Consider the following 81,071-nt stretch of genomic DNA (forward strand, 5'->3'; position numbering starts at 1 on the left):
TCCGCCAAACCTGTCGGATCTGACCCACCCCACAGGACATTCATGTATAATCCGCCGCTGCGGGGGGGATAGAACGAATCTGACGAGGCGTGCCGTGCCCTCGGCATTGAGACTGATGCCTCGGACTCTGAATAAATTCGTCGGAACGAGGGCGGTGTGGTCTCCATTAATGGTAATGGATGTATGGGTGCCGCCTATAGGGGTCCATGTTTGCCCTGTATCCATGCTATACTGATACTCAAGAATGGTTTGTGGATTGATACCTGTAGGGACCTTCCAGTTGAGAGTGACGGTCGGATTTCCCTCGCGTGTGACAATAAGCGTCTTGCTTGTGATCGGGTTGTTTTCGATAAGTGGCAGTGTGCCTGCAGCGGCGGGCGGTGTCTGTGGTCCATTATTATTTGCAGGCGGTGTCTGTGGGTTAATATTTTGTGGTGTCTGTGGTGTCTGCGGCGGTGGTGTCTGCGGCGGTGGTGGCGGTGGTGGCGGCGGTGGTGGCGGTGGTGGATCTACATTGATAGTGACATCTATTGTGTCGGAACTTCTCGCTGTTGTCCCCCCGCCTTTTTCCTCGACCTTGACCTTTACACTGTAACTGTTTTTGGTCGCATAATGTAGAGCATCCTTTGTTTTCAATTGACCTGTGCTGGAAACAATACTAAATGATGTCGCATCTGTTCCTTCAAGACTATACTCCAATGTAACATTATTCTCCGTATCAGTGTCTGCATTCGCCCAATGTGTTGCAGAGATAGCGAGACCAATATTGGTGTTTATTGCTGTGCCTTCACTAACGCTGCGTGTCTCTGTGTCTGCCGAAAAGTAAAGAACATCCGTAATTACACCTGTAATATACCTGTCTATCCAGGTAGTCCCGTTGGACCCAATCCTAAATCTAATACGACAAGTATCATAATACGAATCCTCATTAACTTTTATATAAATATTATAGGTTCCATTGGTCATACCACTAACGCTATATTGACCAGTACTTGACAGGGTGTATTCACCGTTCAATGTTTCACTAAACGTGACATTAGTGGGATTAGGATTATAAAATCCAGTTGTGGGGGGACGGGTATACCCTGAAAGTGTAATCACCACTGAATTTGGAAAATTGTTACCGCGAGTGGTTGACTGCTCATTTCCTGAGGTAATAGTTACAGTCTGTGCTTCAGCTGCTTTCCCCACGAAAATAGCCAATAAGGTAGCACAAGCAAATATAAAATACAAAACTCTTGTTTTAAACATTATCTGTTCTCCTTTATTCATAACCCCAGCTGCTACCTTTATTTATAGAGTTATTTAATGCTCGTTGCGATGACAAACAAAAGCACTTTTAACTCAAAACCTTGGTCCCACACCGCAGCCCTGGGTCAATAAAGTTGAGTTCCTTGAAGTTTCTAGAGTCGATCAGGTCTGGGTAGGCGATATTACTTACGTCCGCCGCCTGTTCCTGATAATAGAAAATACATAAATATCGATTTACTCATGATTCTTTCTCCTTTCCTGCCTGACGTTGTTAGCCAAGATAACGCGCACCGAGAGAATTCCGATGCAACACAAATAGCCCGCGAGGCGCGGGTTAGATCACGCGCGTGCGGACATAAGAACAACAGACCCGCAACACCTGATGCCTCTATCTTGTGAAACAATATGCTTATTATGTGATAAGTGGGGAGGGGAATTGCTTGTAGAGAATTAAACGCAGGAGTCATCACAGGCGTAGCAACGCTGCATGCCCACTCGGGGACTTGAGTCAACCGATTGCAGACTTTATCAAGATGGAACGGAATCGCTGCGGTTCGCATGCGTGTCACCTGACGTTTACTGCTGGGACGCAGGGTTTTTTCATCACTTTCGCTTCAACACAACCGAAGTATCTATAACAAACTCGCGGGAAAAATACCGACACCTGAGATATTCGGAAACTTCATATATTCACATTTGTTAAAAAAATATAATATCATACATTTTAGTATTAGTCAAGTTAAAAATTGCGATAAAGTCAATCATTATAAGGGTTTATTCGAGTGTTGGATTCGGTCATATTTTTTGATATAAAATAACAAAATAATAATGACTTTATCTAACACTTTGCGATTGACGCGACTTTTGCAAAACTGCTCCGATACATATTTCATAGCAGATATGGAAGACTCTGGTAGGTAATGCCCGGGCAGGCACAAGACCTGAATACATGGACAGGCACAAGACCTGCCCCTACGAGGGTTTTTGAGGGATAGAAAAGAGTGGGTTTCGGGGTGGGGAAACACCGAAGCAAAAACACCCCTACGAAACTGTCGATATATTTCATAGGATTTGCCCTAAATATCGGTGATTGAAAAGTGGAAAAAAGGTTGACCACCAACGGTAAATCAGGGTATAATAGTTCCATGCGGACTGAAAAATCTTTAACGCTTCATTGGTGTCGAGTTTTCGTGATTTCCAAGAGGCATTGGAGAGGACATCAACCCGGAAACAGACGAACACATAACCCACTCCATAAACTTCCACAAGATGATAGCGGCTTCTGTTGTCTGAATCGCGGATTTTCACGGATGACACGGATGACGCGGATTTTTTAAGAGGTTTTTGGTGGGATCCGGTGCGGTTTTCTAACCGCACCAAAACCACCTTTCAATATTGATTTTTACGGAAGTAGAAATGCCCGAACCTCACCCCATTTGTTCATCCCGACGACTTGTTCTGGACGATCGTATCATTGAAGAGGTCGTTGAAGCAAAACTCACGCTTGGAGAAATCACCAAACCCTCCCAGAACCCGCTCTTTGGTGAGGACAAACCGTGGGAACCCCGTTTCGACAATGTCTATGCCAACGTTATCTATGATACGGATGATCGGCTTTACAAATGCTGGTATAATCCGTTCATTGTAGATAAGCGGGTCTGGATAAAGCGGGTAGCCAACGCGCTGTTAGTAAACCGGTCCACACGACTGGAACGGATGCCTACGTGGAATGGGAAACGAGTCAAGATTTAGCCGGTTTAAGTGGGGACGAAGTTCGGCTCAGATTTCAGTTTCACAATGCCAAGTTGTATGCCTTCCAGTTCCGGTAGGGAATGTAGATTGCCAGATTCTATTCCTGTATTTCATCTCAAATAGTCCTCTTGTTTTATGGCTTGATGTCTTGTGGTCGCGCAAACACTGATGATTAGGTTGAGAAAAATGGCGTGCTGTGATAGAATAATCCCAAACATTGCTGCTTCATATTCACTTCATAGAACGTAGAGGCATAATTGGAGTCAATACGGTTTGATGTCATTTAAATCTATCTTTATTTCGGTATTTTTGGGGACAGCTCTGATTACTGTTGTGCTAATCCTGAATGCGAGACGACCTGCAATGGAAGTAGATCAGCCAAGTGCTGATTTTGTGCGGGCGACGGGGAAATGCGCGGAGTGCCATCGCCGCGAAACGTCTGCAATTGTCCACCAATTTGAACGGAGCGAGCATGCAAAGCACGGCGTAAGTTGCTTGGATTGCCACAAAGCTGTGGAAAATCAGGAAACACAGGCACATCGGAGCTTCACTATCGCGAAGCAACTCACGGCGAAAAATTGTAGCGAGTGCCATACAACCGAGTATTCGCAGTTCCTCCGAAGCCGACACGCGGCACCGGCTTGGGCAGCGGTATTGGGTGCGAAGGATTTTACAGCGGAACAGATCGCCTTCGCTGAGAAATACCACAAAGGTGCAGTGGATCGTCCTGCGAATCCTTTAGCGATTGCAGAGGGTAAGAGTGCTATGGATGTTGGATGTTTGGGATGCCACGATATAGGTAAGCCGAATCCGGATGGTTCCATTGGGACGTGTACAGCCTGCCATGCGCGGCATTCAAGTTCGGTTGCGCTGGCGCGGGAGCCCGAAACTTGTGGGCAGTGCCACATGGGACCTGACCATTCACAGATTGAAATCTACCATGAATCCAAGCACGGCGTGCTTTACAATGCCCAAAAATCAGAAATGAATCTCAAAGCACCACCGAAAGCACTCACGACAGCAGATATGACTGTGCCTACATGTGTGACATGCCACTTGAGCGGTTTGGATGGATTAAATGTGACACACGATACAACAGAACGACTCTCGTATTGGCTATTTGCGGCGGTTTCTGAAAAGCGTCCGACTTACCAACAGGGGCAAGATGCGATGAAAGAGACGTGCTTAAAATGCCATGCGAGTTCACAGGTAGAGATTTACTATCAGGAGGCTGAAGGTGTTGTTGCTGATACCAACCGTAAAATTTCGGAAGCCGTGATGCTAATGACATCGCTACGTGAAGACGGATTGCTGACTGAAACGCCTTTTGATGAACCTATCGAATTTCTCTACTTCGATCTGTGGCACTATTACGGTCGGACAGCAAAACACGGCGCGTTCATGGGGGGTGCGGATTTTGTTCAGTGGCACGGAAATTATGAACTTTTGTTGAAGATGACGGAGTTGAAAAGAATTGCCCAAGAACTCAGAGAAAATGCTGCAAAACCATAAGGGATTGGCTGCCAGACTGCTCGACTTTTTTATTATTGCGAACCTGGCGTTTTTGGCACTTGACGTGTTTTTAGCGCACTCTGTCAACGCATTTGCACATCCCGCGGAATGGATCCCTTTCTACTTCTCGTTAGGTGCGTCCGTACTGCTCGTTCTAATACTTTTTCGGAAAAAAGGGCAGTGGAGAGAGTGGTGTCGGTTTAGCGTTGGGTGGGGTGCTGTTTGTATTGGCATCTCTGGCATGTTCTTTCATCTCGGCAGCGAATTCTTTTCTGATTTGACCCTCAAGAATCTTGTCTATACAGCACCATTTGTAGCACCGTTGGCTTTTACCGGGGTAGGGTTGCTTTTAATAATGAACGGTATGATTCGCGATACGGATTTAGAATGGGCACAATGGGTTGTGTTTATGGCGGGTTTCGGGTGGTGTGGTAATTTTATTCTCTCCGTTTTCGACCACGCGCAAAACGGGTTTTTCAATCCGTCTGAGTGGTTGCCGGTGTTTACGAGTGCTATCGCTGTCGGGTGTTTGGCAACGTTATTTTTTGTTCCTCACCAACCCACTTTTCTTAGGTTCTGTGTCATTGTTTTGGGAATCAACTTCATCGTTGGTATCGCGGGGTTCTTCTTCCATTTGGCGGTAGATCTGCAAGCCCCAGGTGTTACGCAGATAGATAAATTCCTCTATGGCGCGCCTTTGTTCGCGCCCCTTCTCTTTCCAAATCTATCGCTCCTCGCGCTCTTAGGTATCTGGAAAATTTCTACCACAAACTGAGTTCGCGGTTTAGGATGGGCGCGTTGAGATAAGGATAAACCCTGAAAAAGGAAATTTAGGGGGTTTCTTTCTGTTTTCTAAGTACTTGTCGGAGTGTTTTCAACTCCGATTTCTGGGTGACTACTGCAAGTTACAGTTCATGGACGTGCGCCCGAATCTTCTGGAATGCGTCTAAAATCAGTTGCATGTCGTCTGTATCACCTAAGAACATGGAGTGTCCGAAGCTGCAAACCTCTTCGCGGTACACCCGTTCCGCCTCTGGACAATTGAGCGTGCTGTAATCAATTGCTTGGTCTCCGAGATATTTGCGAGGTAATCCCAACTGGTCAAACAATTCCGGGTTGCCGAAGGGACCTTCGTTGTAGATAGGCTCACCGTGTGCGCCCACACCACATGAGATGCCCTCTGCGCTGAGTGCTTCCATGAACCTTCCGCGTGAAATACCCCCGAATTCCTCAGAGACGAATCGGAAATCCCAATAGTAGAAACACCAGCGTGTGACACGTTCGTCGCGTGGAATTGGGTGAAGTCCCTCTATCGCTTCCATACCTTTGGAAAGGTATGCGATATTTCGTTCACGCGTCTCTACCTGTTCTTCAAACCTTTCGAGTTGGCTTAACAGAAGCGTTGCTTGGAAGTTTGTCATCCGCATATTCAATTGCGCGAAGCTGCCTGCCTTTCCTGCGAGTTCTTCGTCATTTGTTATCACCATCCCACCTTCACCACAGGTGAGCGTTTTCCCCATCTGGAAACTGAATGCTCCGAGATGTCCGATTGAACCCATCCCTTTTCCGCGCCACTGTGAACCGTGTGCATGCGCGCAATCCTCGATCACCTTGAGATTGTGCGTTTCAGCAATCTCCATGATGGCATCCATATCTGCGGGATAGCCGCCGTTGTGTACCGGTATGATTGCCCGCGTTCGCGGTGTGATGGCTTTCTTGATCGCATCGGGCGCGATGTTATAGGTGAGTGGGTCTATGTCAACGATTACCGGCACGGCGTTGACGCAGACAGCAGATGTTCCTGTTGCTACAAATGTGAGCGCCGGAACGATGACTTCATCACCCGCGGTGACACCAGCCGCCTTTAGTGCACATTGTAACGCCACAGTGCCGTTGGCGAGTGGAATCCCGTATTTTGCGTCCTGAAACGCTGCGAATTTTTCACCGACTTCATCGACTTTCTCACGTCGGTTCCACGCGCCGCTCCGCAGGGTTTCTAAAAGTGCGTTCTCTTCGGTTTCATCAAAGATGGGCCAGTTTTTCCCTAAACTTCCTTTAACGACAGGTTCACCGCCATTGAGTGCCAACTTTGTCATGTCCGTTTCCCCCTTGTTATATGCTCCAGTATTATGGATAGTTCTGATTTTAGCAATGCGTCCTTTTTTTGTCAATTTCTTTAGCACCGTTGGGGCATAATGTTTATGGCATTTTGCTTGCAGATTTAAGCGGGATCCCTTATAGTAATCTTCAAAGACCTAAAGCACCGCGTAAATAATGAAATCAACGAATCAAACCATCACTGCAATTGAAGGCATTAAGGTAGGGCATGCTACTGACACAACTGCCCGAACAGGGTGTACTGTTGTCCTCTGCCCAGCGGGGGCAACGGCAGGCGTTGACGTGCGTGGTGCTGCACCCGGCACACGGGAAACAGAGGCACTCCGTCCAGGACGTTTAGTCCAAAAAGCACACGCCGTGCTACTGACGGGCGGAAGTGCCTTCGGCTTGGATGCTGCAGGTGGTGTTGTCCAGTATCTTGAGGAACAAAACGTTGGTTTTCCTGCAGGTCCTGTTCATGTGCCGATTGTTCCTGCGGCCGTAATTTTCGATCTGGGGATCGGGGATGCAAAGGTGCGTCCGGATCGAAAGATGGGGTATCAGGCGTGCCTGAATGCGACAGATGAACCGGTCGCAATGGGTGCCATCGGGGCAGGGACAGGTGCCACGGTTGGTAAGGCTCCGGGTGTTTCAGCTTCTCCGGGGGGTGTCGGTTCAGCGTGTGAATATCTTGATTCCGGTTTGATTGTCGCTGCTGTTGTGGTTGTGAATGCGTTGGGGAATGTTGTGCATCCAAGGACTGGTGAAATTCTCGCGGGTGGAAAGGAGAACGGTGGATTCATGGACATTACTGAACGACTTTTAGATGCCAATAATATCGTTCGTGGAACGAACACAACTATCGGTGTTGTGGCAACAAACGCTACGCTTACCTCGGCGGAAGTGAACCGGGTCGCGGAGATGGCGCACGACGGGATGGCACGCGCGATTCGTCCGTCACATACGATGTTCGATGGAGATACACTTTTTGCGCTCGCTACAGGAGCACATACTGGCAGCAGCGTGAATGCTGTCGGTATCCTCGCTGCGGAGGTTGTCGCTGAGGCAATCGTTAACGCGGTGACCGCCTAAATAGGTTTCCCTTGCATTGCTTCAGGGATATCTATGCCGAATTCATTTAATACCGTCGGGGCAATATCATATAGGCTTTTCGGAGGGACACATCCACGCTTTGCTCCGTTCTGTTTGATAATAAAGATACCCATCTCCGCGTGGTTGCAATCGTCGGGACCGGTGTCGTTCTCGTAGGTATAGATGCTGTTATATCCGACACTTCCGACGGAGCGCCAAAAGAGATTTCCGAAGTAGACGATGAGGTCCGGTGGAATGTTCCGGCATTCCCGATAAACTTCTTCGGGTTTGAAAACGCGCGTGTTGATATTATCTCCGGCTTCATCTACAATTGCTTCGAGTTGTGTTTTTAGTTCGTTGCGGACACTCTCGTAGTTTTGGGGACTGACAATTCCGTTCGGTTCTCTGCCTTCAACATTTATAAAGATTCGTCCGTAATATCCGCCTTCTCCCCACGCCTTGGTTTTTTCCCAATCCACCATATCCGGGGTCCACCGTGTAATCTCTTGCGGTTCGGTTTTGAGTGTTAGATAGCCGTGTTGCCGGAGCCATTCGTTGACGCAAATACCGCCGTCCATCCGTTTTGCGCCGTGGTCGGAGACAACCATGACAGTGGTATCCTCGTCTACGGACGCTAATGTCTCTCCGAGTTCTGCGTCGAGAACGCGATAGTAGTTCCGCATCGTCTCTGAGAACGGCGAATTCGGTTCATATTTTGGATGCGTTTTGTCCCAAAATCGCCAGAAAGCGTGGTGAAGCCGGTCAGAACCCATTTCAACCATCGTGAAGAAATCCCACTCTTTGGTCTTAATCAGATGGCGTGTGAGTTTGAAGCGTTCAGATGTCATCTTGAGGAGTTGTTGTTCCAGTTCGGCGCGTTGATCCGTTCGGAAATTTGGAATATCGATCATGTAATCGCTTGCGACCTGATCAATTTCCCGCGATAGTCGTCTTGGGAACGTCCACTGCGGGTTGCGGTCAGGCGTGAGGAAACTGGTGACCATCCATCCCGGAAATGGCTTGGCAGGGTAAGTGAGCGGTACTCCCAAAACGACCGATTTCTTCTGTGCCTGTCCCAAGAGGTCCCAGAGTGTTGGCACTTTCACGGCGTGTGCGTTTGCAATCGTCAAGGCATCGTAGGAGTAGTCTTTGCGGTTGCGAAAGCCGTAGATACCGATTTCGCCAGGATCGCGGCTGGTCATCATACACATCCACGCTGGCACGGTGATAGGTGGAATCGTACTCTCCAGTTCTCCGTACGTGCCTTCTGCCATCAAGCGATGTGTATTGGGCATATCGTCTTTGAATGCGTTAAAGACGAGTTCCGGCGCAGCACAATCCCAACCGATAATAAGGACGCGTTTTCTCATATTTTAATTATTAAATCTGCTTAAATCACGGCTTGTGATCGGTGTTAACAGGCGGTTCGTCGTTGTCAAGAAAGCGGTCAATCGTGTTTCTCGTTGCCGGGCGCGTGCGGAAATCGGCAACCCATGGTTCACGGAAGTACGCCTGCTTTTCACGCGGTAAAGCGGACAACACTTCAGGTGGAATCGGTAGACGGTGCCAATGTGTCGCGAGATGCGCATAAGCGTTTAGTACTGCGACACGCGGTGTCTCCCGTTGCCACACGGGACCGGCGTGACACAGGTTTTCCGTGAAGAAGATTGCACTGCCAGCGGGGCATTCATAGGTCATCAGGAACGGACTCCGCTCTCCGTCCTCTAATGACATGTGGTCAGGATGCATCGGGAAGTTGGATTTGTGACTACCGACGATAAAGTGTGTTCCACCATCGTTTTTGGAAATATCTGTCAGTTCAAAAACGACGCGTACCATTCCAGCGTGGATCTGTCCGTTGTTGACACGGTATCCGAAAATCGGATCTGCCTGTTGCGGTCCACCACCGTGGAGTTCACCGTGCCTCCGCCCTTTTTCGCGCCAGACAGAGTAGGAGTGCTCTAACCGGATCTCAGGTCCGATGATTTCGTGTAGGACCTCGAGGACTTTGGGATGGTCAATCAGGACGCTCGCGGGACCACCGGGTACGGCACGGTGTTCCGGTGGTAAGGATTCTTTGTCATGATGTATCCGGTCAATCTGATCAACGATTGCATCTACTTCGTCGCGTTCAAGGATCGCGGGACGCACAAGGAATCCGGTTAAGTCAAATCGAAATTTTTCTTCATCAGTCATAGGTTATCTCCTATGTTGGCTTTGTGATAATGCATAGAATACATGGATATTTCTGATTTTATCGTAAAACCAACTACAACGAACAATTATAGTAAAACCCACAATTAATTAGATATTGTAGAACGGCGAGGATACAATCCTCGCCAGCAGCGGTGTGTGGAAGGGCGAGGATATAATCCTAGCCAGCGTCGGTGAAGGTTTTCGCTTCTTATGCCCAGCGGGGTTTTCCTCCGCCGAACCGCTGCTCGCTGATGTTCCACAATTCCGATAGACCGAGTTGCCGAATGTGTTCAATTCCGGGTAGAAATGGGTCGTTTACTCGGGTTAGCCACTCTTGGAGTTCTGTCTCTAATTCTGCCCGCAGTCCTTGTGAGTCTGCATCGTCTATGAGATTGATCATCTGATATGGGTCGTTGTCGTTGTCGTAGAGGAGCCATCCCGTTTCGTCGTAATGACGTGCGTAAGTGTGGCGATGCGTTCGGACACCACGCCACTCGCGGATACCGAAGTGGAAGCCTTCACTCCCGTGTAATGGGACTCCAAGGAAGACAGATTGTGGCTCGTCAATTGTCTTGCCGAGCATCGCTTCTGAAAGGTCGATGCCTTCGACACCCTCCGGAATCGGTAGGTCGCATAAGGATAACATTGACGGCATAAAGTCGACGAGGCTGAGCAGGGTATCCCGGGTAACGCCTGCTGGGATTCTACGGGGCCAGCGGATCATAAACGGGATACGGGCAGATTCTTCCCATGGCCGTTCTTTTCTGACGTGTCCATGGCTACCGAGCATATCACCGTGATCGGACGTGTAGACGAGAATAGTATCGTCAGCGATGCCGAGTTCGTCGAGGGCAGTCATCAAGCGTGCAAGGTTTTCATCCAGAGCCGTGATATGCGCGTAGTAGCCGGAGATGTCTTTCCGTGTTGCGGGTGTATCTGTCGCGTTTGGCCGTAACTGAATCTGGTCGGGTGGATACATCTCCTTGTAACGTTCAGGGACATGTTCATAAGGATTATGCGGTGGTCCCCAGCTCATATAGAGGCAGAAGGGTTCATCGACGTGGTCGCGGCAGTATTGAATCGCCTGATCGGTCTGGAACTCTGGTTCGTAACCTTCAATCTGCATCTGATTCCCATCAGAGTCGTGGTAAGGTGCATTGAAATAGTTATGATGACAATTCCATCCGATCCAATGGTCAAAGCCGAAACGCATTTCAGGGGTGATGAACTTGTCCCGCGGCATACCGCCGAGGTGCCATTTGCCGATGTAGCCGGTTGCGTATTCTGCTTCTTTGAAGACTTCCGCAATGCCGGTTTCTGTCAATGGGAGTGGCAGATCGTTGGAAACGGCTTTGTGGTTCAACGGGTATTTGCCTGTCATGAGGCATCCACGCGCAGGCACACATATCGGGACGTTCGTGAAGGTGTTCGGAAAAAACATCCCTTCCTGTGCGAGTTGATCCATCGCAGGCGTTTGCACTTGCGGGTTGCCTGCGCATCCGACATCGCATTGACGATGCTGATCGCCGAAAACAAAAATTAGATTGGGTTTACGGGCGGTTTCCATTGCTGTTCCTTTATAAGTAAGATAGGCTGTTCTGTCTCACTGCATCCACGTATAAATTTGGCGAAGTGCTCCCTCACTCTGGGCCCACAGTGCCCTTTTCAGTGGTGAAAGGATCTTTGTGTAGCTGGCGAAATCTGTATGAACGGCGCGATACTGTTCTTTATGCGCGATTAACCCTGTGTTCTCCGGAGGCGATGCCCCGAAATCCACCCATTCATATTTTTCACGACACGCTTGTGTAATGATGTAGTGGAAAATCGCGTTGTTAGGGCGGTATTTCAAAAATTCTGGCACGGATGCCTCGCACCACAAGGTTAGGGTCCGGTTGAAATGTAGATAGAGCAATCCCGCGATCATTGTCCCGCGATATGTCGCGATAGCAAGTCTGGCGATTTTCTGCTCTAAAAGCGTTTGCATGAGTGATTGTGGCTTCGGCGTGCCTCCCAATCGTTTTACCGTTGTGAGATACATGTTGTAGAATGTGGATAACGCCTCTGGGTTGTCCGTATTCGTGACTTCTACACCCGATTTTTCCGCTTTTCGCACTGCACCTCGCACGCGTTTGTTATAGGCGTGCCAGAGCGTATCAATGTCCCCGTTTGTCTTTAAAAGATGTGTGAAGTGAGTTGTACATTCATAGCCGATTTCCGTGAGAAGATCACCGTAGATCGCGGTGTGTTCTGGTGTCAACGTCCAGCGGATCTCACACCACCCTCTTTCCATTGCTGCCGTTTCAACGGATGCTATCAACGCTTCGGGGTTTGCCTGTGATGAATCTATAAGATGGACACCGCCAAATAGGTTCCACGGCATTGAGTGCCATAAACGGATGCCCGGTATCGGCTGAAAGACGAAGGCGGGCAGCACACCTACAATTGCGTCTTCTTGCCTAATGAGTGAATAGACTGGGGTAAGTTGTCTGAACGAACTCGCTAATGCATCTCGCCACGCGAGGCTTTGGAAGGCAGTACTCCCCGGACACTGCCGAATAATGGTGTCCCACTCGTTCTGGTTTTGAGGGGTAAGGGGTTCTACCGTGTACACATGTAGATTGAAAATTATGTCGCCAATGCTGCAAACAGTGCCTTGATGTAGCCAACGGAATAGGCTAACCCGACATCGCCTTCTAATCTCGGAATATGATCGGCGTTGATACACCCGTCAAATCCGACCTTTTGGAGTTCTCGGACAATTTTGAAGGCGTTCATATCGCCATCGTCGAGGAGGACTTCCTCGAACGCACCAGCCGTTGAGAGACTTCCACGTACGTTTCGCAGGTGAACCATGAAGATGCGTCCTTTACGTCCGTAGTTGTTGATTTCGTCGAGGACAATGGTGCTACCACCCGCTTCGGCACGGGTGCCGCAACAGTAAAGGTAGCCAACGTTCCTACTGGGAAACGCATCGATGACACGATGAAAGCCGAGGCTGCCGAGCGGTGTATCCGGGTTTGGCACGTCTGATGGATGGATGGCGAGTTTAATGTCGTGGTCGTCGGCGATAGGGACGAGTGCACCGTAGACCTCGGTGAAGCGTTTCCACCATTCGTCGAGTGCTTCCATTGTGGGTGTGTCTGGCGGATTCTTGGTGGCGGCACGGCTTTCGCCGCGTGAGGTATATCCACCCCTATGGACAGAAGGATAACGCGTCATGAGATAATCAAAGGTATCTCCCCAGAAGCGTTGCCGTGCGATAGGCACACCGGCTTCGGCGAAGACCCGAAGCGCATTACATGTGTTCTCCAGTTCCTTTTCACCATCGGGTTGTCCCGTCATGAACTTCTCTGTGATATTCGGAAGCGTTACGCGGTTGATGTCGAGTCCCCATGAACGGATCTGTTTCTTGATTTTCAGTACTTCGTCTAAATCGGGGTAACCCTGTTCACTAACGCCGGGGAAAGCACCGCCGTTTCCGAAGTCAATGCAGTCGGCACCGAGTTGTGTAACCTGTTTTAGGTAACTATCTGAAAGTCCACCATCCCAGACTGAAATCCTCATATTTTTAATTTTCCTTTTTTTAATTTTCCTTGCGGTTCGTTCAGAGAGGTTAAGCGTTCATATCCGCCCACCGTATAGCTGAAGAAATCCGCAGAAATCCGCAGAAACACCCAAGCAATACGCAGAAATACCCAAGCAAAAACACCCCAAGCAAAAACCCCTCCATTACATTTCGGACTTGCGATCTTTGGCTAACTTTCTACTTTTCCTTGTGGTTCAATGAAGGGGGTTAGGCATTAACATTTATCTCCGCTTGTTATCAAAGAGGTAACGGAACAGATTGTCCACTCTCTACGGATTGGTATGCGGCAAGTGCGATTTCGACTGCGGCGCGCCCGTCTAATCCTGTGATCGGCGGTGGTGTATCGTTACGGATCGCCTCCACGAAGACGCGGATCTCTTCTTGAACCGGTGGGGGTACCGTAATATCTGCGATTTTAATCTGTCGTCCTTCACCCTCAAAGGGTTTTATCTGGATAGTTGCGTCGCCACCCCAGGTCTGTGGGAAGTAGATGGAACCGCCTTCACAATCGACACGTCCACCGTATCCACCAACGGCAGACACATGACTGGAATGGAGCAAACCGACTGCACCGTTTACAAAATTCAAAGAAGCAAGAACGACATCTGGATAGTCGCTCTTATCTGGTCCGTATTGTCCACCAGCACCATAGACAGCGGTGACATCCCCACAGGTCCAGCGCATAAAGTCGATTTCGTGTGCGTTGATTTCCATGAGGGTCCCACCGGATTTCGCACGTTCTAATCGCCATGGGGTATGACTATACCCACTGCTCCAAGGTCCACCGATACGATGCACCATCATACAAGCGGGCGCGCCGAGTTCACCGCTTTGCACGATCTCGCGGACTTTGGAGTGCGTCGCGTGATAACGACACACCAAACCGATAGTAAGTTTTACATCGTTTTTCTCGGCGGCAGCAATCATCGCATCGCAATCGGACAGCGTCGGTGCCATTGGTTTTTCGGAAAAAACGTGTTTGCCTGCGTTTGCTGCATCGACTGCCATGGGTGAATGCATAAACGGCGGTGACGCTATCAGGACTGCTTGAATCCGATCGTCGGCAAGTAGTTCATGGTAATCCGACGTGTAAGATGCATCAAGGTCTGTGGCAAGTTTTTCTGCCAGTGCGTCTTGCACATCGCTGACGCAGATGACTTCTATCCCTTCAACGGCGTGTGCGCCATTCGCGAGGCTTCTGCCCATGCCGCCGCATCCGATAACACCAACTCCTATCGTTTCCATAATTTATCTCTCCGTTTAATTACGGTGGATTTGTAATTACGTATACACCTTCGATCAGAAACCAATCTCTAACTTATCTTATCAGGAAGGGATTTGGAAACCTCGCTAATGATGCACCTACTAATAAATATCTACGTGTTTCTAAGGTTATCAAAAAATTCCTCTGGCGGGAGTAAATGTTCAATGAGCATCTGTTGAATTCCTTCTGTGTCGAGTGGTGCTATGCTATGAAAATTATATTTACCAGCTGCCACCGTATCAGTTACGATCTCCTGTGAAGGTGGCGTAGCAATTAACACCACATGAACCCGGTCATCTGAGAGCAATTCATGATAATCCGATGTCCATGACACATTGAGGTCTGCTGCAAGTTTTTCAGCCAGTGCTTCTTGCGAGTCGCTAACGTAGATAACCTCTAAGCCTTCAACAGCATGCGCACTGATGGCAAGGTGTCTCCCCATATCGTCGCACCCAATAACACCAATTCCAATCGTTTCCATTTTTTTACTTTTCCTTGCGGTTCGTTTGGACGGGTTTAGGGAAAACGCTCCTGTACATATATTCAGAAAAAATTATCTTCGTCTGGCTTTGATGTGACCCCACGTAGTGCTTAAATGGTTCACAGAGGGGCTGACATCGAGCCCTGTGGCTTTCATATTGTTTTGAACCTCTGCTGCACTCAAGACGCGGTCATAGATACGGAATTCGTCGATATACCCCTGAATTGTATCGCAATCACACCCATCTGAACGGTCTCCAATACCGAGGAAAAGCCCACCTTTTGGGATTTTACCACCCTTCATGGCGTACCTCTTTTCCTGCTTTCCATTCACATAGTAGTGAACCGTTTCACCGTCATAAGTGCCGGCAAGGTGCAGCCACTCTTCAAGCGGAATATCTTCCAGTACATTGTCTTTCGCTGCTTGGGTTGATTGACCACCGGCTCTGATGAAGAAGCCGTGTTGGTTATCATCATCGTCGTAGTAAAGGCTCGCGACTGCGGTGTTTGCTGGCATATCGTCGAGTGAGATAATCCGATTCCAACTGTCATCGAGGGCGTTGATGTAGACCCAGCATTCCAAAGTGATCTCATCCCAATCACGGTCAATTTTCGGTGGGTTTGAATCTTCAACGAGGAGGCGGTCAACACTGCCATCGAAAAGGATGCACTCGCCGACTTGGCAGTCAGAAGCAGGTGCAAGTTCGGGGTCCCCCTTAACAGCGGCAGCGAGCCCTGAAAAGATATCTACTGCCTCTTTTTTAATTTTTACTGTGTCTTTGTCGAAAGACCAATAAGCGACTAAACCATTTTCAACTGCACCGGTGATTGCATCGGCTGGCGGCGCGTTCCATAAGAGAAGCGCGAGAAGGAGAAAGGCGAATGCGCATTTGGCATTCGCAAAGACTGTGAAGCACTGTGAATTTTTCACAAAATGTCTATCCTGAAAACGAGCACCGCTTTTTAGATACATGATTCACTCCTTCCACCTGTTAAAGTGGTATCAGATCGTTGAGGCATGAATGCCACGACCTATAATTTCAGTTTGTTTGAGCACCTATATACGAATGCGTTGCATCCCATCGCGTTCCAGTGACAGAAATAGAGCGTTTAGAACATGTCCCGCATTGCACGTTCTCGGCGATCAGCATCTCGACGTTCCCGTTCCTCATCGGTCATTTGATCGTGTTGTACAGCCGTAATGGGGCGATATTCAGCGACCTCACTCTTCCGCTTGAACACCCGGAAGAAGTCGAAGCGGGTTAAGGTTGGTGGGATGTTTCCGGGACACAGCGCGTGTACGCCAACATGTACTGAATTTCCCATGCCGACATTCGTTTGTCCGCAGCTTCTCCATTGGATGCCGTCATCACTGGCGAAAGACGAGAATTGGTTCCCTCTGCGTTCCAGACGTAAGAAGAGTTCTCGCACATTTCTGAGTCCACTACTGCGTCCACGCAAATTGAAGGAGCGTCCAACATGGCGTTCAAATCGGACATCACCTCTAAAGGCATGCGGTCCTGAGGTTTTCTCTAAACGGAGGAACCTGTTTGGATTTTTCCATACCAGTAAACCTCCGTGCTCTTTCAATTGTGGCGAGATTCGCATGCGAGTTTCGATGGCGAAATCACCTACTATTTCCATGAGGAGCCGTGGTGCACTCATATCACCACTTCTACCGTCTGGACCGTGCCACAGGTCTTGTCCGGGTTCAGTCCGCATTTCGAGATAGCCTTGGCGTTCTGACCATGCGCCGCCACCTTTCGGATCTTCCCATCGCCATTCTGGACGCATATTGTTTCCAATGAATTCATCTTCAAAAACCATCTCCGTGAACTCGCCAGAGGATGCCCATCCTTCAATCTTAATGGCGGAGATAGAATCCCCGAAGTTTTGCGGGAGTAAATGGAGGTTCGGCAGTTCCTTTTTATATTCCGAGGGTTCCATACGGATCGGTAAGGGTGCCCCTTCAAAGTCGGGGTGTTCATAGAAAACGACTTCCGCGCCATCTCGTGGGAAATCGGGACCTTTAAAGATACGAATTGAGGATATCCGGTCTTCAAACCAAGTTCCGCCTTGAGCATCGCGTAGGTTGGCAATATCACGTAGGATTGTGATTTTTCTGCCTCGGAATTCGACGTGTTCATAGCAATCCACAATCAGCGGAATCGTTCCCCACTCGGGTCCAACGACTTCCAATGTGGAGCCGAAGTTAATGGAGGAGATTCTGTCCGCAAAATTGTAGGAGGTATCGTGCAAGTTCGGGTAAAATCCGGGACCGAGTGCCAACTTTTTACCGCGGTAGTTAACGTGCTGGTAAAAGATGGCTTTATAGTTCGGATTTGACGAGAAGTTTGGCCCCTTATAGATACGAACAGAAGATATATTGTCTTGAAATCCAATAGTGCGCGTATGCTGAACAGGTTCTACAACATATCCCATTCTGCCGCGGAAGTTTGTATGTTGGAACACCTCAACAATAAGACGCGGTATGACGATTGGCATTTTTTATCTCCATTTTTTTTAGTTATCAGTTATCGGTTGTCAGTCTTTCAGTAAAAGAGCATTTCATTTCAATGAGGTTCTTTCTTTCCGAGGTTTCCGAAATCTTGTTTATGTTTCACTGAACGTTGCTTCGTAGATTTGAGCATATCCACTTCGATCCGATGTAAATACGATATGTTGTCCGTCTGGACTGAACGATGGATGCGGATGTGTATGCTGAGGCGCGTAGACGTGAACCGGACCCCCAGCATACGGGAAGGGGCCGTTCCAATGCGCACCGATAGATGAAGCATTAGGATAACAGAGGGTTTGTGGTTCACCAATGCCGTCACGCGGATCGAAAGTTTGGATGCCAATGTCTGGGAAGTTGGTATCTGCTACCATGCGCGTTCCAGCAGGATTGCAAATGGCGTGCCATGCGTTGAACGTTGTCACCTGTCGAATTACACCTGTATCGGCGTTGACGCATCTCATACCTCGGGGCCAGTCAACGAAAGCGAGTTCGCGCGTCCCAGGAATCCATGTTTCATGTGTGATCCATTCATTCTTTTCAATATTCTGAGCGTAAAGGCGACGGTTCCCGCTTCCATCGCGATGAATTACCCATACCCGATCGGTGAGCGGACCCGCATAGTAGAGCAGGTTAGAATCATCAGGACAAAATTGAAGGTGTCCGATGCTGTCTCTTTGTAAGATAATATCGTGTTTGCCGGTGTCTGTATCTACAATAGCGAGTGCTGCTTCTTTACCGATGTCTCCGTTCGTTGCTTGGGAGGGGTAGTTAAATCTGACTGCCCACCACCGGTCATCATGGCTGACGGATGTTGTCCCCATAGCGGCAGCGACCATCCCCTTTTCTTTCATCGCTGTGGCAGCCCGTTTAACAGCAAGTTTTGACTTGCAAGTTTCGTCAAAATTAACGAGTTCTCGTTCCTCCAGTGTCTCCAGATCGAGTCGCCAACCGCTTGTGCCAGCAGTGAAGAAAACCGCTTTTCCGTCTCGCGAGGGATGCACAGACCACTCTTCAATATCTGGTCTGTCTGTTAATTGACGCAGTTCATTTGTGGCGCGTTCTTCCGCGAATATCTGTGCGGTGCCGGTTCGGTACGAGATAAAAATCAACCGCTGCATGGCGTTGTCATACGCGGGTATGATGAAAAAGGGATGGTGGTGCAGGGCAGACGCGGTCGTCACCTGCCGGATTTGCGTGCCAGTGCATCGATCGTAAAAAGTCCGAGATTCAGGACCGTAAACCGTGCCTTTCGCCATACGTGTATTCCTATTTGCTTTGTGCTTCAGTCTCCGTGTTTGGACGTTCAAACAATTGCCTTGCTAAACGCTTTTTACGTAGCCAATCAATGCAGCAATGCGTCGCTATTACATGAATCCAACTCTCAAAACCCTGCGGTTCCTTCAACATATCCAACTTCTGGTGGACTTTCAGGAAAATGTCTTCCGTAATCTCTTCAGCGATACGAGCATCTCCGGTTTTACGCAATGTGAGTTCATGAATCGGTGCTTGATATTTCTCCACAATTAAGCAGAACGCACTATCATCGCCTCCGAGGACGCGGTGAATAAGTTCAACATCATCGTTTTTCATGGATCACCTCTGATAAGGTCGGCGGGCACAGTGACCCGCCGAAGCAGTATTTGAGTTTCTTATTCTTCAAAGGCAGCATCGAATGCTACAGCAGAAGGTTCAAAATCGTAGCCCTTGACGGCGGCACAGGATTCACGGGCACCGTGTTCTCTGTCCATACCGCTGTCCTCCCATTCGATAGAAAGCGGACCGTCATATTCCATATTGTTCAGTGCCCGGATGATCTCTTCAAAGTTGATATTACCACGACCGATGGATCGGAAATCCCAATTTCTTCGGGCATCGCCGAAGTTCAGATGTCCGCCGAACACACCAGATAACCTCGGCGTGTCTGCCCACCAGACATCCTTCATGTGGACGTGATAAATTCGGTCGCTCAACCGTTCAAGGAAGGCGACGTAGTCAACCCCTTGGTAACCGAGGTGACTTGGATCGTAGTTAAATCCGAATGCCTCTCTGCCGTCGACCGCCTCAATTGCGCGTTCTGCAGTGACAATGTCAAAAGCGATTTCGGTCGGATGGACTTCAAGTCCGAACTTGACACCCACCTCATCAAAGACATCGAAAATCGGGTTCCAACGGTTCGCAAAGTCTTCAAAACCGGCATCAATTTGCCCTGGATCGTTCGGGGGGAAAGAGTAGAGAAGATGCCATATAGAGCTGCCCGTGAAACCGTTAACAACATTCACGCCGAGTTTTGCGGCAGCGCGAGCAGTGTTTTTCATTTCCTCAGCGGCACGTTCTTGAACGCCTGCGGGATCGCCATCGCCCCAAATAGCCTCTGACAAAATGCCTTGATGCCGACTGTCGATGTTATCGCAGACGGCTTGTCCGACGAGGTGGTTGCTGATTGACCAGACCTTTAGTCCGTATTTCGCGAGGAGGTCGTGTCTGCCTTGGCAGTAGTTGTCGTCTGCAAGTGCTTTATCCACTTCAAAGTGGTCACCCCAGCAGGCGAGTTCTAAGCCGTCATAGCCCCATCCGCTCGCTTTTTCTGCTAACTCTTCTAACGTTAAATCTGCCCATTGGCCTGTAAAGAGTGTTACAGGTCTTGCCATAATAGTGTTGCTCCTTCGTATTTTTATTTTCCTTGCGGTTCGTTTAGGAGGGTTTCGTAAGAACGCTCCTAATATCCCAACTTAGGCGTAATTTCTGGTTTCCAAGTGCTGTTTTAGCGAGTCAAAAAGGTAGTCCAGTTTTTACAATCCTAAATTGTGCTGTGAAAGCAGAGTGCCTGGAGAAAAGTTAAGATTAGCTGCGTGCTTTCAAGCGTTCGATCTCTTCTCGGAGTTCTGCGAGTTCTGCCTCAGCTCTCTGGCGTGCAGCGGCTTCTTCATCAGCGCGTGCGGATGCTGACTCCGCGGGTGTCTGCAACCAAGCATCCGCAACTGGATCATAGATATCTAAACCGACATCACCCACATAGAAATCTAAACCGAGCGCAGCGGAGTGCAGACCCCCATCTGGATCTGCCGAAATTGGGACGTACAAACCATCAACCAAAGTGAAGCCCATTATAGGCGAGGGTAAATATAGACCCTCGGCATCATACAAAAAATAGTCTTGGATTCCCAATGAAGCGTAGAGTTCCATCTTGCGCCCCAAGTCGTTGCGATAGGTACCTTTGCTGGAGAACTCCATCGCGAAGTCAGGGACCTTCCCCTCCTTCCAGACAAGATAACTCCGCCGAGGTTTCTTACCTAAGCCGAAAGCGACCAGGACATCCGGTGAAACCGATTGACGTGGGTCTCCCTCGACATAATACATGAGTATATCGCCAGAAACATAAACTTCCAGTCTTTCTTCAAAATGTGCGTCAAGGGCTTGTAACGTCCGCGTAAGGATACGTCTGTGAGTGTCGCTAACCGCCATAGGTTTTCCATCCGAGTCAGGATAAAGTTCATCGTCCTCTGTAGGGGCGTAAGGGATATGCGTCCCTTCTTTATAGGTATCCATTGGGGTGCCTCCCATTTTCGTGAGATGCCTGAATACACGGGCGTTTTGTTCTATGTTGCCTTACGAAAAGATTATGCCGGTGGCGTGTAGCTTGCATCAATCCATGCACGCTGTTTGCCGCTTTCTACGGCAGCGTTAATAAAATGTACGCCGCGGGCACCGTCTTGAACGGTCGGGAAATCGGTATCAAATTCAGCAGGGCCCTCGCCTGCGATTTTCGCTGCCATCGTGCGTGCGGCGTTCACATAGATATTTGCGAATGCTTCAATAAATGCCTCTGGGTGTCCAAAGGGTATCCGTGAGTTGTGCTGGACGATCTCCGATAGATAGTCGTTACCGCGTTTGTAAACCTGTTCGGGACCGTCCGGGAAACGGACGTAGAGATAGTTCGGGTTCTCCTGATGCCATTCCAGTGAAGCCTCAGTGCCGTAGACGCGAATGCGTAGATTGTTTTCTTCACCGACCGAGATTTGTGATGCATACAGAACGCCGCGGACACCGTTTTCATAGTGCACCAGTAGATTGCCGTCATCTTCTAACAAGCGTCCCTCTACAAAAGTGGTCATGTCTGCACAGATTTCTTCGATGTCCAATCCCGTGATGTAGTGTGCCAAATTCTCGGCGTGGGAACCGATGTCTCCGATACATGAAGATGCACCCGCTTGTTTGGGGTCTGTGCGCCAGACAGCTTGTTTCGCGCCTTCGTTTTCTAAGAATGTGGCGAGCCAGCCCTGGGGGTATTCTACGACGATCTTGCGAAGCACTCCGAGTTTCCCCTCTTTCACGAGTTCACGCGCCTGCTTTACCATCGGATAACCTGTGTAGTTGTGTGTCAGTGCAAAGATGGCATCGTGCTGTTTGACGAGGCTGCAGAGGGATTCAGCATCAGCAACCGTTGTGGTCATCGGCTTGTCACAGACGACATGGAACCCGGCTTCAATGAAGGTTTTGGCGACATCGAAATGGACGTGGTTTGGTGTTACGATTGAGACGAAATCAATGCGTTCGCCTTCGGGCAGTTGGCTCTCTTTTTCTGCCATTTCGTGGTAAGAGCCGTAGACTCGGTCTGCGTCAAGGAAGAGTTCAGCACCTTGTTGCTTAGATTTTTCGGGTGATGATGAGAACGCGCCAGCGACGAGGTCGATTTCCCCGTCGAGTGCCGCGGCTTTCCGATGGACGGCACCGATGAACGCATCCGGTCCGCCGCCTACCATGCCGTAACGGATTTTTCTGTTTAGTGGCATCTTGCGTATTTTCTCCTTTGCTTTGTAATCTGGGCGTGCAAGTTTCGCCCTACCGTGATATTTTGATTCCACTATACATTATCCCATATTTGGGTACTTTTTTCAAGATTTTTTGGGATGCGTAAATATTCAGTCAAAATTTAGGGGTGCGGGGTGCTATTTGAGTGGGACGTTATTTTCTGTCAGAATCGCGGAGGGTGCGGATGGCACGGATGACGCGGATTATTGTCAGAATCGCGGATTTTCACGGATGACACGGATTTCGCGGATTGATACTCTGTAACATCAAGTGATCTGCTAAGCGGATAGTTTTGTTGGGCTGCTATGCCTGCGAGGGTGTTAGCAGTGCAGCGATGTCTTCTGGCGGGTTGACATCGGGGCTCCCTTCAAGATTTACGATGTTTCTGTTGATATGGTGGAATGCGTTGATACTGTTTTTTCCTATGATATTCGCAACTTTCAGGTCCAATCTTGCATTTTCCCACTGCTGCAGCCTTGACCATACCACGCCGCGATTGTAATATGCTTCGGCATAATCGGGATTAGATTCAATCGCTTTGTCCATGTCGTCGATGGCAAGTTCCAGTTCACCTTCAACTAAGTAAACAAGACCACGATTATTATATGCTTCGGCAAAGTTTGGCTTGAGTTCTATTGCTTTGTTGTAGTCTACAATGGCTCGGTCAAATTCGCCTTTGGCATAATAAGCGTAACCACGACCACTGTACGCGTGAGCGAAGTCTGATTTGATTTGTATCGCCGCGTCAAAGTCTTTAATGGCAAGATCAATCTCATCTTTTTTCTTCTGAACCACTCCGCGATTGTTATACGCTACTGCATAATCAGGTTGAAGTTCTATCGCTTTTGTATAGTCTTGGATGGCACATTCAAGTTCACCACTATTTTCATAAGCAACGCCGCGATTGCAATATGCTTCGGCAAGTTCAGGATTTAGGCGTATCGCTTTGTTAAAGTCCTTGATAGCGAGACTTGTTATCCCTTTCATAACGTAAGCGTTTCCACGATTATTATAGGCATACGCCAAATTAGGCTGGAATTCTATTGCCTTACTCGTGTCCTCAAGTGCTTTATCAATATCACCTTTATCTTTGTAAACCGAGCTGCGATTGTTATACGCCTTGGCAAAATCGGGTCTGAGCTCTATTGCTTTGTCGAAGTCTTGAAGGGCTTGGTCTACTTGATTCATCTGATGGTATGTCAAGCCACGACCGTTATAGGCATCGGCGAAATTTGGTTTAATTTCTATCGCCTTTCTGAAGTCCTGTAGGGCACGCGCAAACTCACTTTTTTTGCTGTAGGCGATCCCACGACCACAATAGGCATCAGCATTATCGGGCCTGAGTTGTATTAGTTTATTATAGTCTTTGATGGCAGATTCAAAATCACCTTTGATGCGATAAGCGTAGCCGCGTATACTATAGATAGGGGCGTAATCGGGTTTCAGTTCTATTGCTCTACTGTATTCTTCAATGGCTTCGTCGTATTTTCTCGCGAACAGCCTCTGGTTCCCGCGTCGCGAATGTTTGGAAAAAAGGTCGTCCCTATCAGTTAATTTGTTGTTCATAACAGTGTCCTTCAGGAGTCAAGTGCGTCAACTGATAAGTTATAAGGTTGTGTAGCACTATTTCTTTCAAAAAAACCGAGTAAGTCGGAAAATAAGGTTTTTTCCGAGATTCCCATTTTTTCTAACGCCGTTTTGATATCTGCTTTGTCACCGCTACGGATTGTAATTTCTTGTGTGATCATTGCTGTATCTATTTCCGGTAAACCGAATAGGAACACCGATTGCTGCATAATCAACCGTTGGGTTTCCACTATTTGACTGTCCAGCGTCGGAGACCATAGATACCAATCTTCTTGATCAGTCGGAAAAAGTACTGCCAAATCTTGTTGAAGCTGTTCAATAGTTGTTATCTCTTCAATTTTCTCACTATTGTTTTCCAGCACAATAACCTTGCCATTTATGTTCTCATTAGTGCACGCGAACCAGAGAGCGACTAATGGAGCAAAGGTAAAATCAATTCAGCCTGTAGCAACACGATTATGCTGTAAATGCGCCATGCACTCTAAAGCGGACAGGTCTCTATATGTAGATGGATACCTCAGTTTAATCTCATCAATAATTTCAAGGAGATAATTCTGGTACAAATCGCGCAACGGATAAGGCAGAAGATCGTCTTCCCGTCCCAAATCCTCGGAACTGCTTACCAAGCGACGATAGGCACTACTGGTTATACGCCATGTCTCGTTTTCCTGACCACGATAGAGGTAGCTTTTTTCGGGATTGGTTATCGTGTCTATTTGGTTGATGTAGTCTGCTAAACTGGATATTTCTACTGGTGTGTTCATGCGATATTTCTTGATTCTATGTTCCTTCAACCACAATCCTTAATCAGATTATACAATTTAGGGGTGTGTTTGTCAATTGCTATTTTATATGAATCGCAGATTACCGCGGACTAAATAGATTACGCGGATTTTAAGAGTGGCTCTGTTCGTAGTTGGGCGATTCATTGCCCCTTTTTCTAAATCTCGGATGACGCGGATTTTGTTCTTTGTGCATCCAAAATTTACTTTCACGAAACAGGATCAATGGTTGGTTTGGCGGCTTGAAGGGAATAAGCCTCGGGGGGATGCGCTGCGCGTCCGTCTGAATCGCGGATTATCACGAAGGACGCGGATTGAAGAGGGTATTCTATCGCCAAGGTTCATCTTTTAATCCGTAAGTGAGTTGTGTGAGAATCAACCTCTTGATTTCCAGACTTTTCGGCCTGAAATTGTGTCATACACCTATTTCAAACCTACATAGTATTCATTTTCATCTCAGTAATGTAGCCACCGTTTGCCCATTTTTCTCCATCATGTGGCTGATGGCTTGCCTGTGGCTGATGGCTTGAATTGCGGGTTGAGGGATTATAGGTTGGACTTCTCGAATGGCATCCCAATCAATCACCGCTGTCCACAACTTTTCTTCTTCTGAATAGTGAACAATCCCCTCAACCTCAAGCTCTTCGCTATAGATGATAAGGGATTGTCCCTCTCGCAGCACAATTCCGTGACGTTCGAGATCTTCTATTGTACCAACGCAGCTCAGTCGCACCCTGCCTTTTACATCTGCGTTGTGGAAGTCTGCGAAAACTCTGACTTTATTCATCTTCTTTGTCTCCCAAGATTTGGAACTGTCGGTGTAAGCAGTTTACTAACTTGTTTGGGTGTGAGTCCTAATCAAGTTATCTGCTAAGAAAACAATTTCGCAATAAGTAGTTTCGGGCTTGGTTAAATTCGTTTTAACCACTTATTGCGTTTAAATTTTGGTTTATGTTGGCTATTCTGCATGGCGTCTCAACAGAAAAGCATCTTTACGGTTTTTACGTGCAATCATATTGGAAGGATTTAGACGAATACATTTATCAAAATCTGCTATAGCACGCTCATACATCTCTTTTCTACTATAAGCTACACCTCGTGTATTATAGGCACTGCTATAATGAGGGTCTATTTTAATCGCCTTACTACAATCTGCTATAGCATGGTCATACATCCCTTTTTCACTGTAAGCAAATCCGCGATTGCTATACGGAAAAGGATCATTAAGGCCTATTTCAATCGCCCTACTACAATCTGCTATAGCATGGTCATACATCTCTGTTTTAGTGTAAGTATTACCTCTATTAGCGTAGGCTGGAGCATGATTAGGGTCTATTTTAATCGCCTTACTACAATCTGCTATAGCATGGTCATACTCACCTTTGTAACCATAAGCAACGCCACGATTAACATAAGGATCGGTATAATCAGGAGAAATTCTGATTGCTGTATTGCATGCTGCTATAGCACGGTCATACTCGCCTTTTGCACTATAAGCAGTAGCAAGATTGTTATAGGCTTTAGCATGATTCGGATTTATTTCAATGGCTTTATTATGCTCCGCTATAGCACGGTCATACTCGCCTTTTGCACTGTAAGCAGCACCACGGTTATTGTAAAATACAGGACAATCAGGCGATATTTCAATTGCTTTGCTATAATCTGCTATAGCACGGTTATACTCACCTTTCATTTGAAAGGCACATCCGCGATTGTTATAGACTTCAGCATTATTCAGGCTGAGTTCGATTACACGCGAGTAGACTTTTAACGCTTCGTCTATTTGATCCAACATCATCATGAAGTTACCCCGATGGAATGCTAAGAAAGCAAGTGTTTCTATTTCCTCGGGTGTTACACTCGGTGAGGGCTTTGCTTGAGATCGCATTTCGTTTACAACTTTTCGGATGCCCTCTACCACACTCATCCATCCTTTGCTCTCAGGGTTCCATTCGCTAATATCGTAAATTGGTTTGCCTTTTTCAGGAAGAACTTCAAAACCCCTGAGTTGATGATTGAGCCAATCACAATGCTCAAGGATAATTGGAATAATCCTTATTTCTTGGTTTAATGCTTCTGCTAATTCCTTGTTGCAGTTTTTAGAGGCAAGACTTGCAGCAGAGACAAGGTAGAGAAGTAGATCCGAATCAGCAACCTTTTCGAGAATATCTTCCTGAAGTGCTCCATCTCCAGGCGTGAGTTGACCATCATCCCATGTTACTAGTTCGTTATTCTGCTCCATTACGCCGAGACATTTTCGTAATTCGTTCTTCGCCTCTATATTTTCGTGTGAATAGGTAATGAATCCTTTTAGTGGTTTGTCGTTTGCATTTTCATGATATCTCTTCTTGCTAACACCTTCTTGACCTATAGGTGTTTTAGAGTCCCCAGTGTTTACATTTTGATCGTGTTCATAGTTAAACGATTTTTCTTTACCACTCTCAGGATTAGGAACATTGTTGTCATCGGACGATGTTTTTTGCGATGCGGTACTTGATAACTTTTTTATTAAAGCTTCATAGACTTCTTCAATAGATATCAAACGTAGATCAAGATACCCGACTGTGGGAGGAATGCCCGGAATTTCTGTATCGTCAAGACGGACGGGAAGGATATACTCACGGTTTTCTTGAAATGCCCTTGCCTGAGCAAGTTGGCGTTCATGGGTTGTCCACAACTTTTGTTCGTAGTATTTAGACAAGAACATCACACAATAGTGAGCTTGGTCTTTGTAAACTGATGACAAGTAGTCATACAGGTTTTTGCCCCACAGATTTGCTAGCTCATTCTCATCATAAAAGCACGAATAGCCGTTCATTTTAAGAAGATCTGCTAACTCTTTGGCATGCTTTCTATCTTCTCCTGCAAATGATAATACTACATCGTATTCTTGCATTTTTGCTACCTCTTAAATCCTTGCAAACTGGATTTCCACACAATCCGAGATTCAGACACTTTATTCTGTTTCTTACTCCTACAATGTGTCTTTCCTACATGTTAAATCATACCATGTTCATGCTGGTTTGTCAATTTCAATTTTGCGAAACTGTCTGAATCGCGGATTACGCAGATTTCGCGGATTATTGCCTTTGGTATCGGCAAGTTGTTTTCCCGAATGATAGAGCGTTTTTCTATGTCAATGTTTGATGTTTTTCTTTCGATGCGCTTCCGGTGACAGAAACCCTTAAAATCCGCGTTAATCCGTGTCATCCGCGTAATCCGCGATTCAGACACTCCCCTCCACAATCGCAATCTCATCTTCCGTTAAATTATACAATTCATAGACCAGTTTATCAATCTCATTTTGAAGATTTTGCCCTCGATAGACGGAAATTTACCTGCTCAATTAAGGCGTTTCTGATATCTTCCAGTCTGTCTTGAAAACCAAAATAGTCTGCAACTATGTCATCTATGAGCAAATGTTCATCTGTGTAAATCTCCTTTGAAACAGGCAACGGTTCTCTATCTTTAAGTATCTCAAATACCTGCTTTGCTTCGCGCTCAAAGTCAAAATTAAAATCTATGGGTAACATTTTCATATCTGTTGCTTCTGCTTTCAACAATCCGCCCCCAAGATTTTTCCGACCAGTAATTTCCCTGAACAACCAGACAAAAGAAGAATTTAGGTAAACCCACAAACAATAGTGCGTCTCTGAATTCCAAAGGTCTTCCGGCAGATACAATTCTACATGACTATATGAAAATGCCCGACACGAGTTGAAAGTACAGTAATGACGTGCGCCCACACCTCGGGGCATAACTAATGCCGGTATTTTTTCCATTCTCTTGCTTGCTAACGCGGGTTTTATCCTTTTGTCGGCAGAAGCAGCAATAAATTGCGCACTTTTGACAATAACTGGCAAATCAGAATTATCAGCACTCAATTGGCTTAAAGGAAAATTCAATCCTTGCCCAAAAGAAATCTTGTCACTTACATTTTTACGTGCTTCTGATCTCATCTTTGACAGTATTTCTCTATAAAATTCGGGCATTGAGAAGATGTGCCCCCACTTCATCAATTGGCTTGATTTTATTACCTTGTTGTCACTAATAATCAGGTTAGCATCAACAACGCCATACTCTATATCTTCCACTGCTTCTCTAACAAAAAGAGTGATAATAGTGTTTATGTTCTGACTTTTACTATCGGAGAAAAATTTGCTACTACTATCAATAATTTTCAAAAAGGAAAATCTGTTGACAGAGAATTGTTGGAACTTGTGTCCATAATCGGTATTGAGCCAAGCGTTTTGCGTGATAAAGCATCCATTCCCAGATTCATTCAAAAATTTGGACGAACGGGCGTAAAAATAGATTAGCAGATCGCTGCCGCGAGGCAGCGCGTCTTGCCAATCAGAAACGACTTGTTTTCCATAGGCTATTTTCTGTTCATCCGATAGTAAGCTGTTCCTGGACTCAACATACGGCGGATTGCCAATTACCACATCAAATCCGTCTGTGATTCCGAACATCCATTCTGAATCAAACCAATCGGCAGAGGCGTTTTGGTCATAGATATCCCATTTAGCGATCTTTTCAGCATCATCTGCTGGCATGCCGAAATGCTTTAGTTCGGTTGCCAATTCTGCTCGCAATTCTCCGTCCTTAATCTTGCATGTGCGTTTGCGTTGACGGGTGGTGGCGTGGAAATGCTGCTCACGGTTGTCGCGCAGTGCCTTTTCCAAATTTTGTGCTGTGTTGCTCGTCAACGTTCCTTGTGCCTTGAGCCCAATCAGTGTGTTTGCGGCGATAAAACGCGTCTCCAAATTTGGCAAGGGTTTGATACCGAAGTTATCTGCGTTCTGCTCGGGCTCCTGCTCAATTGCGAGGGAGATAAAGAAGCGGAGTTTGGCGATTTGGCACGCTACAGACTGGATGTCTACACCGAAGATGCTGTTTTGGATGAGGTATAACTTGCGTCCAAAGTCTGAATCTCGGTAGCGTTTGAAGGTTTCGTCAATTTCAACGAGTTCTTCACGGCGTGCTTCGTCGTCTTGTGTATCAAAAGCGACTTCTGCACGTTGGACGGCGCGTTCCTTCTGTAATTTTTCCCATCGGTTGTTATCTGGGTCAAGTCGGCGGAGTGCGAGCGTCAGTTTGTGGAGCATTCCCATCGGGAACGCACCGGAACCGACTGCGGGATCCAGGACCTTGAGTTCGGAAATTGCTCGGACGATTGCGTCCGTTTCGACATCATCAAACCATTCGTTGGCATCGTCGAAGGCTTGGGCATAGTCGAGGAGATAGTGTAACCGTTCATCCCACAGTTTTGCGTCTCCATCGGTTGGGTCGCATTTTTGGGATAACGTGGCGACCAATGCTTCTTCCACCATGTAGTCAACGATAGCCCGTGGGGTGTAGTAGGATCCGGTCTGTTTACGCACCGTTGCACCGGTTTCGGGGTTGTAGGCAGCGAGTAGATTTTCAAACACTCTGCCGAGCAGTTCGGGATCCAAAGCCACTTCTTGCTCTATCGGTGTGTTCTCCTCGACAGTGAATTTGTAGTGTTCAAGTAGCGGGATGAGTCCTTGCTGCGCATCAAAAAAAAGGCGGTTAGGGATGGATAACTTGTGGTACTGATTATCAGAGAAACAGTCTATTCGGTAACTCGCTTCACCCGTTGCTTCCCAACTATCGAGGCAATCGAACAATCCGCCGTTGATGAAGGGTGTTTTGCCGAACAGTTCCAATAGTCTATCGGGGTCGCGCATCTGATCTTTATAACGATAGCGTGAGAAATCGCGATTTGTGGCGTAGCCAACGGTGCTGAACTTTCGTTTATCTATTTCGGTGTTGAGTGTGGCGAAAAAGAGGTTTTGTAGCACGGCACGATAGTAGGCATCGCCGTTATCAAAGTCATCCTCTTTGAGTAGGTCTTGGATCTGTGTTTTGTTGAATAACGCATCTGTCACCAATCGTTTTTCCTTGATAAACCAGATAAAGAGCAGGCGTGTGATGAGGCGTATCACATGCTCCTCCGGTTGTAAGGTGCGGTTTTCGTCTGTCGGGAATGTTGCTGTCTCTATTGCCCATTCATACCACGCGAAAAGTTTTCGATAGAACTGCTTATTGAGTTCTTCGGTGTCCAACTTGGCGAGCCATGCAGCCAGCAGTCCGTCGAAGTTTTTCGGTTTTCTGTTGTCGTCTATCCATTGGACGCATGCCTCAAGTGAGAGTTCGGAGAGGATGTCGAGATGTGCGCGATGGGGGTTGTTCAGGCGGATGTCTTTGATGAGGGTGACTTGTCCGAGTACATCGCGGTCTTCATCAGTTTTGTCTGGACGGCGGTCGGCAAATGCGACCGTCAAACGATTCCGGGCGCGAAATAGGATCACAGTGGGTGCGAACAGACGTTTGTTAATTTCTCTTGTGAATTCGGCGTATTTGGTTCGGGAGTAGGTGTTATCTTTTAGTTCAACTGCACAGAACAGGAAACTTTTTATGTTTCCTTTGTCGAAAGCATCTGACTCGAAGAGTTTTTGCTGAATATCGTCAGTGATTTCATCACTTGTGAACTGGAACACGAGTTTCACAGATTCGGCGTGTTTGCGGAATTCTTGTTCGGTCTTGGTGTTCGGGTTCAGTGGTGGGAATTCTTCAAAAAAGTCCTGGACGGTGCCGGAGAGTTCAAGCGTGCGTTCACTGCGGTAGCCTATCGTTGCTAAGAGGTCTTTTGCTTTTTCTAAGAAATCACCGGTTGGGATTGCTGATAGTACGGATTTGATTGCCACTTGGTTCATTATGGTGTGTTCCTACGCGACTATAAAAAATGGGGTGGCAGTGTGTGCCAGCCCCTGTTATTTTCAAATGTTTCTGGATAATTTCTAACGATTCTTGCTGTTTTATTCGATCATGGGTCCCAACTATGAAAATAGAGAAAATAGATGGCTAATACGGTGCCGGAGCCGGCGCAAAAAGGTGTTAGTACGCTTCGGTTGATCATCAGAAACTTCAGTGCTATTCTCTGTTTCAGGTGTGTCTTCAGTACGCAAAGTTTCCCACCGCTTTCGCGCCAGTGTTGAGACTTCCTCCGACATGCCTCGTTCTTTAAGATAATCATCAAAGCTGCTACCACGGTACTTATTCATGTGATCCGCTCCTTCCTCTCCAGAGTTCACTTCGTTTTCGCGCCAGACGCAAATCTCTCTGTGGTGTTTTTTGAGATTTTTTAATAAAACCGTGCAGAAGGATTATCTCGCCGGCTTCAACAGTAAACAAAACCCGCGCAATACGTTTTCCTTTGCTGATACGGGTACGGATTTCCCACAGATTTTCTTCACCCTGTAACTTTTTGACGAGACGCGTGCGTGCCACTAAAGGCCAATGTTCAGCTACGATTGTTATGTCTGCATCAATTATCCTTTCGTCTCTTGTTCCAAGCCCTTCCAACCATTCCCGGACCGGTTCATTTCCCTGGTCCGTGCGAAAGAAGACGACGCGAAGTTGTGATGTTACGTTCATAAGAAAATAAAACGTTATTGATTACCCGAAGAAATTATATCACAAATTGAAGTATCGCGTCAAAAGAAATTCATATCTGTTTTTGTGTGAGCTGGACGATTGTATGTTGTCTGAATCGCGGATTAGCACGGATTTACCGGATTTCGCGGATTATTCATCTTGTTCATAATTACCCTTCCTCTGTTGAAACGCGGTGTTCATCAAGTTTCGGATTGGAGGTTGCTAACTCAAGTGAGGCAACTGAAGAATCTTCAGTAGTATCTTCACGGTGTAGACTTGTAGTTGACAGTGGTGCAATTGATAGCTGACACCCAAGTGCGTTAAGAACGGTGCTAAGCGTGTCAATTTTTGGTGTTTTCGTGCTGTCTGACACTTCCGATAGGAGGTGTGGTTCAATATCTATTTTCTTGGCGAGTGTAGAAATTCCGCCCTTTGCTTCAACGACATACTGAAGTGCCAACTGAATTATGGCGAGATTCTCGTGGACCTGATATTCTTCTATGACTGCATCGAGAAAATCTCCCACACTTTCTTCTTCCGCGAGTTGTTCAATGAGGAAAGCATGCCATGTTCCGTAAATTTTCATCTTTTGTGCCTCTCCTTTGAAATATGATACCATGCCCATTATAAAAAGTCAAGATTGTCGTGAGTATGGAGCAGGGGTATTTAACTTTAAGAAACTATCGGTTTCGCGCCTTTTTCGACAATCCGGTGCGGTTAGGAAACCGCACCATAGGTGTCAATTTAGCGATTTTTCGAGGTGTTTTGTGGCAGTTTTAACAGATGCCGCCCCTACGGGGCTTTATCTTTTTTCATTCCCATTTCTACACAGATACCATCCCTACGGGATTCAAGAGGTTTTTGATGTCTTCAAGGTTTCTGTGTAAAACTCGGTTCGGTTAGATGAAGATTAAGAATTTAATCGGGTAATTTTTACCGATGCCCGGTGCGGTTAGGAAACCGCACCTACTGGGGATGGACTAATTATGCGATAATCAACCACGTCACCAATTTGAAATCACCAGTGTCTTTAGGTGCTTTGGATGCTGGTGTGAGTTTTGCCTCGCGGGGACTTCCGCTCTTCAAAACTTGGCTCTGGGTCTTTGTATGCGCCCGTGTGATGTGCGAAATGACGGTGTCTAAAAGTTTGTTGTAATGTACCATGTTATCACCGTATTCCGTCTCTTGGTCAAACCAGAGACACAAATCATCTATTGTGTCCTCCTTGCCAACCGCAGATGCTTCAAATAGATCCAACACCTGTTTGGCATTGATACACCCGTAACGGATATCCCCGCTGTTTCGGATATAAACGGCATAGTACGGATGGATGGGACTGGCGGTTTTTTGCTGTTTATCCGTGCTTGCGTTTGTTTGCTGCAGAAAGAAGATAACACCCTTTTCCGTAGGGTTATTTTCGTTGTTGGTAACGGCATAAGCACCATCAGGTGTTGCCTCAAGTTTCGCTCTATTTCTTTCGAGATATTTGAGGAGTTGCGCGAAGAAATAATCTAACGTAAAGTCGCTCATTACCACATTGTCAGAGAGCTCATCTAAATCAAGCACCTCTTCACGGAGCCGTTCCAATTGCTGATCCCGGAAATTGAGTTCCATCTGTGCCTGTTCATAAACCGATTCATTCAACGGGTCGTCATCACCACTTGCGGTCGCATCAGCGAGTGCCATACGGGATTCAACGCGATTTCGTAAACGGAGATAGACCTCCATATCTTCGGTGGGCCAATAGTTAATCATCTTGACGGCGACGTTATTGCTCCCGATCCTGTCAATCCGTCCAAACCGTTGAATGATACGGACGGGGTTCCAGTGTATATCGTAGTTGAGGACAGTATCGCAATCCTGAAGGTTTTGCCCTTCTGAGATACAGTCTGTCGCAATAATCAGGTCTATAATGTCGCTTGCGTCATCAGAACGTCCTCTTGCGCGTGGAGCAAAGTTTGTTAGGATATCGCTGAATTTATTTTCTCCGGAGGTCGTTCGCGTCATATCTCCAGAAACCAGTGCCATATTCAGATCTAATTCCGATGTGAGTTCGGACAAGTTATCATAAAGATATTCTGCCGTATCCTTGAAGGTGGTAAAGATGAGCAACTTGCGATTAGGGTTTCCATCCTTATCTTTCGTAGGGTTTAGTGCCTTGTCTCGAATATGCTTTTTAATCTCTTTCAGTTTTCCATCTCTTTCTGGCGTGATGGATTTCACTTTTTCTAACACAGCCGTTAGGGTCTGTTTATCTTGAATGATGTCCTGTTTCCATCGGGTGCAATCCAGCTCTTTTAAATGGTAGGGATTTCTGGCACGATTGATTAAAAATTCCTCATCGTCTTCATCGTCATCAGGAAGGACATCGGCGGTGTCTGCTATATTGCCCTTTTTCTCAAAGCGTTCAATCTTCTCCAGCATTTCATCGTGTTTGTTGATGGTGCGTTCAAGTGTTTCAGAGAGGGAGTGCGCAGAACTTTCCAGCCGTTTGAGGAAGTTGGTCTGCATCATGCCGATAAGGAATTTCTCGCGGTCTGCTTGGTTGAAACGGAATTTCTGTTTTTCATCTGCCAACCGCTGTTTTGCTGTTTCATCGACAACATAACTTGAAGGTCTATAGATGGATAGCTCGAAATCACCTATCTGATCCGCCAACGCTTTATATGAAAGTTGACCTGATAGGTCGGTGGGTGGATGGCAGTTTACTGGGTCCAGTTGTGTAGGGAATTCACCGATTTTTTCTATTTCTTCGGCATAGTATTTTATGATATGCCTTCGGGAACGCGCGATAGAAACGCCGCCGAGCAATTGGAAAAAGTCTACGCCTAAAGTATCAAATAATTCTGTTTTATCTCTTGTGCCATCTTTTAGTGGCTTTTCTTCCCATGCCTTGAAGGCTTTTTGTGCCTGCTGTATTAAAGTACGGATATTGCTAACCCCTAAACTGTTTCTAAAGACATCCTCGCGTTTTTCTGTCATGAGATATATCTGATTGCGGAGGTCGGCGAGTGAAGTATTTACCGGTGTCGCGGAAAGCATCAGTACTTTGGTTTTTGTGCCTTCCTTGATGACCTCCTCTAAGAGGCGGGAATAGCGGGTGTGGCGGAAATTACCATCTTTGTCCTCACGGGGTTTGCTATCGTTTCGGAAATTGTGCGATTCGTCAATAACAATCAGGTCAAAATTTCGCCAATTGAAATCTGCCAGATTGACACCGCCAGAATCACCGCTATATCTGGATAGGTCGGTGTGGGATAGTAAGGTGTATCCGAATTTGTCATCAAGGAACTCATTAGATGCTTGTGAATTATGTGCCGGATAGAGTGCCCAATTTTCGCGAAGTTTTTTCGGACAGAGGACAAGGACGCGTTCGTTTCGCAATTCAAAAAATTTGATAACAGCGAGTGCCGTGTAGGTTTTTCCTAACCCGACGCTGTCTGCTAAGATGCAGCCGTTGTGTCGCAACAATCGAGCAATAACACTTTTCGCTCCCTCTTTTTGAAAGTCGTATAACTTGTCCCAGATTTTTGTGTCGTATAGATGTATATCCTCAAGGGTCTGTTCGTTTGTTTTTCGGGTCTCAATTTCTTCACGGAACAGTTCGTATAGGGTTTTGTAATAGATGAGTTCTGGTGGGTGATCTTGCCCGATCTGCTTCAGTTTTGCCAGCACTGTCTCTTTGACATCTTCAACCAGTTCATCGTTATTCCAGAGTTCATCAAACCACGCCTTGAGGTCAATCCGGTCGCGGTCGCTATCCACCTCTAAGTTGAGTTCAATGTTGCTGTTATTTGAACTGAGTCCGAGTCCGCGTACCGTAAAGTTGGAGCTGCCGAGAATTGCTTTGTCAACGCCGTTATTGGCGATATGGTACATCTTCCCGTGTATCAGATTTGCGTCGCGGGTTGTGCGGATGTCTACCTTCTCTTTTATCCATTCGGCACACGCTTTGGCAATCGGTTTCTGTCGGAGTTGCTGGTTGAGTTCTAAACCTGTATCCGTTATGTCAAACGCTTTTTTATCTGTGTTATTCGGATCCATACGTTTGACAAAATCGGGATCACCGAAAAGAAAGCGGAGTTCCTCTATTTTGTTGAGGGAATGTTGCATCTTTTCATAAGCGTAGATGGTGAAGTAGGCAGATACGATGGAGAGTGCGGAACCGTTTTTAATTTCCTGTTGTAGAAAATCGTGAACTGTGTCACGGAGAAGGTTGTCTCGGATGCCGGATTTTAGGGATGCGTTTTTATTTGACATAGATGCTTCAACTTTAATGAGAAAATAGGACGCGTTCGTATATTTCTTGTAAAGGCAGCTCGCAGTGGATGGAGGTGAGTGGTAGGCTTTCTTCAAGTTTTTGGAAGTCGGTGAAAATCCAGTCCTTTCCTGTCGTAGGTGCAGTTCCCTGTTTTTCTTGGCGGCGGTGGTGTTCGACAAGTACTTTGTCTTGGGCGACGAGGACGTATTCCTGCAACGACGCGAGGTGTCGGTAGTGTGCGAATTTTTCGCGTCTATCATAAACTTGAGTTGAAGGCGAGAGTACCTCTACCAAGATAATGGGGTTGAGAAGTGTGTCAAAGACATCGTCTTCAAAGCGCGGTTCTTCACAAACGACAACGACATCTGGGTAGAAGTAGGAGGTTGTCGTAGGTGTGCTCACGCGCATCTCGTTCGCGTAGGTTTCACATTCGCTGCCTCTTAATAAAGTGCGGAGTTCACCAAAGATATTACCTGTAATCAGATTATGCTCGCGACTTGCACCGGACATCGCAATTAATTCGCCGTTTATGTATTCGTGTCTGATTATTTCTCCGGTTGGCAGTGCTTTGCGTTCAAAAGCGATGTATTCTTCGGGTGTAAGGCGTGTTTGTGTTGCGGGGATTGCCATGATTTCCTCCGGATGCAGTTTTCTTCTGTTTGTCATATTCTTCCTGTCGAAGCTCAGCAACTGCGCGTTCAACATCTTGATAGACTTCTTCTTCGCTGATACCTCTATTTTGTTCGTGGACGTTATTCATTACTTGTAGGAGTTTTTCCCAATCTTCTGATGTCACTAATTTTTGGGGCGTAATCACGACGGAATCACCTTCAATTCGAGCATCCACAACATCGCCCTTTTTAAGTCCTAAACTTTCTCGGATTGGTTTAGGAATGGTTATTTGTCCATGTTCGAGGATTTTAGCAATTGCCATATTTTTGCTCCTTTTTGGATGATTTTCAATAATTGGTGTATTTTTAAGTATAAAGCATTTTTGGTAAATAGTCAACCTGTTCGTTGCGTCAGGATCGTTCTCTATAACCATTCAGTGATTTTCTGTATACAACTTCCCAATATGTGGTATACTGTTACGGAAACTGAAAGCGTTCTGCTGTTAGAACAACTTGGAGGAAATTTGTATGAATACACCACCAGAAAGAAAGTGGGATGGGACGGTTGTCCGCTATCCGGATCCGGCGATTGAGGTGCTGGATCCTCGTTTTGGAAAATATAAAATCGGGAATTCCGTTGTTGAGCGGTTATGGACGGGGTCGCGCTGGGCAGAGGGACCTGTCTGGTTCGGGGATGGCGGTTACCTGCTTTGGAGCGATATTCCGAACAATCGGATTCTGAAATGGGAGGAATCCACGGGTCAGGTAAGCACCTATCGTAAGCCGTCTAACTATAGCAACGGACACACGCGCGATCGGCAGGGGAGACTCGTCAGTTGTGAACACGGGGCACGGCGCGTTACACGAACCGAATACGACGGCACGATTACCGTGCTGATGGACAGTTTCAATGGGAAACCGCTCAACGCTCCGAACGACGTGGCGGTTCATCCGGATGGGCATATCTGGTTTACCGATCCCGGATACGGTATCATGCTCAACTACGAAGGGCATATCGCCGAATTTGAACTGCCAACCTGTGTTTATCGTCTCAACCCAGATACCGGAGACGCAACTGTCGTGATAGATGAACTCGAAAAACCGAACGGCATCTGCTTTTCACCCGATTATGATAAACTCTATGTCGTTGATACAGGTGTTACACATAAAGAAGGAACGCCGCGGCATCTCTTCGTCTACAATGTGATAGATGGTGAGCGACTCGGCGATCAAGAGGTCTTCTGCGATATGTCCCCGGGGATTGCTGACGGTATTCGGTGTGATGTTGATGGAAATCTCTGGGCAAGTGCGGGTTGGGTTGGCGACGGCTACGATGGTGTGCATGTCTTTGCGCCAGATGGAACACGTATCGGACAAATTCACCTCCCAGAAATCTGTGCAAATCTCTGTTTCGGTGGTGTAAAACGGAACCGATTGTTTATGATGGGAAGCCAATCTCTTTATTCGGTTTATGTAGAAGCACAAGGCGTGCCGCTTTTTTAGTCGGGATTACAAATCCCCCCTACAGGATGATGAACACAGACAACCTTGAACGTATCAACTGTCCGATTTGTGAACGCGATGAGGCGAAGCTGCTCTTTAATAAGGATTCTCTATCGGTGGTCGCTTGTAAGCAGTGCCGATTGCGGTATGTTAATCCGCGAGTCGATCGTCAGACGCTTGAATCGGAGTATATTGAGACCTATTATCCACCTGATAAAGTGGATCGCATCCAGACAGACAGTATGGAATGGCTGCAGATGACGGAGCGTCTCACGGAATTAGAGAAGCGGCATCGGAACAAAGGACGACTGCTGGATGTCGGGTGTGGTATCGGTACCTTTCTTCACCTCGCGCGAGAACAGGGGTGGGAATCACACGGCGTTGAACCTTCCAAGAGCGGTAGTAGTTTTGCAAAAGAAGAGCATAAACTGGATGTGCAGTGTGGAGACCTTTTTGATGCTGATTTTCCGCCCGCACACTTTGACGCAATCACGCTCTATCATGTGTTAGAACATATCTCTGAACTCAATCCGTTTCTCAGTGAGTTACGCCGGATTCTGAAACCTGCAGGAACTGAGGAAAAGGCAGGCACCTTGGTCATTGAAGTCCCGAACGGTGAGGGGCTGCAGAGCCGTCTCCAGAAAGCGGATTGGCCTTATGTCCATCCGCGGGATCATCTCTACTATTTCTCTGCGCACTCCTTGCCGAAATTGCTTCAGAAGCACGGTTTTCGTAACATTAAGTTGGGAAAACCGAAGCGCGTTAGTCCATCAACAGGAGTCCATTTCGCGCTCCGTCAAGCGGCAACTGCTGCACTCGTCCAGTTTCACTTGGGCACAGTGATTCGGGTGTACGCAAGTTAGTGGACGTGCGTTACGATGAAGGTGCTTGATAGGAGAACGTTTGGATGACATCGTTCATGAGGAGACGCTGCGCGATGGTCTCAAGAATTTCGGCGTTCAGGGAACCTGTCAACCAGTACTTATGTCCCGTCCGCACAGTGGTGATATCTGTGATGCCTAAGTCTTTGATGCCTTTGACAGTGCTATCGCCCACTGCGTCAGTGACACCGGCTTTGAATTGTACCTCAAGTGTCCAACCTGTTGCGGGGTCGTTTTGAGCGGCGAAAGTGTATGCTTGTGTGATAGGATCGGCGAGGAGTTCAGCACCAATTCGGTCAATAGTTTGTGCATCGAGCGCGCCTTCGATCCAGTAAACCGTGGCTGTGCGGACAGAATGGATGCCACTGATGCCGAGGTCGGCGATGTCTTCAAGAATGCCCTGTCCGACCGTGTCGGGGACTTCGGGTTTATAATAGACTTCAACTTTCCAATTATTCATGGTTTTATAGTTGCTATTTCTGTAAATAGAAATTCCTCTGTCTTTTTGGGATTTTTTCAATTGTACGAAAAATTTCGATAAAGTCAAATTAAAATCACGTTTTCTTGTGAAAGATGTTATAATGGTAACCTATATACAGGCAGTGTTTTGTATATACACGCAGTGTTTTGTAAAAAAAAATAAAATACTGTTCTATCCATTTTGAATTTAGGATAGGTTCGTAGCCGTGCGATTTACCGCACTGCTTCGCAGTGAGAATAGGTCAACAACGGGCAATAAATGGTTTTCGTATGACAAACCAAAGCAGCCCTATGATTTGAAAGCACACAAAGTACTATATTTTAGCGATACCCTTAATCCGATGCAGAGGTAAGAATCATGTTTTCTATTACATTGGATGTCCCCACTGAACTTTCAACCCCTCTTTCTATCTCTGGCTATAATCGAGAAAAACTGACTGAGGAAGCGAAACAGTTGCTTGCAATTTCGCTTTTCGAGCGTAACATTCTCTCTTTAGGGCAAGCTGCCAAATTGGCCGAACTACACTTATGGGATTTTATTCAGATTCTGAATCAGCAGGACATTCCTATTGCTGAATATGATGATGAAGAAATCCAACAGGAATTGAAGATGGTCGCATGCTTAACACAGCAAACAAAGTAGCCGACATTGCTATTACAACTACTACAAAAAGGCTTCCGACTCAGCAATAGATTGATCGATGCAGTGCTTGAAGAGGCGGGCGAACCTCTTTTGTAGCGAAGTGCTTTTTTAATTATGAATAAGGACAGTGAAAAATGCCAACCGAACAGACTTCTAATACGGATTTGCAAACAATACCACTAAACATTCTGGTTTTCGGGGCACACCCCGATGATTGTGATATTAAAGCCGGTGGTGTTGCTGCTCTATATTTACAACAGGGACATCGCGTTAAGTTTGTCTCTGTTACAAACGGTGATGCTGGTCACCACGAAATGGGTGGCGGTCCTTTAGCACAACGGCGATATGCCGAAGCACAAGCCGCCGCCGAAGTTATCGGAACCCTTGAATATGAACTGCTGGACAATCACGATGGCGAACTGATGCCGACGTTGGAAAACCGATATAAAATCATTCGTACAATACGTGAATTCCGTCCAGATTTGATTATGACACACCGCCCGAACGATTATCATCCCGACCATCGGTATACGTCAACGTTGGTGCAAGATGCGGCGTATATGGTTACGGTGCCGAATATCTGTGCGCTCACGCCACATCTGAGGAAAAATCCTGTTATTGTCTATTTGAGCGACGGTTTCATGAAACCCTATCCGTTCACACCGGATGTTGTTGTCGGCATTGATGTTGTTGTTGAACAGAAGATTGATATGCTCCACTGTCACGTCTCGCAGTTTTACGAGTGGCTTCCTTACAACGGTGGCACATTAGACGCTGTTCCTACTGACGAATCGGCGCGGCGCGCATGGCTTGCCGAACGGTTGTTGAATCGTTTTAGCGATACTGCTGAAAAGTATCGAGATTTGCTGATAGCACTCTATGGAGAAGAAACAGGCGCACAGGTCAAATATGCTGAGGCATTTGAGGGATGCGAATACGGAGCATCACTCACGGCAGAAAATATTCCAACCCTCTTCCCGTTTTTCACATAAGGAGTCCCGTATTAACGATATGCCAACAGAACAAGCCAGTGCCAGGACGCTTTTTGTTATTGTTAGTGTTATTGGTCTCATCTTTGCGATTGTTATGGTTATTCTTTTTTTTAATGCTGCGCCCGCCCGTTCTAACATTGAGGTGCATCGCGGTTCAGAGGAAGCGGCTGAGTGTTTGAAGTGCCACTTAAGAGGCGATGAGAAGTCGCCGACAATGCCACATCTCAATGTCGGTCGGTGTAACCTCTGCCATGGATTATCGAAGGAGAAAGCGGACGTTAAATAACGTGAGTTCGATAATAAAAGCAATGACAGACATGGAGGCTATAAAAATGAAAGGGCACCTGACTTATATCATGTTTGGAACGATACTACTTTTAGCGTATTTCTTGCTCGCAGCGAATCTTTATGTCTACGCATCCGATGTTCCGTATATTGCTTTCAGTTCCAACCGAGATGGAGATTATGACATCTACATCATGGATATAAAAGGGAAGAATCTCCAGAACTTAACAAACAGCCCAACGCATGAGTTTAAACCAGCGTTTTCACCGGACGGACATCGGATGGCTTATGTTTCCTCTCGGCATGATGGCTATCTCGAAATCTATGTGATGAATCTTAGGACAAAGGTATCCTACCGCTTGACGAATCATCCGAAACATGACGATAATCCCGCATGGTCTCCAGACGGACGATGGATCGCGTTTGACTCTAATAGAGGAGGGACAACATATCACATCTATAAAATCCAACCTGATGGCAAGAATCTACAACAACTGACGCACGGGGTAGTGGATAGAAACTACAACGCGGCTTGGTCGCCTGATAGCCAATCAATCGCTTTTGCTTCTTCCAGAGCGGCTCCTGGCATTTATATCATGGATGCTGATGGCGGAAATCCGAGACGCCTCGCAAACCAACCGCAACGGGGACACATGCCCTCATGGTCGCCGGATGGAAAACAGATCGCTTTTAGTGATACGATGTTAGGAGGACATCGGGATCCCCTTTTCGGAAGAAGTCGGGATATCTACACGCTAAACGTAGACGGGAGTCAGCTCAGGCGGCGGACACGCCATCCATCTATGGACATATTTCCGGATTGGAGTCCTGACGGACGATCAATTGTTTACTATTCCAGGTGGAATCAAAAATATGACATTTATCTTATAAAAGGTGGGCTTGGGCAACATGGCGGTCGATTGACGCGTCATCCAGCGGAGGATAAGCATCCGACGTGGGTGCCTATGAATTATCTCTCTGTTTCTCCGACTGAGGAGACACAAACGACACTTTGGGGCAAACTCAAGCAATCTGTCCACGACTAAATGAAGCGCGTCTAATGCCACAACATGGCACTTTCTATGTCATCATAGCAAAATAGGGGATTAGACCCCACTGTTTGAAGAAACTGCTTTTAAAGGAATATAGGGCTTATGCACAATTGGGCTGAGTCCTATCTTCAGAAGTCACAAACGCTTACCATCACGGGATCGGTGCGGTTACAAACCGCACCTACCTTGCTTTAAGATCAGAGCGCAGCTTTAATTCCTACCCAAGTGATACTGTCTTCTGCCTCGCTGATGACCTGAAGGATTTCAAACCGATTTGCCTCTAAAGCCAATTGAACCTGCGCAAACTCAGTCTCCAAAATCCCAGAAAAAATAACGATGCCTTTGGGATGCAACCGTGGTGCACAGTCGGGAATGATCGGGAGAATCGCTTTTGTTAAGATATTTCCGATAATAAGATGGTATTTGCTTTCTACTCCCTTGAGTCCATCACCTTGAGACAAGTACACCTGTGCTGCGACCCCGTTCGCCTGAAAGTTTTCTGCTGCAACAGGAATTGCTGTTGGGTCGAGTTCAATCGCGTCAACGTGTTTCGCCCCTAACTTGACAGCGGCAATCGTTAGGATACCGGAACCTGTTCCGATGTCGGCGATGTTGTGATGTGGTTCGACGGTAGTTTCTAATAGTTCGAGAGAGAGTCGCGTCGTCGGATGGTACCCCGTGCCGAATGCCATGCCCGGGTCGAGTTGAATCAGGATGTCTGTTTCATTGGGCTGAGTATCGTGCCAGGTCGGTGTGATGAAGATCCGTTTTCCGACACGTTGCGGTGGAAAGGCGGCTTTCCAGGTTTCTTCCCACTTTTCAGATTTGACCTGTTGTAAATCAATCGTGGCGGGGTGTGGTTCGATGCCCCACGTTGGAAGTTCCGCAAGGAAATCACGGAGTCTCTGCATCCGCGCCCCGACTCTGTCATCTAAAGGGTAGTGCGCGATAAGGTTTATTGTGGACGCGGTGCTATCCTGGAGTTCAACACCGGTTGCGTTCATTTCAAAGAGGCAGTGCGCGACAGCTTCGGATGCCTCTTGAGAGGTCGTTACCGTAATTTTTGCCCAGTTCATTTTTTCGCACCTACGCGCTCGCGCGCTTTCGGAAAACTGAACGGCATTTTCTATTCGTCTTCTTCGTCTTCGTGTCTTCCCAGCAATTTATCCCAGAATCCACCGTGTTCGTGCTGATAGGATTCTCCGCGCAATTTCGCAAATTCTTCTAACACTCTTCGCTCCTCGGCGTTGAGGTGTTCTGGCGTTTCGATTTCCATTCTCACAACCAGATCGCCTGAATAGGAGCGTTTATAATGCGGGACCCCTTTGTTGGGGATACGGAGTTGCGCGCCGTACTGTGTACCGGGTGGAATATCTAATTCTTCCGCTCCGTCTATGCTCTCGACTGTAATTTTTCCGCCAAGCGCGGCTTGGATGAATGAGATTCTGGCTGACGTAATCAGATCGTTTCGGTCGCGTTGAAAACGCGCGTGTGGTACAACATTGATAACAACAAATAGATCACCCGGGGGCGCACCGTGTATACCTACTTCGCCTTCGCCTCGCAATTGGTATTTGAAGCCGGTGTCAACGCCTTTTTCAACGTTTAATTTAATGTCGCGCGTATTTCGGACAACGCCTCTCCCGCCACAAGACTGACAGGGTTCTTGAATAATTTCACCTTCGCCACGACATGTTGGGCAGGTGCGGGACATAGTGAAAAAACCTTGGGACTGGCTGACTTGTCCTCTGCCGTGACATTGCGGACACGTTATCACACTCGTCCCCCTTCTTGCACCACTCCCTTCACATTCCAGACACGATTCAACCCGTGGCACCTGAATTGTGACCTGTTTGCCGTGAATGACATCTTCCAAAGTGACTTCTAAGTTGTATTGTAAGCTGCGTCCACGCTTGGGGGCGCGTCGGCTGCCGCCGAACCCACCTAAGATATCACCAAAGACATCACCGAAAATATCATCAAGGTTTACGCTAAAGCCTCCAAAGTCGGGACCAAGATCATCAAGTCCTGCGTGACCGAACCTATCGTAACGTCCCCGTTTCTCAGGATCACGTAGTACCTCATAAGCCTCTGTGGCTTCCTTAAATTTGTCCTCGGCTTCTTTATCGCCAGGATTTTTGTCGGGGTGGAATTGGATAGCGAGTTTACGGTAAGCCTTTTTTATTTCGTCTTCGTCGGCATCACGATTCACACTCAAAATCTCATAATAGTCGCGTTTTTGTCTCATAAACTCCCTTCCTATGCCTCTTCAACAGCGTCAGTGGTCTCGGTATCGTCTGACGTATCGTCGTTTGGTTCCTCTTCTTTTTCAGCCGGTCCCTGCGAGACCACAACTTGTGAGGCGCGTAGGACACGGGTATGTAACATATAGCCACGCCGAAATTCCTCGATTATTTGCCCCTCTGGTACATCGTCCGATGGCGTGACGAGGAGTGCTTCGTGCTGATTCGGATCGAATGCTTCACCAACCGCTTCAATTGGCTCAAGCCCGTGGATTTTGAGCGCGTCCAATAATTGTTTGTGAACGAGTTCTACACCTTCGTTGAAGCTTGTAAACTCTGGTGAGGCATCGTCTGCTTCAACTTTCTCGACGGCACTTTTAATTGCGGCTTCCAGACTGTCCAACACCGGGACCATTCCTTCAAGGATCCCTTCGTTAGCGAACTTAATTTGTCGCTGGTAGTCGGCCTGCAAGCGTTTTTTTGTGTTTTCAGCTTCTGCTGCTGTGCGTAGGAGCCGCTCGCGTTCCTCTTTGTATTCCTGATGCACCTGTTGCACGGCAGCATCTACTTCTTTTTCGATTTCTGTCAGCAACAGGTCTTCGCGTTCCGATTCATATTGCTTCTGTACTCTTTGGACGATAGCCTCCACCTCTGTTTTAACTTCTGATTTGAGGTTGGCAGCGGTTTTTTCGACGCGTGAAACACGTTCTTCTATCTCTTTCTTCACTTCCGATTTAACGGTGTCAAGTGCCCCTTCCGCCATTTCTCGCATACGGGTGGCAATCGTTTTTTCTTTATTTTCAGTGGCATCGTTATCGGTAGATGTTTCTGTATCATCAGCGGATGCTTCTTCTACTTTGGTTCCTATGTGTATTTCTTTAACTTCAGACATGATGAAATCCTCGTATCTTTTGGTAAGTGTGCATTTGTGTAAAGATTAAAAACTTAGACAGAGACGGCGTTTATTTACGCATGAATAGCCTTAGCGAAAGCTTCCATGAGTTCAAAGGATCCGTTTTTTTCAAGGATGTTGCCTGTCACAATGAAATCAGCACCTGCTTCTACTTTTTTCGCGGCGATTTCCGGTGTGCGGATACCGCCACCGACGATTAGCGGAATGCTGATTTGCTCCTTCACTGTCGCTATCATTTCACCTGGAACGGGGTGTTTCGCACCACTTCCCGCCTCCAAATATACCATCTGCATACCGAGGTACTGCGCTGCCAATGCATGCGGTCCCGCGATGTCTGGTTTATCACGCGGGATAGGCATCGTGCCGCTCATAAATTCAACGGCGGTTTTGTTGCCACCCTCAATAAGCATGTAGCCGGTAGGGATGGGTTTGAGTGCGTAACGTTGTATCCACGGTGCGGCTTTGACCTGTTCGCTAATGAGATAGTTCGGGTTGCGCCCACTTATAAGGCTGATGTATAGAATCGCATCAGCATGGGGCGTGAGGTGCATCGAATCACCGGGAAACAGGACGAGTGGGAGTTCTATTTCCTGCTTGAGGGCTTTCGCAATAGGGTGCAAATCGTTCGTTAAGAAACTGCCGCCGAGCAAGATTGCATCTGCGCCTGCGAGTTCAATTTCCCTCGCAAGTTTGACGCATTTTTCAGCTTCGCACTGCTCTGGATCGATCAGAACGAAATAGCCGGCCCGGTGTTTTTTCAGGACCTCGTGGAGGTAGTCAAGAACCCAATTTGATCTCAAATGCAATTTTCCTTTTTTCCCTGCGTTAAACCTCGGTTTGCAAGCTATGCCTTTTCTGAAGTTGAGGGAGTTGTGAATCGGCGGTGATGTTAAGAATTTTAACACATTTATGACAATTTGTCAAATTCTGTGTTGGCGTGCTAACTCATAGAGTAAAACGCCCGCTGCGATCCCGACATTGAGTGACGATTGTCCGGATGCCATCGGGATGCGGACGAGTTCTGTGCAGCGTTCACGGGTTTCAACAGTGAGCCCCGTGTTCTCATTACCTACAACGATAGCCGTGGGTAGCGAAAATTCTACCTCATACAGCAGGTTTTCGGCACTTGCCGTGGCACCTAATACGCACCAACCTGCCGAATGAAGTGCCTCAATTGCGCTACCGGTATTTGGCGTATAAAATAGGGGTAAACGTCCAACTGCCCCGCGAGAGGCGCGGATGCAGTTTTTATGAAAGGGGTTGGCACCTTCCCCACTCAATAGGACGGCGGATACGCCCGCCGCGTCTGCTGTCCGTAGCGTCATTCCAAGATTGTCAGGATTTCCAATGTTCTCCGCTATGAGTAATGAACATCTCGAACTGAAGTGAAAATTGAGGCTACCAGATTCCGCAAGGAAGTTGGGGTAGTTGAGATGAACGGAAGCGATTATTGATGGCACAGGTCTTGTGGTTGTGACCGAACCCATCACGCCGTTGCTTACCTGATAAAAAGATAGATTTTCTGCTGCTGCGCGCTTGAGCATATCCTTCCCTTCCGATGTCGCAACGAATTCAGTGGTATAAAGCAGCGTTTCGATCGGAAGTCCACCTTCCACGGCTCGCTCCACTGTCAGATGCCCTTCAATGACAAATTGGGTATGGTCAAATTTGCCTTTCAAGGAGGCTAATTTGCGAAGGTGCGAAACGATTGTATCTTTCCGTTTTGAGACGGCGCGTTGTTCTGATATTGTGCTGCTTCCTCGCTTGATACCTTGATAGAAAGAACCGGTGCTGCTCTGAACTATATTCGCGTCTAAGAGGTCGTGAAGTCTGTCATCTATCCAGTTCTCTGTGCGGGGGAACAGACCTGTGCGCCCTCGTGGAAATGCGAGCAACAGTTCTCTCAAACCGCGTTCGGTTGTCGTTGTGAGATGAACTTGATAATCACTGTTAGGTGTATCCGTCGGTTCCAGGAGCATAACCCCGTTAAGCTGCTGCCAGCCTGTAACAAATATCTCATAGGCAGGATGCCATTTGCCCGTTTCTTGGAAGGTCCGATACGCCTGCTTGAAACGGGACACCGCGTTTGCATTCAGATTCTCTCTTTTTAAGAAATCAACAACCTTATCGTAGTCTATCATAGAAACGTTCCGAGGTAGATCGCTCCAAGTCCGACGAATATATCCCATTTCATCCAGCGTTGGATGAACGCACAACTTTCTTTGGATACATCTCGCCATAGACGAATTGCCAAACCGATGAGCACCAGATCAACACCCAGCACCACGATGATTAGGTAGTGCCATGAATACCACCCGAATAGATATGGAACTGGACTAAATAGGATAACCAATGCCATGAAACTGATCGCTATCCACGCGGCAATCCGTGGGTTGAGGGTCGCAAGTGTTTTCACGTTGTTTTTGAGGTCGCCTTCTGTATCCTCAAGGTCTTTGACAATCTCCCGCGCCATTGTGAACAAAAAGGCAAAGATCGCTGGAATCAATGTGCCTTGGACGGAGTCTATTGCTACGCCGCCAGCAATGAAGGTTAAACCTGTTAATCCACTGACGACTAAATTACCGATGAAAGGCGCACGTTTCAACCAGAAAGCATAACTCACAAGCGCGACAAACACGAGGATAGCAATGCCTGTTGCGTTTTTGTTAATCAGTGCTCCCAACCAGATACCGATGACGATAAGGACTATGGCGAAGATGAGTGCCTCCACACGTCGAATTCGTCCGGAAGGGAGAGGACGCTGTGGACGGTTGATCTGGTCGATGTTGTAATCACAATAATCATTTATAGCGTTACCAGCAGAAAGCAGGACAAGCGCGGAAACCGAAACCAATAGGAGACGGATATCTACAAGGTTTTCTATCCTTCCTTGACTGGCGAACATCCCACCGAGCCATGCAGAAATAAAGGCGATAATTCCGTTAAGTGGACGTGCCAGTTCGAGATATGCAATCAACGTCTTCATTTTTTATAGCCTCAATCCGATGAAAGAAAGTTTGTTAGGGATAACGGATATTGAAGCGCGCCCTATAATACCAGCGAACAGAGAGCAATATTAAAACAAACCAGAGTAGATACAGTGGAAATAATAAGCTTGCACACAGACTTAGGGTTAGAATCCCGATGCGTGTTCCCCAAATGATGACGCTCTGCTTCGGACGAAAGTTGATATAGATAAAGATTGGTAGGCAGACGATACTTGCCGTGCCAGCAATCCAGTCCTTGAAGAATATAGCACTACCGATAGCGACGAGTAACAGGACTAAACTTAACCGACATGCCCATTTTGTTCCGAGCCATACTCCTGTTGTGTAATCTCCACCGCGTTTGTCGCCTGCTAAATCAGGGAGCGTCGTATTGACGAAGGCTGCAGCGACACAGAACAGGTATGGGAGGCTTCGCCAGATCGCTTCGGTATCAATCGGTGCTAAAAGACCCCAACCTACGAGAAAGGCGAGACCTCCATAACCGAGCGCGTTGGCGCACAAATCGAGAATGGGCTTTCCTTTCAGACGAAAAGGACGCACAGAGTAGGCAAATCCGAGTATGATTGATAGCGAAATGAGCGTAAGATAGGTGAGGTTGTTGGGAAAAACGAGCAGACTTAGCAGGATTGAGAGCGTTATCAGGACACCAATTTGCCATTTAAGCACCTTTAGTTTAACATAACCTTGTGCAACGAGATATAACTTGTTATTAGCTGCATCTGTCTCACGATCTGTTATCTGATTGACGATGTAAACAGCTCCGATGAGGAGTGTGTAGAGACAGAGCGTTGCCCACAACCTTATGGGTTGAGATGGTGTCGGTGCTTCTGGCATCGTACTTCCGTGATGATAGCCTAAGAGGACGAGTGTCCAAACCGGAAAGAGGAGCGTCGGTCGTAAAACTGCCAGATAGTCAAGAAATTGAAGCATCTGGTTTCTAATGGTGTATCTACGATTCATCCTCCAACTTTTGAAGTTTTTCTTCTAACTCCGCGACCCGTTTTTGGAGTTTCGTGAATTCAGGGAGCAGTTCCGGCAATTTCCGGGTTGCGGCGTGGATTCGCAATTCCTGTTTGTGGGGACGCGCGGGGAATCCGGACAGATGGCTTCCCGCGGGCATATCCTTTGTAACTGCGGATTTCGCATAGACAACGCTATCTTCGCCGAGTGTCAGATGCCCGGCTGCACCGCCGTGCCCCGCAATATTGACTCGGTCGCCGAGCGTTGTGCTGCCAGCAATACCGACCTGTGCGGCGAGGCAGCAATCTTCCCCAATTTCAACGTTGTGTGCGATCTGAACGAGATTATCCAATTTAGTGCCGCGTTTGATAAGCGTTTCGGAGAGCGTCGCTCTATCAATCGTCGTATTCGCGCCGATCTCAACGTCGTCCTCAATGACGACGGTGCCAATCTGCGGGATTTTATGGTGCCGGTTGCTAACGGGTGCGAATCCGAAGCCGTCGCTTCCGATGACCGCCCCACAGTGTATGATCACCCGATCACCGATGGTTATCTCTTCTCGGATACTGACGTGTGAATAGATAAGTCCATCAACACCTATCTTACTTCCCTCACCGATGCAGACAAAGGGTTGGATAACAGTGTCATCCCCGATTTCAACATTGTCGCTGATGCAAGCGAATGCCTGAATTGAGACGCGCTCACCGAGTTTAACGTTCTCTCCCAAAATTGCTGTCTCATGGACCCCCGGTAGTGCTTGATGGTTTTTGTCATACGAGAACATTTCCAGCACTTTAACGAAAGCCCAATACGGATTTTCAACGCGAATTGTTGGCTTTCCGTTCCCCTTAACACCGTGGCCAATAATAATCGCACCGGCTTGCGTCGTTGCTATAGCAGCGATATATTTGGGATTCGCGACAAACGTAATTTGAGTCGGGAGTGCCTCCTTGATTCCGGAAACCCCTGTAATCTCAATATCACCATCCCCAGAAAGATCGCCATTCAAGCGTTCACAAATTTCTTTGAGTTTCATACGCATCTATAATAGTCATCAGTCTTCGGTTTTCAGTCATCAGTTACAAGAGGTTTGGTTAAACGAAAGCCTCTTAACTGACAACTCTTAACTGATAACTGACAACTATTCCTCGTTTTTGTCCTTCTTGTCGTCTTCATTCATCAAGCCGATTAACTGCTGCGTCAAATCGTAGTCCTTTTTCACATAAAGCGTGATGAGCCGTTTTTCAAGGATGATGTCGTAGTTTTCGGCTTCACCAACTTGGATAATGAGTTCTTGAAGACCGTTGTAAATCGGTTCCATCAACTCTTGCTCTTTTTCAAGCAGTGCTTGTTGACCGACCTCGACCTCACGTTGGTATTCCTGTTGTTTGAGGAGAATTTCGTTGTCCAAATCCGCGGTCTGTGCTCTTTCGACGAAGAGCTCGGTTTTTGCCTTCTTCTCTTGTAGCGTCCTGATTTCGTCTCCCAGCTGCTGTAACTTCGCTTTCAGCCGTTCACTTGCCGCTTGGAGCAGTTGAGTTGCGTCCTTCGCTTTTGCAGATCCTTCTAAGACTTGTTGTGTGTTCACGACACCGATTTTGAAGGCTTGCTGCCCGATGCTTCCAGTACTAAAACAGAAGGCTGTGAGACCGATAATTAATATTGTTAGGCGTACTTGGTAAGCACCCAACCGAAATGGTTTCATAATTTAAATCCTTTCTTTCTTTTAAGAAAGAAATTAGTTGCCTCATTCTCTGCAGTTCTGACATTTGCTGCCAGAACTTCGAGTGTATGCGTTTGTCCATGATTTCCCGCCTTTTGGAGCGAGAACTTTAAAGGGGTGTTATCCCTACCCTTAACTTTGATAGCCGCCACGAATTGCGTTGTGAATCCTTTTCTTAGAATCCGGGTCCAACTGTGAAGTGGAATTTACCAGCGGGTTCACCGGTAACGCGGTCCAACCCATATCCCCAACCCAACCGAACTAACATACCGAGCATGGTAAACCGGGCTTCAAGACCGAGTCCTCGTTTCAAATTGATTTGGGTAAAGGGGTTTGTAACACTTTCATCCCACACCTGCCCTATGTCGAAAAACAGAGCTCCTGTAAGCTGCTGAGAGATGGGAACTCGATATTCCAAGTTGGCGAAGAATACCTTGTCACCACCATAAGGATTAGGAATACCCGATTCATCAGGATCGGGGTAGATTTCCCAATCTTCGTAGCCACGAATGCTATCTACACCGCCGAGGAAAAAGCGTTCATAGAATAGGTAATAGGCATCGGTGCTTTTACTTCGCATGTAACCGGCGCGGGCATGTGTGGCAATGACATGGTTCCACCAAGGGCTATAGAACCAACTGGTGTCCGCGTAGTATTTTTGGAATTTGTTATCCGCTCCCAAGAAACCGCCAGAGTATTCATAAGAGAGTGTGTGAAATGAACCTGCCGTTGGATCAAATAGGGAGGTGCGATAGTCGCGGGTATCCCTTCCAAGGGCAAATAGGATACTTCGCGTGGAGCGGTCGTATAGTTTTTCATCAAGGTTGTATGACTGCACACTTTCGTTCCGAAAGCGCACGGACAGATCGATGTCGTGTGCGATTGGTCGTCCGAGTGTTAGCGATGCGCCGCGTCTTGCCCAAATGTACCGATCATATATGGAATTGCTTCCCAACTGACGATTATAGAGCGCACCCACCGTTCCGTAGTAGCGGCGGAAGCGGCGGTTGTTGTAGATTCTGGCGTTAAGCCGAGTTGGTGTCCCCAAAATCCAGGGGGTTCCAAAACTGAGTTCGGCTGTGTGATGGTCACGGGTGCCTAATTCGCCCTTTACGTGTACCCGATAAGCGCGCCCGCGGAAATTGTTTTGTCCAACCTCTGCAACACCGAAGATTCCGCCTTCACTGCCGTAGCCACCACCGAGACTCAACATTCCCGTTCGGGGTGTTTCCGCGATGTTAACTCTTAACTCTTTTCGGTTTTCTTCGGATGTATCACTCGGGACAAAATCGACGGCACGGATAAAAGACCCCATCTGGAACAAACGTTGCCGCGCTTTGCGGAGTGCTTTCACATCTAATAACTCATCAGACTTGATTTTCAGGAAATCCAGTTCGCGTTTGACAACGTGTTCTTTCGTTTTTTCTAATCCGGTAATGGTTACCTTATCAATAATTATGACATCTCCTTCGTTAATGCTCAAGGTGATGTCAACGACACCATCTACTTCATTGAAGACGGGGCTGGGTAGGACTTCCGAAAGTAGGTAACCTTTATCGAGGTAAGCCTGCTGTAATTTCGCGATTGATTCGTCGAAGGTACCGCGGTTGAAAATCTCACCTTCTGCAGGGTCGAGCATGCTTCGTATCTTTTTTTCCGAGAAGAGGGTTTTCGCGCCGCCATCTACTTCAATTGTGTAAGTGCCTATAATAAATTCGGGTCCTTCATCAACGGTGATGTCAAGCATTAAACCGGTCTTGTCTTCTGTGAATCGTTTTTCATAGCCGTGGACCTTTACCTGTGCGAACCCGCGATCCTGATAATAATTTCGGAGATTGAGAGATAAGTCCTCTTCTTCAAAGAGTATCTGATCGAAAGGCTTACCAATACGGGTTTTGAGTTTTTTCCGTAGTGTGTTGTCGGAGACTTTTGTACTTCCAATAAAGTTGATCTCCTCGATCCGCACCCTCGGTCCTTCGTTTATCTCAAAAGTGACCTGAACAGTATTAGCTTCATCGTCTCTATCTCCGAGATGGGTTTGGATACCGACGAGATAATACCCTTTTTCATGATAAAGTTTCTCAAGTGCTCGTTCGCTTTCCCATCGTCGCCGGTCACTATAAATTTCTGAAGGGCGGAGCGTAATCTCATCTTTGAGTTTGCCGATGCTCAAGTTTTCGTTTCCGATAATGTTAATCCCGGAAATCTTTGGACTTTCGACGACTTTATAGATAACTTCTAATCCACCGCCTTCGACGGGTTCCACGTCTACGTTAATTTCGGAGAAGAAACCCGTGTCTTTATAAAGACTTTTCAGGTCTTGCGTAAGGAGTTCTTCGGATACTTCGGAGCCGACCTGCGTCTGGATAAGGGTACGCAGCATATCTTCGGAACTCGTTTTCACGCCTGCAAAAGAAATTTTCTTGACGAGGAGCATCGCGTCAGCAGGTGGTTTGGTGGCACTTGCTGTGGTGTCCTTGTCGGCTTCTAATTTGTCCTGTTGCTCGGCGGTTGCGGCTTGGGGACCGAACACTGTATTTGTCGTTTCTGTCGCTTCTTCCGCAAAAGCGGTGATCGCCGCAAGTCCGACGATTAGGCTTATCAGAATCAGAATGTTTTTTGATGCATTCATGATTAACTATCCTCCTGTGTCTTACATGTCTCCGCTCGCGTTTATAATTCCTTCATGCCTCAGAATTGTAGATCGGGGTGCCGTAGCTGTTTGCAAACTTCCGAAATGCGGCAATTAGTTTTTCTGTTATTTGTCCGGGCTGTCCATTCCCGATGGGGCGCTGGTCTATTTTCACAACGGGTATAACTTCGGCGGCTGTGCCGGTGAGGAAGCATTCATCAGCAATATAGAGGTCGTGCCGTGTAAAAACACGCTCCTCAACCCGCATACCCGCTTCACGGGCGATATCAATAACGCTGTTTCGAGTCACACCCTCCAAAATCCCCATGTGAACGGGTGGTGTGACAAGTACCCCGTTCTTGAGCCAGAAAATATTATCGCCACTACATTCGACGACGTAACCTTCGGCATTGAGCATCAATACCTCTTCTGCGCCCGACTGTTTGCCCTCAATTTTTGCTAAGATATTGTTTAGATAGTTCAATGACTTAATGCGCGGGTTAATGGCTTCCGCGTAATTTCGTCGGACAGAGACGGTTACGATCTCCAATCCCTCTTCATAAAACTTTTGTGGGTAGAGGGTGATTTTATCTGCAATAATTATTATGCTTGGCTTTGGACATTTAGCCGGATCGAGTCCGAGATCCCCTACCCCGCGAGTTACAACCAGTCGAATATAGGCTTCTGTGAGATGGTTCCGACGGAGTGTTTCCAGAACCGTTGCCTCCATCTTTTCAATGGACATGGGGATCTGTAACATAATTGATTTCGCAGAGTCGTAAAGCCGCTCAAGGTGTTCATCGAGTTTAAAGACCCTGCCGTTATAGGAACGGATGCCTTCAAAAACGCCGTCCCCATAAAGCAATCCGTGGTCAAACACCGAGACTTTCGCTTCTGCTTTGGGTAAAAATTCTCCGTCGATATAAATCAACATTTTTTAATTATGGCCTCCTGATCCAAAGAAACACCCAAGCAAAACCCGTCATTACATTTCGGGCAGGTTTCTGGTTATCCTGAACTGATATTTTAGAGTTGTGCAATTAATAAAAATAAATAGAGCCTTTCAGATCCTTAATACTGTTGGGACTCACTGGAAACCGGGGACCCCACCCACCACTGGGAAGGGGCACTAAATCTAATGGCGCGGTGTCCAAGGAGGCCCATCGTTAAAAAACCTTTCCGTCAACGAGTTGAACAACTCTGTCTACTTGCTGGGTAAGTTCTTGATTATGCGTTACGATAACGAAAGTTTGTCCAGATTTCGAGTTTAGATCCCATAGAAGTTCCAGCACTGCTTCGCTGCTTCGCCGGTCGAGGTTGCCAGTCGGTTCATCAGCGAGGACAACCTTCGGTTTATTGATTAAAGAGCGTGCAATTGCGACGCGTTGCCGTTCACCGCCGGACAGTTGACTTGGGAAGTGCGAAAGTCTTTCAGAGAGTCCAACGTAGTCAAGCAGTGCCTCTGCCTCTTCGTAAACCTGTTTATCGTTTGAGGTTGTTATTAAAGCCCCCATTGCGACATTCTCAAGTGCGGTAAATTCCGGTAATAAGTGATGGAATTGAAACACAAATCCTATTTCCTTATTCCGAAATCGAGCGAGCTCCGTATCGGGTAGCGTGAAAATGTCGTGTTCGTCGTATAAAACGCTTCCTGTTGTCGGTCGGTCAAGCGTCCCAATAAGATGGAGTAGTGTGCTTTTCCCTACTCCTGATGCACCGATGATCGCAAGTAATTCTGACATATATATTTCAAGATTGATGCCTTGAAGTACTGGAAGTTCCGCCTCGCCATCATAGTAGGACTTGTGTAAATCTACAACGCGGATAATTGTCTCTGCTGGATTCGGCACAGGCTTCCTCTTTTTTCTATTCATTCGGTACCGGTGCGGTTAGAACCGCACCTACCAGTCAAATGCGTAAGTCCTATTCATGTTGCAAGGCTTCGACCGGCTTCAAATTTGCCGCCTGCCATGCTGGATACAGCGTTGCAAGCCAGCAGATCAAAAATGAAAGTGCGTTGATGAAGATGACAAAAAACCAATTGATCTGTATCGGCAGCTGATTCATCTGGTAGACTTGACTCAGCCCAAGATCTGCGAGCGAAATCGGTCTAACGGCGCAATAGAGCGCGAACCCTATTACGATGATCCATAAAACGCCGAGTCCAAACTTCCACCCTCCACCGCGCGGCAGTGCTCGTCGCAATGCAATAAACACTTGTAAGAAAACTGGCACAATAAGTGCAAGCGTGAACCAGTAAGAAGGTCTCACATTATTGAAACTCAGAAGCCAACAGAGCGAGAGACCGAGAGCAGTACCGAGCATCGTTCCCAGTAACCCGATAACGCTGCCCTGAATCATAAATATTTTCATGATGTTGCCCCGTGATGTACCGAGCGTCCGTAGAGTGCCGATTGCCTTTGTCTTTTCCATCACGGTCATAATCAGTGTGCTTGCGATGTTAAAAGCCGCGACTAAAATAATAAGTGCTTCAATAACAACGGTGAGGATTTTCTCCATACGAAGTGCCGAGAAGAGTGGTGCCTGCATCTCCATCCACGTTCTTGCGTCCGGCATCCCCTCTAATACACTAAACTCGACGGTGTCCTCAATTCGTCTGGCAATCTGTGGTGCCAACTCCGCGTCAATTAATCGGACAAAGATGGCATTTATCCGGTTCGGTTTGTTATACAATTTTTGGGCGGCATCTATATGGATAAATCCGAAATTGTTGTCGTAAACTGCCATCTCGGACTCATAGAATCCAATCACAACGAAGTTCGCCAGATCCGGCACGAACATTGATTCGTTTATTTTCACAAGTTTAACGATAAGCCGTAGAACATCGCCTTTGATAATGCCGAGACGGGCTGCCAAGCGTGCCCCGAGAACAATACCGCCGGTAATAGTTTCATCTCTGATGAGCCGAGCGTCTTCAAGAAATGTCGAGTTCAGAAAGTTGGTTGATCCATCTACAAATTCTGAGAAGCCGGTGACTTTGTTTTCCTGAACTGGATCGATGCCTTTAATATAAATTACGTCCTGAATGGAGTCACTATGTTCTGGAAAAACACCAATCTGCGACAAAACAACGGGCGAAGTAGCGACGACTTCATCAATTGCTTCAATCTGCTCAATCCGATTTTGGTAGTTATCGAAATAACTGTGACCATGCAAATGAAAAACAACGTGTGCTTCGTTGGCAAGAAACCGATCTTTTAGTCCATGCTCAACGCCGTTTAAGACAGCAATCGCAAGAATTACGGTTGCTACACCGAGCGCAACACCACCGATAGAGATGATGCTGATAATTGAGATAAAGGACTGTTTTCGCCGTGAGCGTAGGTAGCGGGAGGCTACGAACCATTCAAATCTCATATATCCTCAGACGAGATAGGAGCTAATGAATTAAAGTCCACCTTTAGCATCCCGTATCCCATTAAATCCTCAAAGTTGTCCCATTTTTTGATGTGTTGCCGGAAGCATCCTTCGTAGCGCATCCCGATTTTTTCCAGCACCCGTCCTGAAGCAGGGTTTCTTTTGAAGTGTCTCGCATGAATTCGGTTCAACTTTAATACTTCAAAACCATACGCAACAACTGCTCCTGCTGCTTCTGTGGCATACCCGCAGTTCCAATAAGGTTTACCTATCCAGTAACCGAGTTCGCCATTTTCGTTCTTTAGGTCGAGTCTAAGTTCTATTCCGCCGATTAAGTTTTTGTCTGTTCTAAGTGTAATTGCGAAGTTTAGTGCTTCGTCTTTTTCAAACTTGTCGGAACAGGCGCGCATCCATTCTTCAGCCATCCCATCTTCGTAGGGGTGCGGCATATTCGTTAATGTTGATGCCACATCAAATTCACCTGCAAGGTGTTGCACATCCGCCGCATCTTCAAGTGTAAGGGAGCGAAGTAGCAATCTTTCTGTAAGGAGCGGTGGTGCGGACCTCATTTTTCTACGAACTCACATTTTAGTATACGGCACTGAATTGTATCTTCAAAAAAACGAACGGAGCATCAACCTTTCTGTGTGAAGTATCGGTGGTGCTATCATCTTAGCTTTCCGGACGCATTTGTGGAAACAGGATCACGTCACGGATGGAGTATTGATTCGTTAGCAGCATTGTCAGTCTGTCAATACCGATACCGAGTCCACCCGTCGGTGGCATACCGTACTCCAATGCGCGTAGATAGTCCTCATCTACCATAAAGGCTTCATCGTCGCCTGCCTCTAAACTGCTTGCCTGCTCAAGAAAACGTTGGCGTTGGTCTATCGGATCGTTAAGTTCACTAAAGGCGTTTCCAACCTCCATCCCACAGATAAAAAATTCAAAACGTTCTACGAACTCTGGATTTTCTGGCTTCTTTTTCGCAAAGGGTGAAACCTCGATAGGATGATCCGTTATAAATGTCGGTTGGATCAGTTTTGGTTCCGCAAATATTTCAAAGAATTCGGCTATAATTTCGCCTCTCGTCTCATCACCGGCTAAGTCAACTCCGGCATCAACTGCAGCTTTGTAGAGTTCATCTCCTGATAGTGGTGTTGGATCAATACCGCTGTATTCTTGGATTGCATCCACCATACTCAGCCTACGCCATGGCGGTGTGAGGTCGAGTTCGTAATCTTGATAGGGGATCTTCGTTGTCCCGTGAACCATTTTCGCCGTGTCAGCGATTAGCGTCTCCGTTAGTTCCATTATCTGAATGTAGTCGGCATAAGCCTGATAGAGTTCCAACATTGTAAATTCAGGATTGTGGTCCCTGTCCATCCCTTCATTTCGGAAATCGCGCGAGAATTCATAAACCCGCTCGAAGCCTCCTACAATCAGACGTTTGAGGTAGAGTTCGTTTGCGATCCGTAGATAAAGCGATTGTTCCAATGTATTGTGATAAGTTGTGAACGGACGCGCGTTTGCGCCACCATAAATCGGTTGAAGGACAGGTGTTTCGACTTCAATAAAACTTTGGGCATTGAGCATATTGCGGATTGCCTGGACGATTTGCGTCCTTTTTAGAAAGACATCCTTCACCTCGGGATTCATGATGAGATCAGCGTATCGTTGTCTATAGCGTGTCTGTTTATCTTGTAGACCGTGCCATTTTTCGGGGAGCGGTCGGATAGATTTGGAGAGGAGTTCTATGGAATCAACGAGTACTGTCAATTCCCCTGTTCGTGTTCGGAACACTGTTCCTTCAGCACCGACAATATCACCCGTATCGAAGCGTCGATAGATTTTATAGGGTTCCGCTCCGACTTTATCTCGGCGGACGTAAATCTGAATTCTGCCTTCACCGTCTTGCAGATGTGCGAAGCTGCTTTTCCCGTGGTCGCGCTTCGTCATAATTCTGCCTGCGATACGAATTTTCTGCGCTTCGTCGGGGGTTTCTTCGACATCGGCGAAATCTTGATGAATCGCGGAAGTTGTATGTGTAGGCTCGTATTTATGTGGATACGGCTCTACGCCAAATTCTCGAATCTCGTCCAACTTCTCGCGACGTTGCTGAATTAAATCTTTTGTTTCTTCCACGGTTCTTCCCTTCTTCGTTTTACTTTATCAGAACTATTGCTTTTAATATTCTAATGCAATTCTATAGACATATCACCCCTACGGGGTGGGGAAAGAGACGAAAACCCTTTCTGAAATGTGCAAAACCTGTTAGTAGCAGCTTGGGTTATTTTAATAATTATACTTTAGTTTTGCTCATAAAGCAACGAAAAAAGACGAATACCGGACAGTGTATTTTTCGGGTGCGCTATCCAGTTATTATTTTCGTGCCTTCATTTTGAGATAACTTTCGATGAAGGCATCTAAAGCACCATCTAAGACAGCGTTAACATTACCGCTCTCAACGTTTGTGCGTAGATCCTTGACGCGTTGATACGGGTGCAGTACATAAGAACGGATTTGGCTGCCGAAGTCGATTTCCAGACGTTCACTTCGCTGTTTTGAAATTTCTGCTTCACGTTCTTCACGATATTTTTCATGAAGACGCGAGCGGAGCAATTTCATGGCGATTTCGCGGTTTTTGTGCTGTGAACGTTCATTCTGGCACTGCACGACAATCCCGGTTGGTTTGTGTGTAATCCGAACAGCTGAGTCTGTTACGTTGACATGCTGTCCACCCGCGCCGCTCGCGCGATAGAAATCGATCCGCAGATCTTCCTGTTGAATATCCACGTCCACGGTGTCATCAACTTCAGGCGTAACGTCAACAGCAGCAAAGGAAGTGTGCCGTCGTTTGTTGAAATCGTAAGGGGACAAGCGAACAAGGCGATGTACACCGGCTTCGGACTGGAGATAACCGTAAGCGGATGTGCCGGTAACGAGGATAGTTGTGCCTTTGATGCCAGCTTCGTCGCCAGCGGTGATGTCAAGGATTTCAGTTTGATAGCCGCGTTGGTCACACCAGCGAAGGTACATCCGCATTAACATCCCCGCCCAATCCTGAGCATCGACCCCACCAGCACCGGGATGGATGTTGAGGATGGCGTTATTTTCATCAAACTCGCCTGTCAGCATTAACCGGAGTTCCATCTGTTCAAGGCGATTTGAGATGCTCTCCAATCCGTCTACAATCTCGGTTTGCAGACTTTCATCGTTCTCTTCGGTAGCGAGTTCAACGAGGGTCTGGATGTCTTCAATTTTGAGATTGAGTTCTTCGTACGCTCCAACTTCGTCTCGGAGAATAGCGATACGCTGATTAACCTTTTGAACACGTTGGGCATTGCTCCAGAAGTCCGGGGAGATGGTCGCTTCTTCGAGTTCAGCTAATTCTTTTTGTTTTTCAGCCAGGTCAAAGATAGCCTCCGATTTCCAGAAGGCGGGTTTGCATCTCTTCAACCTGGTTTTTTAAATCTACAAGCATTTCATTCCTCATGAATCGTTAAGAATATCTACGACGGAATCGGAGGACGATTAGACGACCGAACCATCCAACGCAGATTAAAGCACAGAGAATCGAAAACCAATCCCCGTAGCGGGTATAGAGCGTCTGTTCACGTTTCGCAGACGGAAGCAGTGGAACGGATGTGATAAGCGTTTGGGCGGTGGTGTCCGGTGTTATCAAAGGAGTCGTTATTCTACCGAACTTATCCACTACGCATGTAAATCCGCCGTTTGCACACCGAAATACTGCGATCCGATTCTCGATTGAGCGGAAAGGTGCCATCGACAGGTGTAGTTCTGGGAAAGCAGTCCCTTTGAACCAAGCATCGTTTGTGAAGATTCCCATGACCCTTGCCCCTTTTTGGACAGGTCTGCGGAATTCGTCCGGAAACACTGATTCAAAGCAGATTGAAACACCAACGTCTGTTCGCTGGGGATCCGCCTTGTCTTTGGCATTAGACACTGCCTCGCGGTAGGGAGGTCCCAACCCATTACTGGCAATTTCCGTTTTATGTTTAACGTTAAACACCGGTAAAAGGTTTACTGTTTTTCCCGGTGTAAAGGGTTTGAACTGGATAAAATCGGGGATGAAATCTGGAAGTAGGTGTTCCAGAGGTACATATTCGCCGAATGGAACGAGGTGCATCTTGGCATAACTTCCATGTATCTTTCCATCTGGAGATATTGAAAGGACACGGTTGTATATCTGTTCACTCTTTTTGACGTTCTTGGAGAACTCTCCTATTGCCTTGTCTGTTTCTCCTTGGTTAGCCGTGCCGATGAGTATTGGCGTTGCCGTGTTGCGAAGCATTTGGGCGAATCTACCGTGGTACGTTGGCCACGCGCCTGTCAGTGCCTCGCTTCGGATTGCTGTTTCGGGCCACACAATTAAATCAGGTTTTTCTGTGCTGGTTTTATATGTGAGGTTGATATAACGCTGCAAAATCGCTGGAAATTGACGTGTGTCCCATTTCTGGAGTTGTGAGACGTTGCCGGGAACGAGCGCGATTTTCAAGGTTTCCGTATTTGTGGCTTTGTCTAAAGGTGCAGCGTTCTTAAGTTGAAAAATCCCGTAACTGAAGCAGAAGAGCGTCAGAATTAGTGGTAGGATTATGGCACGAATTTCCTGCCGCCATTGGTGACGGTTGCAAAGCACGGTGGCGATACCTGCATTGAAAAGCACAATGATGAAACTGATCCCGTGCACACCAATGAGAGAGGCTACCTGTATTCCCGGTAGATTGTTCCATTGTGAGTAACCGATGCTTCCCCACGGAAATCCTGTTAGCATCCAACTCCGTACCCATTCCAATGCTGTCCAGATGCAAGCGGCTGCGATAGGAAACAATATACCAGAACGCCATGGCGCAAACCTTAGCAACACAGCAAAAATGGCGAAGTAGACGGCAATATATCCGACTAATAGCAGATACGCCATCATCGTCACGAGAATATTCCCTGTCGTTGTCGCGAAAACACCCGCATACGGATAGAGAAGCAGGATAGCGGGAAGCAGCCCCGCAAAAAACAGAAATCCCGTTACGTAACCGATCCAGAAAGCGGATTTCCAGTTTGTTGCGCGCGTCAATGCAATGAAGAACGGCACCATCGCAACCCAAGCACACGGAAAGAGGTTTAAATTAGGGAAGCTAAGAAACAACAGTAGTGCTGAGAGTGCCGCAAATATCCAGTGTTGATAGCGTTTCAAGAGGTTTTCCGTGGGGATACCCTCCGTTTTCTTGTATTTGACTCTCTTTAATTTTATGTTACGGAAGTGGCATCTGTCAAGGGAATTCTGAAGTTTCACAGAAGCGTTCAGTTTTCAGCAGATATAGGTTTGTGGTGGGACGACCTTAATTGTCTGAACCAGGATTTACAGGATTCAAGGATTTTCAGAAGCGCGTGTTGGGTTTCTCTTCGTTCAGCCCAACCTACAATGTGACAACCGAAACGCGTGTTGGGTTTCTCTTCGTTCAACCCAACCTACAAACTAATAACTAAAAGAGGTCTGTTTTCAATAGGTGTGCGATTTTGATGAACACGATTCGCTCAGTGTCTCCCGCTACGTCCCGATTGTCATTGTAGACGATAAATAAATTACTTTCGGGACGATACTCATAGGCGAAGAGTGCGAAGACTCGACGTTCTCTCTCTAACGTGAATTCTGCGCTTGCTCTCGCATACATCCGTTGCGCAAATTGGTAATTTACAATAAAGCGGCGCGTCCATTCTGAAAGTTCCCACTGCATTCCATTGGGTTGTTTCTCATGAAGTCGCTGTAAAATAAACTCGAAACTGAGTTTTGCTGTGGGACGAATCGTGATCTCCGGGCGGATGAAGAATGTGTCTTTATCATCGCGGACACCGAAGCGTCCGGTGTTTCGGATTTGCACGTATTTTGGTGGGAACCATCCGGCGAAGAAACGGACAGTTCTATCGGTAAAAGGTTTGTTGTCCTCATCAACGTGATAATACCATTCAGGTCCGAGCAGGAAAAAGAAATTGTAAACCCCGAAGAGTCCGCTAAAACTTGCTCTGTGGTTTGTCAATTCGCCTGTGTGGTTCGCGAGGCGTTCATATTCGGCTTCACCGCGAAGTCTTTCAATAGCACCTTTATACTGTTTATTATAACGACTTCTGATGACAACACCACGTCTATCAACACGTGGAATGAAACCGGTTTCAGGATTGAAGTGCTCCCCGAAATCTGCGTAAATCGCATCGAGGGAGAAGACATTTGTCCTACGAGAGAGTTGGACAAAAACAAGGTCGTCCGCGGTGCTTTCTGCCATATCAAGTCCGCCTGCTTTCCATTCCCTTGCATATTCCAAGTTGAGATTCGTAGCGGCGGGGAGTTGAATGCGGGCATCAAGTCCTCCTGCGCGGTCGTATGTGGCACCACGTTGTTTGTTAACGCCCAAGAACCCGACAGATGACGTTTTACCAACTTCCCGTTGCAGTCGAAAAACGGAGTAATTATAGTTCGCGAGAGGCAATTCGCCTGCTTCTATTTCTTTATCTGGGTTTTCCGGTCCCGCCACGGCTTGCATGAAGGCGAGATTGTATTTACTGAATTTCCCGATGACCTTTCCACCACCGAGTAAATCTTCGACCCGTCGGCTGTAGAACAGGTCAAGAGGCATTTGGAAGAGTTCATTTCCTTCAAGGAAAAACGGACGTTTTTCGGGAAAACGGAGTGGAACATCGCTAAGGTTCACGAGGTCGGGATCCGCCTCAATTTGCGCGAAATCGGGGTTTAACGTTAAATCAATTGTAAAATCTTTGATCGGATACCGGAGATCAAGTCCTACATCTGGTTTCACAGATGCTGTCGTTTCGCCATCTTTTGGTTGCAGTATTTGTGGCTTTAGTGTGCCATACGGTTTGAATTTCACGGGTCGTTTGGTAACCAAGTCTGAAATGGGAAGATTCGTTAGATGTCCAAATTCTGACACGGCGTACTGTCGATCGCCCAAATCTGACCATGTCTGTTCTTCCGCAGGGACTTCATCATTTCGCCAAAAGTTGATACCCCATGTCGCTGTTTCCGTTCCCTTTGAAAATCGGAGTTCGGCGAATGGGATAGCAAATTCTGCTGTCCATTTGTCTGTCCCTGCTGCTGCCTGACCTTGCCAATCGCAATCCCATGAAATGGCGGTACCAATCCTGGATTGTCCTGTGCGTCTGTTCGCGCCTTCATTAATCAGACGCCTGTCGGTTTGTGTGCCGAGTGGATTTAAAGCGAAGGCATAGCAGTTTCTGCCGTCAAGGAAGGTATCGATTAAGACTTCAACATGATCGTCAGAGAAAAAGAAAGAATCGCGTCGGGTTTGGTTCGCGGCGAGATTGCCCATATCAGCTTTGAAACATTCAAACGCCACGTAAAGTTTATTCGCATCGTAGACGACGTAAATAGTAGTGGGTTGCGTCGCGGGTTCGCCACGCTGGGGTTCAAACTGAATCAATTCACCGGTTTTGGCACCCTTTTGCCAGCATTCATCGTCCAATTTTCCATCAATTTTTGGGGGTGTTTCGGTGCGTACTGCTTTGATTATTCGATTTGCAGGGGTTTGAGAGTCTTCTGTATCTGCAGGCAATACCTTAAGACCCCATAAACAAAGGGTGAAGTAGACTGCGAATGTTAAAAAAAATGGGCTTGTGAGCCGTGCCCTAATTGTTAGCATTGGTTTATATGTTCAGAACCTCCTTTTGGTGTCAGTCTATTTTATGATTTTAGCGTTGATCTGTTTTTCTGTCAATATCAAAAGGAGAGGATGCCAGAATCATTCAGTATTTAAAGTAAACCAAATTAAAGCGATTTGCGTTTTTAAGGCAAATTGCGTTATTATATATATCGCAAGCATATAAAATCAGAATCGCATTTAATAATGAAAAGAGGAGTTACATTTCAGTGCGCTTTTTTACACGTAAAACTTTTACACTACTTATATGGCTCGCCGTCTTTTCCCCAATTACGGCTCTTGCGGGACCCGGACGAACGGGTGCACAAATCCTGAATCTTGGCGGCGGTGCGCGAGCGAGGTCCCTCGGCGACGCGTTTTCTGCGATGTCTGGTGATGTGACGACATCGCTCTGGAACCCAAGCGGACTTGCGGATATGCCTGAGAGCAAACTCCGTTCCGGCAAAAAAGCGGCGCAAACCTCAATGTTTTATACAGATTACAGTGCGCCTTTCGGGGAAGCCGGGGAAGGGTTATATTATACGTTTATCTCTGGTGCGATGCCCCTCGGTGACATTGGAACTATCGGTGCCACGCTTCAGATGCAAGGGCAAGGCACAATCGCTGTGACAACCGACTCGCCGGATGTCCTCCGTGAGGAGAGTCTCGGAACCAACTTCGCCTTCACATTCTCTTATGCGGACCGGATTACAGAGTCTTTGTCAGCGGGAATTAGTGGTAAAATGATTCGAATGGTGCTCGGGCGAGAGAATGGTAGTTCTTATGCTATCGATTTAGGTGCGCAATATCTTCTCCCTTTTGAGCTCATGCCCACGACAGTTGGTGTTGCTATCCAGAACGTTGGCCCCGGCATATCGTTCATTGATGAGAACCAAGCGGATCCCTTACCACGCTTTTTTCGGCTTGGGACTTCCGTGAGTCTTTATCAGGATCAATATAATCACGTGCGTTTGGTGAGTGGTCTCACAGCCTATATCGATAAATTAGCAGAGGATGAAGATGAATTAGCCCTTGATTTAGAGCGGCTTAATGCTGAAAGGGAGGAAAAGTTGACGCGTGAGCAACTCCTGTCCGATCGCGGGGTAGGTATCCGAGCATTTGAATGGCGGCATCTTCAAAAGAACCTCGGCTTGGAGTATTGGATCGCCGATCTACTTGCGCTCCGAGTGGGTTACAAAGTTGAGCCCGGTATCCACCTCGCAAACTGGACGGATTATTTTACGGGTGGTATCGGCGCGAAGCTATCTCTATTTAATCTCGATTTGAGTTACGGTCCGAGTTTTGGTCCAAACAATCAGCGGCTCATTGAAGTAACAGGAATAGTCGCCTTTTAAGAGGAAAATAATAGTAAAGTCAATGTACCCCCGCCTAAAGGCAGGGGGTTTGTAAAATACAAACCCTATCGGTCTACCGATAAGTTTCTCGTTTCACAGAGGTTGGTAACCCAACGCTCTCCACGAAGGGTGCAAGCCACCCTAAAATCTATACGAGTGCTATTTTCGGGAACGTGCAGTTACGCAATTTCGTTTCCCATTACACTCAGCGTCTCCTCCACCAGCGTCTGCCTGTTTCTTTTCCGTATGGTGCTGTAGCTTTACACGAGTCGCACACGGGGGTAGCGAAACAGCCGCATAACTCGCAACCTTGCACTACAAGGAACATTCTAACATTTTTGACACGTTTCGTCAAGAAAAAATATAGGAGCCGGGCTTTCCTCCCCTGCCTAAAGACAGGGGAAACCTCCAGCCCGAAAAACTTGGTGAAATTTAACGCCGAAACTTTAATACTGGTGCTGATCTTCTGTTTGTTATTGTCTAGTGTCTGCTTCGCTGCCGAGAGCCTTAAGGCAGAACCTTTCACAGCCTTCTATCTCGATTCTGCCCTTGGAAATCGTTCGCTCGCGAATCAATCCACTGTTGCTATGAAGGCGATTCAAGAACTCCCGACGCTGAAATCTCCAAATGAGGCGTTCCTTTATTCGCTTGTCGTTCCGGGTATGGGGCAACTCTATACAGGTGCTAAGCGTGGCTATTTTTACATGGCAGCAGAGGGCGTTTTCCTCGCGAGCTATTTTCTTTTGTGGAACAACGCTTCAAACATTCGAGACGACTATCGTGATGTTGTCAGGCAACACGTTGTTTTTATCGGTCCTGGTTCCTTTGAGGATTGGGATCCCATTGAGGATTTTGAGCACGCCACCCAATATGAAACATGGAACCATGTCTATGATTCTGAAGCGACGCGGGCACGGACTGGAAAGTGGTACTGGACGGATCTCGACCCTGCACTCAAAAATGAAAAGGATGGTGATATCGGGTTTGACTCGCCTCGTCGTTTAGAAGCGTTTGACCTACGGCAAAAAGCGAACGATACCTTTCAACGCGCGAAGTTCTTTTTAGGTATGGCAATTTTGAACCATGTTGTGAGTGCTGTGGAAGCGAGGATTACAACTAAACGCTTCAACACCCGCGTGCAAAATACGCCCATGCAGACAGGAGTCAACGCTTTTGAAATAGATGTCCAAACTAACATGTCAGCAGGTGTGCTAACAAGTGCGCTTGTGCTACGGAAAAGATTTTAATTTTACCTTGCGGAGGAACAACGGACGTTTGGACTTTGACGTGCGTTTCTTAAGTCCGTCCTCCACTTCGTTACGGACTACAAATTTTAATGCTATTTTAAGAAGTAAAGGAGGTTAGTCGAAAACCTCTCTTAACTGACAACTGAAAACTGAATAAGGAGGACTGCTATGCCATTAGAACTATCACTACTTTTGGACGCACTCAATTCGGTTACTGCGATTCCTATAGTCCCTTTTAAAGGGGACAAGATTGATTACACCGGACACGCCAAAAACGTTGACTATTTGATGCGTAATAACTATCTCGACGAAGGGCGGCAGCGGGTCATTGCTATTGCGGGGACAAGTTTGATTCATCATATCAGTGAAACAGAGCAGCTTCGTCTCATCGATAAAACTGGACAACAGATAGGAGATGATGGCATCCTCATGTCTGGTATTGTCCCTAATCCGATTCGTCAAGCCGGGCAACTTATTGATGCACAGGCGGAACTCCGTAGACCACCAGATGTGTACTTGCTTATGCCCTTGACCGGTGTCTCCAGTCCAGAAGGTATTTATCAAGAATACATGAGATTCGGAGAAGACTACGGCACTGCCTGTGGTGCGCGGTTCCTCTACTATTTCCGTCAGAAACGCGACATAGCAGCGGTCATTCGCCTCCTAAATGATTCTCCACATTTCGTCGGTGTGAAAATAGGCACAGGTGAAGAGGACGTTGCGCCACTCGTTGAAGGCGTAGGTGATAGTGGGATTGTGATGTGGGGTATCGGTGATAGGTGTACGCGTCCTGCTGAGTTAGGAACGAAAGGGCATACTTCCGGTATTGCTGTTGCATTTGCACGCGCCTCTGACGAGATTAACAATGCCCAACGCCGAGGCGATTATGAGACCTCAGCACGCATTGAAGCCGACATCGCACCGCTTGAGGATATCCGTTTTATGAACGAGCGGGTTTATAACTATTCCGCTGTTATTGAGGCGATGATCTTGAGCGGTTTTGACGATATCGCTGCTGGAACTGGTGGTCCGTTTAACCCGCGTGTCCCGTCGGAAATTCAGGAGCAGCTTCGGGGGATAGCGCAAAACTTGAAACGGTATCATTAGTGAATTTACGGGCACCCACAAGGGATGCCCCTACAAGTTTACGGGCACCCACAAGGGATGCCCCTACAGGAGATCTACATCTCTGTAGATTTCCTTTTTTATCCGTTTTATGCTGGGTATCGCGCTTGAAAAATCCTTGCTATAGAACAGAAGTCGGGAATCGGAGTTCCCTCCTACAGACTGACTGCTTCTGGCTGATTTGACAATGGCGTTTCTTCATGATACAATAATACTACTAATAATGTATTTTTGTTTATTGAAGAGATCTCCACGATGTCGTATGATAGTTTAGCACTTCGTCTGGTTGTTGAAGAGTTGCGTGAAGCCCTTTTAGACGGGACGATTCGACATATTGAACAGGCGAATCCTCACACTTTTTCGTTTAAGGTAGGTCATGCTGCCCAGACGCAGTGGCTTACTTTATCCGCACATTCGTTGCATGCTCGCGCCCATCTCATCGAAAAACCGCCATCTGGACAAAAACAATCCTATCTCGCGGATTTCCTCGCAACGCATCTTAGACGTGGTACTATTACCGCGATTGAGCAGCTCGGTTGGGATCGGATACTTAAGATCACCGTTCAACCCACATCTGATGACCCGATACAGCCCTCCCCCAAAGCGATTGTCGCTGAATTTATGGGTAAGCATAGCAATATTATCCTGATTGACGCGAGCGATGACAGAATCTTGGAAAGTTTCAAGCGTATTGATGAAACAATGAGCCGACATCGAGAGATTTTGCCCGGCGAAACCTACATTTTACCGCCACAACAGGATAAATTGGATCCTTTAAGCTTGGACGAGTCAACGTTTATTCAACTGTTTAGTGAGCCACAAGAGGTGAGTTGGCGGCAGCTTTTTAATAAGATTGACGGTCTCAGTCCGACCTTGGCGAAGGAAATTATCGCGCGGACAACTCAAACAGATCTCTGGAGTGCCTATCAGCAGGTAATTGCCTATTTCAATCCAGAGAGCGCTTCACCGCAGCTGCTCATGGATGAAGATGAACCTCTTGCAGCATCACCCCTACCGTTGCATCAATTTCCGAACGCATCCGCTCAGGCTTTTGACACGATGAGCGATGCACTCGCTGCTTATTACGATGCGATCACTCTGAAAGAAAACATTGCTTCAGAACGTCGCGCTCTCAAGCAGGCATTGACGAAACAAGAGAATCTGGTCCAGCGGAAGGCAGCAGGGCTACACAAAGATTTGGAACGGGCAGAAAAGGCGGAGGATTACCGCATTCAGGGTGAATTGATTCTCGCTAATTTACATACTATCAGTCGCGGACAGAAACAGGTTGCGCTGCAGAATTACTACAGTTCTGAGCTTGAGATGTTGACCATCCCGCTCAATCCTGAACAGGGTCCCTCTGAAAATGCACAGACCTATTTCAAAAAATACACGAAAGCGAAACGGGGGCATTCACGTATCCAACAGTTGATTTCGGATATAGAGGCGGATCAGGAAACATTACAACTCTATGCGTCCAAATTAGAAGCGGCTGACGCGTTAGAGGCTCTGCAACGTCTGCGTACGGAGTTTGTCGCCAACGGCTATCTCAAGGCCGCACAACGGGGTAAACAGAAACAGGAGGTCAGTGCCGGTCCCTTCCGAAGGTATACCTCTGCTAACGGCTTTCAGATATATGTTGGACGGAACAGTGAGTCTAATGACCTGCTCTTGCGTCAGATTGCCAAGCCGCGTGATATGTGGCTTCATGCGAAGCAGATTCACGGCTCGCATGTTATCATCCGAAACCCAGAGAATCGTCAGGACATCCCGATGCCGACGTTATTACAAGCTGCGCAACTTGCTGCTTACTATAGCAAAGCGCATCACGCCAGTAATGTGCCTGTTGATTATACATGGGCGCGGTATGTCGTGAAGCGGAAGGGGAACGTCGCGGGTTATGTGCATTACACGCGTGAGAAGACGTTATATGTTGAGCCTGCTGTGCCGTCTCGAAAAGAATAAAAGGTTTGCTTTCTGTTGGAGTTATGTTATGATTGCGTATAAAGGCTATATTGGTGCTGTTGATTTTGATCCAGAAATTGATCTTTTCCATGGAACGGTAGTTAACACCAATGAAGTAATCACGTTTTATGGAGCATCTGTCGCTGAACTCCGCGAAGAGATGGAAAAATCCGTTGTGGGTTACCTTGAATTCTGCAGGGAGCTGGGGATAACCCCAGAAAAACCTTTCTTAAAGGAAATTTTAAATGACTGATTTGAGAAACACTATTGCCCACATCCTTGAACACAAGCAACACTTAGCAGAAGCCAATGAAGCGACCACTCAGCAATATGTCGTTTTACCGATTCTTCGGGCTTTGGGATGGGATGATGCCAATTTAGTGTCTATGGAAGTTCTGCCAGTGCTTGAGTTTGCCTATAACAAGCATCTCGGAAATTGATGCTAATTGGACCTACCACATATACTTTCTATGCCAACCCCTGAAATTTGTAGACACTATTTTCAATTGTGTTATATTAACATGAGTTTCGTTAAGACATTCTATTTGAGTAAGATCCCTCTATATTTCGGTGAAACTGAACGGTCATACGATACAGATGTCGCCCCTACGGGGCTTGGGAGGTTGGGTTAACCGGTTCTATACAGATACCGCCCCTACGGGGCTGCGGCTCTTGGAAATCAATGAGATGTTTTTTCTACGAGTTACGCTCGCGTGGAAACTCGTAAAAAATATCAAAAGGTTTGAACATTGTGCATCAAACAAACTTATGGTAAAGGGACCGTATTATTTGGCGATTGCAAGAAGGCGAGGATACAATCCTCGCCAGCGGCGATGAGCGTTTATTATTAGAAGGCGAGGATACTCGGGGAAATACCCAAGCAAAACTCCCTCGCCAGCAGCGAGAGGGTTGCCTTATTATCACACTTATTTGGCGATTACAAGAAGGCGAGGATACAATCCTCGCCAGCGGCGATGAGCGTTTATTATTGGAAGGCGAGGATACTCGGGGAAATACCCAAGCAAAACTCCCTCGCCAGCGGTAGTGAGCGTTTGTTTCCTGAAAACCTGTCTACATGTTTCGATCTTTACTATAAATTGTCTAAACTTTAGTATAGGAGGAATTCGTTATGAAACTGGTTAAGGTGTTCGTACTAATTGCTCTGTTTTGTGCTGTCAGTCTTTTTTCAGCAGGAATTGCTACGGCGTTAGACGAATGGGTACATATTGATTTGGAAGCCGTTGTCAACACGAAATTGGTTGACCACCAATGGTGGACGCTGAACCCTGGTGATAGTACGCTCTCACGTTTACCGATTGATGAGGTTGGCGAGTTTGAGGGGCCGGACGGAAAGGTCGAGTTTCAAATTATAGACGGTGCCATCGTCCTCTTCGGGACCAATGCCGCGAAATGGCCCAAGGCAGTCAACGATATCGTCATTGGTGGTAAGGCAAAATTCGTCTATTTTTTCCATGCGACTGGGTGGGAACAGAATGGCGTTCCAAGCTACAAGTTTGTGATGCACTATCGGAGTGGCAAGGAGGAAGAGCTTGAGATGATTTCGGGTTTTAACTCGGATGATTGGTGCCACGATGATGCTGCACTCGAAGACGATAATTCTGTCTGGGGATGGGTTAAGAAGGAAGGCGGTCCTTGTGGACACGCAGGATTAATTACGACAAAGTGGGAAAACCCGCGCCCCGATGATTGGATTGAGACGATAGATGCCGTCTCTTTGGAATTAGGTTCGGTTCCTGTCATTCCGGCGATTACTTTAGGTGAAGCAACACTTGCAGTTGACCCAGCAGAAAAATTGGCTGTTAGGTGGGGAAGCCTAAAAAGTCCACGTGGATTCTAAGAATTGCTTTACTTGTAGGCGAGGTTTTTTGCGGAAATATCCAAGCAAAAACACCTCGCCTATTTTTATGTTGTCGCGTTCCAATAGGGATCATTTATGGTAGGGTGAGCGGGCACCCACAAGGGGTACCCCTACAGGTTGGCCTTCATAGCCAACTTGCCAATCCGAAATAACAGCGGGCACCCACAAGGGGTGCCCCTACAGGTCTTCGCCATTTTGATCGGAAGCTCGCAATCAGGAGATCGTTCCGTGATATGTCGGGAATCGGAGTTCTCTCCTACCAAGAGTCGGGAATCAGAGTTCCCTCCTACCAAAGAGTTGAATGCCCCTGCGCGTCCTACCATAAAAAATTGACTTTATGGGGTGTCTATGCTATAATTATAATAGCGATTTGTAATCGCAACACTTTTATATTTAACATTGAAACACTAAAAATCTATACAGGAGGAATTCAATGCCAGCAAAGCAAATTATCTTTGACGAAGAAGCGAGGGTGGCACTCAAGCGCGGCGCGGATACGCTTGCGAATGCCGTGAAAGTCACTCTTGGTCCCCGTGGCAGAAATGTTGTCATTCAAAAATCTTTCGGGGCACCGCTGGTAACATGCGATGGTGTTACCGTCGCAAAAGAAATTGAACTCCCGGACCCGTACGAAAATATGGGTGCCCAACTGCTCGAATCGATTGCGACTAAAACAAATGACGTTGCCGGAGATGGCACGACCACTGCGACCCTATTAGGGCAAGAAATTCTTCATGAGGGTCTCAAGAACGTCACAGCTGGTGCGGATCCAATGCAGTTAAAAATCGGTATCGACAAAGCCGTGACCACTGTCATTGATGCAATCGCTGCACAGAGCCGTGCTGTCAATACACATGAAGAGGTTTTACAGGTAGCCTCAATTGCAGCCAATGATCCAGCAAACGATAGCAATATTGGTTCTATTGTCGCTCAATCTCTTGAACAGGTTGGAAAAGACGGTGCTATCACGATTGAGGAAGGGAGAACCTCAGAAACGACGGTTGATATTGTTGAGGGGATGCAGTTTGATCGCGGTTTCCTCTCCGCTAACTTTGTAACCGACGAGCAGGCACAGGTTGTCGAATTTGAGAATCCTTATATTCTCATCAATACCGATAAAATTTCCTCAGTAACTGATCTCGCACCAATTCTGGAAAAGACGATGCAACTCGGCAGATCCTTGCTTATTATTGCTGAGGATGTTGAAGGCGAAGCACTCTCTACACTGGTGGTGAATAAACTGCGTGCAAACCTTCAGGTTGCTGCTGTTAAAGCCCCCGGTTTCGGGGACCGACGCAAAGAGATGTTGGAAGACATTGCGATCCTAACGGGCGGTCAGGTCATCTCTGAAGAGACCGGCATCCGTCTGGAAAACATTGTTGTTGGCATGCTGGGAACAGCCCGACGTGTTGTTGTTGACAAGGATAACACCACAATTGTCGGTGGTACGGGTGCTAAAGAGGGCGTTGATGGAAGGGTCGCACAGATCCGGACACAGATAGAAGAAACAACTTCCGATTATGACCGAGAGAAGTTAGAAGAACGCCTCGCGAAACTCGCGGGTGGTGTCGCTGTTGTCAATGTCGGTGCTGCCACAGAAGTAGAGATGAAGGAGAAGAAGGCTCGATTTGAAGATGCGCTCGCTGCGACGCGTGCTGCTGTTGAAGAAGGCATAGTCGCTGGCGGCGGTACGGCACTTTTACGTGCTGCATCGTCACTGAGCGCGTTGGCATTGGAGGGTGACCAAGACACGGGACGCAATATTATCCGTCAAAGTTTGCTCTCGCCCATCCGTGCTATTGCGGAAAATGCTGGTATGGAAGGTTCCGTTGTTGTCGCGAATGTCCAAGAAGGTGAAGGCAATTACGGGTTTAACGCTGCAACAAACGAATACGGCGATATGCTTGAAGAGGGGATTGTTGACCCGACGAAAGTTGTCCGCTCGGCATTACAGAATGCCTCCAGTATCGCAGGTTTGCTGTTAACTACGGAAACTCTCATTACAGAAATTGAAGAACCACCGGATCCAGCGGCAGCCGCTGCTGATCCGCACGCTGGTCATTTCCATTAGGTTGATTCATCCGTAGGCGCGCTTTATGAGGATTAAAAATTTAATTTGGTAATGTGCCTGTTAATTGTCAGAATCAGGATTTCCAAGATTCAAGGACTTTCAGGATTGGATTTCCTTGTTGACTGAAAATTTCCTCATAGAATTACCGAAAGATTTTATTAAACTTCATCAAATCGCGCCTGCCAAGGGTTTTGCTATAAGGAAAACAACAATATGAATCAAACACGAGATTCTTTATTTACTGAAACTTGTGAATTCCTTGAACGAAGCAAAAACGCTCTGGAACAACACATAGGACTTTGGGATACCGGTGGCAAATTTATAGTCATAATCCCAAGCGGAATACCTGTCCGTTGCCAAAGCCCAAGAGAAACTTTCAATCAAGTAATTATAATGCTTGGAGTAGAGGACGTGTACAATCTCGGTATTTGAACTCCAAGCAGACTTCTCATTTCAAATGAACCTGGAACTAATCAGAAATTTGAAATTGCCCCAGGACGTTACATTCAGACTGCGTTTAGTAATCGTCATAAAGCAGAAATACTTTTGCAGATTGCTGAAGAGCTTGATATTGAATTGTTTATCATAGACATTGCTACAAACAATAATCTAATAACAGCATGGAAAACACATGATGATAGGCAGATTCATACTCTTCAGTAACGCACCCCTTCATAAGTAACACAATTCGTCGCGATGCTTAAAATCATGCTGTGGGACAGAAGTTAAACTTCCCACACTAAATAAGGAGTATAAAACCATGGCAGCAGGGCCTGAGAATCATATATTCTTTGGAGAATCTGGCGAAAAATATCTATTTAAATGCCACCGAGTAAATCCTTTCAGAGAATTTGGTAATTCACTCGATAGACCATGCGTTTACATTTTCGCTAAAGCAATTCATAACAATGTCTCTGGATATTCGGACTATGAAGTTCTTTACGTTGGTGAAACTGAATCATCTAAAAATCGTCCTGTTAGTGCCAAACATGAAAAATGGGAATGGGCGAATAGGAATAGGGCGAATTATATATGTATCCTGGATTTTTCTGATAAAGTAGATGCTAAATCTAAACGCAAAGATATTGAGGATGACTTGGTTGGTCACTATGACCCTATGTGCAATAAAGACAATCCATTTCAATAAACAACTCCACTCAACAACACTCTTGAAATAATGCATAAGACAGATGTAGAAAGGACTAACTATGCCAACAATCGATTTTAATGGGAAACAATTTATAAGGGGACATCACTTGACTGTGCCTATTAAGACGTTAGAGATAGATGGCGAAAAATCCTTTACTGGTGAGTCTGAACCATCGCTTGACGATAATCTGATTATACACGGCGACAATTTGAACGTATTGAAAGCACTCCTTCCAAGGTACGCAAATAGTATTAAGTGCATCTATATTGATCCGCCATACAATACTGGCAATGAGGAATGGGTTTACAATGACAACGTCAATAGTACACTTATGCAGGAATGGCTCAAGAAAAATAGTCCCATTGATGGTGAGGATTTGGAACGCCATGATAAATGGCTGTGCATGATGTGGCCGAGATTGAACTTGCTAAAAGAACTGCTATCCGATAATGGTGTGATCTTTATCTCAATTGATGATAACGAAGTACATCGTTTGCGAATGTTGATGGACGAGATTTTTGGAGAAGGTAACTTTGTTGCTAATATTGTGTGGCATCACAGAAAATCAAGTCAAAATGACATAGATATTTCACTTTCTCATAACCACATACTCTGCTACGCCCTTGAAAAGACTTCTTTTACTTTCAACGCTGAAGATGTTGATGAAAGCAAATTCTCCAATCCCGATAAAGACCCTCGTGGTCCGTGGGTAGCAGATCCAATGGATGCCCCCCATATTAGGGAAAATTTGACATACGAAATAACAAATCCCAATACCGGGAAAGTTTATTTACCACCATCGGGAAGACATTGGAGGTTCTCTAAGGAAAAGTACGACATTGCCTTAAGAGAAAAGCGAATTATCTTCGGAAAAAGAGGGACTTCTAAACCACAATATAAGCGGTTTCTCAGTGAAGCGCGTGAGAAAGGAGTCAATATTTTTACTATATGGAGTGATGTGGGAACTGCTACCGATGGAACTAAGGAACTTATCAGCATTTTTGGACGGGGACAACTTTTTTCAACGCCAAAGCCAACAGATTTAATTGGAAAAATAATCAGAGTGTCCATGGATAAAAATGACATCATCCTTGATGCCTTCGCTGGCAGTGGCACTACTGCCCACGCTGCTCTTGCTCTCAATAAAGAAGATGGTGGTAACCGAAAGTTTATCTTGATAGAACACGAAAAAGACTATGTAAGCGACATCACAGCTGAACGCGTTCGTCGTGTCATAAATGGTGTTGAGAATACCAAAGACCAAAACCTCAAGGATGGACTTGGCGGTTCATTTACCTACTGCACCCTCGGCGAGACAATTGACGAAATACGCATACTCACTGGTGAGCCACTTCCCGATTACGAGACGGTTGCTAACTACATCGCCTTTGTCACAACAGGAAAACGCGAATTTACGCCTATCAAAAAACGCAAAGACTACTGTTTTGGTGAAACTGAAAATATCCTTTTTTACCTTATTTATGAATCTGAATTAGCGTTTATGCAGAGTAGAGAATCCGCTTTAAACTATGAACTTGCAAGAAAAATAGAAAACGCTTGTAAGAATGCTGATAAAAAAGCGTACGTATATGCATCACATAAAAATATCAGCCAGAAAGATTTAACTGACATGCAAATCACTTTCTGCCAGCTACCATACAATATCTATCGTATTAAGGAGTGAAACCCTAAATGGAATTGAAAAGTTATCAGCAAGAGGCGTTAGACGCATTAGATCGCTATTTAGAAGCACTGGAAACATCGCGTAAAAAAGGTCGTGATAATCCAAAGAAAGCGTGGAAATTATTACGCGGTGCAGGAACATTACCGAGTATTCCAAGTAACAAAGGAAAGAACAACATTCCAAAGCATATCCACCGAAAGAGTAGAAGCGGTAATCAAATACCACATGTCTGTATGAAGATACCAACGGGTGGCGGAAAAACATTGTTAGGTGTAGAAGCATTGCGCCATTTGAAAGTCAAAACCGGTTTAGTGTTGTGGGTTGTGCCTACGAATGCGATTTATAGACAAACATGGGACACATTTCGCGACAAAGACCATCCGTATCGACAAGTTCTCACACATGCATCGGGCGGACACATCAAACTACTTCAGAAACAGGACAATTTCACATTACAAGACGTTCAACAAAATCTGTGTGTGATGGTTTTGAGTCTACACGCAGCAAATAGGAAAAAAGAAAAGGATGAATTTCTCAAAATTTTCCGTAATAACAGTGGGAATGCGTCTTTTTTTCCTATTGAAGACGATAAAGAGGCAAATCAGAAATTTTTAGAAGAATTTCCTGACCTTAAACCGAATCAAGAAGATCAACAGCAAGATGCAGACAAAGAGATAAAGACAGATGATTTACAAGTCGAACGGAGCTTATCTAATGTATTTAAACTGCTGCGACCAGTAGTAATTTTAGATGAGGCACACAAGGCGTATGGAAGTAAGGATGCTGCAATTGAATACCAGCAGTGTGCAGAGACAGTGAATCGCTTCAACCCGCGGTTTGTGCTTGAACTCACTGCCACACCAAAAATCGGTATTAGTAACATTCTTGTTAACACTTCAGGACTTGCGCTAAAATCAGAGGAAATGATAAAACTTCCGATCCAACTTCGCAACTTTCCAGATAGCAATGAGGCGTGGAAGTTTACATTAGCTAAGACAAAAGAACAACGTGATAAACTTGAGAAGGTAGCGGAACAATATCGAAAAGAGGAAAATCGCCATATTCGTCCTATAGCCCTAATTCGTGTAGAAGCAACCGGCAAAGATCAGCGAGATAAGAATAAAATTCATGTAGATAAGGTTCGTACGGAACTGATAAATACATTGAAGGTCCCCGAAGCTCAAATAAAAGTCAAGTCGTCAGAACAAGATGAACTTACAGGAATTGATCTCATGAGTGATGATTGTCCGGTCCGTTATATCATTACGAAGGATGCCTTGAAAGAAGGATGGGATTGCCCATTTGCTTACATTCTTGCACTTCTTGATAATACAAAAGCACAAACGGCGATGACACAGATGGTCGGTAGAGTTATGCGTCAACCCTATGCACACGCTACAAATTACCCCGAGCTGAATAGTTGTTATATCTACTGCTACAATCAAGATGTCAAGAAATCTATTGAGAAAGTAAAGGAAGGCTTAGAGTCGGTCGGTTTAACTGGTCTCAATGAATTTGTTAAGGATATTAGCACTGATGATGAAAGCAAGCCAATTACTATTGAACGTAGAAAACCATACCGTGAAATATCGATTTTTCTACCGAAAGTTTTGCATAAGCGCGGGAAAGAGTGGGACACGCTTGATTATGACCGGGACATACTCGGTGCTATTGATTGGCATCAACTGAGTGCTGTCGAACCTGTCGACTGGGAAGAAGAGGAAGCATACCAAACCGATATTACGATTGATCTGAAAGAAGGTGATAAGGTATCGGATAAATATGACAAAGCCGCTATTTCTATCAGCAACGATATCGGATATTTTATTCGGCGAATAAGCGACATTATTCCTAACCCATGGCAGGCCGCACGTATTGTCCAAGAAACGTTTGAGGCTTATGAGAAAAGAGGCATTGATGACGAAATATTATACAAGCGACAGGTTGATGTATCTGAGGATATAAAAAACAAATTGCGTGTCCAAATTGACAAACTTGCAGAAAACTTATTCCAGCAAAAACTCAAAGACGATGAAATAAGGTTTAGACTTGATACTGATTTGAAGTTGAATTACAAAATAGAAAAGACAGTTGAAATCAACATTTCTCGTGACGCAACAACACTAACTAAGGATTACGGTGATCCTTTAGAACGCAATTTATTTGAGAAAGTGTTTAAAGGGGAGTTTAACAATCTGGAGGAAGATTTTGCAATCTACATTGATAAAAAAGAGGCGTTTCAATGGTGGCATCGCGTTGCTGCAAGACAAGGATATTACTTGCAGGGTTGGCGGCGTGACCGCGTCTATCCTGATTTTATCGCTTGTCTCGAACGAGACAAAACAGAACCGAAACGGCTTGTCGTATTTGAAACCAAAGGGCTACATCTGGCGGGAAATACTGACACATGCTATAAAGAAAAATTGTTTAAGACTTTGGAGAAGGCTTATCAGAATGCGACAGATCATGGAGAGTTCACTGCCCATTTACCCAACGAAAAACCAATGTCATTTCGGCTGTTATTTGAAGATACTTGGCGGGCATCTGTTGATAATTTGATTGCTGAAACAGATTAATGTTGCAACTTAACACCTTACCCCCGCGCAGGTGCTAAAGCCACACCGAACCAAAAATCTCTACATTGATACGTATGTATGGTGCGTTTACAAGCGCACTAATCATTATACTTGTAGGTGTGCTTATATGAGGATTGAAAAATTAGTTCGGTAATTTATTGGCGAAGTCCGGTGCGGTTGCAAACCACACCATAGGTGTCAATTTAGAGATTTTGACATCCTTTTGTAGTGGCATCTTTACAAATGCCGCCCTTACAGGGCTTAGGAGATGGGGGAGGCACATTTCTATAAACATGCCGTCCCTACGGGACTAAAGAGGGTTTCTGACGTGTTCAAAGTTTCTGGCTAAAACCCGGCGCAGTTAGAAACAGCGCCTACCGGG

At 46.6% G+C, this 81,071-nt stretch carries 69 protein-coding genes; 22 read left to right on the forward strand and 47 right to left on the reverse strand.

The features are described 5' to 3' along the window. Window positions 1-1,251, reverse strand: a 1,251-nt coding sequence (locus OXH39_08060; GenBank protein MCY3550402.1) for a cadherin repeat domain-containing protein, incomplete at its 3' end; no start/stop codon positions are given. A gap of 1,416 nt (window positions 1,252-2,667) precedes the next feature. Between OXH39_08060 and OXH39_08065 the strand changes: the two genes are divergently transcribed. The 3 genes from OXH39_08065 (at window position 2,668) to OXH39_08075 (ending at window position 5,290) form a co-directional block, all read left to right on the forward strand. Then, window positions 2,668-3,003 carry a hypothetical protein gene (locus OXH39_08065; protein ID MCY3550403.1) on the forward strand — a complete coding sequence of 112 codons (336 nt, stop codon included), beginning with the start codon at window positions 2,668-2,670 and terminating at the stop codon, window positions 3,001-3,003. A 276-nt stretch (window positions 3,004-3,279) separates the two neighbouring features. Continuing rightward, a complete protein-coding gene (locus tag OXH39_08070) occupies window positions 3,280-4,515 on the forward strand; it encodes a multiheme c-type cytochrome (GenBank protein ID MCY3550404.1) in 1,236 nt (411 codons plus the stop codon). Next, the gene (locus tag OXH39_08075) at window positions 4,499-5,290 is read left to right on the forward strand and encodes a hypothetical protein (protein MCY3550405.1); all 792 of its coding nucleotides are present in this window, start codon (window positions 4,499-4,501) and stop codon (window positions 5,288-5,290) included. The genes OXH39_08070 and OXH39_08075 overlap by 17 nt, the downstream gene beginning before the upstream one ends. 130 nt (window positions 5,291-5,420) lie before the next feature. On the opposite strand, the gene OXH39_08080 is transcribed toward OXH39_08075, so the two are convergent. Then, on the reverse strand, window positions 5,421-6,611 hold the full coding sequence (locus OXH39_08080; protein MCY3550406.1) for a DegT/DnrJ/EryC1/StrS family aminotransferase: 1,191 nt from the start codon (window positions 6,609-6,611) through the stop codon (window positions 5,421-5,423). 178 nt (window positions 6,612-6,789) lie between these two features. Here OXH39_08080 and OXH39_08085 point away from each other — a divergent pair, with 178 nt between their 5' ends. Next, window positions 6,790-7,704 (forward strand): P1 family peptidase, encoded by a 915-nt coding sequence (locus tag OXH39_08085; protein MCY3550407.1) that lies wholly within the window; start codon window positions 6,790-6,792, stop codon window positions 7,702-7,704. Here OXH39_08085 and OXH39_08090 read toward each other — a convergent pair. The 26 genes from OXH39_08090 to OXH39_08215 all read right to left on the reverse strand — a co-directional run bounded on the left by OXH39_08090 (window position 7,701) and on the right by OXH39_08215 (window position 37,582). Continuing rightward, window positions 7,701-9,074 carry an alkaline phosphatase family protein gene (locus tag OXH39_08090; GenBank protein ID MCY3550408.1) on the reverse strand — a complete coding sequence of 458 codons (1,374 nt, stop codon included), beginning with the start codon at window positions 9,072-9,074 and terminating at the stop codon, window positions 7,701-7,703. The genes OXH39_08085 and OXH39_08090 overlap by 4 nt on opposite strands. 25 nt (window positions 9,075-9,099) lie before the next feature. Further along, a complete protein-coding gene (locus OXH39_08095; protein ID MCY3550409.1) occupies window positions 9,100-9,900 on the reverse strand; it encodes a phytanoyl-CoA dioxygenase family protein in 801 nt (266 codons plus the stop codon). 208 nt (window positions 9,901-10,108) lie between these two features. Beyond that, the gene (locus OXH39_08100) at window positions 10,109-11,467 is read right to left on the reverse strand and encodes a sulfatase (GenBank protein MCY3550410.1); all 1,359 of its coding nucleotides are present in this window, start codon (window positions 11,465-11,467) and stop codon (window positions 10,109-10,111) included. Between the two features lie 36 nt (window positions 11,468-11,503). Then, window positions 11,504-12,625: a GNAT family N-acetyltransferase gene (locus OXH39_08105; protein ID MCY3550411.1), complete on the reverse strand. Its 1,122-nt coding sequence runs from the start codon at window positions 12,623-12,625 to the stop codon at window positions 11,504-11,506. Further along, window positions 12,526-13,464, reverse strand: coding sequence for a mannonate dehydratase (locus tag OXH39_08110; protein MCY3550412.1), 939 nt, complete (start codon window positions 13,462-13,464; stop codon window positions 12,526-12,528). Before OXH39_08110 ends, OXH39_08105 begins: the two co-directional genes overlap by 100 nt. Window positions 13,465-13,723: 259 nt before the next feature. Continuing rightward, entirely contained in the window at window positions 13,724-14,731 is a 1,008-nt protein-coding gene (locus OXH39_08115; GenBank protein MCY3550413.1) for a Gfo/Idh/MocA family oxidoreductase, read from the reverse strand. A 131-nt stretch (window positions 14,732-14,862) separates the two neighbouring features. Continuing rightward, on the reverse strand, window positions 14,863-15,231 hold the full coding sequence (locus OXH39_08120; protein ID MCY3550414.1) for a Gfo/Idh/MocA family oxidoreductase: 369 nt from the start codon (window positions 15,229-15,231) through the stop codon (window positions 14,863-14,865). Between the two features lie 72 nt (window positions 15,232-15,303). Beyond that, on the reverse strand, window positions 15,304-16,161 hold the full coding sequence (locus OXH39_08125) for a LamG domain-containing protein (protein MCY3550415.1): 858 nt from the start codon (window positions 16,159-16,161) through the stop codon (window positions 15,304-15,306). A 179-nt stretch (window positions 16,162-16,340) separates the two neighbouring features. After that, entirely contained in the window at window positions 16,341-17,735 is a 1,395-nt protein-coding gene (locus OXH39_08130; protein ID MCY3550416.1) for a beta/gamma crystallin-related protein, read from the reverse strand. A gap of 108 nt (window positions 17,736-17,843) precedes the next feature. Then, window positions 17,844-19,004, reverse strand: a complete 1,161-nt coding sequence (locus OXH39_08135; GenBank protein MCY3550417.1) for an oligogalacturonate lyase family protein — start codon at window positions 19,002-19,004, stop codon at window positions 17,844-17,846. 10 nt (window positions 19,005-19,014) lie between these two features. After that, entirely contained in the window at window positions 19,015-19,338 is a 324-nt protein-coding gene (locus OXH39_08140; GenBank protein MCY3550418.1) for a hypothetical protein, read from the reverse strand. Window positions 19,339-19,397: 59 nt separating this feature from the next. Next, window positions 19,398-20,396: a sugar phosphate isomerase/epimerase gene (locus tag OXH39_08145; GenBank protein MCY3550419.1), complete on the reverse strand. Its 999-nt coding sequence runs from the start codon at window positions 20,394-20,396 to the stop codon at window positions 19,398-19,400. 193 nt (window positions 20,397-20,589) lie between these two features. Further along, complete coding sequence (locus OXH39_08150; GenBank protein MCY3550420.1) at window positions 20,590-21,294, reverse strand: Uma2 family endonuclease; 705 nt, start codon at window positions 21,292-21,294, stop codon at window positions 20,590-20,592. A 71-nt stretch (window positions 21,295-21,365) separates the two neighbouring features. Beyond that, window positions 21,366-22,538 carry a Gfo/Idh/MocA family oxidoreductase gene (locus OXH39_08155; GenBank protein MCY3550421.1) on the reverse strand — a complete coding sequence of 391 codons (1,173 nt, stop codon included), beginning with the start codon at window positions 22,536-22,538 and terminating at the stop codon, window positions 21,366-21,368. 322 nt (window positions 22,539-22,860) lie between these two features. Beyond that, window positions 22,861-24,123 (reverse strand): tetratricopeptide repeat protein, encoded by a 1,263-nt coding sequence (locus OXH39_08160; GenBank protein ID MCY3550422.1) that lies wholly within the window; start codon window positions 24,121-24,123, stop codon window positions 22,861-22,863. Window positions 24,124-24,134: 11 nt separating this feature from the next. Beyond that, window positions 24,135-24,506, reverse strand: coding sequence for a hypothetical protein (locus tag OXH39_08165; protein MCY3550423.1), 372 nt, complete (start codon window positions 24,504-24,506; stop codon window positions 24,135-24,137). 75 nt (window positions 24,507-24,581) lie between these two features. Further along, entirely contained in the window at window positions 24,582-24,908 is a 327-nt protein-coding gene (locus OXH39_08170; GenBank protein ID MCY3550424.1) for an FRG domain-containing protein, read from the reverse strand. Between the two features lie 469 nt (window positions 24,909-25,377). Further along, entirely contained in the window at window positions 25,378-25,713 is a 336-nt protein-coding gene (locus tag OXH39_08175) for a hypothetical protein (GenBank protein MCY3550425.1), read from the reverse strand. A 171-nt stretch (window positions 25,714-25,884) separates the two neighbouring features. Next, on the reverse strand, window positions 25,885-27,822 hold the full coding sequence (locus OXH39_08180) for a tetratricopeptide repeat protein (protein ID MCY3550426.1): 1,938 nt from the start codon (window positions 27,820-27,822) through the stop codon (window positions 25,885-25,887). A gap of 403 nt (window positions 27,823-28,225) precedes the next feature. After that, the gene (locus OXH39_08185) at window positions 28,226-31,666 is read right to left on the reverse strand and encodes an Eco57I restriction-modification methylase domain-containing protein (protein MCY3550427.1); all 3,441 of its coding nucleotides are present in this window, start codon (window positions 31,664-31,666) and stop codon (window positions 28,226-28,228) included. Between the two features lie 123 nt (window positions 31,667-31,789). After that, window positions 31,790-32,014 carry a hypothetical protein gene (locus OXH39_08190; GenBank protein MCY3550428.1) on the reverse strand — a complete coding sequence of 75 codons (225 nt, stop codon included), beginning with the start codon at window positions 32,012-32,014 and terminating at the stop codon, window positions 31,790-31,792. Then, window positions 32,007-32,387, reverse strand: coding sequence for a type II toxin-antitoxin system RelE/ParE family toxin (locus OXH39_08195; GenBank protein MCY3550429.1), 381 nt, complete (start codon window positions 32,385-32,387; stop codon window positions 32,007-32,009). The genes OXH39_08190 and OXH39_08195 overlap by 8 nt, the downstream gene beginning before the upstream one ends. Before the next feature lie 169 nt (window positions 32,388-32,556). Continuing rightward, on the reverse strand, window positions 32,557-32,973 hold the full coding sequence (locus OXH39_08200) for a hypothetical protein (GenBank protein ID MCY3550430.1): 417 nt from the start codon (window positions 32,971-32,973) through the stop codon (window positions 32,557-32,559). 398 nt (window positions 32,974-33,371) lie between these two features. Continuing rightward, entirely contained in the window at window positions 33,372-36,647 is a 3,276-nt protein-coding gene (locus OXH39_08205; GenBank protein MCY3550431.1) for a helicase-related protein, read from the reverse strand. Window positions 36,648-36,660: 13 nt separating this feature from the next. Further along, window positions 36,661-37,278 (reverse strand): Uma2 family endonuclease, encoded by a 618-nt coding sequence (locus OXH39_08210; GenBank protein ID MCY3550432.1) that lies wholly within the window; start codon window positions 37,276-37,278, stop codon window positions 36,661-36,663. After that, complete coding sequence (locus OXH39_08215; protein MCY3550433.1) at window positions 37,223-37,582, reverse strand: AbrB/MazE/SpoVT family DNA-binding domain-containing protein; 360 nt, start codon at window positions 37,580-37,582, stop codon at window positions 37,223-37,225. The genes OXH39_08210 and OXH39_08215 overlap by 56 nt, the downstream gene beginning before the upstream one ends. Window positions 37,583-37,787: 205 nt before the next feature. On the opposite strand from OXH39_08215, the gene OXH39_08220 reads away from it, so the two are divergent. Then, a complete protein-coding gene (locus tag OXH39_08220) occupies window positions 37,788-38,762 on the forward strand; it encodes an SMP-30/gluconolactonase/LRE family protein (protein MCY3550434.1) in 975 nt (324 codons plus the stop codon). Between the two features lie 29 nt (window positions 38,763-38,791). Continuing rightward, complete coding sequence (locus tag OXH39_08225) at window positions 38,792-39,625, forward strand: class I SAM-dependent methyltransferase (GenBank protein ID MCY3550435.1); 834 nt, start codon at window positions 38,792-38,794, stop codon at window positions 39,623-39,625. 10 nt (window positions 39,626-39,635) lie between these two features. Here the strand turns inward: OXH39_08225 and OXH39_08230 are convergent, their stop codons facing one another. Continuing rightward, window positions 39,636-40,103: a phosphoribosylformylglycinamidine synthase subunit PurS gene (locus OXH39_08230; GenBank protein ID MCY3550436.1), complete on the reverse strand. Its 468-nt coding sequence runs from the start codon at window positions 40,101-40,103 to the stop codon at window positions 39,636-39,638. A 378-nt stretch (window positions 40,104-40,481) separates the two neighbouring features. Here OXH39_08230 and OXH39_08235 point away from each other — a divergent pair, with 378 nt between their 5' ends. From OXH39_08235 to OXH39_08250, 4 genes are all read left to right on the forward strand, one after another. Continuing rightward, complete coding sequence (locus tag OXH39_08235) at window positions 40,482-40,766, forward strand: UPF0175 family protein (GenBank protein ID MCY3550437.1); 285 nt, start codon at window positions 40,482-40,484, stop codon at window positions 40,764-40,766. A gap of 134 nt (window positions 40,767-40,900) precedes the next feature. Next, a complete protein-coding gene (locus OXH39_08240; protein MCY3550438.1) occupies window positions 40,901-41,758 on the forward strand; it encodes a PIG-L family deacetylase in 858 nt (285 codons plus the stop codon). A gap of 19 nt (window positions 41,759-41,777) precedes the next feature. After that, window positions 41,778-42,044, forward strand: a complete 267-nt coding sequence (locus OXH39_08245; protein ID MCY3550439.1) for a hypothetical protein — start codon at window positions 41,778-41,780, stop codon at window positions 42,042-42,044. 46 nt (window positions 42,045-42,090) lie between these two features. Then, entirely contained in the window at window positions 42,091-43,089 is a 999-nt protein-coding gene (locus tag OXH39_08250; protein ID MCY3550440.1) for a hypothetical protein, read from the forward strand. Between the two features lie 203 nt (window positions 43,090-43,292). On the opposite strand, the gene prmA is transcribed toward OXH39_08250, so the two are convergent. From prmA to OXH39_08340, 18 genes are all read right to left on the reverse strand, one after another. Beyond that, on the reverse strand, window positions 43,293-44,171 hold the full coding sequence (gene prmA / locus OXH39_08255; GenBank protein MCY3550441.1) for a 50S ribosomal protein L11 methyltransferase: 879 nt from the start codon (window positions 44,169-44,171) through the stop codon (window positions 43,293-43,295). A 50-nt stretch (window positions 44,172-44,221) separates the two neighbouring features. Then, window positions 44,222-45,343 (reverse strand): molecular chaperone DnaJ, encoded by a 1,122-nt coding sequence (dnaJ, locus tag OXH39_08260; protein MCY3550442.1) that lies wholly within the window; start codon window positions 45,341-45,343, stop codon window positions 44,222-44,224. An 11-nt stretch (window positions 45,344-45,354) separates the two neighbouring features. Continuing rightward, on the reverse strand, window positions 45,355-46,230 hold the full coding sequence (gene grpE, locus OXH39_08265) for a nucleotide exchange factor GrpE (protein MCY3550443.1): 876 nt from the start codon (window positions 46,228-46,230) through the stop codon (window positions 45,355-45,357). Between the two features lie 74 nt (window positions 46,231-46,304). Next, window positions 46,305-47,051 (reverse strand): geranylgeranylglyceryl/heptaprenylglyceryl phosphate synthase, encoded by a 747-nt coding sequence (locus tag OXH39_08270; protein ID MCY3550444.1) that lies wholly within the window; start codon window positions 47,049-47,051, stop codon window positions 46,305-46,307. Between the two features lie 120 nt (window positions 47,052-47,171). Then, window positions 47,172-48,392, reverse strand: coding sequence for an RNA methyltransferase (locus tag OXH39_08275; GenBank protein MCY3550445.1), 1,221 nt, complete (start codon window positions 48,390-48,392; stop codon window positions 47,172-47,174). After that, on the reverse strand, window positions 48,389-49,237 hold the full coding sequence (locus tag OXH39_08280) for a geranylgeranylglycerol-phosphate geranylgeranyltransferase (GenBank protein MCY3550446.1): 849 nt from the start codon (window positions 49,235-49,237) through the stop codon (window positions 48,389-48,391). Before OXH39_08280 ends, OXH39_08275 begins: the two co-directional genes overlap by 4 nt. Window positions 49,238-49,271: 34 nt before the next feature. Continuing rightward, the gene (locus OXH39_08285; GenBank protein ID MCY3550447.1) at window positions 49,272-50,219 is read right to left on the reverse strand and encodes a UbiA family prenyltransferase; all 948 of its coding nucleotides are present in this window, start codon (window positions 50,217-50,219) and stop codon (window positions 49,272-49,274) included. Continuing rightward, window positions 50,209-51,255 (reverse strand): UDP-3-O-(3-hydroxymyristoyl)glucosamine N-acyltransferase, encoded by a 1,047-nt coding sequence (gene lpxD, locus OXH39_08290; protein MCY3550448.1) that lies wholly within the window; start codon window positions 51,253-51,255, stop codon window positions 50,209-50,211. Before lpxD ends, OXH39_08285 begins: the two co-directional genes overlap by 11 nt. Before the next feature lie 105 nt (window positions 51,256-51,360). Then, on the reverse strand, window positions 51,361-51,924 hold the full coding sequence (locus tag OXH39_08295) for an OmpH family outer membrane protein (GenBank protein MCY3550449.1): 564 nt from the start codon (window positions 51,922-51,924) through the stop codon (window positions 51,361-51,363). Between the two features lie 193 nt (window positions 51,925-52,117). Beyond that, window positions 52,118-54,574, reverse strand: a complete 2,457-nt coding sequence (bamA, locus tag OXH39_08300; protein ID MCY3550450.1) for an outer membrane protein assembly factor BamA — start codon at window positions 54,572-54,574, stop codon at window positions 52,118-52,120. A 52-nt stretch (window positions 54,575-54,626) separates the two neighbouring features. Next, window positions 54,627-55,508 carry a branched-chain-amino-acid transaminase gene (ilvE, locus tag OXH39_08305; GenBank protein MCY3550451.1) on the reverse strand — a complete coding sequence of 294 codons (882 nt, stop codon included), beginning with the start codon at window positions 55,506-55,508 and terminating at the stop codon, window positions 54,627-54,629. A gap of 232 nt (window positions 55,509-55,740) precedes the next feature. Further along, on the reverse strand, window positions 55,741-56,424 hold the full coding sequence (locus OXH39_08310; protein ID MCY3550452.1) for an ABC transporter ATP-binding protein: 684 nt from the start codon (window positions 56,422-56,424) through the stop codon (window positions 55,741-55,743). Window positions 56,425-56,497: 73 nt separating this feature from the next. Beyond that, entirely contained in the window at window positions 56,498-57,952 is a 1,455-nt protein-coding gene (locus OXH39_08315; protein MCY3550453.1) for an ABC transporter permease, read from the reverse strand. Next, window positions 57,949-58,521 carry a GNAT family N-acetyltransferase gene (locus tag OXH39_08320; GenBank protein ID MCY3550454.1) on the reverse strand — a complete coding sequence of 191 codons (573 nt, stop codon included), beginning with the start codon at window positions 58,519-58,521 and terminating at the stop codon, window positions 57,949-57,951. Before OXH39_08320 ends, OXH39_08315 begins: the two co-directional genes overlap by 4 nt. Before the next feature lie 103 nt (window positions 58,522-58,624). Then, on the reverse strand, window positions 58,625-60,097 hold the full coding sequence (lysS, locus tag OXH39_08325; GenBank protein MCY3550455.1) for a lysine--tRNA ligase: 1,473 nt from the start codon (window positions 60,095-60,097) through the stop codon (window positions 58,625-58,627). A 237-nt stretch (window positions 60,098-60,334) separates the two neighbouring features. Further along, window positions 60,335-61,436, reverse strand: a protein-coding gene (gene prfB, locus OXH39_08330) for a peptide chain release factor 2 (protein ID MCY3550456.1) whose coding sequence is annotated in 2 segments (ribosomal slippage) — window positions 60,335-61,369 and window positions 61,371-61,436 — 1,101 coding nt in all. Because the reading frame shifts where the segments join, the coding sequence is not laid out codon by codon here. Between the two features lie 18 nt (window positions 61,437-61,454). Continuing rightward, complete coding sequence (gene lnt / locus OXH39_08335) at window positions 61,455-63,164, reverse strand: apolipoprotein N-acyltransferase (GenBank protein MCY3550457.1); 1,710 nt, start codon at window positions 63,162-63,164, stop codon at window positions 61,455-61,457. Window positions 63,165-63,453: 289 nt separating this feature from the next. Beyond that, entirely contained in the window at window positions 63,454-65,553 is a 2,100-nt protein-coding gene (locus OXH39_08340; protein MCY3550458.1) for a DUF5916 domain-containing protein, read from the reverse strand. Between the two features lie 314 nt (window positions 65,554-65,867). Here OXH39_08340 and OXH39_08345 point away from each other — a divergent pair, with 314 nt between their 5' ends. From OXH39_08345 to OXH39_08400, 12 genes are all read left to right on the forward strand, one after another. Continuing rightward, the gene (locus tag OXH39_08345; GenBank protein ID MCY3550459.1) at window positions 65,868-66,992 is read left to right on the forward strand and encodes a PorV/PorQ family protein; all 1,125 of its coding nucleotides are present in this window, start codon (window positions 65,868-65,870) and stop codon (window positions 66,990-66,992) included. A 425-nt stretch (window positions 66,993-67,417) separates the two neighbouring features. Further along, complete coding sequence (locus OXH39_08350; GenBank protein MCY3550460.1) at window positions 67,418-68,239, forward strand: hypothetical protein; 822 nt, start codon at window positions 67,418-67,420, stop codon at window positions 68,237-68,239. Window positions 68,240-68,407: 168 nt separating this feature from the next. Beyond that, on the forward strand, window positions 68,408-69,346 hold the full coding sequence (locus tag OXH39_08355) for a dihydrodipicolinate synthase family protein (GenBank protein ID MCY3550461.1): 939 nt from the start codon (window positions 68,408-68,410) through the stop codon (window positions 69,344-69,346). Window positions 69,347-69,619: 273 nt separating this feature from the next. After that, window positions 69,620-71,329, forward strand: a complete 1,710-nt coding sequence (locus OXH39_08360) for an NFACT RNA binding domain-containing protein (protein MCY3550462.1) — start codon at window positions 69,620-69,622, stop codon at window positions 71,327-71,329. Window positions 71,330-71,357: 28 nt separating this feature from the next. Continuing rightward, window positions 71,358-71,582 (forward strand): type II toxin-antitoxin system HicB family antitoxin, encoded by a 225-nt coding sequence (locus OXH39_08365; protein MCY3550463.1) that lies wholly within the window; start codon window positions 71,358-71,360, stop codon window positions 71,580-71,582. Beyond that, window positions 71,575-71,769, forward strand: coding sequence for a hypothetical protein (locus tag OXH39_08370; protein ID MCY3550464.1), 195 nt, complete (start codon window positions 71,575-71,577; stop codon window positions 71,767-71,769). The genes OXH39_08365 and OXH39_08370 overlap by 8 nt, the downstream gene beginning before the upstream one ends. A 356-nt stretch (window positions 71,770-72,125) precedes the next feature. After that, a complete protein-coding gene (locus OXH39_08375; protein MCY3550465.1) occupies window positions 72,126-72,374 on the forward strand; it encodes a hypothetical protein in 249 nt (82 codons plus the stop codon). An 84-nt stretch (window positions 72,375-72,458) separates the two neighbouring features. Continuing rightward, on the forward strand, window positions 72,459-73,187 hold the full coding sequence (locus OXH39_08380) for a hypothetical protein (protein MCY3550466.1): 729 nt from the start codon (window positions 72,459-72,461) through the stop codon (window positions 73,185-73,187). Window positions 73,188-73,641: 454 nt separating this feature from the next. After that, complete coding sequence (groL, locus tag OXH39_08385) at window positions 73,642-75,279, forward strand: chaperonin GroEL (GenBank protein ID MCY3550467.1); 1,638 nt, start codon at window positions 73,642-73,644, stop codon at window positions 75,277-75,279. Window positions 75,280-76,039: 760 nt separating this feature from the next. Further along, window positions 76,040-76,426, forward strand: coding sequence for a hypothetical protein (locus tag OXH39_08390; protein ID MCY3550468.1), 387 nt, complete (start codon window positions 76,040-76,042; stop codon window positions 76,424-76,426). 61 nt (window positions 76,427-76,487) lie between these two features. After that, on the forward strand, window positions 76,488-78,113 hold the full coding sequence (locus tag OXH39_08395) for a site-specific DNA-methyltransferase (GenBank protein MCY3550469.1): 1,626 nt from the start codon (window positions 76,488-76,490) through the stop codon (window positions 78,111-78,113). Window positions 78,114-78,121: 8 nt separating this feature from the next. Next, on the forward strand, window positions 78,122-80,689 hold the full coding sequence (locus OXH39_08400; GenBank protein MCY3550470.1) for a DEAD/DEAH box helicase family protein: 2,568 nt from the start codon (window positions 78,122-78,124) through the stop codon (window positions 80,687-80,689). The last annotated feature ends 382 nt before the right edge of the window (window positions 80,690-81,071 follow it).

The organism is Candidatus Poribacteria bacterium, from assembly GCA_026702755.1.
Lineage (GTDB): Bacteria > Poribacteria > WGA-4E > WGA-4E > WGA-3G > WGA-3G.

Bases quoted from the DNA above. Each gene is read 5' to 3' on its own strand.
- OXH39_08140 (MCY3550418.1), bottom strand. From the start codon at position 19,338: ATGAAAAACGATGATGTTGAACTTATTCACCGCGTCCTCGGAGGCGAT.
- OXH39_08275 (MCY3550445.1), bottom strand. From the start codon at position 48,392: ATGATAGACTACGATAAGGTTGTTGATTTCTTAAAAAGAGAGAATCTG.
- OXH39_08400 (MCY3550470.1), top strand. From the start codon at position 78,122: ATGGAATTGAAAAGTTATCAGCAAGAGGCGTTAGACGCATTAGATCGC.
- OXH39_08215 (MCY3550433.1), bottom strand. From the start codon at position 37,582: ATGGCAATTGCTAAAATCCTCGAACATGGACAAATAACCATTCCTAAA.
- OXH39_08230 (MCY3550436.1), bottom strand. From the start codon at position 40,103: ATGAATAATTGGAAAGTTGAAGTCTATTATAAACCCGAAGTCCCCGAC.
- prmA (MCY3550441.1), bottom strand. From the start codon at position 44,171: ATGAACTGGGCAAAAATTACGGTAACGACCTCTCAAGAGGCATCCGAA.
- OXH39_08280 (MCY3550446.1), bottom strand. From the start codon at position 49,237: ATGAAGACGTTGATTGCATATCTCGAACTGGCACGTCCACTTAACGGA.
- OXH39_08200 (MCY3550430.1), bottom strand. From the start codon at position 32,973: ATGAAAATTTACGGAACATGGCATGCTTTCCTCATTGAACAACTCGCG.
- OXH39_08195 (MCY3550429.1), bottom strand. From the start codon at position 32,387: ATGAACGTAACATCACAACTTCGCGTCGTCTTCTTTCGCACGGACCAG.
- OXH39_08315 (MCY3550453.1), bottom strand. From the start codon at position 57,952: ATGAGATTTGAATGGTTCGTAGCCTCCCGCTACCTACGCTCACGGCGA.
- OXH39_08135 (MCY3550417.1), bottom strand. From the start codon at position 19,004: ATGGCGAAAGGCACGGTTTACGGTCCTGAATCTCGGACTTTTTACGAT.
- OXH39_08320 (MCY3550454.1), bottom strand. From the start codon at position 58,521: ATGAGGTCCGCACCACCGCTCCTTACAGAAAGATTGCTACTTCGCTCC.
- OXH39_08065 (MCY3550403.1), top strand. From the start codon at position 2,668: ATGCCCGAACCTCACCCCATTTGTTCATCCCGACGACTTGTTCTGGAC.
- lpxD (MCY3550448.1), bottom strand. From the start codon at position 51,255: ATGAAACTCAAAGAAATTTGTGAACGCTTGAATGGCGATCTTTCTGGG.
- OXH39_08170 (MCY3550424.1), bottom strand. From the start codon at position 24,908: ATGAACACACCAGTAGAAATATCCAGTTTAGCAGACTACATCAACCAA.
- OXH39_08075 (MCY3550405.1), top strand. From the start codon at position 4,499: ATGCTGCAAAACCATAAGGGATTGGCTGCCAGACTGCTCGACTTTTTT.
- OXH39_08175 (MCY3550425.1), bottom strand. From the start codon at position 25,713: ATGAATAAAGTCAGAGTTTTCGCAGACTTCCACAACGCAGATGTAAAA.
- OXH39_08100 (MCY3550410.1), bottom strand. From the start codon at position 11,467: ATGGAAACCGCCCGTAAACCCAATCTAATTTTTGTTTTCGGCGATCAG.
- OXH39_08155 (MCY3550421.1), bottom strand. From the start codon at position 22,538: ATGCCACTAAACAGAAAAATCCGTTACGGCATGGTAGGCGGCGGACCG.
- OXH39_08365 (MCY3550463.1), top strand. From the start codon at position 71,358: ATGATTGCGTATAAAGGCTATATTGGTGCTGTTGATTTTGATCCAGAA.
- OXH39_08240 (MCY3550438.1), top strand. From the start codon at position 40,901: ATGCCAACCGAACAGACTTCTAATACGGATTTGCAAACAATACCACTA.
- ilvE (MCY3550451.1), bottom strand. From the start codon at position 55,508: ATGTTGATTTATATCGACGGAGAATTTTTACCCAAAGCAGAAGCGAAA.
- OXH39_08370 (MCY3550464.1), top strand. From the start codon at position 71,575: ATGACTGATTTGAGAAACACTATTGCCCACATCCTTGAACACAAGCAA.
- OXH39_08185 (MCY3550427.1), bottom strand. From the start codon at position 31,666: ATGAACCAAGTGGCAATCAAATCCGTACTATCAGCAATCCCAACCGGT.
- OXH39_08360 (MCY3550462.1), top strand. From the start codon at position 69,620: ATGTCGTATGATAGTTTAGCACTTCGTCTGGTTGTTGAAGAGTTGCGT.
- bamA (MCY3550450.1), bottom strand. From the start codon at position 54,574: ATGAATGCATCAAAAAACATTCTGATTCTGATAAGCCTAATCGTCGGA.
- OXH39_08210 (MCY3550432.1), bottom strand. From the start codon at position 37,278: ATGGCAATCCCCGCAACACAAACACGCCTTACACCCGAAGAATACATC.
- OXH39_08390 (MCY3550468.1), top strand. From the start codon at position 76,040: ATGGCAGCAGGGCCTGAGAATCATATATTCTTTGGAGAATCTGGCGAA.
- OXH39_08190 (MCY3550428.1), bottom strand. From the start codon at position 32,014: ATGAATAAGTACCGTGGTAGCAGCTTTGATGATTATCTTAAAGAACGA.
- OXH39_08220 (MCY3550434.1), top strand. From the start codon at position 37,788: ATGAATACACCACCAGAAAGAAAGTGGGATGGGACGGTTGTCCGCTAT.
- OXH39_08110 (MCY3550412.1), bottom strand. From the start codon at position 13,464: ATGAGGATTTCAGTCTGGGATGGTGGACTTTCAGATAGTTACCTAAAA.
- OXH39_08180 (MCY3550426.1), bottom strand. From the start codon at position 27,822: ATGCAAGAATACGATGTAGTATTATCATTTGCAGGAGAAGATAGAAAG.
- dnaJ (MCY3550442.1), bottom strand. From the start codon at position 45,343: ATGAGACAAAAACGCGACTATTATGAGATTTTGAGTGTGAATCGTGAT.
- OXH39_08285 (MCY3550447.1), bottom strand. From the start codon at position 50,219: ATGAATCGTAGATACACCATTAGAAACCAGATGCTTCAATTTCTTGAC.
- OXH39_08160 (MCY3550422.1), bottom strand. From the start codon at position 24,123: ATGAACAACAAATTAACTGATAGGGACGACCTTTTTTCCAAACATTCG.
- OXH39_08120 (MCY3550414.1), bottom strand. From the start codon at position 15,231: ATGGAAACGATTGGAATTGGTGTTATTGGGTGCGACGATATGGGGAGA.
- OXH39_08145 (MCY3550419.1), bottom strand. From the start codon at position 20,396: ATGGCAAGACCTGTAACACTCTTTACAGGCCAATGGGCAGATTTAACG.
- OXH39_08130 (MCY3550416.1), bottom strand. From the start codon at position 17,735: ATGCCAATCGTCATACCGCGTCTTATTGTTGAGGTGTTCCAACATACA.
- OXH39_08355 (MCY3550461.1), top strand. From the start codon at position 68,408: ATGCCATTAGAACTATCACTACTTTTGGACGCACTCAATTCGGTTACT.
- OXH39_08380 (MCY3550466.1), top strand. From the start codon at position 72,459: ATGAAACTGGTTAAGGTGTTCGTACTAATTGCTCTGTTTTGTGCTGTC.
- OXH39_08080 (MCY3550406.1), bottom strand. From the start codon at position 6,611: ATGACAAAGTTGGCACTCAATGGCGGTGAACCTGTCGTTAAAGGAAGT.
- OXH39_08070 (MCY3550404.1), top strand. From the start codon at position 3,280: ATGTCATTTAAATCTATCTTTATTTCGGTATTTTTGGGGACAGCTCTG.
- OXH39_08250 (MCY3550440.1), top strand. From the start codon at position 42,091: ATGAAAGGGCACCTGACTTATATCATGTTTGGAACGATACTACTTTTA.
- OXH39_08090 (MCY3550408.1), bottom strand. From the start codon at position 9,074: ATGAGAAAACGCGTCCTTATTATCGGTTGGGATTGTGCTGCGCCGGAA.
- OXH39_08085 (MCY3550407.1), top strand. From the start codon at position 6,790: ATGAAATCAACGAATCAAACCATCACTGCAATTGAAGGCATTAAGGTA.
- OXH39_08095 (MCY3550409.1), bottom strand. From the start codon at position 9,900: ATGACTGATGAAGAAAAATTTCGATTTGACTTAACCGGATTCCTTGTG.
- OXH39_08225 (MCY3550435.1), top strand. From the start codon at position 38,792: ATGAACACAGACAACCTTGAACGTATCAACTGTCCGATTTGTGAACGC.
- OXH39_08205 (MCY3550431.1), bottom strand. From the start codon at position 36,647: ATGTCAAATAAAAACGCATCCCTAAAATCCGGCATCCGAGACAACCTT.
- OXH39_08295 (MCY3550449.1), bottom strand. From the start codon at position 51,924: ATGAAACCATTTCGGTTGGGTGCTTACCAAGTACGCCTAACAATATTA.
- grpE (MCY3550443.1), bottom strand. From the start codon at position 46,230: ATGTCTGAAGTTAAAGAAATACACATAGGAACCAAAGTAGAAGAAGCA.
- OXH39_08395 (MCY3550469.1), top strand. From the start codon at position 76,488: ATGCCAACAATCGATTTTAATGGGAAACAATTTATAAGGGGACATCAC.
- OXH39_08235 (MCY3550437.1), top strand. From the start codon at position 40,482: ATGTTTTCTATTACATTGGATGTCCCCACTGAACTTTCAACCCCTCTT.
- groL (MCY3550467.1), top strand. From the start codon at position 73,642: ATGCCAGCAAAGCAAATTATCTTTGACGAAGAAGCGAGGGTGGCACTC.
- OXH39_08150 (MCY3550420.1), bottom strand. From the start codon at position 21,294: ATGGATACCTATAAAGAAGGGACGCATATCCCTTACGCCCCTACAGAG.
- OXH39_08245 (MCY3550439.1), top strand. From the start codon at position 41,778: ATGCCAACAGAACAAGCCAGTGCCAGGACGCTTTTTGTTATTGTTAGT.
- OXH39_08115 (MCY3550413.1), bottom strand. From the start codon at position 14,731: ATGGAAACGATAGGAGTTGGTGTTATCGGATGCGGCGGCATGGGCAGA.